A 111,981-nucleotide genomic window follows, 5' to 3' on the forward strand; every position below is an offset into this window, starting at 1 on the left:
AATCCTGTTAGGGGGCTTTAGAGCTATGTCCTAAAACGCCAAAGAAAAGAGGCTTTTGAAGGAAATAAGGGATTCGTTGTCCGATCACTCTAAAGAGTCGGCTCGAACCTCTTTAATTGTGCTTATCGGATCATATTACTAATCCGCCATTTGTGTAAGATCCCTATTCATAATAAAATAAAAGTTACCTAGTGTGGCAATATAATCTCGTGAGGAAGCAAACCATGAAATTAATAACGGATGAAGAATTAAGAAAACTAATCCTTTCAAAGACAAGTAAGTCTAAAGGGGAAGGATTTGATGCAGATGGAATAGACCCTAGTATGTCAGAGCTAGAGATCTTAGAGAAGCTTAGTAACAAAAGAGTATTACCAAAAACAACTAAGCTTTACCTATCTTGGGGTAATGTGCGTTGGTTTATTAAGTATAGTAGTGGAATCAGAGGAAAAGAATTCGATAGTAAAAGGGGATCCTAAGGATACGAAAGAGGATACCAAAGATATAAGATTCAATATAGTGTTAAGTAGTTTATTTAGGCAAATATCCAATCATACATTAGCTCTTACTAGGCTAATTGAAGATGGATTAGATTATCAAGCAAGGATACTATTTAAAGATACTTGTGAGTTATCTTGGCTAATTCTTATCCTTGTTTCAGACTGAAGTATGATGGAGTTGTATGCTCAAAAGTTAGAATTAGATCAACAAAAATTGATTTGGGAAGAACACTTTTCTGCTAAAAAGCTTATGGAGAAATTATCTCTCCTGGAAAATGGATTAGGGCTAGAAGATATAATGGTAGGTGAACTAAAGAAACTTCGATTAGGGACCTACGAGTTTTATTCGGATATCGCGTATCGTTCCTATGCGGTATGCACATTAGGCTCTTATAGTAAAAATTTCAACCATAAGTACCATCCAAATATATTTGGTAAAGCTTCTCTGACGTCGAAACAGACACTTGATGAAGTAAATCAGCATTTATTCTATTTTATAATGTATGTACTGTCTATCATTATGAAACTTCCTGCATGGAATGTACTAACGATACTAAGACAGAGCTTTCTCGAATCGTATACTCAGTATCTTGCGGAAGAGTTGGAACATGATGAGAGTGAGAAGGAGTTAAGATGATCTATCAATTGAAGATAACTGCAAAAGGAAGTAAGCCGCCGATCTGGAGGCGAATTCGGGTTGAGCCTGGGATAACGTTTCATCAATTACATCGAATCATTCAGATCAGTATGAATAGGTCAGATACCTATAGGCATGAATTTCTATGTCCTGTTCCGGAAGAGAAACAAGAGGAAGCGGAAGAACTCTTCGAAAGAGGTGAAGAGGAGGGCGATTTTGAATGGGGTCTTTTGAATGTGGCTTTTTTTGACCAGGGAAAGGCTCGAATCGGAGATCCGGATAAAGGAGATCATGGGTTCGCGTCGGATATCGTTTGGGATGAATATGAACAGGTCCTAGGTGAATGGTTCATTCATGAGAAGGACAAGGGTTTGTATCTTTACGAGTCCCCAGGTACTCAACAGTATGAAATCCTTTTGGAAGAAATGGTTCCCGTAGATGAGACGGTGATATATCCCATCTGTGTTAAGGCGCGAAAAGAAGCTCCTCCGGAAATCAAGGGGGCAATTGAAGAAGAGAGAGCGGACCAGGAGATTGCTCAAGACATCAACCATGATTTACGTAGAATGTCGGAGGAATTACAGCCTGAGTCGGATCGCTTTCAGCTTGAAACCGACGGTGCCACACTTGAGGAATGGGAACGGCTATACCATTTGGCGCTTGAGTGGAAGCAGTTGAAGAGCTGGAAATGGATGAGTGAACAATTGTTTGGTGTGATAGATACGGAAAACGGCCATACGGGTTACTGCTGTGTGATGGGAGGCGAAGGCGAAATGTACGGCCTCGTCGCGTATATGGGCGAAGAGGGACTGACAAGCTTGCTGAAAACCTTAAGTGGCGACTTAGAGGAAGACGATTATTACAACGTTCGATCCTTGATCCTCACGTTGGAGGATTGGGAGGAACTTGATAAAGAAGATCTACAATTGATCGAGGAATTGAATCTCCCTCTACGAGGACGACGCCATTGGCCGATGTTTCGAAGTCAATCACCCGGATTGTATCCATGGCGGTTAAGCAGGGAAGAGGTATTGTTTTTTACCCGGGTACTGGAACAAGCACTCGTGATGGGTCAAAGAGTCAAGGCACATCCGGACTTGTTGCTTCCGGAGCGGGAAGGTGAAATCTTCGCACGGCAAGGGAAGGATTCGAAGTGGGAAGATGCGACCTTGTCTCTTGTTCCCCAGCATCAGGAAACATCACCACTCCTTTTGTCCGTAAATGAACTAGAGCTCAAACGGATGAAAAAGGATTTTCCATTGGTAAAAGATCATGTTTTAGAGTTTGATTTTATGTACTCACCAGATCCGATTCGAGAGAAAAGAGGAGATCGCCCTTTCTATCCTTATCTTGCCTTGTGGGTCGATCACACGGATGAATTCGTTCTGGATTTTGCGATCCTGCCGCGTGAGGGGCATGAGGCGGCTTTTCTAGATAAAACTTTGGAGTTGATCAGGAAAATGGAGATGGTTCCCCAAGAGATCTGGGTTAGAAAGCAAGAAGCCTACGCCCTCTTGTCCCCATTGGCGAGTAAGCTAGGAGTTCACCTTAAGGTTGTAGATGTGCTCCCGGCGCTCGAGGAAGCGGCCGATGAGATGAAGAATCAGTTTGTATTTTAAGGGGGAGGCAGAATAATTGCTTCTTAATAAAAGTTGCTTAAAATACCAATTTGATGCTAGGTAGATTATTCACTTCGCGGATATCCCTATATGTAAGGTCTGAACCCATTCTGAAGGCAAAGCACAATAAAGCTGGGATTTTGCTAGGGATGGAGTTGACAGGTGATCATTTTTTGGCGGACATATGCTCCGTTATTTTGGGGGAATGGCTTGTTTCTCCGAGGAAAGCGGACATTGATTCCGCTATTCGTCGTTTTAAGTGGAGTTTGCGTTCATTTTTGCTTGAATTAGGGATGCTATGTCCGGAAGCTCCTAGAAACAGAGGTTTTTGAAGGAAATAAGGGATCCGTTGTCCGATCAACTTGAAGAATACCTTTATTTAAATAGCCCCTTGGAAATATCCAGATCATTGAGTGGATCACATAATAAGACGGGATTCTATAACCTCTTTCACCTCTCTGGGCTCCCCTGCATATCATGCAGGTACGAAGAGAAAAGAGGTGACAGACGTGACACGGCGTGTTACCACTCAAGAAGCGCCACATCGTATCAACGTAATTCTCAATCATGAGCAGAAAAAGGCACCATCCCTGTCGGATTCGTTATCCAAATATCATTTGCAAGAGCAAGGCGTCGCTCCACATGAACGGTTTATGCAGATTACGAAGGAGTTAGATCGTCTGGTAGGGATGAAGGAAGTCAAGGATTTGATCCATGAGATCTATGCCTTATTGTTTATTAATCAGTGCAGGAAGCGACAAGGGCTCAAAGCAGACAGCCAAGTCCTGCATATGATCTTCAAAGGAAATCCAGGAACAGGAAAGACAACGGTTGCAAGAATTATTGGCCGATTGTTTAAAGAGATGGGAGTTCTCTCCAAGGGGCATCTTGTCGAGGTGGAGCGGGCGGATCTCGTGGGAGAGTATATCGGACATACCGCACAGAAAACGCGGGAGCATATCAAAAAAGCGATGGGCGGAATTTTGTTTATAGATGAAGCGTATTCTCTGGCTCGAGGGGGAGATAAAGACTTTGGCCGGGAAGCGATTGATTGCTTGGTTAAGAGTCTAGAGGATTATCGAAATGATTTTATCTTGATTTTAGCTGGATATTCTGCAGAGATGGATGAATTTTTGTCCTCGAATCCGGGTTTGCCATCGCGGTTTCCGATTCAGGTGAATTTCCCAGATTATTGCTTAGATGAGCTGATGCAGATTGCCGAAATGATGTTGGAGGAAAGAGAATATCAGTTTTCCTCTTACGCTCGGCAGAAAATGCGACGTCACTTGCAGAAACAGTTAATTCACTCTAGTTTTAGTAATGCAAGGCATGTACGTAACATCATTGAGCGGTCGATTCGCTATCAAGCGGTGAGGCTGTTGCATAAAGCCAATCCAAGTAAAGAAGATCTCATTACTCTAGGAGCGGATGATTTGCATTGCGAATCTTCTTCCATCCGATGGTGAGTTCATAATACAACGTAGAAAGGGGTGCCCAAAGGTAGAATGGGTGCTCCTTTTTTTGACTATTTTCCCTATGGAATATCGAAATTTATCGAACTTTAGGGTTGATTCTATAAGGAGGTGTGGTATGGTTAAAGAAGAAAAAAGTGAGATGAAAGGAAATTAACACCAATGCAACACCCAACAAGAAGACCTCAGGTATCCGCTTCTACTAACGTTCGAAGAAGAAGGAAAGGGAAAAAGAGAAGAGTAGGAAGAATCATTTTTAGCTTCTTTTTTCTCTTGTGTTTAGTTGGCGCTAGTGCCATGGGGTATGCCGCATGGAGAGTAGATCAAGCCATGGATCAGCTCGTGCATCAGTCACAACCAGAAGCGAAGACAGAGATTTCTCCCACAACCGTCAAGGAAAATGAAATCAGTAGCCCCATTGCCGAACCTGATGAAAAGAAGACCCTTTCTGTTCTGATCATGGGTCGGGATTATCGCCCTGAAACCGGGACGAACTTAACCGACGTCATGATTGTGGCTGCTATCGATCTCGAGAACAGTAAGGTATCGATGGTCTCCATCCCTCGTGATATGAAGGTGCGCTTGCCGGAGCTTAATAAGCGTGTGAAGGCGAACGAAGTTTTTAATTATGGGGAGCATATCAAGAAACAAGCAGAAAAGAAGAATAAAACCTCTGACACCGATGGATCCACCTTATCGAAAGAGATGGCGGGCTCCCTTTTTGATATTCCAGTTGATCATTATATTCTCGTTGATTTTCAGAGTTTTATGGCTTTAGTGGACGAAGTGGGAGGCATTCATGTCGAGGTAGAAAGAGATATGATTTATAACGATCCGACGGATAATACCCACATTAATCTGAGAGCCGGTCAGCAGCAGCTGAATGGGAAGAAAGCATTAGATTGGGTAAGGCATCGCCAAGATGATCGTGGAGAAGCGTATTTCTCTAGTGATTTTGATCGGAATCAGAGACAGAAGGAAGCGATAAAGGCGATAGCCCAAGAATTAACCACGTGGAAGGGACTCACCCGTATCTTCGATGTGATGGACACGATGGCGAAGCATGTGGAGACGGATCTCTCGAAAGAACAAATGAAGGAACTGTTTTGGGCCTTCAAGTCCCTTGATACCGAGAATGTGAAGAGTATTGAGACGCCTAACGTTTACTGGGATAGTGTCCAATTACAAACTGTCATTCCGAAGGAAGATCTGTCCGCTGCACACCATGAACTAGAATACTTGCTGAATAAAGGGAAGAGTAGTTAGGACTACTCTTCCCTTTATTAATTGGAAGAGATATTTGGTGTAGCAAGAAAAAAGAGTTCGATCCCGGTTAGGGAGCGTTGAATGGGGGAGGAAAGAACATTATAATAAGTAAGCAATATCCAAAGTGTGTAGAGTTTGGATTCGGAGGTAATTATGGAACTTAATCAATCCCGGGAACGGGCTATTCTGGTAGGACTACACTTACAACAAATGACAGACCACGCTTTTCAATCCTCTTTTGAGGAGTTAGAGAATCTTGCTGATACAGCAGGGGCAGATGTGGTGGCCCGACTGGTACAGAAGAGAACGCGTCCGGATAATGTGACCTATGTTGGTAAGGGAAAAGTAGAAGAGATCATGGCAGCCATGGAAGAGGTGGACGCAGACCTTTTAATATTTGATGGTGAACTGTCTCCTATACAACAACGCAACCTAGAAAATATATTGGATATTAAGATCATTGATCGCACCTCGCTTATCCTCGACATCTTTGCTATGCGGGCGAAGAGTCGGGAAGGTATTCTACAAGTTGAGCTAGCGAGACTTTCTTATAAGCTCCCGAGACTAACGGGAAGAGGTCAGGAACTGAGCCGCCAAGGGGGTGGAATCGGTTCAAGGGGTGCGGGTGAGCAGAAGCTTGAATTAGATCGAAGACATATCCGTCGTCGAATCTCAGAGATTGAAGCGCACCTAACGGAGGTGAAACGGACAAGGGAGCTTCACCGAGCCCAACGAAAGAAGACAGGGATTCCGGTAGTTTCCCTTGTGGGATACACGAATGCAGGAAAATCAACTTTATTTAATGCCATCTATCGATATGTTCATCAAATTGAAGATGAGCAAGTGGAAGCCGAAAATAAGTTGTTTAAGACCCTAGACACCACGACGAGAAAGATCGAACTCGAAAATGGCTGGGAGTGGTTACTAAGTGATACGGTTGGTTTTATCCAAAATTCGCCTCATAAGTTAGTTAAGGCTTTCCAAAGTACGTTGGAAGAGGTCACTCAAGCGGATCTGTTGTTGCATGTGATCGATAGCTCAAGTCCTGAGCGAGATGAACAAATTGCCACAGTAGAATCCGTGTTGGATGGAATAGGGGCCTTGGACGTTCCGATCATTAAGGTCTATAACAAGGCAGATCTTTTAGAAGTCAAACCGTATCTCCAGCGAGACGACGTTCTGGTCTCTTCTGTCACGGGGGATGGATTGGCTGAACTCATGCGTATGGTGGAAGAGAAAGTCTTTGCTGATGTTTCCCTCTATTCCTTAATGCTTCCTTATGATCAGTCCATGATCATGTCTAAACTACATAGAATGGGTGAAGTCACACAGAAGGAAGAGACAGAAGAAGGATGGAAGTTAACCGTCCGACTCTCAGAAGAGAATTATGGGCGGTTATCTTCAGAGCTTTCTCCATACCTACAATCATAATAGATAACAAAATGCACATTATGTAAACCAAGGAGTTAAACCTTTCATGTATACATTGCTAAAGCACGGAGAATATTTTAGACCATTCGTTGAAGCGGCAGAGGAAAAAATCGAGCCGCGTGTGAAAGAAATCAATGTCATGTCGGACTACAATCAATTCAAAGTCTTGAGGGCTTTTCAAGAAGAAGAAGTGAGCGATTATCACTTTGCTCCTTCTACTGGATATGGTTATGATGATGTGGGCCGATCCACGCTGGAAAAAATCTATGCTAAGGTGTTTGGAGGGGAAGCTGCCCTAGTTCGCCCGCAAATTATATCGGGTACACATGCCATTGCGATCTCGTTGTTTGGGATTCTTCGTCCTGGAGATGAATTGATGTACATCACAGGGGCACCCTACGATACGTTGGAAGAAGTGGTTGGAGTTCGAGGGAATGGTCAGGGTTCGCTAAAGGATTACCAGATCGACTATCAAGCGATCCCCCTAACCGAGGAAGGGGCGGTTGATTTTGAACGGGTAGCTCAAGCTATTTCAGAGAAAACGAAGGTCATTGGTATTCAGCGTTCCAGAGGCTATGCGGATCGTCCGTCCTTTCCCATTGAACAACTTCGTGAAATGATCCAATTCGTAAAAGAAATTAAACCGGATGTCATTGTCTTTGTCGATAATTGTTATGGAGAATTCACAGAGGCGCTTGAACCAACTCAAGTAGGAGCCGACATTATGGCGGGCTCTTTAATCAAGAATCCTGGAGGCGGAATAGCGAAAACCGGAGGGTATATTGTGGGAAGAGAAAACTTGGTGACTCTTGCCTCTTACCGGATGGCTGCACCAGGGATTGGCGCAGAAGGAGGAGCTTCCTTATACTCTCTTCATGAGATGTACCAAGGGTTCTTTTTAGCTCCCCATGTGGTCGGAGAAGCGCTGAAGGGAGCCACCTTCACGGCTGCGTTATTAGAAAGCCTCGGTTTTAGAACAAATCCCAAATGGAATGATCCAAGAACAGACCTGATTCAATCCGTCGAATTTGGAAGTGCAGAGAAGCTCATTGCCTTTTGCCAAGGAATCCAGAAGGCGTCTCCTGTGGATTCTCATGTGCGTCCGGAACCGAGTGAGATGCCAGGGTATGCCGATCAGGTGATCATGGCTGCGGGAACCTTTATCCAAGGGGCAAGTATTGAACTATCGGCGGATGGCCCATTAAGACCCCCGTATCTTGGATTTGTTCAGGGTGGCTTAACCTACTCTCACGTAAAGGTAGGCGTACTGACGGCGTTAGATGCACTTGCTGAGAAGGGCCTCTTGCCTCTTTCCTAGGGACACGCCTTATTTATGTCAGTTTTTATTACAAGCATTGACATGTATGTTGAACATGGTAAAATATATGTAATGGCTTTAATAAAAATTGCTTCGGAAGAGGGTGTTCAGGATGGGCGACGATATTCGCCGCAATATGGCCCTATTTCCCATTGGGATTGTGATGAAGCTAACGGATTTAACGGCTAGACAGATTCGCTACTACGAAACGAACGAACTGATTCAACCAGCCAGAACGGAAGGGAATCAGCGTTTGTTTTCCTTTAACGATGTTGATAGGCTTCTAACCATCAAGTCCTACATTGAGAAGGGGCTTAATATTGCAGGGATTAAGCAAGTAATGAACCTTAATAAGGAAGAGCCGGTGAAGGAAGCAACCGTCATTTCAGATAGTTCCGAGAAGAAGCGCAAGGAGATGTCTGATACCGAGTTAAGGCAGTTGCTTAAGCAGCAATTGATGATGAATCGACCGGGATCTACCCCGATGAATCGCGGAGAGTTATCTAGATTTTTCCATTAGGAAGAATATAGACCTTAAAGAAATGAAAGTGAAGAGAAATTTGAGGAGGTCAGGAAATGAGTACACGTTATACGAAAGAAGACATTATGCGTTTAGCTAATGAATCCAATGTGAAATATATCCGTCTAGGATTCACAGATTTGTTAGGAATGATCAAGAATGTGGAGATTCCTGTTAGTCAATTGGAGAAGGCTCTTGACAACAAGATGATGTTTGACGGATCTTCCATCGAAGGTTTCGTTCGTATTGAGGAATCTGACATGTATTTATACCCAGATCTAGATACATGGACCGTTTTCCCTTGGGGAAGTGATTTCGGAACGGTTGCGATGTTGATCTGTGACGTGTATTTAGCTGATGGAGTAACTCCGTTCCCAGGGGATCCACGTGGAATTCTTAAGCGTCAATTAAAGAAGGCAGAAGAAATGGGCTTCACTGCAATGAATGTAGGTCCAGAGCCTGAATTCTTCCTATTTAAATTAGATGATAAAGGGGAACCGACCCTTGACTTAAATGATAATGGCGGCTATTTTGACTTCGCTCCGCTTGATCTAGGAGAAAACTGCCGTCGTGATATCGTTCTGACTCTTGAGAAGATGGGCTTTGAGATCGAAGCTTCTCACCATGAGGTAGCTCCAGGTCAGCACGAAATTGATTTTAAATACGCGAATGCGATTAAAGCAGCGGACCAAATTCAGATCTTCAAGCTCGTGGTAAAGACGATCGCTCGTCAGCATGGATTGAATGCGACCTTCATGCCGAAGCCATTGTTTGGTATTAACGGATCTGGTATGCACTGTAACCAATCCCTATTCAATGGCAAAGAAAATGCGTTCTACGATGAAAGTGATGAACTAGGTTTAAGCAAAGCGGCTAAACAGTACATGGCCGGAATCCTGAAGCATTCTCGTGGATTCTCTGCTATTACGAACCCGCTTGTTAACTCCTACAAGCGTCTTGTACCAGGATATGAGGCTCCATGTTATGTTGCTTGGTCCGCCAAGAATAGAAGTCCACTAGTTCGTATTCCTTCTTCTCGTGGTTTAAGCACGCGTGTAGAAGTTCGTAATCCAGATCCTGCTGCTAACCCATATTTGGCCCTAGCCGTCATGCTAGCTGCTGGATTGGACGGTATCGAGAATAATTTGCCATGCCCTCCAGGAACAGATCGCAATATCTATGTGATGAATGAAGCTGAAAGAGAAGAAGCAGGCATTGAAACCTTGCCAGCAAGCTTGAAGGAAGCTCTTGAGTGCTTAAAGAACGATTCAGTCATTATCGAAGCGCTTGGTGAACATGCTGTTCTTCACTTCATCGAAGCGAAGGAAATTGAGTGGGATATGTTCCGTACCCAAATTCACGCTTGGGAAAGAGATCAGTACATGGTTAACTATTAATATGATCTTGAGCATTTTTGCAGGACCCCTTTCGGAGGGGTCCTGTTTTTTTTTTTGTATGCTGTATGCCCTACTGAAACGGCCGAGCTACTTATATAAATTTTTTTCCTAAAAGTGAATTCTTTTGTAGGTTTTCTTCGTAGAAGCTTGGGAGAGGATGTTATAGTAAGGAGGAGTAACGATGGAATGGTTGTTATGGGGTATTATTGTTTTGTTTTTTATTGGGAGTCTTGTTGGGATCGTTGTACCTGTCATACCGGATGCCTTACTAGTATGGGGAGGATTCTTGATTTATCAATTTTTTGTTTCTGATCAAGGGCTGCCTCCTTGGTTTTGGTGGGCAATGGGTGGGGTTACGGTTCTTATTATCCTAGCGGACGTTCTGACAAATATGGTTTTCGTGAAAAAGTATGGGGGATCAAAAGCTGGTATGATCGCTTCCGTTATAGGATTGCTAATTGGTCCGTTTATCTTAGGTCCTATCGGGGTCCTCGTTGGTCCCATTCTCCTAGTCTTTGCTGTAGAGTGGTTTCGCAACAAGGATGCCGGCATCTCAATGAAGATAGCCTTAGGTACATTAGCGGCCTTCTTTAGCAGTGCTGGAGCCAAACTTGTTCTGCAACTTATTATGATTACCACGTTTTTCATTGCCATATAAGGGGTGGATCTTCGGTAGAGGATTCGGGAGATGGTCGGAGCGCTTTTGGGTGTCAACCCGAGGTTTTGCGTACCCGAAAATGGTGGGATTGCGTTTTGGGGGTGTCAATCTGTGGTTTTGAGTACCCGAAAATGGTCGGACCGCGATTTTGGGGTGTCAATCTGGATTTTTGACACCCCGAAATTCGCCCATCCTCGTTTTCAGGGCGCCAATCATTGGGGGATCTGACCTCCCGCTGACCCAGCTGTGATAGGAATGAGAAAGGGTGTCCCCAAAATCGGTTTTCCGATCTGGGGACACCCTCTATATTTCTATGACTAGTGTAGATTCCTAAAAACGCCTACTACTTTCCCTAGGATCGTCACATGGGGTAAGAGGATAGGCTCTAAATCAGGATTCTCTGGCTGCAGACGAATATGGTTCTTCTCTTTGTAAAAGGTCTTTACAGTTGCTTCCTCATCTTCTGTCATCGCAACAACGATGTCTCCGTTATTCGCCACAGATTGCTGCCTAACAATGACATAATCTCCGTCCAGAATTCCTGCTTCAATCATACTGTTTCCTTCCACCTTCAACATATAAATCGTATCAGGCCCTACCATTCGCTCTGGTAGCACAAAATACTCTTCTACATTCTCTACTGCGAGAATCGGTTCCCCTGCTGTTACTTTCCCAACGACAGGAATTCTAACGGTTGGTACACTGATGTCTTCTTCCGGAAGGTCGAGATCATCTAATATTTCAATGGCCCTTGGTTTCGTTGGATCTCGACGGATTAATCCCTTCTTCTCTAGGCGGGCTAAATGACCATGTACTGTTGAGCTTGATGCAAGTCCGACGGCTTCTCCAATCTCCCGCACGGAAGGTGGGTACCCCTTGTCCTTCACTTCTCTCTTAATGAAGTCAAGGATGGCATGCTGACGCGATGATAACTTCATCCTGTTTCCCCCTTGCTTTTACCAAAACCTTCTTTTTTTTTCATTATAACAAGGATTGGTCAAATATACAAACATAAGTTCGAGAAAAAAGCGTTGACAGGAACATTCGTTCGAATTATAGTGTAATTAAGATCATTTGTTCGTATATAGAGAGAGGATGAAGGTAATGAGAGCGATTGTTTTTGGGTTTACTATGATGGTGTTGTTATTTACGAGCTTATTTCATATAGTTGGTAACATTACATGGACGAAGCCAGCCTATGCAAGTGGGTTGACTTCCTATGAGCAAGTTATTGTTCAGTCAGGGGATTCTCTATGGAAGATTGCAGATCAATTTAACGAAGATCATCAATTAACTATTCCCCAGATGATTCAACTTATAATCGATGAGAATCAGCTGGATAGTGCCTACATATATCCTGGTCAACAGATTCATATCCCACGATCGGTTCAGTAAATAGACTCTAGAAGGTAGGGTATGGTACAATATAGGAACACCTTTTAGAGAGGAGACAGATTCAATTGGTTACTCCTGAGAAGATTGAGCGCATTAACGAGTTGGCCAGGAAGTCGAAGTCAACGGGACTGACTCCGGCAGAGAAGAAAGAACAAGATGCTTTGAGACAGGAATATATTCAAGCCGTCAGAATGTCCTTGAAAGCAAATTTAGATTCGTTGAAGATTGTGGACGAAGAAGGTAACGTCCTTAAGGAATACGGAGAAAACAAACTCAAGAAAGACGTGCACTAAGAAGCCATCACAAGAACGTGATGGTTTTTTGGTCTCTGTTCCTTGTGAAAGCACACTGGATGTTCGACTGATATACTAAAAAAAGGGTACAATAGAAGTGGACTATATTGGTATGAAAGTTAAAGCAAGGTAAGTTAATGAACATAAGTACGATTTCTTGAATAAGAGCTGACATATAGTGTGAGGAGGAATAAGTTTATGACTACAGGATTAAAATTGCAGTTGAATCAGGAGCAGATTGAGAAGATGGTATTAGATTTCATAAAAACGAGTCAGCCGGAGTTTGCCGTACAGGATGCTATGTTAGAAACAAGTTATATTGAGGATCGCATTGACTCTTGGTGGGTAGCCTGTGAACATAAGAATGGGGATGAGTCCATTATGGAAGATGAGCAGATTCTTCTCTTGATCCAACAAAAGCAAGGCTGGGAAAGTGTTGTGGAGCACCATATTAAGGATTCAGAACAAGCAGGCTTCGTACTAGAAGTGAAGGGTAAGTAAGGATGATTCGCTGCCTGAAGTGTCAGGATAAGGAGGAAAACGGACATGTCACCTTTATCCGAACAGGAGATTCAAGTGATAGAGAAATTTGGATTTAGGATTAATGGGGAAAAAGTGGTCCACAAGAAAATGGGGTTGGAGAAAGAGATCAGTGGTTTTGCGGGGTTTTCTAGTATAGAGGAACTCGAGAGTTTTGTGAAGGGTTTACTTCGAACCGCTTGAAGTGAATGTTAAGATGAACGCCCGGTGGGTGTTTAGATTCTACTCTATGTGGGGGAAGCATGGATACGATTACACATACGTTGTTTGGGTTAACAATTTATAAAGCAATCAATAAAGAAGAAATGAATAAGCCGATGAAACATTCTTTGCTTTTTACGGCTGTGATAGGAAGTCAGATTCCTGACATTGATGTGGTATCAAAGTGGTGGGATCAACAGGGGCTCTACCTGATGTGGCATCGTGGTATCACCCACTCTGTATTTTTGGTTCCTGTCTGGGCTCTACTCCTTACTGCTGTTTGCTATCTGATTTGGAAAGTGAAGGACAAACGAATCTTCTACACGGGATTGTTAGCTGTATTTATCCACAATACCAGCGATATTTTTAATGCTTGGGGGACGGGCTACTTAGAACCCTTCTCCAACGTGAGATTGACATTTGGAACGATACCTATTATAGATTTTGTGGTCTGGACGATCATTTTATTTGGTTTTATCCTAAGTCGCTTACGGAAGTACCCAACACATCAGATATTTAAAGGAGTTGGGCTGCTCATTGCTGTTCACTTTCTCCTTCAATCTGCACAAGGCTTTTATATTTACCAGAATGTGAAGGATCAATATGAGCAAGTTGCCTTATCAGCTGACTTCGTTCCTTGGAATTTTAAAGTGATAGGCAAGAGAGATCAACAGGTCGAAATACTGGGAGCTACTAGCTGGGGAACACCAAAGATGGAAATTCAACTTCAGACAGCTGAAGAGACCAATCTAGACTATTTGTTTGAAGAGAACACTCGAGCAAGGACATTATACCAATGGGCGCCGTTTGTGGTTGTAGTGAAAGAACAGGGACGATTGGGAATCTATGATCCTCGTTTTTATCGGAACGGGCAGTCCTTTCTATTCGAGTATATTGAGACACACTAACAGTGATTTGAAGATTCTAAGAGAGTGCTCCCTAGGATTCGGTTTTACCGACCTGATAGGGACACTCTCTTTATCTATGTATTTGAAGTAGACACTGTGCATTCCTCCAGCAAGCTTCCAACACGTCCTCTAGCGGTCGTTGATAAAGATCAGATACCTTGTTAGCGACATCCTGTAGGAGTAAGGGGGTTGTCGCAAGGTTATGGAACGGTGGATCGTACTTCCATGGACCATCTGTTTCAAGCAATAATTGAGACAAGGGGATTTGATTTAGTAATTCCTGATCCCGGGGTCGGTAGCATACTTCAGGTGTCACAGAGATATAATATCCAGCCTCTACAATAAGACGTGTAACCTGAGGCGGAGCCTTCAACCAATGAAAGTGGGCCAGCTTCACTTGCTGTGCTTGGATGATCCTTAGTGCAAGTTCGGCTTTGTCATGAACGGCATGAAGAAGGATAGGCAGCTGATGTTGAACGGCTAGTTGAGAAAAATAACGAAGGATTTCTACATAAGGAGCCAAAGATGGCTGTTCCTTTATGCCATAGAACTGATAGTGAGGGAGCCCCACTTCTCCGATGGCTGATATATTTCGTCTTTCTTTTTCCACCAGAGCAGCGAATTCATAAAGTTCTTGTTCCTTCGGCAGAGCTAACTCAGGGTGATAGCCTACTGCAGCATAGACAAAGTCAGGATACTTGGCCTTAAGCTCTAATGTGGTGTAAGAGGACTTGAGGTCTGTCGAAACCGCTAAGACCCCTCGTACTCCATGACTTCTCCAACTCTCTATTGAACTTTCTAAGCGATCTGTATCGTATTGGTCGAGATGAATATGGGCATCAAAATACATCCTTATAGCCCCCGTTCTAAAATGTAACCTCTACTGCAAACATATGAAAAGTAAGCACTCGTATGCGTTCCGACGGTTGTACTCCTCTGATCAATTCAGGTTTGATATAGAGGGTAATCGTATCTCCATCCTGAAGACGGAGCTGAATACGCCTAAACGATCCTATGTAAGGCATCCGTACGGAATCCATAGAGTCTATCGTACCTGTGAGAAGTTCAAGTGATTCAGGTTGCCTCGTGTACATCCATTGACTAGTAAAGTAATGATAGAGGAAACTGTAATTCGTCCAAGTAGATAGAGATAATAGTAAGAAAATAAGCGTAATCCCTGCTAACACACCGAACTTAAAGGTTGGGAAGGAATGAGTAGGAGAGAATATCATCGTGGCGTTAACCCCAATCCCCACGAGGAGCCCTACGAATACCAATCCTGCAATGATCGTTTGAGCTTGCGCTTTTCTTCTCTTTTTATCCCATACTTTCATATTATATTCTAAATGATTCATCATACCTACCCTATTTCCTTTTTAGCGTTTTTTCTCATTATGTCAGACGAAGTTCAACTGTTCATTATAAAAAACTTGGTAAGGGCTTCAACTTTTCTCGATCTTCTTACGTCAATAAAAGTAAAGAGAGTAGACAGGGGGCAAAACAATGGTTCGCAATAAGTGGTTGTGGTTGTTGAAGGCAATGATGGGGCTTGTATTACTCCTTTTAGCCGGGTGTGGTCAACAGGAAGCAAAAGATGGTTCATCGAGTAACCAGAGTGCAATGGATTATGCAGCGAAAGAATCAGTTACAGCAGAAGGACCTGCTGGTTTCTCGGAAGGGGAAGTTGCGAATCTCGAACAAACAGCCTCCTACCAGAGAAAGATTATTAAAACAGCAGAAATGCGTCAAAAAGTGACGGAGCTTGAACCTGCGCTGAAGCTTGTGCAACAGTTGATTGATCGATCTGGAGGGTATATACAGTCTTCTTCCATTGAGCAGTATCGGGAAAATGAGCGGGAAGCCTTCTTTACGTTGCGGGTCCCGCAAGAGAATTATCTTTCCATTGTTGAACAGCTCCAAGCCATCGGAAAGTCCGTCAATATCTCGCAAAAGGGAGATGATGTGACGGAGCAGTTTTATGATAATGAGGCTCGTATCCAAAACTTAACCTTACAAGAAGAAGCAGTTCAGAAGTTACTGGCGAAAGCCGATAAAATGGAGGATATTATTAAGATTCAGCAAGAGCTGTTTCGTATTCGTGGTGAGATCGAAGCGTTGCAAGGGAAGAACCGCTATTTAGATCATATGGCTAATCTGTCCACAATTCAGTTGAGCATACAAGAGGTAAAGGAAGCGGAGTATGTAGAAGATAAGCCTTGGACCCAGGCGCGTGCCGGATTTGTCCAATCCCTAGGTGGAGTGGGAGAGTTCTTTACTCAGAGCGTAGTGTTGTTGGTGACTTACTTGCCGTTTCTCTTGTTTGTTTACCTCCCGATAGGTGTAGTTGTTTGGCTATTCATTCGCCGCCAAAAGAGAAAGAAGGAAAGAGAACGATCAGTAGAGGAAACGAAACCATAAAGAGAGGGGAAACTCCTCTCTTTATGGTTTTTGTTGATAGGGTGCAACTAAGTCGTATAAGCCCCGGTAAATATCAACGACTTCCTCAATCTTCATGCGGACTAAACCGCTGGAGGAGGGCCCTACAAACTCCACGACGCCTTCCATGACCGGAGGTTGTTGAACACCCCATCCAAGATTACGCTTTCCGCTATACTCTTCGTACACTCCTTTGCCTACGAAACATACGATTTTAGGTTTATATTTCAAGACTTTCTGCTTCAATAACTCTCGCCCTTCTTGGTATTCCTCTTTTGTAATTTCTAGCGCCGTTCGGGTGGGTCTTGCTACGATGTTCGTAAATCCATAACCAAGCTCTAACAAGTCGCGGTCTTCCTCTGTTGTATACTTTCTTGGGGTTAAGCCAGAACGGTGCAAGATCGTCCAAAAACGGTTATTGGGATTAGCGTAATGATGTCCCGTCTCTCCTGAACGGATACTAGGATTATAACCGACAAATAAGATGAGCAAATGTTCGCGTAGATGATCTGGGATTTCACTTAACATAGAAGGATCCTTTCTTTTTTTACCCTCTCTGCTCTTGTATACTAATCTAATAGGTAGCTGAGAAGGGGGGAGTTCTGTAACGTATGGCGGAACGTTTCCGATTTCTAGATTTTATTAAGGGATGGAGCATCCTTGGGGTTATCGTCATCCATATCGAGCTACTGATTACAGCAGATCATCCCCTTGTCGTTATGGGGCAGATCATCGATATGCTGTTTCGCTTTGCGGTGCCTGTCTTTATTGGGGTTCTCGGCTTCATGACCTATAATAAGTACTGGGGAATGGACAATTGGGATTCATTCCTGTTACATAAGGCGAGAACATACGGTATTCCCTATCTAATCTGGTCAACCGTCTATTATTTTACACCAGACATTTATTACTTGCGACCCGACCTAGGGGTCCTGTCTAGCGTTGTTTTCGGATATTCTGAGGTTCATTTGTACTTTATGGTCGCATACTTTGGTTTTATCCTTTTGACTCCCTTTATCGTGTTAGGGGGAAGGCAAATGACAGCAAGCTCGTTGACTGGAGTTCTAGTATCCGTCGTGATTCTTCATCTGGGGTTGCTTTATACGGCGGAGCAATCCATTTGGCAAGGCTCGTTGGACACGTTCTATCTAAATACGGACGCGAGATTGCCCCTGCATTGGATGTCATTCTACGCTCTAGGACTGCTGCTTGCAATTCATCAGGAGAGAGTAGTCACCCTTGCAAAAAAGGGGAATAAGATCCTTATAAGGGTATGTATGGCTTTGTCTTATCTTTTGTTTGCCGTATTTTTGGTTGAGAGTAGGAGAACTTATTTTATTTATTATACCCCTTTTCTGGTTCCCTTTTCTGTTCTTGCTTTATTACTACTAGGTGGGCTCTATCCAAGGGTGGAATCCAACAGGCTTGTTAGTTTTATTACTTTTATAGGGAGAAATACTTTTCCTATCTATTTATCTCATATTTTATGGATCAAGATCGCCTATTTGTTTGTTGCTCAAGGTCAAGTTTCGATGATTTATCTTTTGCTTATTTTTCTACTAGTCGTCTTAGGGTCAGTTGCTTGGATAAGGGTAGAACGTGACCTAAAGGTTATTATTGGCAACATCGTTTTTACTTTAACGCGGCGAAAAAGGATTGCAAGGAAACTAAAATAGAGAGATAATAAGGTTTATTCAGAAATCAAATTGGGGGATCAAGATGAAGGTAGCAAAGTTTGGCGGAACATCGGTTGCTTCCGCAGCACAAATAAAGAAGGTTTATCAGGTCGTTATTTCCGATCCAGAAAGAAGAGTTGTCGTCGTTTCCGCACCGGGGAAACGTTTTAAGGAAGATACGAAGGTGACGGACTTGCTCATTGCGTGTGCAGAGCAATTCTTAGAGCATGGGGAAGGGAACGACGCTTTTCAAGCAGTTGTATCGAGGTATCGGGACATTGCTCAAGAGCTTGGATTATCCGAGGAAATCGTAGACCGGATATCCATGGATTTACTAGAGATTCTTCATGCTGACCGTTCGAATCCGGCTCGTTACATGGATGCGATTAAAGCAAGTGGAGAAGACAATTGTGCCAAGCTTGTTGCTCAATATTTTAACAGTCAGGGACATGAGGCATACTACGTGAATCCCCAGGAGGCTGGACTGCTGGTAAGTGATGAGCCAGGCAACGCCCAGGTCCTCCCAGAATCCTATGATAATTTGCGTACCTTAAGAGAGCGTACAGGGATCTTAGTTGTACCGGGATTCTTTGGTTATTCCAAGGAAGGCAAGATTGTTACATTTTCACGTGGAGGTTCCGACATTACCGGTTCCATCCTTGCTGCAGGGGTGAATGCCTCTCTTTATGAAAACTTTACAGATGTAGATTCTGTATTTTCCGCTAATCCTAACATGGTTTCGAACCCGAAGGAAATCAAGGTGTTGACTTATCGAGAGATGAGGGAGCTTTCCTATGCTGGTTTTTCTGTGTTCCATGATGAAGCGTTGATTCCGGCCTTCCGTGCAGGCATTCGGGTATGCATCAAGAATACGAATAATCCTGAAGCTCCAGGGACGAATATTGTGCTTGAACGAGATGTTACGAACGGTCCGGTTAGTGGAATTGCTAGTGACACTGGATTCTGCAGTATCTATGTAAGTAAATATTTGATGAACCGTGAAGTAGGGTTTGGACGTAAGCTCCTCCACATCCTTGAAGATTACGGCTTGTCTTACGAGCATACACCCTCTGGAATCGATGATATCTCTGTGATCTTGCGCCAGAAGCAACTCGATGAAAAAGCGGAGAAAGAGATTGTTTATCGTATTTATTCAGAGCTTGGAGCAGATAATGTTGTGGTCGAGCGCGACCTCGCGATGATTATGATTGTTGGGGAAGGCATGAGACATAATGTAGGAACAACAGCTAGAGCAGCAAGTGCTTTGGCGAAATCCGGGGTCAATATCGAGATGATCAACCAAGGTTCCTCCGAGGTCAGCATGATGTTCGGAGTAAAAGGCGTGGATGAAGTAAAGGCGGTTCAGGCTCTTTACAGCGAGTTTTTTGATAATAAGTAATAGTTAGGTTAGGCCCCCCTCAGTTTTGAGGGGGGTTCATTATTTCTAAGAGTGAGGAGCAGCCTTGATTTTATCATAGGTTTCTCTGTCACAGATCACAAATAGCTTTGCCTTAGGTGGAATGGGATCGGATAGCTTTTGATTAATATAGAGGTCACTACCGTCGGAGATCAGGGTCGCACCTTCATCAAGAAGCTCGAAGAAGGCCTCACGGTACGTATTCCAGTGGGGGCGCTTTTCAATCTCGTATAAGTTCTCACCGTAAGTTCGGCTCATCAGTTCAGCATAGATATCGGTAACTCCGTGCGTGAACAAGGATCTTACCGCAGCATGAGAGACCATTTCGTAGGAAGGGATGAATTCTTCGATTCGGACATGCTTGAACATGTTGATATGATCCTGGTTAATAACCTCAACGGTCACATGAATCCTTGCCTTGTATTTTTCCTCTAGTGCATTGATGGCTGTCGCCACGAGAAGAGTCTTTCCGTCTAATAGGATGGGATCAGAGATGTGAACATCGTTTTGAATGTAGGAGGCAAAGATGATGACCCCTTTTGACTTGAGAATATTAGCGGATAATAGAGTCTGTTCCTCAGTCGCTCTACCTCTGACGTAATGAACACGCTCTTCAAGTATAGGTGTCTTCCTCAAGTCTGCTATGAGAACGATCTCAACATGGGGCTCAGAGGTGAGGATTTCTCGAATAGCTAATTCTGATTTGGCACTCCAGCCTACGATAATGAGATGATCTTTGCCTGTAAAGTTCATTTTTCCTTCCTCTCGCCATCTTTTCATCACAGTAATGGAGTTTATAACTTTACCTATAACAACTCCAAAAATCCCTATGCCGGTAATATAAAGGAACATAGCAAACGTTCTACCGAGTGTGGTGATGGGGGAATAATCCCCGTACCCCACAGTGGTGAGAGTCGTCATCACCCACCACATGGCATTAAAGTAGGTTCCAAAGGTAGAAGGCTCAATTTCAAAAGCAAGATAAGAGCAAAATAGGACATACACGATCACAAAAGGGATGAATACGCGATTTCGGGATCGAATCAGAAAGAATAACAGCTTCTTAGGGATTAATTCCAATCTGAATCCTCCTTGAATACGGAAGTAGTGTATCATTAGTTTGGACAAATTGGGCTCTGAAATAAACAAGGAGATGGAGATCGATGTTACAAGAATGGAAAAAGGAAGAGAATGACTTTGTAGCTCTCTACTTTTATACCCCTTTATGCGGGACGTGTAAGGTCGGGGAGCGGATGCTAGAAGTTGTCCAGGTGGCGTTACCTGAGGTGAAGATCTACAAGGTGAATATTAACTTGCATGTGGAATGGGCACACGAATGGAAAATCGAGAGTGTTCCATGTCTAGTGGTTGTGAAGGGAGGAAAGGTAGTAGAGAAGAGGTATGCCATGCAATCGGTAGGTCACTTGTATGAGCTGTTGAAGGAGAAGTTGGGGTGAGGGTGGAAGTGAGTTGGGAGTTGGGCTGGTTAGAGCTGGTGTTAAGCGGAGGTTTTTCCGTTATTTTAACCAGAGGGTAAAAAAGGCTCAAAATAGACGGAGATTTTTCGTTAATGTGTAAAAAGTGACCATTTTTTAGGTTTTTGGGGCCCTTAGGCGGAAATCTTCCTGTTATTTCAGGCCAAAATACCTCAAATGTAAGAATAACGGAAATTTTTCCGGTTATGTCGGTTCCTAGTTGGTTGTAAGCGTTTTCGTACTAGATTGAAAAAGCAGCTGGTGTTAAGCGGAGGTTTTTCCGTTATTTTAACCAGAGGGCCAAAAAAGCTGAAAATAGCCGGATATTTTTCCGTTAATGTGTAAAAAGTGACCATTTTTTAGGTTTCCCAGGCTCATAACATAATTAGCTAGAGGATCATGGAATCACCGGATCAAACTAAATTTCTNCCCAGGCTCATAACATAATTAGCTAGAGGATCATGGAATCACCGGATCAAACTAAATTTCTCACCAATACAGTAACAAAACTGATATTTTGTAACCCTATTTTTAAGCTGTAAAAATGGAGGGGGTTGCCCTCCAAATCTCGGATCAAAATGTTTATTCAAATTCCCACCATTTCAGATACCAATACGGATTCATGGGTTTCCATGTCGGACTTGACGTGTCATACATGCCTAAATGCAAATGTGGTTCAAACATGCCTTTGGTTCCCACTTCTCCGTAACCTGTGGATCCTATATAGCCTATTAACTGTCCTTTCGTCACCTTTTCTCTTAGATCCGTCCCTGCTGCGTATCCAGCTAAATGTGCGTAATAAAATGCGATACCATTTTCTGATTCAATTGTTAGTCTCCATCCTCCATAGGTATTCCACCCTTTTCGGATGATTCGACCATCCTCTATGGCGAACACTGGAATCCATTTAGTGGCAAAGATATCAATTCCTTCATGACTTCTCGTATTCCCTGTTGTCGAGTAGTCTCTTCGATCTCCATAGCCGTTTTGGTATGGTTGATAAGTCCCCTCAATCAAGGGGAATAAAGCGTTTGTGAACATATCAGGCGGCTTCAGGGACGGCTGAGGCGGGATATAAAGAGTTTGTCCAGGCTGTAATAGATCGCTTGTAAGTTGATTTGCTTCACGAATGGCGGATACTTCCGATTCTGTTATAGCCGCTATTCGACTTAAAGTGTCCCCTGATTGAACCGTATAATAAGGACTTTGGACCTGCAAGTGTTGTCCAGGGTAAACTTGAGGCGATGACAGATGATTCCACTGCACTAGTTGATCGACAGAAATGCCGAAGCGCTTAGAAATCTTCCACAAGCTATCATCTGTCTTCACGCGATAGTGCCTCTCTCTTCTCTCTGCCTTCGCGAGTTGATGGACGAAACGAGTAGACATCTCGGAAGATTGGGTGGAAGGATTAATCCGTACAGGCTGATCCATGGTGATTCGCGCCCCATTTTTAAAGGCGATACGCGAGCCGACAGTGAGCTGAATCTGGTTACCTGCTCTTTCAATTCGAATCATTTGCTGATCCGGTACCCAGTCTACTTTTGCACCGATCGATTCAAATACGTTTCGAATGTTGACATAACCACTGGCGGCATCTGCCATGGACCTTCCTTCAATGGACCCCAGTAGAAAGATGATACACATGACGAGACCCAATGCCAGTAAAAGCTTTTTCATAAGGTAATCCAATCCTTTCTTCTAAGAACATCTCTTTTATTTTGTACATCCGAGTCCTTTTTACTAAAAATCCACTCTACTTTCAGGTACAATGACATAAAGGTTTCACTTTTCAAACAACAATCAATAGTGAGAAAATAGTGAGGAGGAAATACTCGTGATCACCCACTTTCAGCTAAGAGAGACCAAAGGAAAGGATTACTTCCGCAAGGCATGGCATTTTCAATTCTTAATAGAAGGACAATGGTTGAGTGGGATTTATCATCAGGATGGGACGATTGATTGGAACGGTGAAGGTTACTCTGGAGCGCACGAGCAGGAATTGACGAGGGAAATTCATCGATTAATGAGTTATCACGTTTTCCGTTAGACAACCTAATCTAATGGATTATATAGGGGGAAAAGCAATGAAGTACGATCAGCAGAAGCAATTTTTACAAGAGCACGCTATTTTTCAAGTGTTAGAGGAAAAACAACAAGATCGCTTACTGCTGAGTGGCGAGCTTCAGCGGATTCCGAAATATCACTATGTAATCCATGAGCGACAAACCAATGATGATATTTTTTTACTGCTAGAAGGCGTAGCGAAAAATACCTTCATTAACGATCAAGGTGAAGAAGTGGCGGTTCTCTTCTATCATCCGGGTGATCTTATTGGGATTATCTCTGCCATTACCCACAGGAAGACCCAATTTTCGGTTCAATCGATGAGTGAACTTCTTCTTCTTCGCATTCCACATCATCTCTTTTCGGATCTCCTGCGCGAAAACCTTCTCTTTTCAGAAAAGATGGTTCGGATGGTTAGTCAACGGTTAGACAATCTCTATGAGAAAATACAAGAGGAGTATTCTTATCATGCCCATGGGCTCGATACCTACCCTTATAGAAAAAAGATCGGAGAAATCATGAGTACACCCGTTCTAACCGCTCGATTAGAGGATTCGCTGTTAGAGCTGGCTAGAAGAATGGATAAAGCCCAGATCTCTTCTCTTGTCATCGTAAGTCAAGACCAGGTTCCACAAGGGATTGTCACGCAAAGAGACATCATTCGGGCTGTAGCCAACCAGCCAACCCTGATCTCCCAACTGCAGGCCCATGAACTCATGACTCGAGAACTTCTCACTCTCCCTCCAGATGCCTACTTTTATGAGGCTTTGCTTATGATGGTCAAGCATCAGGTGAAGCATATTCCGATTACAGCATTAGACGGCCGATTAGAAGGCATCGTTACGATGCGTAACTTAACCCAGGCAAGAGGGAACGCTGTTCTATCGGTAGTCGATACGATTGAGTCCCAGCAGTCCATCGAGGGATTGGCAAATTGTAAAAAGCAGATCCATCAGATATTAGAATCCATGGTTAAAGAACAAGCAACGGCACATGAAATGTGTACCCTTATTACGGAGTTGAATGATCGATTACTTCGAAGACTCATCGTACTTTCGGAACAAGAAATGGCAGCTGAGGGTCTGGGACTGGCTCCTGTAGAATACTGCTGGCTAACCATGGGTAGCGAAGGCCGCCGAGAACAAACCTTAAGTACGGATCAAGATAATGCCATCATCTATCAGGATGTATCCTCTGACGAAAAGGAAAAGGTGGTGGGTTACTTTGCACAGTTTGCCGAGAAGATGGTTTCAGGACTTGAACGATGCGGATTTCCCCGTTGTACAGGCAATGTCATGGCTACGAATGCACGCTGGTGCCACAGTGTGTCGGAATGGAAGCAAGAAGTAGATCAATGGTACAAGAGCTTGGAGGGGGACGAACTTCGTAATTTCACGATTTTCTTGGATTTTCGTGGGGCCTACGGACAGATGGCCCTAGCGGAAGAGATTCGAACTTACTTGATTAGTAAAAGGAACCACTACCTCATCCATCGATTAGCAGAAGATGATCTAGAATACCATGTTCCTCTCGGGGCTTTCGGAAGAATTATTACGGATCGTGGAGCGGACATTCCAGATTCTATTAATTTGAAGCATGGGGCGGTCATGCATATTGTCAACGCGATGAGAATTCTCTCCCTTCATGTTGGCGTGACGGCTATATCAACCTTAGAGCGATTAGCGGCATTGCAAGCTAGAGGAATTTTTACTTTAGAAGAAGCTGAGGAGATTGAAAAGGCGTTTAACACACTCATGGTCTTTCGCATTCAGGAGAATTTGCGCCAGATGACAACCGGGGTTCCCTTAAGTAACTCGATCTGTGTAAAGTCATTAACGAAACAGGATTATATTAAGCTCAAAAGAGCCTTATCAACGGCGAAATGGGTACAGCAGATGATTGCGCGCCGATTCCATGTAGGAGGAGCTCGTTTATGATCACAGGCTTTAAAAAGTGGATCCAGTACATCTTGTTCGATAAGAAGACAACCATATCCTACAATCCAGAGCTGCTAACCTCTATCTCAGATCTCTTGCTTCAAGCCAAGAGGTATAGGCATGACCCCTCTCTTCCACTGAAGGATACCACCTTTGTGATCTTCGATACCGAGACGACCGGCTTCCACCCGTATGCTGGCGATGAGTTGCTGTCTATTGGTGCTGTTCTTATCAAGAATGGGGAGATCAACGAGGAAAAAGTGTTCCATGAATGGATTAATCCCTATCGAGCTGTGCCCTCACAGGTGGCTGAAATTACCAAGGTCAAGGAGGAGGATCTACAAGATGCTCCCCCTGCGCTCGTGGTGATTCACAAATTTCTTCAATACATTGAAGGTCATTATTTGGTGGCTCACTGCGCCGATTTTGATTTGAACTTTATAAATATTCAATTGAAAAGGTATGTTCGTTCCAAATTAACCAATCCGACCATTGACACGATGTCATTATCCTATCATCTACATCCCTCTCAGAAACTACATAACTTAGATTATCTCCTTGGTCTCTACCACGTGCCGATTAAGAATCGCCACCATGCACTCGGTGACGCAAAGATGACCGCTGAGCTATTCTTAAAATTTATAGACCGGCTTGAACGACGTGGGATTACCACGATGAGAGGTTTAGACAACTATATTAAGTCCATGCATATTTTGCACAATCACTCTTCTCTCTAGCAGAAGAGGATGGCTCATACGAGCCATCCTCTATTTTTCTTCTTTCTTTTCTTCCTCTTCCGTACTTAACTCCATGAGCTTCTTCATGAGGATATGCTGGGGCATATGCATGAGTTGTTCTAGAGGAACTTTCAGTTTCTCGGCTAATTTAACGGCAGTTTCAGGGGAGATCTGTAAGGGTTTCATCTCTTCCCCTCCTCTCTCTTAGGATTACCAACCATTATACCAAAATATTTGATATAATAATCTATAGAAACGTTGACGATGGAAAGGGGCCGACCTGAATGCGCTTAGCGGACAAGAAGATCATTGCTTTAGTCGATCATGAATTCGAAGATTTGGAACTATGGTACCCTGTCATGCGGTTACAAGAGGAAGGGGCTTTGGTTCATTTAGTTGGTCCTAAGGCAAAAGAGACCTATGTAGGAAAATATGGTGTCCCTGCCATAGCAGACTATTCGTTCTCCGAAATCAATCCTTCCGATTACGATGGTATCCTTGTGCCTGGGGGTTGGGCACCGGACAAGTTAAGACGTTATCCTGAGGTATTGAACATGGTAAAATGGATGGATCAACACCAAAAGCCAATCGGACAAATTTGTCACGCAGGCTGGGTCTTGATATCTGCGAAAATCCTTCAAGGTAGAAAAGTAACCAGTACCCCTGGTATTAAGGATGATATGGAAAATGCAGGTGCCATCTGGCTTAATGAACCCGTCGTGGTAGATGGTCATGTGGTGTCTAGTCGTCGCCCTCCTGATCTTCCTCCTTACGCTAAGGCTTTTGCAGATGCTCTAGCGACAACGTAAATAGTATGAAAAGAAAGAGGAGAATCCGTCATGAGTTTATCTAACTGCCCAGAGTGTGGAAAGTTATACGTTAGAACCCGTATTGATATGTGTCCTGACTGTGTGAAGAAGATTGAAGAAGATATTGCGAAGTGTACATCATACTTAAAGAGCAATCCTAAGAGCACGATACAGGACGTGAGTGAGGCTACAGGTCTTTCTGTAAAACGGATAACAAAGTTTATTCTCAAGAAGCGTATTGTTCTGGAAGATTACCCGAATTTAGATTATCCCTGTGACCGTTGTGGTACGCTTATCCGCAACAATCGAGTTTGTGTAGATTGCTACCAAAATATTAACTCCCTTGTCCAAACCTTTAAGAATAAGAATAGAATTATAAAATAAAACAAAAAGCTACTGCACTCAGTAGCTTTTTTGGTTTTATCCATCTATTGCTTGTTTTAGCGAGCTCTCCGTGATCTTCCAGTGGGAAGCACTCCAGGTTACCTGCTTGTTTTTAATCACAAGGGCTTGTGGGGATTCATGCTTGACCTGGCAGTCTTCGGCAATTTGATTGGAAATAGGACGAGATTCTATTACCTTAACCAATAAGTACTTGACCTCGGTATCCGATATCTTAGATATATACTGCTCGTACTCCCTTAAGGCTTCCGCGCTAACCGGACAAGCTGTACTGTGCTTGAAGATCACTACGGGATGTTCACCAGATGCTTCCCAATTCTCTCTCCATTCATCAAGGGATGAAATCTCACTCCACTTTTTCAACATGGCTCCCTGCCTTCCTTTTAAAATTCATACATAATTTCCTCCTCCACATTATACCAATGAATTGAATCAAGAAAAACTATGTATAGCTAGAGCTTTTCATGAGAAAACTATATTTATGTGATTAAATTGATGGGGGTTTTTAATATGATAGAATACATGCCACAACCAAGACAAAGATTTGTAGCTTTGCCTACGGGAAATCCGGAGTCCGATTTTTTGGTCTATGATTGTTTGTTAGAGCAATCGATTGGGCGTCCCCATGCTTCTATTCAACCTTGTATGGAAATGGTCGCCCATCTCAATCGTCTAGTTCCTCATTATGAGTAAACTATTGATATATTTAGGTTAAAGCACTTTTAACAACTGATTCATAGAAATCAGTCCTGCTTGTTTGATATAATAAAGGTTACAAATATTAAACAGGATTGTTAGGTGAATCGGTATGAAACGGAAACTCAAACGAGGTCTGAAGTATTACCTCCTCCGCTTGTTTCGCTTGAAGGCAGGCCCTCACCAAATTGCCATGGGTCTGACCCTAGGGTTTGTTCCGAATTGGTTTCCTACTTTTGGTCTTGGTCCTATGCTTTCTATAGCCCTTGCGAAGCTGACAGGAGTCAATCTTGTGGCTGCTGTGATTGGAGGAGTTATGGGAGCCCCGATTTGGCCCATACTGTTCTTATTGAATTATAAGGTGGGAAGCTTCATCTTTAGTGAGCCAAGTAAGGTAAATGACCTGAATGAGGTTCATTATCTAGAGGCTGTAGATGAAACGGTCAGTGGTTTACAGCATTCGGGGAGCTTACAGTATATTACAGGAACTTTTATTAATATTGCTGTTTCTTCTGTATTGATCTACCTCTCGTTTTATTTTCTGTTTAGGAAATACCGAACAACCATATTATTAAAGTTAAGATAAAGGGTGTAAAAAAACTCTAATCTTCATGATTAGAGTTTTTTTCTTTGTTTATGACCTCATAAGATGATCCATTAGTTTAACGGCGGCCATCTTTCCTTGTCCAATGCAGTCGGGAATGCCTACCCCCTCATATCCTGCGCCAGCTAGGTAAATACCTGGTCGTTTAACTTCTAGTTCAGCTCGTACTTGGTGTAGCCGATCGAGGTGGTGAACACGGTATTGAGGCATGGAATTCTTCCAACGTGTGATCTTGTGGAAAATGGGAGCAGCCCCTAGATCGAGAATTTCTTTTAGATCTTTTTTTACCCGGTGAAGCAGTTCTTCATCGCTCCACTCCACATGGCTTTGGTCTCTAGAATGACCGATGTAACAGCGAAGGAGAACTTTGTCATGGGGTGAAGATTGCAACCACTTCGATGACGTCCACGTGCATGCTGTAATGCTGCGACCTTCCTTACGTGGAACAACGAATCCTGAAGCATCCAGAGGATGCTCGATATCCTTACGATCATAAGCCAGGGCTACGTTGGCCACCGAAACATAAGGGGTTTGTGATAAGGCCTCGGACATATCGATGTCCTTAAGAATACCCTTGGTTACAAAAGCAGGAGTAGCTAGAACGATCGCGTCCGTTAGTATTTCCTCGCCTGACTGTGTATGAATCGTGTATTGCCCTCCCCCTTCATGCGGAATGACCTCAGAAACCGTATCATTCGTCCGAATCGTGACCTGGTCTAATTCCCTGATCATAGCATCGATTAAAGTGACCAGACCATTTCGGAAGGTCAAAAACATGCTGTTTTTTATCCCAGGAGGTAAGTCCAGCTGAGGCTGCGGGCTTGCAGCTCCTGATTTGCGACTCAGCAGCATCCCTTTAATAATGCTTCCATATTTTTTCTCTATCGATTTAAATTGAGGGAAGGTGGCATCTAGACTAAGCATCTGAGTGTCCCCGGCATAGATCCCCGAGAGTAAGGGTTCTGCAATATTCTCAGCTACTTCTCGGCCAAGTCGCCGCTGGAGAAAACCACCCAGGGATTCGTCGCCTTCTTCTTTTCTCGAAGGGATCAACAAGTCCATAGCAGCTCTAGCTTTTCCAAGTGGGGAGATCAATCCGGTACGAACAAAAGGCGTAATCTGAGTAGGAATTCCTAAGATCAAACCGGGTGGCATTAAATGAAGACGGTTCTGATGCAGTATGTAATTCTTCCTTGCTGCTGGATTCGTTCCTACTAACTCATCCTGTAATCCTAGTTCAGCTATCAGGTTCATAATGGCGGGTTTACGCGCTAAGAAGGAATCTGGTCCCTTCTCAATTACGAAACCATCTGTGTGTTCGGTCTGAATCTTGCCGCCCAAGCTATGGCTTTTCTCCACCAGAGTAATGGAAATAGGGTACTGTTTTTCCTTGACTTGTTTTTGTAAGTAATAAGCAGCGGTAAGACCTGTAATCCCGCCGCCTACTACCATGATGTGTTTTTGTTTATCCATGTCTTTAACCCCAGTCTATTTTGTAAGTTCCTTCATGACTGCATGGGATAGGGCTTCGATAAATAATGGATCTGCATTGAGAGACGAAGTTCTCTCGAGATGAATTCCTAATTCTTCAGCTAGCTTTTGAGCTTCAATATCAATATCATAAAGAACTTCTAAATGGTCACTCACAAAACCTATGGGACTAACAATGAGGTTGGTTACACCCGTATCTCGGAGTGTCTGCATCTGGTCCAGGAGATCAGGACCTAGCCACGGTACAGCTGTTTGGCCTGCACTCTGCCATCCATTATCCCAATTCGCTACTCCAGCCTTTTCTGCGACGACTTGAGCGGTTTCCCTTAACTGTTCAGGATAAGGATCTCCCATCTCTAGTATCTTTTCAGGAAGACTGTGAGCCGTGAAGAGTACGTTGACATCTTTTTGGACGTCCGTCTCAAACCGAGATAGAGAGGCTTCGACCCGTTGGACCAAAGCATCAATAAACTTGGGCTCTAGATGATAGCTTTTCACGCAGGTTAACTTAATCTGATGCTTAAGCGCTGCTTCCATTGCTGTTTTGTTATAGGTTCCGACACTCATAACGGAATAGTGTGGAGCCAGTACAATTCCGACGGCTTCTGTTATTCCATCGTCAGCCATCTGCGCAACCGCTTCATCAATAAAAGGATGTGCATGCTTCATCCCAATATAAGCCTTAAACGTGTATTCTTCCGATAGTTGATTTAGCTTTTTTTCGAGTTCGCTTACTTGGCTTTGTGTGATCTCATTGAGCGGAGAAACTCCACCAATAGCCTCATAGCGCTCTACCAACTCCTGCAATTTTTCAGGAGTTGGTGGATTGCCTCGTCTAATATGGGTATAGTATGCCTCGACCTGATCAAGACTAGCAGGGGTTCCGTAGGCCATTACCAACAGGCCTAGTGTTTTCTTGTTCATCATTGTTATCCCCTTTTTACCGATTTTTCAGCACACTGGCACTGTACTCATGGATAAAGTCTGTCAAACGTTTGAGCATCTCGCCTGGAACTTCTGGGAAGATTCCGTGTCCTAAATTAAACACGAAACCTGGCTTCTCTAATCCCTGGTCGATGATTTCCTTCGCGCGAGCCTCTAGTACAGGCCATGGTGCAAGAAGCAATGTCGGGTCAAGGTTTCCTTGAACAGCATAGCGGTCTCCGATTCTCTTCCTTCCTTCAGGAATCGAAACGCGCCAATCTAGGCCAATCACATCTGTATCTAATTCGTTCCAGTAAGGAAGAAGCTCTCCAGATCCTACTCCAAAATAGATCTTTGGAGCTTGTAGGTCCTTTAGTTCAGTGAAGATTCTCTTCATTGTCGGATAGACGTATTTCATATAATCTGCAGGGGCAAGGGCACCTACCCAGCTGTCAAAGATTTGAACAGCCTTTGCTCCAGCTTCTACCTGGGCATATAAGTATGTAACGACCATGTCGCCTAGTTTTTCCATTAGATTATTCCACACATCAGGGTGGCTGTACATTAGCTGCTTGGTACGAATGTAGTTGCGGGATGGACCGCCCTCCACCATATAGCTGGCTAATGTAAAGGGAGCACCTGTGAATCCAATCAACGGCACTTTAAGTTCTCTAGCCAGGATCTTGATTGTCTCAAGTACATAGGAAAGATCCTCTGCTGGCTGCAGCGGACGAAGGCTATTAATATCTGCCGCAGTGCGGTACGGAGTCTCGAGCACGGGACCTCGTTTTTCTATAATATCGTATTTTACTCCCATAGGTCCTAGCGGCACCATGATATCGGAGAATAGGATGGCGGCATCTACGCCTAGCTGTTGGACAGGTAGGATCGTCACCTCTGCGCATAGTTCAGGTATATTACAAATTTCCAACAAGCTATATTTTTTACGGATTTCCCGGTATTCTGGTTGGTACCGTCCCGCTTGACGCATATACCATACGGGAGCGTGGTTGATATCTTTTTTTAAACAGGCATTAATAAACGTATCATTGAAGCTCATGAGCAAATCCTCTTTTCTGTCAATTTCGCTACCATTAACCATTATGACGGTTTTGCAGGAATTTAACAAGGTAGAGGCATTTTTGATCTGTGACATTTTTTCAACATTAGTAAAAGGGCGGCCATATTCTCATTGGCCGCCTTCCCTCATCAAAAGCTATTCGTAATTTCCAGTCCTGGTATCATAAGGACCGGGGTTAGGTACGGCAGGCGGGTTAATTATTTCAGGCTGACTGGTTTCGCGCGTCTCGTGTTGATTGAGTAGACCAGCCATATGTGTGCCAATATCTCGCAGTTCTGGATTAAGATGAGTCTTGTTCTTTTTTTGAGCCATCCTCATATACCCTCCCTGACGAATAAATTCAATGGTTAAAAAAAAGGCGGAGGTAGAGACCTCCAGCCTATCGACGGGTTGTTGTACCTCGGTTCATCATGTTTTGGTTTATACGGTCTTCCGTCATGAAGTTATTATCATAGATGTTCCCTGTTGTACCCATTCCAGTTCCAAGACGCGTATCCCCAATTCCTCTATCCGTCCCAAGACCAAGGCCTGTTCCTACTCCTGCCCCAGTACCGTAACGGTTATTATTGGTTCCCATACGATTCCCTGTGAATGGAACAGCACGTCCAGTAGCGTCATAATTACGCCCTTGGAACTGATTCACACGACCTGTATAGTCGTTTACATTATACACTCCGTCGTATCGGTTAACATCAGCTCCTCGGTCGACTCCACATCCTGTGAGCAATCCGACAGTCAACAAACTAACAATACTAAGCGGCTTGAAAATTCGAGTAAATAGACTCTTGTTTTCTGGTTTGTTCAAGTAAAAAACCACCTTCCGCTATAGTTCGCTCCTTTTCTCTCTTAAGAGCGTACTTATAGGATGTGGTTTCGAAAAACAAAGTATGTCTGACATTGTTTGGAGATTTTAGGCTCCAAACTCTGCCTCAAGTTTTTTTCGAACGAGATACTCAATCCTCAGGTCATGGTAAGTCTGATATCGAAGACACTTCTTAAACTCCCCGTGACAATAGAGCTGCACCAATTCAATTTCTTGCTTTAGATCTTCGTCTGTAGCCTCACAATGAAGCTGTACGGAGAATAACTTCTGTTGCTCGTCGAATAGAGGACAACGTTCCATCTCCTCATCCTTCCTTGTGCGTTTCCAAAACTGTTTACTTAAGAGCATCTTTTCCAATTCTATTGGATCTCAATCCTCTTTTCAGCAAAAAATTAATTCAGCTTGGGATATACATAAGGATCTGCTGGCGGTTCTACGATTTCCCATTCAGAAACTTGAATGAAAGGCAATTCGTAATCTCCGTATTGAGTAACCTCGATGGTGCCCTTGACCTTAACCCAGCTATCTTCCTGAACGGTATCGGCGCCTTCCCACTCGGCCAAGAATCCAATGACCCCTGCGTCCGCTATACAGTGAGTGATAATAAATCGAGCGATAACCAATTGTGAGAACGCCATTCCTTCTTCTCTATATACAAAACCGGTCATCTCCACTTCCTTGCCAATGAATTCATAAGGATGAAATGAAATGGTGTCGGCATACTCCACGTAGTCGAAATCATTAAAGACAATAGTCGGTTGCTGAAGCATTCTGTCCAGCGATTCTGTATACAGGTCGTCAAAATAAAGAATAGACGGTTCCTCTTCAGAAAATGAAGGATCAACTGCTTGGGTATCAGGAAACGATGGGGAAGGCATACTTCCGGCCGTTTGCATGAGTACCCCTTTCTTCGCTGCCATCGAGGCATCTAGTGTCTTCGGAGGAAGGATGAATCCTGAGAGAATCGGAGATAGCAATAGCAGGTAGGCCAGTACTCCCTTTATGGACCATCGATGCAGATCGGAATGATCACAGCTCGGGCCACAGTCGTGATCAGGATGTTCCCTAGAAGAGGACTTCTTTATACGGGTAAGTTGTACGACAAATAAAAGAGAAAGAATGGCTAGCGCGATGAGGCTAATCGTGGAATATTTAACATTAATATATTTTCCAAGATCCCCTGTCAGGTGCAATTTTGCGATAAGCGCGGCAAAGCCAAATAAGATAAAGGTTCGAATTACATGCTGAATATTCACTAAGGATCACTCCCCTTTTTCTAAAACCAATATTGACTAATTAAGACGCTGGAGAAGACGGTCATGGTGATTAAGCCCATAAGAACCAGAACAAATCGGAACTTAAACACGGCCATTAGCATAAAGGTGTTCTTTAGATCCAACATCGGACCGTAAACCAAGAAACCTAAGAGAGCTGTTGGAGCAAATAGATTGCGGAACGAAGCAGCAATAAAGGCATCTGCCTCTGAGCATAAGGACAGCAAGTAGGCTAGTCCCATCATCACAAGGGTCGAAGTGACGATGCTGCTCCCTAATTGAAGAATGGCCGCTGATGATACGTACGTTTGAACTAAGGCTGCCAAAAAGGCTCCAATGATCAAGTATTTACCCATGTCGAAAAATTCATCAATGGCATGGTGCAGCGTGTGCTGGATTTTCTTCATCATGGGTTGCTTCTGAGTTTGATTGGTTATGGTATGAAGGGGAATAAATTCATTCTTCATCTGGTTTCCTTTATAGACTAGGGCAACAATGGCTGCGATGACGAGAGCCACGACAAACCCTAGTAGCATTCTCCAACCGGCCATCTTGGCATCATTCCCAAATGCCATATAGGTCGAGAGAATAACAATTGGATTAATGATCGGGCCTGTCAGGAGAAAGCCTATTCCTGCATATAAGGGAACTCCCTTATGAATAAGTCGGCGAACGATAGGTACAATTCCACATTCACAAGCAGGAAAGAGAGCCCCTAATACACAGCTCATGAGTACAGCTAAAAATTTATTTTTCGGCATCCATTTTCGAATATGGTCTTCGGTTACGAAAATCTGGATGATGCCTGCAATCAGAACGCCAATCAGAACGAAGGGAATAGCTTCAATTAAGATGCTTAGGAAAATGGTATTCAAGCTTAGAACAGATGAAGGAATATTAAAGAGAGCACGGTCTGCTGACCCGCTGTCCAGTGACTGAGGGCTGAGAAAAATATAAAGGGCTGCTGCTAATAGAGCGGCACCTGTCAATTCCATTGAAAAGGAACGTAACCACTTAAGCATGAGAAGTTTCCTCCAAGAGTTGATATGTATCGTTTCCTCTTACTAGAATAACGGATTGAAAAAAGATTTCAATAGGTCTCCTCCACTTTCTAGGCAGCTCCAACATCTTCCTCCACTACAAAACCAAGTAAACATCGTGTATAATTTGTTTATATCGGAGGGAGAGCTATATGAAATATACATTTATTTTTGACGACCGAATTGAGCTTGATATGCCCGTGATCTACGTGCCAGTTGAACAATGGGACCAAGAAGAAACGGCAGCTTTTTTTGAAAAAACACAAGGAATTACATCCCAAATTCCAGCAAAAATCCAAGAGTTTGATAAGCGCTATATGCAAAAATATGAAGAGCTACAGCATCGCCCCGAATCCTTCTTCGAGATTATGGATGAGTTGAATGAACTATCAGGAAAAATTAGTGAACTGAATGTTCTATATCTTCGAATTGAGGGAACTTTTCTTCATGCGGGTGGTCATTTCTAAACTGCACCAAAAAAATACCCGAAGAACTGCCATCCTAGTGTGATTGGCATGATTCTTCGGGTATTATCATTTTCTTCCCTTCTGGCAAATAAAAATAATGCGAGCTGAATCATAATTATTGTATGGGGTAGCTTGATAATCCCCAAACAAGTGCAAGATCTCGAACCCTTGTCTTGTTAGCATTTCTTCTAGCTGTGTTGCACTGTATAGTTTTACTCTTTCTTCATAGTGTCGAGTACTCTCCCCGGCTTCTTGGATTATAATTTGCTTTTGTACAAACTCCTCGTTAATTGTCCTCCGTTGCAGGATTTTCATACCAGCTTGCTCACTCTCAGAAGTAGGGACAAGATGAGTCCGTAAGTGTTCTGGATTCAGATAGTCAAATAAGAAGAAACCACCAGGTTTTAAGGCCTTACTAGCTTGCTGTAATATTTTTTCGTTTTCTGAATCTTCAAGGAAATACCCAAAGCTGGTGAACAAGTTAAACACGAGATCCATCTCTTCTGAAAAGGGAATTTCTCTAGCATCCGCTCGCATGTACAAGACTGGAATATTCAAGGATTGGCGAATCGCTTCTTGCAAAAGCACGGCAGATAAATCCACCCCAATGACTCGAAGGCCTAATTGAGCCAACCATCGGCTGTGTCGTCCTTGGCCACAGCACAAGTCGAGAGCGGTTTGGCCAGGTTTTATATGAAGGTAAGGGATGAGTTTCTCTAGTTCCTGGGTAGCTTTTTGTTCATCTCGATGGGCATAGATCTTCAGATAATCCTCCTGGAAGGACTTCTCAAACCATTCTTTCATGGTGAACCCCTTTCTTTCTATCTTGAGAATATGTTTTGTAAGGCTTGTTTAAGATCTGGGAAGTTGTACGAATATCCAGAATCCAGCGCTTTCTGAGGAATGACTTGCTGTCCTTTCAGTAATAAGTCAGACATCTCGCCAAAGGCTAAACGAAAGACAAAAGCTGGTGTTGGAAGCCAATGCGGCCTATTGAGGACAGAAGCTAAGGTTTGCCCAAATGATGCCATTCTAACGGGCTGTGGGGCAGTAAAATTCACAGCGCCTTCGATGTTGCGGGATTCAATACAGTACAGCATGAGCCCAACGATATCCTTAATATGAATCCAGGATAGATATTGTTGGCCCCCACCTATCCTTCCCCCTGCAAATAACTGGTAAGGCAAGGCCATTTTAGGTAAAGCGCCTCCCTCTCTTCCTAGAACGACTCCAATTCGAGCCTTCACGAGTCGGATGCCAAGTTTGGCTACTTGGTCGGCTTCCTTCTCCCAAGCATGGACCACCTGAGCAAGGAAATCATCCGCTTGGGGTTTGGGTCTGTCCTTTTCTGTAAAGAGGGCCTCATCGGAGTGGCCGTAATATCCGACTGCGGAGCCATTTATTACTACGGATGATTTGATCTTCCCCTGTTCCATGAGTTTGACAAGCATTTGGATCGTTTGAACTCTGCTGTTAAGGATGGCGGATTTGGCTCGAGAGTTCCATCGTTGATTAATGGTTTCTCCGGCTAAATTAATGGTCGCATCTACTTCAAGGCAAGGGTCTCCCTCTTGAAGGGGCCACTTTAAGTAGGTTACATGATCTGTTGATTGGTATTTATCAGGTTGGCGTGTAAGTAAAATCACTTTGTATCCTTTGTCAATACAACCTCGGACCAGATGGGAGCCAATAAACCCAGTTCCCCCTAGAATGGCTATCAACATATCCTATCCCCTTTCTGGGAAAAATAAGGCAATCTTACTCTTCTTATTATACAACACTTATACAGTGAAAAGAGCAGATTAGTAAGCATAAATAGTTTAGAGCAAAGAAGTAAGGGTATATTTTCTTGTGGATGTATTTTAAAATAAGATTTAATGCTCGAAAAGGAGGAATAAAATGGAGGAACATCACTCGTTATACTCCCTAATGATTGTCGTCACTCTTGCTTTTCTCATCCCCATTATCTTAGACAGATTGCGTTGGCGTTTTTTGCCTGTAGTCGTGGTTGAAATATTGGCTGGAATTATACTCGGGAAAAGCGGGCTCGGAATTATCGATAATGACGAATGGTTATCCATTCTATCCATGCTTGGTTTTATATACCTGATGTTCCTGAGTGGTTTAGAAATTGACTTCGAATCATTTAAAGTAAGGAAACAAAGTATAGAGGCTAATCCTCTTAAGGTATCTACCATCACCTTCGTGTTTATCTTAGCCATTTCCGCTATCTTTGGTTTTATTTTTCAATGGTTGGGATTTGTATCCGATGGGCTGTTCATGACCTTAATTATTTCTACCATATCTTTAAGTATTGTGGTTCCCATTCTTAAAGATAAGGGAATTATGAATACACCATACGGTCAGTCCATCCTGCTTACAGCTGTCATTTCTGATTTTGCGACGATGATCCTGTTAGCCGTCTATGTAGCTTTACAGGCAGATAACATGGCCAAGCCACTGTTGCTGCTCATCTTGTTTGTCGTTGTATTCTTTTTCTACCGGTTTATGATGCGCTTCAAGAAAGGAAAGATTATTGAAAGAATCTCAAGAGAAAGTGTCCAATTAGGGACGAGGGGAGTATTTGCTCTCATTCTGTTTTTTGTTGTATTGTCTGAAGAAGTCGGAGCAGAAAGTATTCTCGGTGCTTTTTTAGCTGGGGTTCTAGTTTCTTTGGTTTCCCCCAAGAAAGAGTTTACTCACCAGTTGACCTCTTTTGGGTTTGGATTTCTCATCCCTATTTTTTTCTTCATGGTAGGGGCTACTTTAGAGTTGCGTGAACTCTTTATGGATAAGGGAGCCATGATCATCATTCCCTTGATCCTTCTAAGTTATTTTTCATCTAAATTCTTCCCTATTCTGCTATGGAAGAAATGGTTTACATGGAAGGAAACTTTGGCTGCTGGTTATTTGCTGCCTTCTACGCTAAGTTTAGTTATTGCTGGGTCAGCTATTGGTTTAGATCTGGAGATCATTACTCCAACGGTTCAAGCTGCGCTTATTCTAAGTGCCGTCATATCGACCATCATCTTCCCGATCCTTTTTCAGAAGAGTGCTCCTGAACAAACCAAACAGGTTAGTAAGATCATTGCTTTAATAGGAGCTAACACGATTAATTTAGCATTGGCTAAACAATTGCATCAGGATGGGTATGACGTAACGATGTTTACATCGGATGAAACTTTGCTAAGTCAAGAGAGACACTATCCTTTTCATTCTCGTGTTCTATCCAAATTAAGCCCTGAAACTTTAACCGAACATCCGGTATTGGAAAGCGATTATGTGGTTGTGCTAACAAGTGATGAGAAGCTCAATATGGAAATATCCAATTGGGCAAAGTTATCTCATGTCAAAAATGTTATCTGTCGAATCGATTCTGAGGAAAGGCCAACGGATTTAGTAGAAGGAGTTCAGGTATTCTCCACCTTTACCTCGAATCGAATCTTACTTCAGGCGTTAATCGAGCACCCTTCCCTCTTTCGATTTTTACAGACGGATCAAACCATGCATGAGGTGCATCTTGACAATTCGAGTGTTGATGGATTAGTTATTAAGGACTTGTCTTTTTTACGGGATGCTTTGGTCATTCGAATCTTTAGAGATAATGATATGATCATCCCTCATGGTGATACTCAGGTAAGACTAGGCGATACCTTGCTGATTAGTGCAGACCGAGAACAAATAGAGGCGATTCGTAAAGAATGTTCATAACAAAAAAGGAGGCGGTTCGCCTCCTTTTTTGTATGACTAGGTATTCTAAATTAAGTGTCACTCCAGATCATCGTAATCATGTGGACAGAGAAGGGAGTTGCTCAAATAATCATCAGGATCGTCCCCTGCAAAGCAAAGGTCGCAAACTCCTCCATGTAAGATGAACGGAGCCCCGCAACATGAGCACCTTTCCATGTGACACCTCCTTGCCTAGTTTCAAAAGCTTTTAATTAGTATATGGATCAACAGGTAAAACATGTCTAGTAAAGAATGTAAACAAGCCGGTTCCTCCTCTGCTCAGGAAGAACCGGCTTTATCATGCTTACCTCTTATCCAACGACGATATTCACCAGGCGATCTGGAACAACGATGAACTTGCGAATTTGTTTGCCTGTAATGGCATCTTGTACGGTCTCAAGTGCTTGAGCCTTTTCCTTGATCTGTTCTTGATCCATACCTGCGGAGATCACTAGACGATCTTTAATTTTTCCATTCACTTGAACGACAATTTCTACTTCATTGTCTACGGTTAACTCTTCTTTGTATTGTGGCCATGCTTCATAAGCTAAGGTATCGTTATGACCTAAGCGGCTCCAAAGCTCTTCCGCAATATGTGGAGCTAGCGGAGAAAGCAACAGAACGAAAGCTTCCATGGCTGATTTTGGCAAGGTCTGCTCTTTATTCGCTTCATTGAGGAACACCATGAGATGGCTAATCGCCGTATTGAATCTCAGCCCTTCAAGATCGTGAGAGACCGCTTTGATCGTCTTATGAACGGTACGATTAAACGATTCTGAACCTGGATGGTTCCCGATTTTTGGATTCAAATCGCCATTGTCTTGAACGAAAAGTCGCCATACACGGCTAAGGAAACGGTGTGAGCCTTCTACACCATTAACATTCCATGGTTTCGATGCTTCCAACGGTCCCATGAACATCTCATAAATTCTGAGCGTATCGGCACCGAAGTCACGAACGATATCATCAGGGTTCACTACGTTTCCACGAGACTTACTCATTTTCTCGTTATTTTCCCCGAGGATCATGCCTTGGTTTACGAGCTTCTGGAATGGTTCCTTCGTATGAACGACACCGATATCGTAGAGTACCTTATGCCAGAAACGAGCATATAACAAGTGAAGCACTGCATGCTCCGCTCCGCCAATGTAAAGATCTACAGGCAGCCATGTTTCTTGCTTCTCCTTTGAGCAAAGCTCCTCGTGATTGTGCGGATCAATGTAACGAAGGTAGTACCAGCAGCTTCCCGCCCATTGAGGCATCGTGTTGGTTTCTCTTCTTGCCTTCATTCCGGTTTCAGGATCAATGGTATTGACCCACTCCTCGATGTTCGCTAGTGGAGATTCCCCAGTTCCTGAAGGACGAATGGCATCCGTCTCAGGTAAAACGAGCGGTAATTGGTCTTCTGGCACCGGCTTCATCGTTCCGTCTTCTAAATGAAGAATCGGGATGGGCTCTCCCCAATAGCGCTGTCTGCTAAACAACCAGTCGCGCAAGCGGTAGGTTACCTTTTTCTTCCCTTTGTTGTTTTCTTCTAACCAAGCAATCATGCGAGTAATGGCTTCTTTATTATTTAAGCCATTCAAAATATCAGAATTCACATGAGGACCATCCCCCGTGTAAGCATCTTCCTCTACATTACCGCCTGCCACGACTTCCACAATCGAAAGATCAAATTTCTTGGCAAACTCCCAGTCTCTCTGGTCATGACCAGGAACCGCCATAATCGCCCCTGTTCCATAGCTTACTAACACGTAGTCAGCCACCCAGATTGGAAGCTTCGCTCCATTTACAGGATTGATGGCATACGCACCAGTGAATACTCCCGTTTTGTCTTTGGCAAGATCTGTTCTTTCTAGATCACTTTTACGAGTTGCTTGCTCTATATAAGCTTCTACAGCTGCTTTTTGTTCTGGTGTTGTAATCTCATCCACTAGCTTATGCTCAGGTGCTACGACACAATAAGTAGCGCCAAATAGCGTGTCAGGTCGAGTAGTGAACACATCAAGACTAGCTTCATGCCCATCAATTTTGAAGGCAAGCTCAGCCCCTTCGGATTTTCCAATCCAGTTTCGCTGCATGTCTTTAATACTCTCAGACCAATCTAGTTCTTCAAGGTCCTCAAGCAGTCTCTCTGCATAAGCCGTAATACGCAAAACCCACTGTCTCATCGGCTTACGAATGACAGGATGTCCTCCGCGTTCACTCTTGCCATCGATTACTTCTTCGTTTGCAAGTACGGTTCCGAGCGCTGGACACCAGTTCACAGGAATCTCGTCAACGTAGGCTAAACCTCTCTTGTAAAGTTGAAGGAAGATCCATTGCGTCCACTTATAGTATTCCGGATCCGTCGTGGAGATTTCGCGATCCCAGTCATAGGAGAATCCGAGTGACTTAATTTGGCGACGGAAATTATCAATATTTTTCTTAGTAATGTCTCGCGGATGCTGTCCGGTATCTAGTGCGTGCTGTTCGGCCGGAAGTCCAAATGCATCCCACCCCATCGGATGAAGAACTTGATATCCATTCATACGCTTATAACGGGACACGATATCTGTTGCGGTATAACCTTCTGGGTGTCCCACATGAAGCCCAGCTCCTGAAGGATAAGGAAACATATCTAGAGCATAGAATTTAGGTTTATCCGGCTGTTCTACCAGCTTAAAGGTTTTATTCTCTTCCCAGTGATGCTGCCACTTCTTCTCAATTGTACGGTGATCGTAAGTTGTAGGGGACTTTGCTTGTTCCGTAGTCATAACTACCTCCAAAAGATTGTTGAATGATAAACAAAAAAATAAAAAAACCTCTCATCCATAGCTGATCGCTAGGGACGAGAGGAGATTCTCCCGCGGTACCACCCTAATTAGTACATATGTACTCACTTATTACACCCTTAACGCGGGCTAACGGCCGGATCTACTCAGATTCAATCCTGCAGCTCCGAGGTGAGTTCCCTGTCCTCTGCGTTGACTCGCACCCTCCGTCAACTCTCTGAATGCATCGGTTCCACGTACTATTCCTCGTCATGGCTGTTAAGCATTTATGTAAGATGCCTTCGTAAACACGAAGTTTCTAAAAAACTAATAGGTCTATTTTATTGTTTTTTTCGCAAACCTGTCAATAAAAGTTTTCTCACTATGATTTATTTATTGACATTTTATCCGGTTTTTAAACATAGGCCGCAGCAAATACTATGGGAGATACTATTGAAAGGAAAGGAAGGAGGGAACAGTATGCCAGATATCCAAGCAGGAGATGTAGAAGTGACAGCAAATGAAGCTCAACAATCTAGGCAAGGACAAAGGCAAGGACAAGGACAACAGGCGATGGCATCGGATGTAAGGACTGGATTCATGCGCGTGGATGAGTTAGGAGAAACGCACGACGAATCTGCACATACGCACTTAGGCAGGTCTTAATGTAGAGAAGAGGGTTCCTCCCTCTTCTTTTTACTTGGGAAGAGATGATGGAGGTTGGTGGGTGTTGGGTTGGGAGTGATGATGAGTGACGATCGTTAGGCGGAGAAACTTCCGTTATTTTGAGTAGAAGGCTATTTTCTGAGGAAATAACGGAACGAATTCCGCCTATCCTATGAAAATGAGGGGAAAAAGGCTGCTTCGAGTCAAATAACAGGAAAACCTCCTGTTATATTGCCCATTTTCACCTCCAAAATAAAAATAAGCGGAAATTCTCCGCCTATTTTCCATGACTACATCGCTGTAGGAGGATCTATTACGATAACGGGTTCATTACTATCTTTTGGCATTATGTGGATAAAAGATGGTTTGAAGCCAAGATCCTCAAACCTCTCTGCTTGCTCGATAGCGCGTTCTTTGCTCGCATCTGTAACAGCTTTTGGAACCGCTCCTACAGGCATACCAGTCTGAACTTCCTTTATAGGGTACTCCGCCCCCACGACTCCCACAAACATCGCTTGTACTAACATAATAGAACCTAAAATAAGTCCGAAACGTTTCTTCATATTCTACTCACCTCCCTTCACGGTCAATGCGGTCTGAGATTGCAAGGAAAGTATCTACCACATCTGGATGGTAGAAGCTACCCCGGAAACGAAGAATTTCTTGAAGAGCCTCTTCCTTGGATCGTCCTTTTTGATATACTCTATCGGTTGTCATGGCGTCGTAGGAATCGACCACTGCAACGATACACGCCTCGATGCTAATTTCATTTCCCTTCAATCCCTTAGGGTAGCCGCTTCCATCTAGCCTTTCGTGGTGTTGTTCTACAATAACTCCTGCGGAAACGAGGTGAGGAATGTTCGTGGACTCTAGCAATTCACGGCCGTACACGGTATGCAGCTTGATGATATCATACTCTTCATTGGTTAGGCGTGATGGTTTAAGTAGGATGGACTCAGGAATCTTGACCTTCCCTATATCATGAAAGAATGAACCGTAATTAAGAGCATGCATCTGGTTCGGGGAGAGCTGCATCGCCTCACCTACCATCATGGAGAACTCTCGAATTCGATGACAATGATCTGATGTATAGCCGTCCTTCTCCTCTATGGTCACGGCGAGATCCATCAATTCCTTGGTCGTTTTACTGTAGTGGTGGAACACGGGACGGGAGCTTATATAAAGAAATTCAACGGTTGTTTCAGCTATGAAAATGAAGTGTTCTTGGACAGGGTGGGAGGAAAAACTATCACCAGGCTTTAGGACAACCTCTTTTTCGGAGGAAAGCCACTTCAAATGGCCTGATAGGATATAGATATGCTCAAGAGCATCCCAACCTTGTTCAGGGACTAACGCCCAACGTCCCCCTGCGTTTAACTTATGGTGGATTACCTCAGTGCCATCACCGGATGCTAACAAGGAAATCCCCAAGTCACGGGTAATCGTTTGTTCAATGGCTTGTCCCTTTCGGAAAAGTGTGCTCCTGGTTAGTTCAGATGACGATGGGTCCCTTTGGTCAAAAGTCATGGGTATCGCTCCATATTAGAATTTTACCTTGGTGGCTTAAATAACGGATTTCAAGTAAAAAGGTACTAAGAGTAGTAGTTACTTCCAGACCTATCTTAACATTAAACGATTGAATCAGGATGATCAATAGGACTATAGTTGCCAGTGATTGATAATGTAAATAGGTCATTAGGTTCAATTGTTTGTTTTTTGCTTTTGTTCACATTTCTTATGTTGACAAAATTAGATAAAACATGATCTTTTCTTAAAATAATTGTCTTTTTCTGCGCTTTCCCGGGAAAATTTTTGGGTAGAAAAAAGGTGTATGATTTTGGATAAGGATAGGAATCTGTGATCAGTATTGGTACAATGAAAAAAGAGAAAAGAGGTTGTGAGAGGAGAAAAACGTAATGGCCGGTCTTGATGAAATAAAGGCTCAGATCTTAAGGTTAGAGCCAAAAGAAGGAAGGAAATGGGTTGCTCGAGCAGAAGTCCGCACCTTGCCTACGATTTTGTTGAATGGTGAAGAGCTTGTGGCTTTTACGTTAGGTACATACCAAGGAACAAGCGGAATCCTGGTTGCCACTAACCATAGAGTGATCTTTGTCGATAAAAGCTCGTGGACTCCCTTTCCCTACGCTAGCCTATCTTCTATTATGTACAAGTCATCCATTGAGTTCCAAGATGGAAATCTGATGGGAAGCGTGTTAATGGACGTATCAAATAATAAGATTATTTTAAATAAAGTTCCTTCAACTGGAGCGCAGTTTGTGCGGACGGTTCAACAAAAACTCGAGAATTACAAGCCCGATACGCGCTTCCAAACGGAAAAAAAGACAGATTCCGCTGCGAAAAGCAATAAAGCCGTTTACCTTGTTGTGTCCTCTATTGTCGTTCTTTCCCTGTTGTTTTATTGGGTTTTCCAAGACGGGATGACACAAACCACTTCCTCGGTGCCATCTCTTGGGATCACAGCGACGGATTTTTCTAAGCGTTGGAATCAAGTGGGCAAGGAAGCGCAGTCGCAATACGGTATATCGAACATCAATGTTGTCGAAAATGATAAAAATAAGTCGTTCACGCACTATTTCACGGATCAAATGAAGATGATGGGGATACTCACGAAGGATGGGAAATTACAGAAGGTCATGATGATGGGAAATGATGAAGAAACGGTACCGCGTCTGGTTGAACAAACGATTTCTACCGTTCATCCTCAATTAGGGGATAAACAAAAATTAGAATTAGTTGAACAATTGGGGCTACTAGAAACTGACGGTCAGGCTAAGGAAGACCGGCAAATTATTCATACAGGGGTAAGGTATTCTGTCACCCACTCAGAAAAAATTGGAATTATCTTTGAAGCTGCTGCAATAGGAAAGTAAACGACAGGGATAGGTCTCTCTCCCCTTCTGAAATTCGTCAGTTTGTGATATAATTTTTTAATAAAAGTGAAGGGAGAGGATATCCTTGCATACGTATTACTGCCTTGTCTGTGGGAAATTAAAGCAGGGTGATGTCCATCGGATTGAGTTAAATGTATGTGAAGAGTGTTCTCCCCAAGAAACGGAAGAGGAGATACGCCGCCCCATCTCATAAGGGGCGGTGTCGTCTTCTTTTTTTCCTTATAAATTGATGAATGGAATAAGCTGGTACATACGAAATTTGTAGAAAGCGGTGTTTAGTCATGTCTTCCCTTTTTGGATCCTTCATTGTGATCTGGATGCTAGTCCTCGTATCTTTGTTCTTTATTGGCGGCTACTTCATGTTCCGTAAATTTCTTAAATCAATGCCGAAGAGTGACGGAAAATCTGACCTGGATTGGCAGGATTATTATATTGATCAGACGAGATCGCTATGGACCGACGAAACCATGCATCTGCTTGATGAGTTGGTTGAACCTGTCCCTACTTTATTCCGCGATGTAGCGAAACGGACCATCGCCGGGAAGATTGGTCAGCTTGCTATGGACGACGGTGCGAAAAGAATTACCCAAGACCTCGTTATTAAGGGGTACATCCTGGCTACCCCAGCTAGGGATCATAAGTGGTTGGTTGCCCGCTTGAAGGAAAAGCAAATTGACTTCACGGCTTATAAGCAGCATCTCAAGGTAAAAGTATAGGATAGGTAAAATCAGCAGGCCTGTGGGTCCGCTGATTTTTTTTTACGTTCTATTCCTTTCGTGTCATTCCTATGATTTCACTCACGATAAGATCTGGGAAAAATCCTAATGCTTTTACACGATCCAGTTCATGCCTTTCTTTCGTCACTTTCTCCATCTCATCAAATGAATCAGCCTGTAGAACGTCCAGTAAGTATTGAAGGTCCTCTATCACCTGTTCAATCCAAGGCTTTAGCTCCTCTCTTAGTTTCTTATTCCCCATCATCAATAATTCCGTTGCTTCTGTTTGATAATGTTCTACGATCGTCTTAAATTTGCTGGATGTCTGTTGATCCAGATGCCAAATTCGCTGATGGTCAAGCCACTGAGTCAACAGCTCTCCTCCAGGTAATGGGGACAGGGCAGACTGATTAATACAGTCGCTAAGCTTCATAAAGGCTTCAGCCCTCTCCTCCCCTACAATGGTAAGGACAGCAGACCGAAAACTTTCCTTTGCGTCGTACTTCACGGGATTCCATAGATAATGAGCAATCGTTAAGAGGGAAAGGAGAGAAGCCTCAGGGTACTCCATGACGTTAGCGATGACGCCATTCGAATGGAGATACAGGTAAGGATGACGGTGAAGGTATGGACCGATATGCATCTCATCACGCATATTCGCATCATTAACCGGGTAATTGTCCCAGTATAATGGCTTGTGTCCGGTCTGTTCATAGAAGATTCTGGCCTCGCGAACATCAATCTCCGGAGAACAAATCGTTCTTCCTGTCCAGAGTAATTCAACTTCCCCCGGAAGCTCACGACCAAGTCGTGTGATATACGCTTCATCCCCTTTCCCAAAGTATTGGGTTGGACAGACATATAAATAATTATTCCTATCTAGCTCTTTTAATTTCGCGAAGAGAGTATGTATAAAATGGATATGAGCTTCGGTTAGATCCTGAAAACGATGCTGGTCTGCTTCATGCCAAAGACTTAGAGGAATATCATCAAAAAATAGACCAAAGTGACGAATTCCCAACTCATAGACTTGTTTGTATTTATCGAAAAGAAGCTCCGCGTGCTGCTTAGAGGCGTACTGAATCGAAAGGCCGGGACTTACAGCGAAAATCATATCGATACAATTGTTTTGACAGCAGTCGCGTAACCGGGCAATTTGTGAGAGCTCATCCATTGGATAAGGAACAGCCCACTGATCCCGGTGATAACGATCATTTTTAGGGGCATAAACATAGGTATTCATTTTCTGAGAGGATAGAATCGTAAGAGCTCGTTCTCTTTCGTCCATCGTCCAAGGATCCCCATAGTAGCCTTCTACGATTCCTCTTCTTTTCATTCTTGGGTGATCAAGTATCCATCCTTCCTTCAAGGGATGCTGCTGTAGTTGGATCCAAGTATGATAAGCGTAAAAATATCCCCGAGTGGAGTTCGCGTAAATCCACACGACCGTCTTCGTATCGGTTATTCCTTTGATTTCAAGATAATAGCCCTCTTCCTCCACGAGATATCCTTTCTTCCTATCGAACTCCCCTGTCGGGGGAAGCTGTTCTAGATAAACATGAACCTCAAGTGAACCCGAGTCCAAAGTGACGGGATCTATCGGGACGAAAGAATTCCATCTTCCTAGGATGTCGATATATTGGATAGATGTGATGGGTCCGAGAGCTGGACCCTCCATTACCTTCATGGGGATGGGGTAAACTACGTTCATTTCTTTACCTCCTCACAAACAGCTAGACTCTCGTTTATCTTTCCCTTTTCTTCTCTATCCAAAAAATAAAAAGGCCGTCCCATAAGAATCATTTCTTATGAAACGGCCTTGGCTTGTTAATCTTCTTCGCGACTACTAAAAATCCACAGATATTCTGCAAGCTGTATGATAGACATTAAGGCTGCGGCCACATAGGTTAAGGCAGCGGCATTTAGCACCTTGCTAGCTCCACCCTCTTCATTATTGCGGATAAAGCCCATCTTAATCATTAAGTCCTTCGCTCTTGAGCTGGCATTGAACTCTACAGGCAAAGTCACGACTTGGAATAGAACCGCTGCACTAAACAGGATAATTCCAAGAAGGAGCAGTCCTTGCATCTTAAAGAAGAACCCACCTAAAAGCAACAATGGGGCAATTCCTGAAGAGAAGTTGACCACAGGAAAAATTCGATGGCGTGCAACTAGCATCGGATATCGGACTTTATCCTGAATCGCGTGGCCGACTTCATGACAAGCAACGGACATGGCTGCAATGGAACTGCTTCCATAAACGGAATCAGAGAGTCGAACGGCTTTCGCGATGGGATCATAATGGTCGGTTAAATTGCCCGGCACATGTTGAACAGGGATATGAGATAAACCATTGGCATCTAGCATTCTTCGAGCCGCTTCTGCCCCAGACATACCGGAGGAAGTCTGCACATCCGCAAACTTCTTAAAGGTTCCCTTTACACGGAATGAGGCCCACATGCTTAGACCAAACGCCGCAATAATCAAAATCGTAAAAGGTGTAAAAAACATGTTTAAAGTAAACCTCCTTTATACTAAAAAATATAAATTCTATAAGGGCACCTCACCTAAGAGAATGGCAATGGTATGATAAAGGGATGTCCCTTGGATAGAGATTTGTCTGGTTAAAGTTTTCAGTTGTTTTTCGTTTAGCTTAGAAAGCATGGGTTTAAGCTTCAGTACTTCGCTCTCTAACTTTTTCATTTGTTCTTGGATTTCGTGTATTCTCTTAGAAATATCTTGTGCAGAGATATTGCACGAATCGAGTGTATCTAATCTTTCTTTTATCTCTACAAGAGATAATTTCTCCCTCTTAAACATCTCAATCAGTTTAAGTCGTTCTAATGTGTTCTCATTGTAATAGCGATACCCTGAATCCGAGCGTTCGGGGACGAGAAGCCCCATCTGGGTGTAGTAATCGAGGGTTCGTTTGGATACTTTCGCTATTTCGGCTATTTCGCCTATCCTATACATCGTCCCAAAGCTACCACCTCCTTGCCTGTCTATTTTTATTTTATCAATTCTCATTCTGTACAGTCAAACGTTATGGTGGTAATTTTTCCTTCGTACTATTACATACGATACAGGATGCTGGAGGTTTCGTAAAAAATGAAAAAATCTCGCCTCCCTTCTCCTTGTTGGATCTGAAAAGAGGCAAGATTTTTCAGGATTACTTACGATCACGCAGCATTTTAAAGTCTTTTTCTAGATTCTTAATCGTTTTACCTTCCGATTCGATACTATCTCGGTGGAGGATAGCGACTCGTTCATACCATTCCGGGTCGGAGCTCGCCTGCAAGCGATAATTCGGCATTTGTTCTTTCATCTTCTGTTCTAGCTTCATCTGAGCTTCTAATGGGTCCACATTCGGTTTTACTTTATAGCCCATTAGCGCTTCCTTTCCGAATACGACGATAACCGGTTCACTTACTTCAGGCACTTCTTCAATCATTTCTTGCATCTTGAGAGAAGCCGAATGGTTGAAGGTCCTCACCCTTTCCTCTCCAGCACCTCGCACGGTCGTTTGAGCTTGTTGCTCATTTTGAGTTTTAGCCTTTTTCTCATCTCCGCCTTTTGCTTGTTCCTTATCTTTGCCACAGCCTGCGATGGAAGCAGCCATGATCACAGACAAAAAAACATAAACGATTCTTGGCATGTCCATATACCTCCTATCATGAATTGAAAATATCTGTATTCTCTATTGTTTCGTAGGTTCAGGCTTCCTATGTAAATAAAAATTTTATAGGCGAGTCACCAATTTTCGAGTTCTCAATATCATGTAATTGTGATGAAAAAAGTGAGGTGACGCTATGGCGGTGATTAAAGCCCGAGAAGAGGACGTAAAGTTATTAGCTAGGTTGATGAGGGCCGAGGCCGAAGGAGAAGGCGAACAAGGGATGCTCATGGTGGGCAACGTCAGTGTGAACCGGGTTCGCAGTGCCTGTCTTGACTTTAAAGATATTCGGACCATCCCGCAGATGGTCTATCAGAAGCCAGGTGGCTATGAAGCAGTGGATAAACCTTACTTCTACCAAAAAGCCCGCGACAGTGAACTACGACTCGCCCGCCGACTTATTAAGGGAGAAAGATTGCATCCCGCTGAATTTAGCTTATGGTTCTTCAAACCGACAGGGGCATGTCCGCCACAATGGTGGAACCAATGGAATGTTGGTCGATACAAATCGCATTGTTTCTATAAGCCAACCGGCCAAGATTGTCCAGACGTTTATAATGCATATTAAGGAGTGACTGATACATGCAGGAGTTTAATAGCGAAGAGTACACAAATAGCCGTCAAACGGCAGTAAGTCCACATGGAATGTATGGATACGGAACAGGAATGCCTAAGCCTACACCTATGCCTATGCCGTTTCCTCAGCAACCTATGCTTCCTACCCAACAAGCGTTTGGCTTTCCTGGTCAACCTTTCGCACCCACACCGGTTTTTCCACCACAAGCTGCCGGTGCTATGATTCCAGGAACCATGGCTGCTCCTACGGCGCCTACAATCCCTGGTATGCTTCCATTAGAGCAATCCTATATCGAGAACATTCTTAGACTTAACCGTGGCAAGGTAGGAACCTTCTATTTTACCTATGAGAATAACAACCAATGGAATGCCAAGGTATACCGCGGTGTGATTGAAGCTGCTGGACGTGACCATATTATTCTAAGTGACCCTCAGACCGGAGCAAGATATCTGCTTCTTATGGTGAATTTCGACTACGCTACCTTCGACAGTGAACTCAACTATGAATATCCTTTCGGCGGCGGTACGTATGGTGGGGTTAGTCCTGTTCCTACAACGGCTACACCTAGATAAATAACATAAAAAAGGATCCTGATCTACGATTTCCTATACATAGATCAGGATCTTTTTTTATCTTTCCTCAAGGGTCTCGGTGACTTCCCACCCTTCCGCCATGAGGATTTCGAAAAGGGTTAGGGTGGCAGGGGTTAAGATAAATTCCTGTTCCTCTATCGAGCCGTCGTCTTTTTCTAATTTCATAATATACTTCGCGTACATCCTTTTTCTCCCCTCTTTTTATGTCTGTCCCACTTAGTGAACAAGGCCCTCCAATACCCACTCATGGGCTGTATCATGGTATAACAAGTCAAGGTGACCCAACGGCAAGACCGTTTTTCGTTTAACTTGATCTTGGGTTCGTACGATCCCTTCACTATACAGAGCGCTTTCCACAAAAACGAGTCCATCGCTAGGACCATCCCACTCTGTACAATAGCCTTTTATCAGAGGGTGTCCGCCAGCCAGCATATGAAGTTCAATATCTCGATCTATTGGGGATTGTAGCAATTTCTCCATATAATTTCCACCTTCTTCTATGGCGGTTTCAATGCCTCGGGAGTGGATGAGCCAATTTTGTCCTCCGTGATACAAAGTTTGTGCCGTTAGCTGGATGGGATAGCGATCATCCCAGCGGTATAAGAGCTGGGACAGCCCAGGGAAGGCCCCTCCTTCTCTGTATATACTATGCGGGGTGGTATTGATGTATTGCCCGAACCAGAGCATGGAATCTACTGCTAAGGGAGCGCTTGTTTGCGTAGACTTCACCCACCAATTGGGCAGCAGGTGACGAAAGGGGTAATCCATTCCACGGTTTGGGGTTCCAAGGAGGATGACCTTTTCGATCTGCCCTTCAACAGCGGCGTCAAAGGACGCCCCCATACCCGCTAAGTAGCTCAAAGCGACAATCCCGCCCTTGCTGTGAGCGACGAGGTCTAGGCGATCGCTCTGAGAAAGTTCTTGAATGCGTTTGACGACATTAGATAATTGTATCGCTTGAAGCATATTATCCCCATGCGGGTGAGCAAACGTGACAGCAAAGACGGATCGTCCCGCGGTATGTAGGGCGTATAATAATCCTTTCTGCTTCGTGAAGCCCTCGGCCCAAGCGACATTAGCATCATGACTTGCTCCGTGAACGAGTAAGACAGGATTCTCAAGCGAAGGCTGATCCGCTGCCAAATGATGGAGTAAAACATCGCGAGAATGCGGTGTAGAGGTCCCGAAGTATTGGACGATCTCTGGATCCTTGCCTTCTGTTGAAGAGATAAATTTTTCTTGGATTAAGCAGCTTTGTTGACCTTGAATTCTCTCTGTCCAAGACCAGTTGCGGCAATCGTCATGTCTTGAGACAACCTTATAGGGTTTATTCGAATCGTAAGCCATCCTTCTCCATCCCTCTTTTTGTAATGATCACTTGTCCTCTCCAGTTATGCCCCCAACAGGAGTTGTCCATAATACTGATACAAAAAATCCATAGAGGGTGGATTTCCTTCCAGAGAAGAATCGTATATAATGTTTTAAATATATAGAACCAAGTGTTACCGAACAGGTAGACAGGATGGAGGAAGAAGAAATGAGAAAGTGGAATATGAATGAAAAGAGAGCAAGATTGCTTATATCATGCGTAGATCGCCCGGGTATCGTAGCAGCTGTTTCCCGTTTTTTATTAGAACATGGAGCTAATATTGTTCAATCCGATCAATATACAACCGATCCTGTGCGAGGAATGTTCTTTATGAGAATTGTCTTTGATCTTGAGGATGTTGACCGTTCTCTGCAATTAATAGAAGAGCAGTTTGCCCAAGTTGCAGAACAGTTTGATATGAATTGGCATATTTCTGCTGAGAAAAAAATCAAGAGAATGGCGATCTTTGTTTCGAAGGAAGATCATTGTTTGATGGAGTTGCTATGGCGTTGGAAGGCTGGTGAACTGCCAGTGGAGATTTCGATGGTGATTAGCAACTATGAAGATTCACGGGAAGCGGTTGAAGCCTACGGTATTCCTTACTTTTGTGTTCCCGTGACACCGAACACGAAAAAGGACGCTGAACAAAAGGCTCTCTATCTCATGAGAGATAAAGTAGACTTTATCGTTTTGGCCAGATATATGCAGATTTTATCTTCAGATTTTGTATCCGAGTATCATCACCGAATTATTAATATCCATCACTCCTTCCTGCCGGCTTTCATTGGAGCGAATCCTTATAAGAGAGCTTTTGAGCGAGGGGTAAAATTAATTGGTGCGACGGCTCACTATGTGACGAATGATTTGGATGAAGGTCCAATTATTGAACAGGATGTTCTTCGTGTAAACCATCGCTATACGGTTGAAGAACTAAAGGTCGTAGGACGTCAAGCTGAGCGTATTGCCTTGGCCAAAGCGGTATCTTGGCATATCCAGGACAAAGTGCTCGTGCACGAAAATAAAACCGTCGTATTCGACTAATGTATAGAGACATCCCTCTCGTTTCGTGGTAATCTAGACCTAGATTAAAGGGGGAAGTAACGAAATGACAATGGGAGTGTCGGGGGCATCGAGTCAACTGCCTATAAGTACCAATGGTGTGAAGAGTCAAGGATCAACAGGAGAAGCTCCTGAATCCTCTACGTTTCAGGAATTAGTGGACAAGCACTTAGATGAGATTGGACGCGCTCAAGTAGCTTTTGACCAATATAGAAAGCAAGGTCGTCACGACTTAGCCGGCGGAGCCCATCAATGGGCACAGAAGCAGCGGGTTGCTCTTCAACATCTAGGACTTCAGCCGGAGCTTTATCAAGTAGGCGTCGATTTATCCCAACGTTTCACTAATCAATATCCTGCCGAAGTGGCCACATCCTATGACCCGGCTCAGCAGGGAAGAATCCTTCGGGCGGATCATCAGTTGTGGATGGAGAAAGTAAATCAAGCGTATGGGAATTCATCTTTTGTTCCTGTTTCTACAGCAACTCCGACTGTCGAGCCGACTCCTGCTGTAGTTCAGCTGAAATCACCTGAGGTGGTTACGGAACCGAGCAAGATATCGCCACCTCCACCTCCACCTGTTGAGCAGAAGCCCTTAGTCAAGAAGGAGGGCCCTCTGAACACGGCCCCACCTAAGGTGAAAGACTATATCGAGAGAGTCGCGAAAGAAGTCAATGTGGATCCGAACCTATTGGCGGCTATTGCCCATAATGAATCTGGATTTCGTTTAAGTGCACGAAGTTCGGCGGGGGCCATTGGGCTATTTCAACTTATGCCAAGTACAGCGAAGGAATTAGGGGTGAACCCCCATGATCCCTATCAGAATGTATTGGGTGGAGCCAAATATATCAAGGATAAAATTGCGAAATATGATGGGGATATTAGACTAGCCCTAGCTGCTTACAATGCCGGTCCGGGGAATGTTGACCGCGCCATCAAGAAGGCAGGTAATGTCAAAGATTGGGATGTTGTACAAGCTTACTTGCCAAGGGAAACGCAACGATTTGTACCGAAGGTTTTGCGTTCTTATACATAAGAAGAGGGAGCTCATGAGAGTTCCCTCTTCTTGCATTAGGTATGGGCTTGCGCCAGCCAGCCAATGATTCTATGATTGATTTGCTCTTCGGGTAGATTAGAGAACACTTGGTGCTCGTCTACGAGGTCATATAAACGCTCCATCGGTTCCCTCGCATCTTCCTTTTTCTTCTTTTTATCCTGTAAATCTGACCAGATCGTCTGAACCGTGTTATAGGGATGAAGATCATGTCCCTTAAAGAAGTGAGTGAGCCGTTCTACATCCTCTAAGTAGGCTTGTCCTAATCGCCCCTCCACCGTGTTGTTTAACAAGGCGATCTCCGCTTCATACATAGGGCGAACCGCGTTCTTATCCTTCCCTACCCAAGGGGTCTCGAGAATAATGGGTTTTCCTTGTGCCGCTTTATGGTGGACGATGTTTCGAATCGCCTGATAGCCAATTAAGCCAGAACCAAGGGGAGCATGGCGGTCTTTGGCTGCACCTCGGAAGTTTTTACTGTCATTAATATGGAATACGGCAAGACGATCTAGGCCAATCAACCGATCGAAATCATCCATGACCTGATCAAAGTCTCCCACAATATCATATCCAGCGTCATGGGTATGGCAGGTATCAAAACACACCGCTAATTTATCGTTATGTTTTACCTTTTCGATAATGGAAGCCAGCTCTTCAAAGTTTCTCCCGATCTCGGTTCCCTTCCCTGCCATCGTCTCCAGGGCGATATGTACGTCTTGATGAGGCTCTAAAACCTCATTTAATCCTTCGGCAATCCGGGCAATCCCATACTCAGGGTCTTTATCTGTATAGGCTCCAGGATGTAAGACAATATATTTCACACCCATGTAAGCGGTCCGTTTAATCTCTTCGCGTAGAAAATTAACCGCTAGCTCAAAGGTGTCTTCCTTATAGGAGGCAAGATTAATGATATAAGGGGCATGAACGACAATGTCTTCGATACCATGCCGAGCCATGAGAGCTCTTCCTTCTTCAATGTATAAATCTTCCATGGGCTTTCGTCTTGTATTCTGTGGCGCGCCTGTATAAACCATAAACGAGGTAGCACCATAGCTGAGGGCCTCCTCCGTGGCATTCAGTAAACCGGTCTTGGAAAAGGATACGTGTGATCCGATTTTTAGCATATCTTTCCTCTCTCCTTCTACTCAGGTCAAATATCTTTTTATCATATCAGAGTGAACATAAGAAAACCACACGACCGGCAAGGGCCATGTGGCTTTGAACCTCTAAAACCTAGGAAGCTGGTCAAGATTATGGCCTTCTATGGGCTGGACAGCGTCAATGATCCAAGAGCCGTCTTCGTGGATCTCGGAAAGAGAGTCTAATTCCCCTTGAAGAGCCATTTTTTCTGCTTCCTCGATCGTTAATACCGTGTCTTTATCCGTGAGAAAATGGGTAATCTTCCCCTCTTCATTCATACGTACGGCGACTAGCTTTAAACTCATGGGTCCACCTCCTAGGCTGTCAGCTATAGTATGGCCCCAAACGTTTCATTACATATAAGGAATGGGATCTTTCGCTCCAGCCTGCTCAAAGCCTTGTAAACGGAGCTTGCAGCTATCGCAAGTACCGCAGGCCGATTCCCCTCCGCGATAACAAGAAGTAGTCAAATGATACGGGACATTCAGGTCTATGCCAAGCTGAATGGTTTGGGCTTTAGATAAGTGGCTTAAAGGAGCAAGAATCTTGAGATTTCCTTCCTTTATTCCCGCTTGAGTGGCTAGATTTATGGTCTCAGTCATGGAGCGAATAAACTCCGGGCGGCAGTCCGGGTATCCGCTGTAATCCACACTACTGACACCGATATAGATGGCTTCAGCTCCAACGACTTCAGCGTAAGCAGCTGCCAAAGACAGAAAGATCATATTTCTAGCAGGAACATAGGTCACAGGGACTTCTTTACTTCCTGTATAATCCGGGACTTCAATGGAGGAATCAGTTAAGGCACTGCCTCCGATCTGGCCGAGAAAGGCGATATCGACAATCTTATGCTGCGGTACTTCATAATGAGCAGCCACTTTTTTTGCCTGTTCGACTTCATGCTTATGCCTCTGCCCGTAATCAAAGGTTAAAGGATAACAGGTATATCCTTCTCGCTCAGCAATGCCCATACAAGTGGTGCTGTCTAAACCACCGCTGAGAATAATCACAGCCTTCTTCGTCATGATCGATTACACTCCTTTCGTATCCGGATGCCAAATGTATTTATGGGTTTGTAAGCTTAATTTAGCCTGTTTAAAAGGTGATTGAAGCATCAACTTTACGAGCTCCGCCGGTGCAAGCTGATCCCACACAGGGCTGAAAAGGATTTGACCTTGTTGATAAAATTCTTCAATAATACGGCTTGCCTCTGCAAATTCCGCTGCATTGCCTACTACGAACTTTATTTCATCCCGGGAACCAAGATAATGGAAATTCTCCATGATCATGCTTTGGGTTTCTCCACTCGAAGTTAATTTATAATCCAGAACGAACCTTACTTTTTCTTTCACCAGATGATGACTTTCTCTTAATTCGTGGAAGGGACGAAGTAGAATCGCCCCATTGGTTTCAATATGGATATCCTCCACATGAGGAAGCTCAGCAAGAGCGGCAATGAGAGCGAGTGATTTTGAACCATGCATTAAGGGTTCGCCGCCGGTTAGACAAATAGAAGGGTTCCCGAACTTTCTTACCTGCTCGGTAATTTCTTCGATCGTAGCAAAAAATTCAGGAGAATGCGGGGCATAACTATACTTGGTATCACACCAGGTACATCGCAAGTTACAGTTGTATAAGCGGACAAAAGTGGTGAGAAACCCGGCTTTTAACCCCTCGCCTTCCACCGTCTCAAAAATCTCTACCATGGGCAGTTTCATCGTCATCTCCATCAGTCTGCCATCCATTCTCGCTTGAGATAAGCGTAGCTGGTAGGGGTTTCGTAGAGGGTAAGTTCTTCAATCCGAAGATCATCATTCTTCATCTCTGCTATCGCTTTTTCTAGCTCCTCCCAGATCCAGACAATCATATTCTCCGCTGTTGTGTTCATAGCTGGCAATACTTCATTAAGGTATTGATGATCAAGCTTAGACTCAATCTTCTCTTTAAAAATGGTTTTTATATCACCAAAGTCAACAACAATTCCGATCTCATTCACAAAACCGCTAAAATGGATAATCACCTTATACGTATGCCCATGTAGGTTGACGCACTTACCGTCATAGGCATGCAGATGATGAGCGGCGTCAAACGTAAATTCCTTTACTACGCCAACTCGTCGGTGATGATATTTTAATTGATTGTAGGTAATGTCTTCCCCTAGCTTTTGTACTCTTGTTGGAATTTTGTATTCAGACATATAGACCTCCTCATAGAGAAAAATAAAAAGCCCCCATACTTAAGATCATATGGGAGCGTGGTCGCTTTTTATTTTCTCTCCCTAGTTTTTTTGTCTTGAGTGGCGGGAATTACGAACACTCGTTACCTACTATAACACATTCCTAAACTCTCCGGTAGATAAAAATATCTAGTACGCTCTCTCATAAGGTTTAGGTGTTAATGGCTTTTTATCTAGTACAATAGATGCTTCGTTTGCCCAATAAGGATTTCTAAGAATGCCTCTTCCAACAGCAATGAGGTCAGCTTGGTTGTTTCCGAGGACAGCTTCCGCTAGAGGGGCATGATCTAGTTTTCCTACTGCAATGACAGGAACATCGACTTCTTGTTTAATACGCTCTGCCAGAGGAACCTGATAACCGGGATGTACGCCCGGGCGTCCGGCTGATCCGATCGGACCTTCCCCACCGGATGAGATATGGAAAAGGTCTACTCCCGCGCTGCGGTAACGCTTAGCCATCTCCACACCATAGTCAAGCTGATATCCTCCGTCCACATATTCAACAGCGGATATACGCATCATCAGAGGCATGTCCTTTGGCATAATTTCCTTGACTGCACGGATGACTTCTTCCCCAAACAAGAACTTGTCCTCTCCATACTTGTCGGTTCGCTTGTTCGTATAAGGAGATGAGAATTGATGGATGAGATACCCGTGAGCACCATGGAGTTCTACCGTATCTACGCCTGCCTTGATCGCTCTTTCTACACCCTTCCGGAATGTTTCTACCATCGCTTCCACTTCCGAGGTCGTCAGTTCATGCGGTGTTGTGAATTGGTCGTTAAAGGCCAGCGGGGAACACGACACAGGCTCAGGAGCATCTTGAGCCTTGCGTCCAGCATGACCAATCTGGATCGCTACCTTGGCCCCATACTTATGGCACTCCTCAATGATGCGTTGGAAAGCAGGAATATGATCATCACTCCAAATGCCAAGGCATTGATCGCTGATCCGTCCCCTATCCTCCACGTTGGTCATTTCAATAATAATAAGCCCCGTTCCGCCGATCGCTCGACTTGTATAATGAACAAAATGCCAATCGGTTGGCATCCCATCCTTGGCTAGAGCAGAGTATTGGCAACATGGTGGAAAAACGACCCGATTCTTAAGTTCTAGGTTTTTTAGCACGAAAGGTTCGAATAACTTTGACATTATGGCATTCCCCTCCTAATCATATCTGTACAAGCTCTATCATAACCGAAGAGGCAAAACAGGTCGAGCGTCTAACTGCGGAGAAATTTATGTTAAAATAAGCGTAGAAACTTTCCAATAAAAGGAGCTAGGCCTATGCCAAATCATTGGGTTCATCACCCTATTGATACCCCTGCTGTTCTTGTTCATCAGGAGATTTTGCAAAAAAATATTCATGATATGGCGGTTTTCGCTAAAACGTATCATCTTGCCCTCCGCCCTCATATTAAAACACATAAGATTCCCGAGATCGCACGGATGCAGCTAGCCGCTGGAGCTGTTGGCGTGACAACAGCTAAATTAGGAGAAGCCGAGGTGATGGCAGCTCACGGAATAACAGACATCCTTATCGCCTATCCAATCATCGGCAAGGAGAAGTTGAAGCGCTTAGAGGAATTGAGAAAAATAGCTAAGGTCATGACTGTCGTGGACGGTCGAGAGCAGGCCTTAGAGCTTTCACAATACGCTAACGAGCGTAATTTACAATTTGAAGTGCTCATGGAAATGGATTCAGGACTACGGCGTTGCGGTGTACTTCCTGGCCAAGATGCGTTAGCTTTATACCGTGAGTTGGCCGAGCTTCCTGGAATAAGGCTTCAAGGGATCATGACTCATGCGGGCCATGCCTATGGGGCAACAGGAATTGATCAAGTCAGAGAGATAGCTCTTCAGGAAGGAACGATCATGGTAGAGACGGCCCAGCTTCTGCGGGAGGCAGACCTGGCGGCCCCAGAGGTGAGTGTTGGATCCACTCCCACGGTGAGAATTTCCGGTCAGGTTGAAGGCGTTACAGAAATTCGCCCAGGAAACTATGTGTTCAACGATCTCACCCAAATTCGTCTAGGTGTGGCCACGCAAGATCAATGTGCACTCCGAGTGGCGACAAGAATTGTGAGTAAACCTGCTGAAGATCGGTTCATCATTGATGCGGGTGCCAAGACGTTCGCCCTTGATCAAGGAGCGCACGGAACCACAGGAGTCTCGGGCTATGGCCGAGTAGTGGGTCACCCTGAATGCACAATTGCTCGTTTATCAGAGGAACATGGAATTGTTATAGTACAGGGTGCGACTAAACTTCAAGTCGGAGATATTATTGAAATTATCCCTAATCATAGTTGTCCAGTAGCCAATCTAACGAATGAGGTTCACGTCGTTTCTAGAGGTGTTGTGAGTGCAGTATGGAAGGTAGCCGCACGTGGAAAGACATCGTAAGCTCTAGAATTCAATCTCCCTATTGATTGCTTTCGATAGGGAGTTATATTTCTCTTAATCAATATTTAATAAACAAAAATGATACCTTTCACCCTACTCTGCTATATAATAGAACTATCTTGTAGTTCAACAAAAATCGACCTTTATTTACACGTGCCAAGGAGTAGGAGAACATCTGTGAAAATGAAACAAAGTCATCGGCTAGTTAGTCGAATAAATAGTATGGTAACCATCCTTCTGTTATTAATAGGAGTACTTGCTTCCTTTCTCATGAAGGAATTAATTGATCATCTGGGAGTAGGTTACATTGAAGAAGATGTGACAACGAAGGCTATGATGCTTAGTCAAAGTATTAATATAACGAAAAGACTAGATGAACAATTAGAACAAAAGTATGATGAAAGACTGTACATAAGCGCAAAATCTATTGCAAACGAATTAAAAGGCAAGGACATCAGGGATATTACCAGCGATGATTTAAGAATCTTGAGTAAAGAATGGAATGTAGAGGATATCACATTAATGACTCGGCAAGAGGATGGAAACTTCTTGTTCGCGATGTCTACCAACCCGAAGGAGATCGGATATAAGACGGGAACAGATTGGGGTTTTTGGCATACGGCGTTTACCCAACTCTGGGAGCGTAAGCCGCTTGACGTACCGAGTGGCAGAAGCTTCTCGAACGGCTGGATAGGTCCGCTCGTAGATTCGGAAACACAAAAGGGTGAAGAACTTTACAAGTTTGCTTACTATTATAACGGTGAAACAGACTTTATTATTGCGCCTTTTATTATAGCCACGGATCTCAAAAATGACGATCACACCGTTCGCTTACTTAATACGATGTTAGATAACAACCATATAAAAGAAATATCAGTCATTAATGTGAATTCCTTCTTAAATCCTGTTTCTGAAATTCATGATACGAAGGTGGACCTTCCTGTTCTCTATGGAAACAATACATTCTCTTTGAAACAGGATAAAGAGATCGTTCAAGCCCTTTATCAAGATTCAAATGCCACCTCTCACTCCATTAACTTTACAGGAGAACATGCTCCTGGCATAGCGGAGGACGGGCGTCATTACCAAAAGTACTATATCAAAATACCAACTGCTGATTCCCCCGTTGATCGCATGATGATGCTGGTTATGGACATGGGTGAATACGATAGGTTGAAGACTCAATCTTATCTCGTAACGTTTGTCGTTAGCGCTTTGACGATTATGATTATTTTATTGTTGATTCAATGGATTACCCGACAACAACTTAGACCTATGGAAGCCATTATTCAGCATATTAAACGGGTATCCAAGGGGGATTTCTCCTCTCGTCTATCGATTTCGAATAAGAATGAATTCGAGTGGCTCGGAAAGCAATTGAACGACATGACGGAGAGAATGGGAGACATGATTCATCAGATTAATCGTCAAGCCAACGAAGAGGTGACGTTCACCCAGTCCGCTTATCATGAGGAATTAAAAAAATTAATGACAAGTGTCGAATCGATTCGTCATGATTTTCACAATCATATGAGCGTAGTCAAAGGATTAATCCAAATTGGAAGTCCTGACAGAGCGTTGGATTACTTAACCGACATTACGAAAGAAGTGAATCGGATTAGGGAGTCTATGGATATTAAAAACCCTGAATTAAGCGTGTTTTTCCATTCTAAATTCCTCACCGCCGAGAATAATCAAGTTCAACTGCGATGTGTTATTGAAGCTGATCCTTTCGATTTTATTCCATCGTTAGACCAAATAAAGATATACAGCAATTTAATTGATAATGCGTTAGACGAAGTGCTGAAGCTCCCTTACGAGCAAAGAAGGATCCACATCACCTTAAAGCGTGAACCAGAGTCCTATTATTTTCGGGTAGATAATTCAGGAGATGAAATTCCGCCTCAGCATCTCGATCGTTTATTTGAACTCGGTTTTTCAACCAAGCCCACCTATGGCGAAAACAACAGAGGTTCAGGATTACCTATTGTAAAACAGACCATCGAAAAATACGGTGGAGAACTTAACGTCTATCGCAAGGATCATATGACCTGCTTTGAGGTGAGGATACCGTTTCTCCCCTCTTCTTCATAATAAAAAGGCAAGCTCTAAAACGAGCCTGCCTTTTTATTTTACTACTTTAACATCTTCAAAGGGTTGCCTTCTTTCCCCCAATCATAGTGGAAATAGCGAAGAACGTCTTCCTCGCTTACCTCTTCTAATGTTGGTGGGTTCCAGCGAGGCCTGCGGTCTTTGTCAACGACAACGGCTCGTACCCCTTCGTGGAAATCGTCACTGACCATGAAGTTCATACCAAGATTAATTTCCATTTGGAAGCACTCCCCTAAGGAGAGGGTCCGTCCGCGCTTTATTTGTTCTAAGGCAATTTTAAGAGAAGTGGGAGATTTCTCCTCTAAGGTTCTTGCTTTCTCCTCCGCCCATGTGTCTCCAAGCTTCGCGGCTTGCTTGAGAGATTGTAGAATAGCTTCTATCGTTCCAAGGGAAAAATGATGATTCACTTTGTCCTGAGCCTGCTTAAGCGTTGAGGATAAAGGAGAGGACTCTGAAAATCTCTTCACGAGCCTATCTAGCCCTTGCTCTAGAGAATCTACGGTTGTCCAATCCTCTTGTTGAACCGCTTGCTTGAGGTCTGCTAGACGCTCGCTCTGCACGTAGTAATCGGCTGCACCAAGGAAGAGGACATCAGCTGCGGTAATCGTTTCGGCCGTTAAAGCGAGATAGGTGCCGAATGACCCAGGCATCTGACTTAAGAAGTAACTCGCCCCGACATCTGGAAAGAAACCAATGTTCATCTCAGGCATGGCCCACTTCGTTTTTTCTGTAACCATACGCAAGGAGGCTCCATTCGAGATGCCTACTCCGCCACCCATGACATAGCCATCCATGATGGCTATAACGGGCTTGGGATAGTGATGGATCAGATAGTCCATCCGGTACTCACTCTGAAAATAAGGAGTGGCGAACGGGATAATATCGGCGTCTCTCCTATCATAAAGGGATCGAATGTCTCCACCTGCACAGAGTCCTCTCTCCCCTGCCCCTTCGAGGTAGATCAGCGATACTTGATCATCATCCTTCCAATTCATAAAGATCTGTTCAAGCTCCGTTACCATCTCATAGGATAAAGCATTCAAGGCACGAGGCCGGTTGAGGGTAATCCAACCGACGCCCCTGTGAATTTCGGTTAAGATATGGTTTTCCTTGAGCATAGTCACTCGTTTCTCTCCTTTTTCTCTAGGATCTTGCTTCTCTTTTTAGCTTCACAGTTTTCTCTGCATGAGGGCGGTTCACAATGACAATCCCAGCGACAACCAAAGCTAGAGCTAATAGGACTAACTCATGCAAAGGCTCACCTAAGATGGCCGCCGATAAGGTAACGCCAAAGACCGGAATCAGGAATAAGTACATGGAGATATGTCCCACCTTGTTATACTTCATGACATTATTCCAGAGGACAAAGGCTGCCGCGGAAAGAAAGGACAAATAAAGGAGGACAAGGACCGCAAATCCGGTAATAGGGAAAGGCAGAAAGCCTGCCACAATCCCACCTGCAAGAGTTAAACCGATCCCTCCAAGCAGCATCTGATAGGAGGTCATATAAAGAATATCTAGACGAGCGGCCTCATTCTTGGCAAGGATGTTCCCCATAGCCCCGCAAAACATGGCAATGAGTAAACAGATTTCTCCTATACCAAAGCTAAAATGATAGCTTCCTTTCGTCAAACTAACCATGACTACACCGGAGAAGCCAATAATAAGCCCTGTGACCTTTCGCCAGTTTAAGTGGTCATTCTGATAGAGAAAGTGAGCGATGATGATCTGGAAAAAAGAAGTCGTTCCTGCGATAATAGACCCCTGAATTCCTGTGCTATAGCTTAATCCAACATAAAAGAACAGGTACTGCAGGAGAGTTTGAAATAACCCTACTCTTGTTAATTGTGGAATAGTAGACTTCTTTAAACGAGCTGACCTTCCTATGAAGCGCATAAAGAGAAGGATAAGAAGGGAAGCCAAGATAAATCGATAGCCAGCAAATAAGATCTGCTCAAAGGTTTCTCCCTGCCCAATGTCAAGCTCGGCATAGCTCAACTTAATAAAAGGAAACGAGCTCCCCCAGAGAAAAGTGGCTCCACTGGCAGCAAGGATAATTCCTAACGGATGGGTAAAAAATTTTTCTGCTTTCAACTCTTATGTTCCACACTTTCTATTTGGGTTTGATTTCTTTATGTAGTTTGTTTAAAAATGTTGTAATGTTTCGATAACTCGAACCGAAATCTCCTCCTGCTCCCCGCTTAGCTGAAACGATGTCAAGAGCCGATTCAGACCCAGAGACGCCATAGACGGAAATCACAATATCTTCACTCCCAAACAATGGATGCCTCTTCTCCACCATAATCTCCCCCCGTTCCAGATCCTTATGAATAATGCTCCAATCAGGCAGTGTGGATAATGTCTTGAGGACAGTCTCGATCACTTGTTCCTTACGGATATTATAGTAAGGGGTTCTTAATTTCGGAGATGGGGAATGTTCACTTGTTTCCTCATGATTTTTCCAGAGTCCCATGAGTGTCCTAGTCCATGACATACTTGTGCTCTCCTCGTTGTTTTATCATCTTTTTTCCTATACTGTTAAAGTATAGTAGAAACTTATCCAAGCATCAATGATTAATACTCTCGGAGGTGAGAAATGATGGCTGAACAAGACCGACAGAAGTGGAATGAAAAATATAAAGAGAAGATCAACAACGATAGTGTTCCAATAGGAAATGGAACACTGCGGGCCCTGTCCACCCATCTTGTCGGAGGTGAGGGCTTAGATGTTGCCTGTGGACTCGGGTCGAATAGCCTTTACTTAGCGAATCTAGGTTATCGCATGACTGCGCTCGATGTTTCGGATGTTGCAATTGATTATCTTCGAGCTCGAGCCAAAGAAGACGGGTTGTCCATTACCGCCAAACAGGTAGATCTAGATCATATAGAGTGGCCGGAAAGGGCTTATGATTTGGTGGTGGTGACTTATTTTCTCGATCGTCAGTTGCTTCAGAGGCTTGAAGACACAGTTAAGCCGGGAGGGTTCCTGTTTATGGAGACCTTTTATGAGACTTCGGGAACCCATCCTCAGATGAACCCTGCCTTTAAACTCAGGCCTAACGAATGGCGTGATCGTTATCAGGGTTGGAACATCATTTATTTTTCTCAAGACCAGGAGAAAGGAATTCAAAGTCTCCTCGCCTGTAGACCCGACCGAATGGCATAGAAGGTTTCTTGATAATGGACTTGTGTAGGAGTTATGACAGGTTGAGGGATGGAAAGGTTTATCCCGAGGTGCTTGAAATATTCATTCCAAAAGTAGGGCACCATCTCTGGGACCTTTCTATAGATGGAAAAGATCGTTTCGCTACTGACTTTTTGCGGGGCTAAGCGGTAGCGGGCAAGGGTTAAGAGTTCGGTTCGAAACGGTTTAGACTTTTGTCCATACCACTTGGCAGCATGACATTTTGTTAGTATTTTATCGGTTTGCAGGTTGTATAAGTATCGTGGAAAGGAGAGGATGATTCCGATATCATCATCAATGGGTTCAGACTGATGCCTTTGGGGCTGAAGCGGCGAAGTCATGGAGTAGGTTTCGAGAACACGTAAGAAGGTATCTAATTCTTGAATTTGATAATCTTTAGGCAACCTGGGAAAACGAGAAATGATGTTTTTTCCTTTTAAGGTTTTTCCACGATGAAGCAAGGTGTGGAGCTCCATACCATCAATAGGCATACCGTGAACCGGACGAACCCCTTTTTTACTAATCGTCCAAGCTGCTCCGCGGTTTGTCTCTAAAAGATCTTCACCTATGAGATTGATCCACAGCTTCTCTCCGAAGGGATGCTTCGTCGACCATTCCTTCCATAGGCTAACCAAATCATGAACTTGATTCGGTGTAACTTGAGTCAATACGACAATCAGGTCTATATCGCTAAACTTCAGTGTGAATTCATTTAATACGATTCCTCCATGCAGAATCGTCGAGATGTGTTGATCACCATAGCGATCTTCCATCTGCTCCCCCACCAAACGTAGGAATGAGGCAAGTTTTTTCGGCTGTTGGATCATGGCTTATCTTCCTTCCTCTTTCTTTGTCCTCGTGGTACATCCTATGTTCGACTATGAATGTCCCGTGACCTAAGAAATAGGAAAGATGAAAAAACCGGATATCTTTCACTCGTGTGAAAGATATCCGGTTTAAAAGATACTATCCGTTAACCTTCTGGAACTGAAGCATAAACTCGCGGAAAGCTAAGCAAGATTCATAAGGTACAGCATTGTAAGTAGAAGCACGGCAACCGCCAACCGAGCGGTGTCCATTCACACCCACAAAACCTTCCTTCTTCGCCTCAGCTAAGAACTTCTTCTCTAGTTCTTCATTACTTACACGGAAGGTAATATTCATAAGCGAACGACTGTTTGGCTCAGCGTGTCCTACATAGAAGCCCTGACTGGCATCGATGGCGTCGTAAATAAGAGCTGCCTTCTCTTGGTTGCGTTTTGCGACTGCTTCTAAGCCACCGATTCCCTGGGCCCACTCTAACACTTGTCCAAGCATATAGATCCCGAATGTTGGCGGGGTATTGTATAAAGAGTTGTTCTTAGCATGTGTGCTGTAGCGCAGCATTGTTGGGATGTTTTTGTTCGCTTTATCAATCATATCCTTACGGATGATGACAACAGTAACACCGGATGGTCCTAAATTCTTCTGGGCTCCAGCGTAGATTAAGGCAAATTTGTTCACATCAAATGGCTTAGACAAGATGTCACTTGACATATCCGCAATTAAAGGAACATCTCCCGTGTCGGGGAAATCATTCCACTGCGTACCGAAGATGGTGTTGTTAGACGTAATATGGACATAAGCATCGGATGGCTTATACTTAAGTTCGTCAAAGGTTGGGATACGACGATAGTTCTCTGCCTTCGTGCTAGCGGCCTCATAAGGCTGACCAAAGTACTTGGCTTCCTCGAGTGCCTTCTCGGACCAAGCTCCAGTCATGACGATGGCAGCGGACTTGTCCGGTTGCAGGAAGTTCATAGGGACCATGCTAAATTGAAGGCTTGCCCCTCCTTGAAGGAAAAGAACTTCATAGTCTTCTGAAATAGACAATAAGGAACGCAAGGTAGCAATCGCTTGATTGTGCACCTCTTCGAATGCGGCACTACGGTGGCTTAGCTCCATAACGGACATGCCGTTTCCTCTAAAATCAGTAAGTTCCTCTTGGGCTTTCTGTAGTACTTCCAATGGTAAGGCAGATGGACCAGCACTAAAGTTGTGGGCTCGCTTGATTAGTTCTTTCACGTCTCTCACTCCTACGTTTCTCTACATATTTTAATATTGGCAAATCTCCAAAAGGTTCATGTCCATTATCTTACCACCACTCTATAGAAAAAGGGAAGAAAAAAAAGGAATCTTATAGACTCCTTCTATTCTTACCCATTAAGCTTTGATCGTATGTTCTTTTTGCAGCTTTTTATTGGACAGCCATTTTGAGACAAGACCCTCACGAGGAGAAAAGAAAAAGGCTAGGACAAACAGCAGCAAAGCTATGCAGGAGATGGAACCGGATATGGAAACATCCCATAATACGGCTGTGTAGTAGCCACCGAAGGAAGCCAGAGTTCCAAAACCTATACTTAAAAGAAGCATACGACTTAATCGGTCGGTTAATAGGTAGGCCGTAGCACCCGGAGTGACGAGCATCGCCACCACTAAGATGGCGCCTACGCTTTCAAAAGCGGCGACCGTGTTCATGGAAACCAAACCCATGAGAAGGTAATGGATGAGGACTACGGGGACACCAAGAGCGGCTGCGAGTTGAGAGTCAAAGGAAGCAAGTTTGATCTCCTTATAAAAGAGCCCGACAAGCAACATCGTAAGGATAAACACACCGCCCATCATCCAGACCGCTCTTGGCCATTCGATGCCCGCAAGTGTTACTAATTCCCACGGTGCATAGGCAATCTCCCCGTATAATACGTGTTGAAGATCCAGGTGTACTTGTGAGGTGTAAAGAGAAACAAGGACTACCCCAAAGGAAAATAAAGCGGTAAAGGTAACGCCGATCGCCGCGTCAGACTGTACGCCACTATTGTGTAAGGTTTGTATAAAAAACGCAGTAAGTAATCCTACAATCGTGGCTCCAACCAACATGACGATGCCATCCATGCTTTGGCTGATTAAAAAGGCGAGAACGATGCCTGGGAGGATGGCATGACTAATGGCATCTCCAAGCATGGACATTTTCCTCAAAATCAAGAAGCATCCGATAAATCCGCAGGAGGAGGCAACTAAAGAACCAATGAGAATGATCCAGGCTCCGTGGCTCATTATACGTCTCCTCCTTTCGAAGGGGCACCCTCGTAATAATCTCTAAATTTTTTGTCAAACTTATAGGCGAGCTGAGGGATTAATTGGGGTTTGCGGTTATAATCCGACAGAAGGCCTTGTAGTTCGTGTAAAGTTTGTTCCGACACTTGGTCTTGAATTCTGCCCTTCTCTTGATCCACTTGGATGGAGCCGTATTGTGCTTGATTCATAAGCAGCATTTCATAAAGTCTATCGTTAAGAGTGATACTGTAAGCCACTTGCAGCCCCCTTTCAGACAGCGACCAATTGTTTTTCGAGGACTCTGTGGTGTTTACAACCAACCCTTGTTTTCTTAGATCATGAAGCCCCTTCTCGATATCTGTCTGGTGGTGAGGACGGAGATGTTTCATCTGAGCGATGGTATAACCGGTATGAGGGGACTTTCCTTTGACGTAATCCTTTTCACTTAAATCATAGAGGGACTGGAGGATGTTCTCCAATACAATTTTCTTTCTCAATTTCAAATGACGAAGCAATTTAGCTAGCAGTCCTCTCTCTGGTGCAAACAGTAGAGACAGGAAAAACATAAAGGTTGCTGCCAGGACGATCACGGGACCTGTTGGCAGGTTAGGTGTTAAAGCGCTGAGAATGGTGCCGAGAATGCCGGAAAGAGCGCCGAATGTTCCAGATAGTATGACCATGTAATTCAGTTTTTCTGTCCAATAACGGGCGGCCACGGACGGTATAATTAACATGGCAGCCATGAGGACGACACCAACAGCTTGAAGACCAATGACTACGGCAAGAACGATCATCAGCATGAGCAGTGTGTTCAAGGCTCCCATGGGTAATCCGATGCCTTTACCGAATTGGGGATCGAAGCAAAGCAGCTTCAGCTCTTTGAACAAGAAAAAGGTGACAGCGAGCAAAATGAAAGCTACTACGCTTATGACCTGCACGTCAATCCCAACTAGAGAGGCGGCTTTACCGAATAAAAAAGCGTCAAGTCCACTCTGACTGGCATTACCAGACTGAGAGATCTTCGTGAGTAGCACGATCCCAATCCCAAAGAATCCAGTCAAGATGACAGCCATCGCTGTATCAGGTTTAATCTTCGTATGGGCAGAGATCTGACCAATACACAAGGCTCCAAGTAAACCAGCCAGGCTAGCTCCAATCATAAACAAGCCAATTGACTTCGTACCGTATAACATGTAGGCTAAACAGATTCCAGGCAGAGCAGCGTGGGCCACAGCGTCCCCCATCAGGCTGTATTTCTTAAACAAGGCAAAGCATCCTAATACTCCACTGCTCAGTCCAAGTAGTAAGCAACCGGTGATGACCCAACTAGCATTCGGATTGTCGAATAGATGAACTACAAATTCCACTTTTCCATCCCTACCCTTGTGACATGGCCGTGAGCCCTTCACTCGTTAAGTGCAGACGGCCTCCGTAAGTTTTTTGTAGATTATCGTGGGTAAATACCTCTTCTGTCGGTCCAAAAGCGATCTTTCTCATATTGATCAGAAGCACCCAATCAAAATATTCTTTTACCGTTTGTAGGTCATGATGGACGACTAAAACGGTTTTTCCCTGAGCCTTCAACTCATTGAGTAAGGCGATAATTGCTTTTTCGGTTGCGGCATCCACCCCAACAAACGGCTCATCCATGAAGTAGATTTTGGCATCTTGAGCCAAGGCCCTTGCTAGAAATACCCGCTGCTGCTGACCGCCTGATAGCTGGCTAATCTGCCGGTCGGCAAAGTCAGCCATGCCTACCTTTTCAAGGCAATTCAGAGCAATCTCTTTATCATGAGAGCGAAGCCACTTCAGCATACCGACATGGCCGTATCGCCCCATCATGACTACATCTAAGGCATTCGTAGGGAAATCCCAGTCTACTGACTCTCTTTGTGGCACATAGCCAACCAATTTTCGTTGGGACTTATAGGGTAACCCATAGATTTGAACGGAGCCCGAGGCTAGGGGTACTAACCCTAAGGCTCCTTTAATTAAGGTGGATTTTCCGGCCCCATTGGGGCCGACTATACCAATCAATTTTCCTTCAGGTACATCAAAGCTGACTTCACGCAAGACAGGTTTTTTATGATAAGCGATCGTCATGTTTTCTATCGAAACAGCTGGCTGCATTTTGTTTTTCCTCCCATCTATTTCAAGGCAGACACAATGGTATCAATATTGTGACGGACCATCCCGATGTAGGTGCCTTCCTCTGTTCCCTTATCCCCCATGGCATCCGAAAATAGTTCTCCACCAATGGTGACTTGATGCCCTTTTTTCTTTGCTCCTTCTACCACGGCCTCAATCGCTTTCGAGGAAACACTAGACTCCACAAAGACCGCTTTGATGTTTCGTTGTGCTAAGAGATCGACGAGCTCTTGAACATCAGCGAGACCGTATTCTGCATCTGTACTTATTCCTTGTAAGCCCAGAACCTCCAGATCGTAGGCATCTCCTAAATACCCGAAGGCATCGTGGGCGGTTACGAGCACTCTAGATTCCTTAGGAATTAGCGCTAATTGCTCTTTTGCATATTGATCGAGCTCTTCAAGCTGGCTCAAGTAAGCTGCCGCGTTTTCTGTATAACCATTCTTATGAGTGGGATCAAGCTCGATGAAGGCATCCCGTACTCGTTCCACCACCTTCATCCACAACTGCACATCAAACCAGACATGCGGATCGTAATGTCCGTCAAACTCTGGGGGCTCCTTCAAGGCTCCTTCGTCAATGAGTTCTGTGACTTGAACAGCTGGCTTCTTGCTTGCCATTCGGACAAAGATGTCGGCCATTTTCCCTTCTAGGTTCAGCCCATTGTATAAGATGATGTCCGCCTCTTCGAGTTTGGCAATGTCTCCTTGAGAGGCTTTATACAAGTGAGGATCAACGCCCGGTCCCATTAGGGCATTCACCGTAACGAATTCACCTCCTACATTGGCAGCAATATCTGCAATCATCCCCGTGGTTGCGGTCACCTGAATGGTATTGTCCTGTGCGGAAGGGGTGTTATTGTTTGTTGTGGAACAGGCCGTGAGAAATAAGCCAGCGATAAGAAGCAGACTCATGGCCACCAGTTTGAGACGAGTCATGTCTCTTTCTCCTCCATTCTTTTCGTTAAGTAAGTTTCTATCTACAAATTAAGTTGCCTAAGGTAAACAAATGGCAAGTAAATTTCGTTTTTTGTGTTATCAGCCTATGAGAAAGATGTTCAATTGGTGCAAAATTGCTTATCGGGATCTGTTTTGACCCTTGAGCTGTTCGATCTTCTCGCGAATTTCTTGCTCTTCTTCGGGTGTTAAGAAGCCTAAACGAAACAATACACCTGTAAATTTTTCAATGCGTTGGACGGAGCCCATTCTTCCCATCGATATTCACCTCACTTTAAATGTTTCCCTTAGTCAAAATATATTCGCATTCCTAAAAAAATGTTCCTGAGTAAAAAAATAGGAACGGTTCAGGCTGAGAGCGGCTTTTTATTGTGCTGGGTAGTAGCAGCTCGATCTGTGTGGTAGGTTAGTTGGAGAGGGGTTGTTTGAATTTTGTTTGAACACGGGAGAGTTTTGTCAGAATAACCCCGAGTTTATCTCTCTCCGGAGTAAATAAAAAAAGCGCTCCGAAGAACGCCCTACCTCAATGCCATCTCCAAATCCTCAATCAAATCCTCCACATCCTCGATCCCGACGGAAATTCGCACTAATCCATCGGTAATCCCTAGCTGTGCCCGTCGTTCTGCTGGAATAGAAGCATGGGTCATGCGAGCCGGAACAGAAATGAGACTTTCCACCGCTCCAAGACTTTCCGCTAACGTAAACCACTTCACCTTCCGTAAGACTTGATCTGCACGCTCCCCACTGCCGACATCAAAGGAAAACGTACCCCCGAACCCACGAGCTTGCTTCGCGGCGATATCATGACCAGGATGATCAGCTAAGCCGGGATAAAAAACTTTAGCAATATCTTTTCGCTGATTCAGCCAATCTGCAATTTGATTGGCATTGCGTTCGTGCTCCTCCATCCTTACTCCTAAGGTTTTCATGCCCTTAAGCAGCAGCCAGGAGTCATGGGGACCGAGAATGGCACCCACGGAGTTCTGGATAAAGTGAAGCTCTTCCCCAACCGATTCATCCTTGACCACAACTAAGCCGGCTACCACATCGCTGTGGCCTCCTAGGTATTTCGTGGCGCTGTGAAAGACAATATCTGCCCCTAAGTGAAGCGGATTTTGCCAATAAGGAGTCATAAAGGTGTTATCGACAATCAGTTTTAACCCTCTTGCTTTACAAATTTGAGATACAGCTTGGATATCCGTTACCGTCATGAGAGGATTGCTTGGAGTCTCTAGCATGATCGCTCTGGTCGTATCTTGAATCGCAGCTTCCATCTGGGCTACATCGTTTGTATCCACAAAACTGGCTTGGATTCCCATTCGGTTAAACACTTTGCTTAAGACCCGGAAGGTCCCCCCATAGACGTCATTCCCACACACCACATGATCTCCTTGGTTAAATAACATAATGATCGAGGACAAAGCAGCCATACCTGAACTAAACGCAAATCCTCGAACACCACCTTCAATCTCAGCTATGTATTTCTCAACCGCAAATCGAGTAGGGTTGCCGGTTCTTGAATATTCATAACCTTTGTGTTGGCCTACTCCCTCTTGCTTATATGTACTTACTTGATAAATGGGTACAACCACGGCCCCTGTTTGGGGGTCTCCATCGATACCGCCATGAATCAATTTGGTCTTCATTCTCATGACATCAAATACCTCCTTGATAAATTTTCTTGCTTAAGTATCTCTCGCTACTGTCCGGGAAGAGGGTTACGATGTGGCTTCCTGGTTTGGCTTTTCTCGCCTCTTGCAGGGCCGCATACAAGGCTGCACCGGAAGAACTGCCAACGAGTACCCCTTCTCTTCTAGCTAATTGGGCGACAAGGGCAAACGCGTCTTGATCGAGTACGGAATAAATCTCGTCAAAGTAGCTTGGATCCATATACGTGGGCAAGAACTCCATTCCAATTCCTTCTGTTTTATGGGGACCTGATTCTCCCCCGGCGAGAATGGAGCCTTCTGGCTCGACTATGACAGTCTTGATTTTGGGGTTCTGCTCCTTTAGATATTGGGCGCATCCCATGAAGGTGCCGCCTGAACCCGCACCGGCAATGAATATATCGATATGACCCTCCATTTGATTCCAGATCTCTGGTCCCGTTGTTTTATAGTGGGCCATGGGGTTGGCGGGATTCGCAAATTGCTGTGGACAGTATGCACCTAACTCTATTTCGAGTTCCTTCGCTTTTTCAATAGCCCCTTTAATTCCTAGCTCGGTGGGGGTGTTGATCACCTCTGCTCCAAGGGCTCTCATTAGTTCCTGTTTTTCCTGGGAGAATTTCTCCGGGACGACGAATAGGACACGGTAGCTTGTCCCGACAGCAGCCAAGGCAAGTCCAATCCCCGTATTGCCCGCTGTTGGTTCGACAATCGTTCCGCCTTCTTTTAGAAGTCCTTTTTCCTCTGCATCCCGGATTAACTCTATGCCTAAGCGATCCTTCACGCTTCCTCCCGGATTAAAGTACTCCAGTTTGGCAAATAAACGAACCTGATTTGGCAAAGGAAACTGCGTTAACTCAATGATGGGGGTGTTTCCGATTAGAGATTTTACGCCTTGGTGAACCTGCATAATGTAATCCCTCACTTTCATTTCCTTAGCATTCCACGCTTGCCAGTTAAACATGTTTCTTAGGTAATTACTGAGAGAAAGGATTTTTTGGTATGATCTCAAACCGATAAAATGTATAATGTTACTTGTAGTTTGTCTATAAGGAGAAGCACATCCGTGACTAAGCATAAATGGATTACTCATATTTTCTTTTATCTGTTCATTGTTATTATTCCATCTCTACTTTTTTGTTTCTTCTATATTCAATATAAGTCGGATCAAGAAACTGAAAAAATTCAGCAAGAAGCCCAGCGGTATGCAGGATTCCATGCTATGAACATTGACAGTTTTATAGGCGAAACGATTGGGCGATTAGAAACCATGGCCATGATGGTTCAATTGCAACAGGGAGACCTGGCTCATATTGGTTATTTACTAGATCAAACGAAAATGAAGGATGCTAGATTTTCAGGGTTTTATTGGACCCATCCCAAAGGAGATATTCTAATCAGCACCAATCCTCTGCCCCAGAATATCAATTTAAAGGATCGAGACTATTTTCAAGAAGCGCTGAAAACTCAACAAACGGCCATTTCCCATGCTCATCTAGGTAGAGTAACTGGGCGTTTTATTGTCTCCATTGCGACCCCTGTGGTACACAAGGATCATGTGCTGGGTGTACTTATAGGGAGTGTTCGTTTAGATGTCATGCAAGAGTTTCTTAGTCGTTCCTTAGATCAGGAGGATGTCCTGGTATATGATCGTTCTGGACAACAGCTCATCGAATGGGGCCGTGAGAAGCGAGAAGCTACTCCTATTCTAGCCACAGCAGCAACGGGACGAGTCCCTTGGGAGGTAGCTATTCGATTACCTAGTAAGGATGAGAAATGGTTCCTTCATAATTTCATTTTGGCCCTTGTCATAAGTCTTGTTTTTACACATATTCTGTTTATCCTGGTTCAGTATGATCGCTTGCGTAGGCGTCTGAAACTTGAACAGCTCCAGAATGATGCGCAGAAAATGGAATTGATAGGCAGCCTAGCTGCAAGCACGGCTCATGAGATTCGCAACCCCTTGACAGGGATAAAGGGCTTAACCACGCTTCTGAGTGAGAGACATAAGAATGAGCAGGATCAATTCTATTTTTCCGTTATCCAACAGGAGATAGACCGGATTAATACGATTGTCTCTGAATTCCTTGTGCTTGGGAAACCGACCGTACAAGTGACGAAAGACATTAATATTTCCGATGTACTGGGAGAATTAGTCCCCATTATGGAGTCCGAAGCCCATCTGTTTAATGTTGAGCTGTCCTACACCTCTACCCCTGCTCCACTATGGGTAAGGTGCTCGAAAGATCACTTAAAACAGGTCATTTTAAATATTGCGAAGAACGCACTCGAAGCGATGCCGAATGGAGGTACCTTATCCATTGGGATGAATCAGGTGAAAGATCAATGTATCCTAGTTATAACGGACACTGGCGATGGTATACCAGAGGATGTACTGAAGAAAATTTTTCATCCTTTTTTTACTTCGAAAAAACATGGGACAGGATTAGGCTTAGTAATTTGTAAAAGAATCCTTGAGATGTACAACGGTTCTATTACAATCCATAGTACCCGCGGCCAAGGGACAAAGGTAGAAATCACGCTGCCTTTGTCTAGTGAACAAAACTCTTAGCCTATATCGTTAGCTCAAGAAAAACATGGTATGATAGAGTTATATAAACATAGTCCAAAACGCAGGGATAGGGGCGAATAGGATGGTCTTGCCAAGATCTGAGCTAGAGAAAAAGGAATTTGAAGCCATTCAGGAGTGGTTTCCTCATTCGCGAATTAAAGAAGACTATAATCGAGAAATTCTCGATATTGGTGTAGAGATTTCCATTCATAATCAAGTATTTATTCTACTTAAAGGGGAACAGACGGGCCATACGTATGAGGTCATTGATCCCGAATGCAAATGGTATGAGGGACTTGTCGACTTGAACGCTGTTGATGTCCTCATAAAGCGAATATGTCGAGAATCGTCATGAAATGACGAGCAAAAAGAATCGAAATTTATCGCTTTTTCCATTACTATAGACTAGTACTTGATTCTCATTGCTAATACAGTAAAGGAAGAAGGCGTTAAAGTGCTTACACAAGTCAATGTGGATGACGAAATTCACAGATTGAAAGAACAGCTTGAGAAAATGGCCGCAAAGCATAACTTTAATTTTCAGCACCCTGATGTGATCTCGCTTAGCCAACAATTAGACAAGCTGATTACCCTCGTAATGAGGAACAAATGGCATGGAAAATAAAGATGAATATCCTTACAGGTTAAAATAAAACAGGACGAAGCAATGGATACTTCGTCCTTACGTTTGTTTTAGACCAACTTCACCTTATATTCTTCCATCCAAGTGTTCATTTGAGCGAGATAAGCGAACCATTGAGGCACATTCATAAGTTGACCAAACCAAGGTACATGTAGATTTGTTAGATCCTCTGTCCTCATGAAGCTTTGAATCGATTCTTTATGAATCAAGGGTTGGATAGGCGCGTGTGGATCCTCTAGTATCTCTAGGAGCCAATTTTTCGTTGCTTCAAGATAAGCTGGATGATGAGTTTTAGGATAGGGGCTTTTCTTTCGTGTGAGGATGTCATCCGGAAGAATGCCTTGCAAAGCACGTCGCAGCAGACCTTTCTCCCGATCGCCACTCGTCTTCATCTCCCACGGAATATTCCATGCATACTCTACTAGTCTATGATCGCAGAATGGAACCCGTACTTCAAGACCTACGCCCATGCTCATACGATCTTTACGATCCAGAAGCGTTGGCATCCACCGCGTTAAATTGAGGTGAAACATCTCCCGGGCCTTTTCTTCTGACGTCTTCTCTCCCCCAAGTTTCGAAACCTCCGCAATAGCTTCCTGATAACGTTCAGCCATATAGTTTCCCTTTGTAAGCTCTTGTTTTACCTCACTCGAATAAAATCCAAGTTTAAAATCTATGTTTCTCGTCCATGGAAACTGTTGATCCGACCACAGCTCGGGCCGATGGAACCAGGGATATCCTCCGAAGACTTCATCGGCGCACTCCCCTGACAAGGCTACGGTAGCCTCTTTCTTAATCTCTTTACAGAATAGGTATAAGGAGGCATCGATGTCTGCCATTCCAGGTAAATCTCTTAAACGTACAGCGTCTTTCAAGGCGTCTACTAATTGATGCGTATCTATGGTAATAGAATGATGCACAGTACCAAAATAATCCGATACTCTTTTAATCCAGGGGGCATCCGCGTTGGGTTGATATTCGTTAGACTTAAAGTATCTTTCATTCCCTACATAATCGACAGAAAAGGTATGGAGTGGACCTTTTCCCTCTTCTTTGTAAGTCTCGGCTGCAATCGCGGTAATGGCACTAGAATCAAGACCGCCAGATAAAAGGGTACAGACCGGTACATCAGCGACTAACTGTCGTTTTACGCTATCCATAAATAATTCTCGAACTCGCTCCGTGGTATCTTCTAGGTTTTCTTCATGGGGTTTGCTTGTTAATGTCCAATAGGGCCCAGTTTTAAGCTGGTTGCGATCATAGGTAAGATAGTGACCGGGAAGCAATTCCTTTACTCCACGGAATATCCCGTTTCCTGGTGTTCGTGAAGGTCCCATTATGAGTAATTCATTTAAACCTTCTCGATCGATTACGGGTTCTACCTCAGGATGCGCAAGAAGAGATTTTAATTCCGAAGCGAAGAGAAAAGAGCTTCCAGACTGCGTATAGAAAAGAGGCTTTACCCCTAATCGATCGCGAGCCATGAATAATCGCTGCTGTGCCTGATCCCAGATGGCGAAGGCAAAAATCCCATTAAGTTTTTCTAAGCACCTCTCTCCCCATTCCATAAAAGAGGTCAGAAGAACTTCTGTATCGGAATGGGAACGAAAACGATAACCACGGTCAATAAGCTCTCTTCGAATGTCTTCCGTATTGTATAATTCTCCATTATAGACCATGGTATATTCCTGGTCTCCTAATTGACGTGTCATCGGTTGGGCGCCACCTTCAGGGTCTACGACGACTAAGCGACGATGCCCGAATGCAGCATGCTCGGATAACCATATTCCCTCTGCATCAGGGCCACGGTTATATAAAGTTTTTGTCATGTTGCGGACAAGTTCTCTCTCTTGATTCAAGTTTCTTTGCCAGTTGATCCATCCTGTAATTCCACACATCATTCTTCATCCTTTCGTTCCTCTATTATGTTATGTCATGGTTTGTGACATCGGTTATTTTGTATATTGTATACCATTTGATAACATACATATGCCGCCTCGACGAAAGGGTGCATGAAAAAACACCCGACTTAAAGTCGGGTGTTAGGCTTCTTTGGTTGTTATCTTCTTTCCCATTACAAGAAAAGTGGTAATGTAGGCGAAGATAACCCCTATTGTAAGAAAGAGAATCGGAACAAGGAATCCAAAAGGAAACAAACTAATAGATAAAAGGACTACCTGTATGATTAAAAAGATCATCAGGCTCCATTGAAAGCCTCTTCGCTTGGATTCCATCGGGAATGGGTAGATATGATCCCAGAAGCTAAGCTTTAGGCGATTCCAGCTGTTGATCAGTTGAACCGCATTGGAGATGAGACTTAGGGAGAATACAATACCTGCCCAGATGAGATGAGGGGCAAACCATAAAAAAACCATTCCAAGCAATGTTAGACGCAAATAGTGACCGAACACATCCTCATACCGGATAAACGATCTTAAATACAAGTACAAATGACTCCATTTACGTTGCTTAGGCAACGGGTTAAGCAAGCGGATCCAGAAGCTGTGTCGCTTGATCTTAATCGTATAACGAGGCACATCCATAAACCACTGAGCAAAAGAATAAAAGCTAGCTTGCGCTTTCCCTTCTTCCTCCACGAGATGGCCCCAATTTAGACGAGAAGTTCTCCATTGCCATAAGTAGTAACCTATTCCCATCACGATGAGTACAAAGAGCACGGCTTGAGGTACAAGCGTGACAAGAAACAGGTCAAGACACAATAGGAGGTTCAAGATGCCTCGCAAGAGGCTATGTAGTCTTCTTTTTCCACTAGGGAAACGAAGGTCGATCCAAGTAGCTGCAATGTTCGTCCACTTCACGAGAAGCAGAATGGCAAATGCCCCATAAAAATCACTCGAGTTTGGAGATATCTTCGCGTAGTACAAAGGAGACAGGATCAACAAGATGAAAAACAATACAATCCCTTGAGTGATTCCACTGTAAAGAAAACTTAGTCGAAAGTACTCCCCTAATCTTCGTTCCATTGGAAGTAGAAAGAGGGGATCTGGTATCTGGATGAAAGTCCTCACGGTGCTGCGAGTCAAGGCCAGGGCGACAACAGGGGCTAGTATCCATCCGAAGTTCCACCCTTGAGGTACCGCTTGTAACAAATAATGATAGAAGAAGGCTAGTAGAATGAGTAGGATAATCGGCACATACATATAGCCGGTTAGAATAACTTTCAAGTAACGGATCGCATCATTCCAAAACCATGCTGCTCGGTCTCTCCATAACTTTCTTACCCTATTCATCATCTCGTCTTACCTCGGTAACCTGCATAAAGATTTCGTCCAGTGTTGCCTCAGGCAACTTGGTTTGATCCCTTAGATCCCCTAGTGTTCCTTGCAACAACACCCTACCTTCATGAAGCAGCACAAAACGGTCGCAAAAGAGCTCAGCCGTTGGAAGAATATGAGTAGAAACCAGAATTCCCGCTCCCCCTTTCTGGCGAGTCTTCATCAGATCGAGGAGTGCCCTTATGGCACGAGGATCAAGTCCGAGGAAGGGCTCGTCAATCACATAAAGGGATGGCTCCGACAGAAACGCACAGATGATCATCAGCTTTTGCTTCATTCCTTTAGAGAAGGTGTCAGGCATCCAGTGCTTCATCGGTTCCATCCGAAACTGTTTTAGCAAGAATTGAGCTCGTGGCACCCATTCTTCTTCTGGTAGATCGTAAGCCATGGCTGTGAGTTCCAGGTGCTCCCATAAGGTCAATTGCTCATAAAAAATCGGTGTTTCAGGAATATAGGTCAATTGGGATTGATAGGCTTCACGTTGTTGGTCTCGTGATAGGCCATTGATCCTGATGCTCCCAGATGTCGGATCGAGTAGACCTAGAATATGCTTAATCGTTGTACTTTTTCCTGCACCGTTTAGGCCGATGAGCCCAACAATCTCATTTGTTCTTACTTGAAAACGGAGATGATGCAAGACGGGTTTATTCTTGGAGTAGCCTCCACATAGATCCTCTACTTCTAGGATGGGCTTTTGATGGTTGGTCATGTTTCGCTTCATTCCTTATAGCTTGGCTTTAAAATGAACGACCGCAGTATATAACCTTTTCCCTGTCGCAGCGTCCAAAGTGACTTGATGTTGAACAGCATGTACTTGCAGCATCAGCGCCTTATTATTTTCAATTTGTTCATCAATTATTTTTTCTAATCTTTTTAAGTCCATGGCCTCGAAAAATTCAACCTTATCTTCAATTCGTTCTAGCTTGAATTGCATAAACCTTACATCTCCCCTTTTTGCTGTTTCTCTTATTTTACTTCAGACTGTTTCTATCATCAAACCGCCTCCTCCCTCGTTTCAGTATTCAGTCCATTGGCAAAATTCAACCGTTGTGATAAGATAGTTTCGTTTACCTTGTAACTTGTCATTATCGGAGGATGCTATGGAATTTTCATCAGTTTTTCAATCTATTTTAGTCATGGGGGCTATGATTGGCGTTGGTTGTCTCTTAAGCAGACATATCACTTGGAACGAGGATACCAGAACATTCCTCATCCAAATCATTGTTAATATTGCCATGCCATGCATTATTCTCGCTAGTATTTTTCAGTTTCCCATTGATCAGGACGTTTTCAAACAAATCGCCATCATCTTTTTGATCTCTGTCGTTATCAACGTATTAGGCATAGGGTTGGGTTGGATACTTGCTAGGATGATGAACGCCTCCCCTCAGAAGGCGAAGGAGATGGCGATCCTGTCCGGACTTGGGAACACCGGCTTCATCGGACTTCCTCTGTGTGCCGCTCTCTTTGGTCCGAAGGGTGCCCTCCTAGCTGCTGTATTTGATGCAGGGCTGGATTTTACCATATGGACTGTAGGGGTGATCATGCTTCAGAAACATCAACGATTTTCCTTTTCTTCGTTAAAGAGTATGGTTAATATTCCGATGATCGCTATTGTAGTTGGACTCTTTATTGCTTATCTGAATGTTCAACCCCCTCAAATATTTATTACCTTAACAGAGAATCTAGCTCACCTGGCTTCTCCACTAGCCATGATCTATATTGGACTGCTGGTCCCCTCTTTATGGAAGAAGAAAAAGCAAATCCATCTGCCACAGTTGGGGCTCCCGATTGTATGCAAGCTTCTCCTGTTCCCAGTCCTGACGGTACTGTTTCTCCATCTATTCACCTTGGAGATGGATGTGATCCAGGTTGTCCTTGTCCAATCCACGATGCCTACGATTACAGTTGCCTCCATCCTATTTGCTAAGTATGCTGCCGATGAGGAGATGGGAGCTGCCGCTACCGTTTTTTCAACGCTGATATCATTGTCTACCATACCAGTCATGGTTTATGTTTTAAGTCATTTTGTATAGAAACGGAAGAGGGAGTCCCACGACTTGGGACTCCCTCTTCCGTTTCCTTATCCTAATTACCATCTACGAAAATTACCGCCGTAGAAGGAAATCTTACCGTTTTGGATATTATTCAGCAGCCATCTTTTTACATAAACCTTAACCATGCCGCGTGTTGCGGGAATTAAAAGTATGAAACCCATGGCATCTGTAAAAAAACCAGGTGTTAGTAAAACCAATCCTCCAGCGAAAATGAGGATCCCGTCTAATATAGCCTCACCTGGAAGCTCTCCACGTTGCAATTGGGCTTGGGCTAATTGAAAGATCTGTAACCCTTGCTGTTTGGCCAGCCATGCGCCAAGTACTCCTGTTAGGATAACGAGAGCTAATGTAGGAAGCCAGCCAAAAGCTTGACCCGCCGTTATTAACCCCCAGATTTCTATGGCTGGTACGATGATGAGTATAGCGACTAGAAATTTCATAGCATGCACAACCTTTCCCTATCCCTTCATCTATCTTACCGTTTTTTTTCTTCTTATACAATTAGTCATCCATTAGTTTGCGAAGGATACAAGGGATCTCTTGATAATCGTTGACCCACATCACGTTCAACCCTAAATTGTTAGCGTCTTGCTCTTCAAATAACTCAGCCATCTTAATAAAAGAATAAACATATTCATCACTTTCAGCTTTAATCCCCAACTCTGCGATCTGCTCTCGGATTTCGTTTTCTTTATACCTTTTCTTAAAGAGATAATGATTTTTTGAGAACCTATCCGGTTTTTTTCTCATCGATACGTCCAACAAACGGCGTAAGTTAGGATCTGTCATACTCAATCCAATGAAGAGGCATAAGTTTTGATTTAATAAGTTCAACTGAACGAGATTAGACCAACTGAATGGATCTATAAACTGGGAATGGTAGGCATCTTCACTAGACACGATATTAAACTCAGAGAGATCACCCTCACGAGGCAAAAATCCGTGGACATGATAAATGGGGAGCTCAGATGGCAAGTACCTCTCTCCCTCTTTAGATACTGATTTATACCGGATCTTATTTTTCTCTAAATTCTGCTCTACGACATCGTCAAAATTAAAGGTAACGATGGAGTGCAACGACTTTCTTTCTCTTTGAGGTCTGCATAGCTCTACAATAACATCCATAAGCTCGTTGTTTTGAGGGGGATTTTGATAGATTGCTCGCCTAACAAACTTAAGAAAATCATGGCCAAGCTCATTCTTTAAGAACTGAAGAATGATAAGAGGGGATCGTTTAAAGTATTCTAAGTAAATTTCCGCTAGCTTCTCTTGGGAGATATGAAGTTGATGATTCTTTTGAATAAAAAGCTCAGCTAATAACTGCTTTAGTAAATGATTCCAAACGGGGATCCCGGTATCTGCCGAAACTCCAGCCCCACAAAACAAAGTGAGATTTCCTTTTACGAACTCTTCTCTAATTTTAATCAGATCATCATTTAGATCCACATGCTCATTGTCATATTTATTTACAATAATAGTTTCACCCTCCCCATGATTGTGGCTGATTTTAGCTCTATACTCCTTATTAAAGATTATTTATTTGATAGGACAGTCATTCCTGGAAATTCAGTTAACCTATAACGTTCGTTTTTTATGGGTTAAAAAAGTTTATTTATATTAAATCAAGAGAATTTTTAGGTTAAATATGAACATTATCTGAAAAATGTGTGACAATATTGTGAAGAAATCGTTGACTTCGTCTTTTCTTTGGTTTAATCTGTAAACAAAGGGGAGGGATTTACATGAGTGAAATGATGAGTGAGTTTGTGAAAATTATTGTTGTGGCAGAAGTGGTTTTCGCGGTATGTGTATCCTTGACGGCACCATTCTTACCTAAGATTATGCAACGTTGGGAACAAAAGAAAGCACAAAACCAAATCTCATAGTTCAAATAAAAAAAAAGCAGATTTCTCTGCTTTTTTCTTTTTTAGTAATATATACTCTCCGACTGGAGGCACTTCTGGCAAGTCTTCATCAGCTGATTACTGACAAACTCATGGACACAATCGGCTTGAAGAGTTCCAAGCTCTATCTTGAGTTGCCTAATTTTTTCTTCCAGCTCCTTCATCTCGTCGATTAACGCCATGGCTTTATTTCCATTCGTCTGTTTAGCCATAGATCTTACTGCCTTGTTCCCGAAACTCTTTAGCTTTTTCCTTCATCCCCTCATCTAAGGCGTACTCCTCGCGTATGGTGTGGGTGATCTTCATGCTGCAAAATTTAGGACCGCACATCGAACAGAAATGCGCACTCTTTGCCCCTTCAGCAGGTAAAGTTTCATCATGATATTCCATCGCTCTTTCTGGATCTAGGGATAGATTGAATTGATCACGCCAGCGGAAATCAAAACGGGCCTTAGAAAGGGCATCGTCTCGGTTCTGTGCATGAGGGTGACCTTTGGCCAAGTCGGCGGCGTGAGCAGCAATCTTATAGGTAACGATGCCCGTTCTCACGTCCTCTTTATTGGGTAGTCCTAAATGTTCCTTTGGTGTAACGTAGCAGAGCATGGAGGTTCCGAACCACCCAATCATGGCTGCTCCAATAGCGGATGTAATATGATCATATCCAGGAGCAATATCCGTGGTTAATGGCCCTAGGGTGTAGAAGGGAGCCTCATGACAGATCTCTAGTTGCAGGTCCATATTTTCCTTTATTTTGTGCATAGGTACATGGCCAGGACCTTCAATCATGACCTGCACATCGTGTTTCCATGCGATCTTCGTCAATTCCCCTAGTGTTTGCAGTTCTGCAAATTGAGCTTCATCGTTGGCATCAGCGATGGAGCCTGGTCGAAGCCCGTCTCCTAAGGAGAAAGAAACATCGTAGGCTTTCATGATTTCACAAATTTCTTCGAAGTGAGTATAAAGGAAGTTCTCTTCATGGTGGGCTAAGCACCATGCGGCGAGGATAGATCCTCCTCTCGATACAATCCCAGTAACTCTTTTAGCGGTTAGAGGGATATAGCGAAGGAGTACGCCTGCATGAATGGTAAAGTAGTCCACCCCTTGCTCTGCTTGCTCAATCAGCGTATCTCGATAAACTTCCCAGGTAAGATCTTCGGCTTTTCCATTTACCTTCTCTAATGCTTGATAAATAGGAACCGTACCAATAGGAACGGGAGAGTTGCGGACAATCCATTCCCTTGTTGTATGAATGTTCTTCCCTGTAGAAAGATCCATGATGGTATCTGCACCCCAACGGGTAGCCCAAGTCATTTTCTCCACTTCTTCTTGGATTGAGGAAGTAACCGCTGAGTTACCGATGTTGGCGTTAATCTTAACATGGAAATGGCGACCGATAATCATAGGCTCGGCTTCTGGATGATTAATATTCGCTGGGATGATCGCCCTTCCTTCTGCTACTTCTTTCCTTACAAACTCCGGAGATACCCCTTCACGTATGGCGATAAATTCCATTTCAGGTGTAATGATGTTTTGGCGGGCGTAATGAAGCTGCGTCACATTCTTGCCTGGTTTCGCTCTTAAAGGATTTCTCTTTAATCCAGGGAACACTTCACGATTGACGGGTTCATTCTCACTTTTATAGCCATCATCTTCTGGCTTAATTTCCCGTCCTATGTATTCTTCTACATCATTTCGCTCGAGTATCCAATGACGACGTAAAGCCGGAAGTCCTTCCTTAATATTCGTAGCCACTGACGTGTCTGTATATAATCCGCTTGTATCGTAAACTCGGACTGGCGGATTCTCTGTCTCCCCTAAGCTATTAATGGTCGGGGATAATTCAATTTCTCGCATAGGCACACGGATATCCTCACGTGAGCCTTGTACATAGACTTTACGACTTCCTGGGAATGGTTGAATGACCGGGGATTCAATAGACTTTTGCGATAAGTTGGACATAAAAAAACCTCCTAATTTTTTAAAAGATTCAATTAATTGAACCCTTAGTGGAGGCGGAAGAGACACAAATGAAAATAGCCGCATGGTAACATGCGGCGTATAGACATACGTGTGTTGTCATGAAAGACAATAGTTGTAAGTTCTCGTTCCTCCGCTGGCATTATCCAGTTCAGGTTCAACGGTCGATAACAGAATAGTTATCCTCTCAGCCTAGTACCCTAAGCTCCCGCGACGTAATATGAAGTTTTATTACTGAAAATAGAATATCATGGAAATTGCATACTGACAATACTTATTTTTAGTTTAGCTATATTGAGGTCTCATCTTGGCTCTCTTATTCACGTGCTGATCAGCACCTAATGCAGCAATCGCACCGTCTGCAGCTGAAATAACGGCCTGTTTAATCGGAGTACGACGAGCATCTCCACCAGCGAATACGCCATCTACACTTGTCCGTAGATTCTCATCCACCACGACGTATCCTTCTTCATCTCGTTCTACTGCATTTTTAAGGAAGTCCGTACCTGGCTTCATTCCTGCTAGATACAGGAATACGCCATCCACTTCCCATGTTACTTCGTTCTTTTGGTCGTCTTGGATAATAAGTTTTTCTACCTTGTTTTCGCCCGTAATTTCCTTTAAACGGTGTCTATAGTAGATCTTTACGTTTGGCTTTTGTTCTAGTTCAGATAGGTCCACTTCACCCTTGAACTGATTGATGGGAACAACGAGTCGTACTTCTTTGCAGAATTTAGATAATGCTTCTGCTTCATGCACAGCTTCTTCTGTTTCCCCTACAACGGCTACCGTACGATCTTGGAAGAAGGCCGCATCACAAGTAGAGCAATAGCTAACTCCACGACCCGTATATTCTTCTTCCCCTTTAATCTTGTTCAGAGGGGCCTTCGCTCCTACGCCAATAAACACACTTTTGGCTTTAATCGTTCCTTCTGGAACTTCTAACTTCTTGATATCTGGGTCAGAAAAATCCACGCTTAATACATTAGCTCGTACGAAGGTTGTACCAAAGTCTTTCGCCTGAAGCTGCATCTGCTGTAAAAGCTCTAAACCGGTAAGTTCTCCACGAACACCTGGGTAGTTCGCAATCTTATGAGTAATAGCCAATGTTCCCGCGGCCGGTGCTTTATCAATAACAAGGGTGTTTAGTTTTCCGCGTGAAGCATAAATCGCTGCCGATGTCCCTGCTGGACCTCCGCCAATGGCCACGAGGTCATATACTTGATCAAGGATGTTAGAATCCACCTTAGAGAAGATATCTTCTTCCTTTTCCTTCTTTTCTGTCGATGCACCTTGTGCTGCATTAGGTTCATCTGTAATCCCTAGGTATTGTTTCATTTTATTAGGTCTATATCCAATAAAAGTTTCTCCATCAATAATCGTTACGGGAGCAGAGAAAATTCCTTTAGCATGGAGCTCATCAAAAAATTGAGGGTTTACGGTGACATTGCGTTCTTCGTACTCAAGTCCCCAGTTTTTCAAATCGTTCTTGATCTTCTCGCAATAAGGGCATCCAGTACTGCTATATAATATGGTTTCACGTGCCATCACAACCACTCCTGTTCGGTTCTTATTTTTAACTAATACTAGTTTATAATAATTACATTTAAATATCAAGGGTTTCTTTAAAACTTTTGAATTAGTTTATCCAAAAACTGAAACATATCTCCCTCTTATGGTTACCCAAAAGGCTGATTTGTGATATATTACTATAGTTGTGCCCGGATTTATGAAATGGAAGGAATGAATGGTAAGTGATTTGGGACGTTCTAAATATTGTTGGGACCATTGCCTTTGCCGCGAGCGGAGCGATTGTTGCGATGGAAGAAAAATATGACATCCTTGGTGTCTATATTTTAGGGCTTGTTACAGCCTTCGGGGGTGGGGTTGTTCGGAACTTATTAATTGGAATCCCTGTCCCTACCCTATGGGAGCAGGAATCTTTAATTGAAATTGCATTAGTCACCGTGACCTTAATTTTTTTCCTCCCTCATCTTTGGATGAAGCATTTAAAGCAATGGACCTTCTTTGATGCGATTGGCTTAGCTGCGTTTGCCGTTCAGGGAGCCATCTATGCTACGGAGAAACAACTCCCTCTTGGTGCGATTATGGTTGCTGCTCTTTTGACAGGGATCGGTGGTGGAGTCATTAGAGACGTACTGGCTGGGAGAAAACCCCTCGTTTTTCGGGAAGAAATTTATGCAGCTTGGGCCATTCTGGCTGGTGTTGTTATCGGAAAGGGTTGGGCTCAAGATAATCTGGAATTATCTGTTCTTTTTATCTCTGTAGTTATTCTTCGAATGGTTTCTGTTACCTTGAAATGGAGACTGCCTCGGCGTACTGTATCCGTAGAATATAGGAATAAAACTGAGGGCTTCTAATAGAAGCCCTCTTTTGTGTATTTTTTTTGCTAATTCAACAAAACCTAGGAAGAAATCTTACATGAGGTGAGAAACAATATGGACGTGTTTACTCTGCTTCTTGGCGTTATCATTATTGTTTGCTCGGCGGGTCTAATATTGTCGCTGCGAATTCGATCCAAGCAAAAGGGAGAAATTGATACAGGTGTCGACGCAAAAGTGAAGACTAATCCCATCTTGCTTAACCCCATTCTCTTAAGTTATGTATTGGTGACTGCGGTTGTTGTTGCAGCCGTCTGGATTTTTAAACTTTACTATAAAGTTCCTTTCTAATGAGGTGGTCAAATGGAGAAAAAGCGTTTTTATGTAAATGTAGAACATGGTAGTATCCTAGAGGATCAAGGGGCAGAGACTTACGAATTTGAAGTGGATGCTGACGAAATGGAAATTCATAAGTTGCAAGAATTGTTTGATAAGACGCATCAAAAGGAAATGGGAACCATCGTTCGAGGAATGACTCCCTATATACAATACCATGATGATGAGGATAATGATGAGTATGATCGGTCCCTCTTACAGGTCTATAGAATGCTTCATCAATTAGGGACACCACAAACCAAACAGCATATCGAGAGTATGGAAATTTTATGATTTTGGCATGCAGAGTTCATCTGCTGCCTTTTTTTATGAAACGCAATAGAAAAAAGACCTGACAGCAGGTCTTATCAGGTCTGATATATGCTCGTTAGGGCTTACAGCCTAGCATATGGTAAATTGTCGAGTAGCTTCTTTAATATGGTGTGGCGATACTTGCTGAAGAGGAAGTAAAACAGAAAATACCCAATAAGCCCGGACAGGATGGTATTCAATAGAGCCCCAACAAAGAAGTACAAACTAACATCTTGAATGGCAATAAAGAACCCTTGGCTTATTTCATCAGCTTGTGCGGGATTAGAATTCATAAATAGACATCCAACTTTGTAATTCAGGACGAACAGGAAAGGCCATAAAAAGGATCCAAACGAGGCGGAGATAAGAGCAGCTGGTATATTGCCACGAACAAACCGAGCTAAGACAACAGATAACATAGGACCTAAGCCGAATGTAGGAAACCAGTTGGGAGCAAACCCGAAGACAAGTCCTAATGAAATCTTCTGGGCTCCTTTTTGTAAGCGAAAGAGGCGAATGAGATAATACATTAGTATCCTTTTTATTTTCATGGTGAACGCCCTCTAGTTCGAAGATTCTAGTTCATTATACTCAGAGTTTTCAACCCTTACCCATACTATCTCACCAATCTTTTGTTTCGTCAATATGTGATATTTTCCCCATTTTTTCTTCTAATATGTGGTTAGCGACTGCCCTGCATGGAAGGGGCTGATGCGACCGCATCAACCCCGACTAAACCACCACCGTAGACGTAAGCGTCTCCCCACCCTGTTGAAGAATGTACATCTTATAATAAAGCCCCTTTTGAGCGAGCAGTTCTTGATGTGTCCCTCTTTCTACGATTTCCCCGTGGTGCAGGACGAGGATCAGGTCAGCATTCTGAATCGTGGATAACCGATGAGCAATGGCAATCGTGGTTCGACCTTTTCTCATCTTTTCTAAGGCAACTTGTATGGCTTCTTCGGTTTCCGTATCGACAGCCGCGGTTGCTTCATCTAAGACTAAAATCTTGGGTTGCATAGCCATCGTTCGAGCGAAAGAAAGGAGTTGACGTTGTCCACTGGAAAATGTCGCTCCCCTCTCCCCTACTGCTTCTTGATATTTCTCAGGAAGCTTTTGGATAAAGGAGTCAGCTTGAACGAACCTCGAAGCTTCCTTGATGTGTTCATCGGATATAGAAGGGTTGTGAAGACGGATGTTATGGGCAATATCTCCGACAAAAAGGAATGAATCTTGCAGTACTAAGCCCACTTTGCTCCGTAATTCCTCGTCAGAATAGGCTTGAAGAGGCACGCCGTCCATCTTTATTTCCCCTTTTTCAAAGGGATAAAATCGCATCAATAGATTGATGATCGAACTTTTTCCACTTCCTGTGTGTCCGACAAGGGCGACCGTCTCGCCGGGTTTAACCGTAAAGCTAATATTCTTCAGAACGTCCGTACGACCATCATAAGAAAAGTGAACATCCTTAAATTCAATTGATCCTTCCTCGATCCTCGGGTGGATGTCTCCTTGCTGGCTCGGGGCCATAGTCTTTTCATCTAGTAACGTAAAGACTCGTTCAGACGCCACGATCGCTTGCTGCAGATGGGTCAATCGAAACATCATCTGGTTGACGGGCTCGAAGAAACGGCCTAAGTAGTTCACGAAAGCGTAGATAACCCCGATTTCCACCGTAGACTCAAAAGACTGAAACCCAAAATAGCCAAGAATAAGCATAAGGGTTAAAAGTTCTAGAAAATCGACTGCAGGTCGTAAGAGCAATCCGCTTAATTTGACTTGCCGCAAATCTGCTTGATAATATTGATCGTTCACGCGGCCAAACTCTTGGCGAAATCTTTTCTCTTGCTGCATCGCTTGGATAATATTCATCCCTTGCAGAGATTCACTCAGTTTTGCATTGAGCTGGCTTAGTTTTTCTCTAGAAAGATGAAAAACCTTGGAGCTAAAGTGGCGATAGGTCTTCATTAAGACCGCAATGAGCGGGATTAAAATCAGGCACAGGATCCCGAGTTGAAAGTCTAGATAAAACATGCCGATAAAAATACCCATCAACAGAACTATATTTTGAACAAAAGTGGATAAAACGGTGACGTACAAATCTTTGATGGCTTCCGTGTCATTCGTTATACGTGACACAAGACTACCAGCTGGTGTTCGGTCGAAAAAAGATAATCCGAGATGCTGCACTTTACTGAATACATCAATTCGAATCTGTTGGATAATGTGTAAGGCAATTTGATGAAATCTAACCAACTGAAGATAACTAAGAACGACGGAGACAATATGAAGCAGCAAATACCCCACACCTAAAAGGGCCAATGAGGGCCAGTCAAATATTCTAGGAGTCAGATAGTCGTCAATAAACACTTTTATGATAAGAGGACCTACTACACTCCCAGCTGTGGCTAGGAGGAGAAGGGTCATGGCTATGATAAGTTGACGTGTATAAGGCTTCATATAAGCTATGAGCCTTCCACTTGCTCTTGGTTGATTCATTATGTAGACTTCCCTCCTTGTTCCACTTGATCTTCGAGTTGCTGTCTACGATACATGGAAGCGTACCATCCATTCTCTTGGAGGAGAGATGCATGGTTGCCACGTTCTAGCACTCTTCCCTCCTCCAGCACGATAATGAGGTCTGCATGTTGGATTGCACTTAACCTATGAGCGGAAATAATCGTTGTTCGATCCTTTCTTGTCTCTCGTAGAGAGTGTAGAATTCGCTCCTCGGTTCTTGCGTCCACAGCGGACAAGGAGTCATCTAGAATCAAAATTTCAGGATCTATTAAAAGGGCACGCGCGATCGAGATTCGTTGCTTTTGACCACCAGATAAGGTTACGCCTCTCTCCCCTACCACCGTGTCGTATCCGTGCTCAAAGCGCAGAATATCCTTATGGACAGAGGCGATAGCAGCCGCTTGTTCAATCTCTGCCTGAGTGGCTTCAGGCTTCCCGAAGGCAATATTGTCTGAAATGGATGCCGAGAATAAATAATGATCTTGGGGAACGTAACCTATAGCCCTTCTTAGACTCTCTATCTTAACATCATAAATGGAGTGAGCCCCGATGCGAATGTCCCCTTTATTCGAATCTAGATCAAATTCACGCAATAGGAGTCGGAGAAATGTTGTTTTTCCACTTCCTGTTCTTCCCACGATCCCTAAGGTTTGGCCCCTTTCAAGCGATAGATGGATGCTCTGTAATGAGGGTTCCTGATGATCCGGGTAAGCGAAGGAGTCCAGATCATATTGAAGGGAACCAACAGGCATGTGATCCATAGCTCCTTCTTTACTGACGACCTCAGGTTGGATCTCGAGTAAGTGAGAGATACGGTCATACGAAGCTCGCCCTTTCTCTACAATGTTAAACAGCCAACCAAAGGCAAGCATGGGCCAAATCAGGTGACCTAAGTAAATGGTAAAGGTAGTCAGTTGACCAATCGTCAAGCTGTCATGAACGACAAAGTAAGCACCGAAGCCAACCGTAAGAATAAAGGAAAACCCAACGATGAAGGATATGGTAGGATCAAACAAGGCATCGATTCGAGCTACGCCCATATTCTTCTCTACTACCTGCTTAGACACCTGCTCAAATTGCCTTTTCTCTGCTTCTTCTTGGCCAAAAGCTTTAATCACTCGTACACCGGAGATATTCTCCTGCACCCGGTCATTCAAATGCGAGAAAGAAGCTTGTGCTTCATGGAAACGCTTATGGAGAAGTGTTCCATAATAGCTGGTTGCCAAGACCATAATCGGCATGGGAAGTAACGCGATCAGCGTCAGCTTCCAATGGATAAATCCCATCGTTAGGATGACAAGGCCGCCCATGATGATGGAATCAACTAGAGTGAGTACCCCTTCCCCCGCGGTCATTTGCACAGCTTGAACATCATTCGTGGAATGAGCCATTAAATCGCCAATTCTGCGTTTATGATAAAATCGAGGCGACAACTTGGTGAAATGTTCATAAAGTCGATTGCGCAGCAGCATGCCTAACCGAATGGCGGAACCAAAGATCATGATGCGCCAAAGATAGCGGAGCCCATAGACCGTAATGGCGATGGCAAGAATGAGAAGGAGCCAGTTGAATAAAGTGGGATAACTCAGTGTCTGTATTCGGATGTCATCAACGATCCGCCCAACGATATAGGGAGGCAATAGGTTGAGTAAGGAAACCAAAAATAGAACCACAACTCCTACAAGGTACTTGCTTTTTTCTTGTTTAAAATACCACATTAAATCTAAGAAAATATTCATCACATCAACCTCTAAAAAACCATGGACTTTCATGTCCATGGCAAATTTACATACGATTCAAGTTTAGTCGATAATGGATAATTTTACTATTCCTTTTTCGTGTTCATTCTGACTTCAAACTATGGAAACAAAGCATCTTGTGCCATCACGGCCAGTTCTATTTTTTCGAGAGTTCTACAGTAGGTCTCTTCAATTTCTCCATGGATTTCCTCTTCTTGCAGGAACTCCTCTGCCACCTTCCAATCCGAAAACCAATCGCCTACCTCCGCTGCTTGGTGCAACACATCCGGCCATACATGGTTCAACATGGGGCTATAGATCCGAATACGAGGATGTTTAAGTTGACAATGTTCTAGTCGCTTTTGATAGGATGGGTCGGGCACGGAATCTTTCACTGTACTAAACAAATGTGGCCAGTAATCCTTGCGTGAGGCCGTATGGGCAGTTTGCTTAGCCCATCGCTGGATGGATAGGAGCCGTTTTCTGGATCCAAATAAGACGGAATACAGGCGTTTACCGAGTGTTATTCGTTGATGGAGAGAGGCAAAGTGTTGAATCGTATGGCCGAACAATTCGGGAGTGGGTCTGGTCTTTCTTTCCGTACTTGGAAGAGAAGGAAAAATGATTTGATTAAGATTTAGCAGCTCCTGTAATTTAAATTCTAATGAAGCAAGGACTTGCTCCTGATAGAAGGGATTCGATATCACTCTTTTTTCAATATAGTTCTGCTCGTTGATAATGAGTCCAACGGTAAGGGTAAGGGAATCTTTCTCTTTCCAGAAATAATTCCATACCGCTTCCATGAATCTTGAAATTCGCAAGAACGGCAGTAGATAAAACAGATTTGAATTCCTTCTTTTACTTTCTTGATATAACAGTAATTGAGGATAGGCATCTTGGAAGATTAGCCAGTTTCCACGTTCTAAAAACTGAAAGAATACTTTCCTCTGATCCGCACGGAGGAGACGGGGCAACCACTCACCCTTTAGGTCGGTCATGTTCCAACCCGCGTTTCTAGAGACCATATGGGCTAAGAAGGACCAATGAATCTCTGGATGGCGTTCGTAAAAAAAATAGTAGGCGTTTGTTCGAGTCACGTTGTTGCGATTATACTCTACTGTCTCTTGTTGTATGTCTCGTATGATAACTTGATCTGATTGGGGAATTTGAGAAGCTTCAGGAAATGGCTTTATTTTTTCTTTGCTTCTTTTTTTCAATTCTTTTATCAGGGGTGAAATCGACCGAAGATCTTTAAGCATATGTGGTGTCTCCCCTCTTTTTTGGCCAGTGGGTTTGGCATTTATACACTCATCTTTATTTAAGTCAGCGTGGAAAGATGAATAAAAAGCAGAGAACATGTGGAGTCTCTGCTAACTATTTAGGAAGGGTATGATCAATAAAGATAGTAGGTAATTTGGATAAATCGACGATCTTCTTGTTCTCGTTTTCCGATTCCGTAACCTCGTGCAAGCGTATGACCGGTCGTGTAGGCAGACCCTTGTGCTGGGAAATGACGGTACCCCTCTCGCCTGTATTGAGTTGTACGTGTGTTCCTGTGGGATAAACATTTACGCTATGAAGAAAGTGCTGGACGAGTTGTATATCAAACTTTCGATTGGCCAACCCCATAATTTCCTCACAAGCTTCGTAAGGCAACAGCTGATGGTCTTCTTTTCCATGGTAGAGCAAATGATCATAGTGGTTAGCCATAGATACAATTTGTGAAAACAGAGGGATCTCTGACCCGCTAGCCCCCCTAGGAATACCGGTTCCGTCAATATTCTCGTGATGCTGCAAGCAGACATGAGCGCTTAGCAGGCTGACCTCGAACTTCTTACGCAAGAACTCGAATCCCTTCCAGGTATGGTGATTCGACTTGCCAGGTGTACTAAGAGTAGGATCATCGACTAATATTTTTCCGATGTCGTGCAGTAGAGCCCCAACGGCTAGATCCTTCAGCTTGATAGGGGGGATATTGGATCTTTGTCCCAAAACAATAGACAAAATACACACATTTACAGAATGTATCGGTAAATAGGTATCGCTTGTACGAATATCTTGCAGGTAAAGTAAGTAGTCATTGCGATTCATGATTTCGTCTAACAAAATTTGAGCGGCATGATGAACACTTTTCAGATCCATATCCTGTTTTAGCCGAACTTGATTGAAGGTCTCATATAATTTTTGGATCGCCTCATCCTTTGTCTTCGCGGCAACCAACTCTCGCCGGTCAAAATCTTCGGCTTCTTCCTCAAGAATAAACAGTGAGGAGACTTGAAGCTGCTTTAGCTTACTGATCACAGATGGATAAAGCTTTGTTCCAGATTTGAGTAGGATTCTGCCTCCATTGTCGTACAGGTCTCTTCCGAGAAGTTGTCCAAGTTCTGCCTGTTCCATGTCTACATATCGCATGTTGCACCTCATTCCAAGCCGTTCTGTAGTAGTCAATATTTATATTGTATAGGAATTCTGGCCACGTTTGTAGTTTTTTGACGAAAAAAAACTGTTAACCAGGGGAAACTGGAAAACAGCTTTTCAAGATTTCTTAATCCTCAATTTTTAACTGATAGGTTTCAAGAAACTTCGTGTTGAAATCTCCTTGAACAAAAGCGTCATGCTCTAGTAATTTGATATGGAATGGAATGGTCGTCTTTACTCCTTCGATCACAAATTCTCCTAGGGCTCTCTTCATTCTTTGGATGGCTTCGTCGCGATCTTTACCCCACACGATGAGTTTAGCTACCATGGAGTCGTAGAATGGAGAGATCTGGTATCCTGGGTAAACCGCACTGTCTACACGAACCCCATATCCACCTGGAGGCAGGTACCCTTCTACCTTACCTGGAGACGGCATGAAGTTTTTAGCAGGGTTTTCCGCATTAATGCGGCACTCAATCGCCCAACCGTTGATTTGGATGTCATCTTGTGTGAAGGACAGTAGATAACCTGCTGCAACCGAGATTTGTTCTTTAATTAAATCAATTCCCGTGATCATTTCTGTAACAGGATGTTCTACCTGAATTCGAGTATTCATCTCCATAAAGTAAAACTGGCCATGTTTGTCTAGGAGAAACTCGACCGTTCCGGCTCCATGATAATTAACTGCCTGAGCGGCCGCTACAGCAGCATTCCCCATCTGTTCACGGAGCTCCTGATGTAGGGCTGGTGAAGGAGCTTCTTCCACAAGCTTTTGGTGGCGTCGTTGAATCGAACAATCTCGCTCGCCTAGGTGAGCCACATTTCCGTGCTTGTCAGCAATGATCTGGATCTCAATGTGACGTGGTTCTTCCAAATATTTTTCCAAGTAAACGCCTGGATTTCCGAAAGCAGTCTCTGCTTCTTTTTGAGCTTGGCGTATTGCTTTTCTTAGATCTTCCTCGTGATAAGCTACTCGCATCCCTTTTCCACCGCCGCCGGCTGTCGCTTTTACGATGACCGGATATCCTATGCCTTCTGCAATCGTGACGGCTTCATCAATATCCTCGATGAGTCCTTCCGTACCTGGAACCGTTGGAACACCCGCGTTTTTCATCGTCTCACGGGCAACTGACTTGTCCCCCATTTTGTTAATAGCTTCAGCTTCAGGACCGATGAAGGTAATGTTACACGCACCACAAAGCTCGGCAAAGTTAGCATTCTCTGCTAAAAATCCATAGCCGGGATGAATAGCGTCAGCATGGGTAACGGATGCAACGCTCATGAGATTCGTCATATTTAAGTAGCTTTCCTTTGATGCCGTTGGCCCGATGCAATACGCTTCATCGGCCATCTTCACATGCAAAGCTTCTCGGTCAGCTTCAGAGAACACCGCTACGGTCTGAATTCCTAATTCGCGGCACGCGCGGATGACACGTACAGCAATCTCCCCACGGTTGGCTATTAATACTTTTTTAAACATTACATGATCCTCCTTAATCGACCTTCACCACAAATAGATTCTGTCCGTACTCAATCAGTTGACCTTCTTCTGCTAGAATCTCAACCACCTCTCCTGCAAAAGCAGATCTGATTTCATGGTAAAGTTTCAGTGGTTCAACGTTGCAGTTGCATAGGATTTGCCCTTTTTCTACTTTCTCTCCCACTTTAACCGTGAGGTTGGTAAATACGCCAACCCAAGGAGACACCACTTCCAGCAGTTTCTCAGGAGTTTGAACGGGAGATTCGTTTACGGGATCTGCCTCTATTACTGGTTCTTGGATCGGAGATTCAACAGCTATAGCGGCCTCTTCGTATATCGGTTCGACATAATAGGTTGTATCTTCTTCTATGACAGAGACTTCTTGAACAGGTGGGGCTTTCTTCAACGTGATTTGTACCCCGTCATTCTCGAGCTCCAACTCATCGATGGAAGATTGGTCTACTAGTCGTATTAGTTCTTTAATCTCATGTAGCTTCATTAATTAGGTCACTTCCTTTTTTAGCGGACTGGATGAATTATAATGGAATATTGCCATGTTTCTTTGCTGGGCGGGTTTCTTTTTTATTTCTAAGCATTTCTAAGGATTCTTTCAGCTTTTTCCTTGTTTCACGAGGATCAATGACATCGTCAACCATTCCATTAGCGGCAGCCACATACGGATTGGCGAACTTGTCCCGATATTCGGCAATCTTCTCAGCGCGAGTAGCAGCAGGGTCAGCACTTTGTTCAATTTCCTTAGAAAAGATAATATTGGCCGCTCCCTCAGGACCCATGACGGCAATCTCCGCATTAGGCCATGCGTACACGATATCTGCCCCAATAGCCTTGGAGTTAAGAGCAACGTAGGCTCCTCCGAATGCCTTTCGCAGGATGACTGTAATCTTAGGAACAGTCGCTTCAGAGTAGGCGTATAAGATCTTTGCCCCGTGTCGGATAATGCCTCCATGTTCCTGATTAATTCCGGGGAAGAAGCCCGTCACATCTTCAAACGTAATCAATGAAATGTTAAAACAGTCACAGAATCGAATAAAACGAGACAACTTATCCGATGAATTGATATCAAGTCCTCCGGCCATTACTTTTGGCTGGTTGGCGATGATGCCTACACTGTGACCATCGATTCGACCAAACCCAATTACAATATTTTTGGCGAAGTCCGGTTGAACCTCCATAAAGTCACCATGATCCAATATCTGTTGGATTACTTTTCTTACATCATAAACCTTTGTTCCTTCTATGGGAACCAGCTCAGCAAGCTCATCGCGCCAATCCTCCGTTGACTCATGGGCCACGGAAGGTGGTTTTTCTGTATTGTTCTGCGGCAAGAAGGATAAAAGCCTTCTGACTTGATCCAGAACGATCGGCTCCGATTCACCGCTAAAATGAGAGTTTCCGCTGATACTAGAATGAACCTTAGCGCCGCCGAGACTTTCAGACGAAATTTTTTCTCCAGTTACAGTCTCTATGACTTTAGGTCCTGTAATAAACATTTGACTGGTCTTCTCGACCATGAAGACAAAATCCGTGATCGCAGGAGAGTAGACGGCGCCTCCAGCGCAAGGACCAAGGATCACAGAGATCTGGGGAATAACTCCTGAGTAAATGGCATTACGGTAGAAGATATGTCCATACCCGTCTAAGGATACCACACCTTCTTGTATACGTGCGCCCCCTGAGTCATTTAAACCAATAATCGGTGCTCCGTTCTGTGCTGCTAGGTCCATGATTCTTGCGACCTTCTTCGCGTGCATCTCACCTAATGCACCTCCGAACACCGTAAAATCTTGGGCAAACACATAGACGAGCCTTCCGTGAATCTTTCCATAACCCGTTACGACGCCCTCACCAGGCGCATCCACTTTATCCATCCCAAAGTGGGTTGCCCTGTGTTGGATAAACGGGTTCAGCTCAACAAAGCTGTTCTTATCTAAGAGCAAGTCTATTCGTTCTCTTGCAGTAAGCTTACCGCGCTGGTGCTGGGCATCGATTCGATCATCTCCGCCTCCCAACTCGATCTTCAGCTTCTTCTGATATAGCTCATCAATTTTATCATACATATTCATGGTGGACTCGCCCTCTCCTATGTATACTCTATTTTACCCGTTTCTTCCAGTCTTTCTTTTCTTGCCCTATCTCTCTTTATTTTCATATAAGTTGATAAGTTCGTTTATGGCTTCTGAGACGGAAATCGTACCTTGAGATACGGCTTTTTCCATCCCAGGCAAGCTGTTTTTCACTTGCTGGTGGTGATAAAAGCTTTGGTGAAGGTAATCTGCAATCATACTGTGCATCCAGTCTAGGGTTTGCGCCTGTCGGCGTGCGTGGAATCCACCCTGTTTAACGGTTACTTCACGGAAATGCTCAATCACCGACCATATTTCTTTAATCCCCTCTCCATGTAGGGAGGAACAAGTGTAGGCTTTCGTTTCCCAGCCTTCGGTTGCGGGCTTGAGGAAGTGAAGAATGCGATTAAATTCGACTTGGGCATTGAGGGCACGCTGCTTATTATCACCGTCTGCCTTGTTAATGAGAATCGCATCGGCTAGTTCCATTACCCCTTTCTTCATTCCCTGCAGCTCGTCTCCTGCACCTGTAAGCTGCAAGAGTAAGAAAAAGTCAACCATGGAACGAACCGTTACTTCACTTTGTCCTACACCAACCGTTTCTACGAGAATGACATCAAAACCGGCTGCCTCGCATACCAGGATGGTTTCTCTTGTTTTCCTCGCAACACCACCGAGTGTTGCTCCGGCAGGGGAAGGACGAACGTAGGCACGAGGATCTCGTGACAATTGATCCATTCTTGTTTTATCCCCTAAGATACTCCCTCGGGTCACGGAGCTGCTTGGATCAACAGCCAAGACAGCGACGCGATGACCCAGATTACATAGAAGCATCCCAAACGTCTCAATGAACGTACTCTTACCTGCTCCCGGAACACCCGTAATACCGATGCGAATGGAGCGTCCCGTATGCGGGAGCAGTTTTTTCAGCACCTCTTGAGCTATTTGCCTGTGGATCATAGAATGACTTTCAACTAGTGTAATGGCTTGGGCTAAGAGGGTCCGATTCCCCTCCACCACGCCTGTTACATAATCCTCAACCGAGAGCCTGCGGCGGCGTGGAATCGGTGCACGATGATCATTTGGTTCCGTCATTTAGCTTTCATCCTCCAAGCGACGGATAATCTCTTGAATCACCTTTTGAGCCGCAACCGGGATGACAGTCCCTGGTCCGAAGATGGCCGCTGCTCCGTTTTGTTTCAGATAGTCGTAATCTTGAGCCGGAATAACCCCGCCAATCACCACCACGATATCCTCACGGCCAAGCTTCTTTAGCTCCTCGACCAGTTGCGGAAGGAGCGTCTTATGGCCTGCTGCAAGAGAACTCATGCCAATCACGTGAACATCATTCTCTACCGCTTGTAAGGCTGTTTCTGCAGGAGTTTGGAATAAGGGTCCGATATCAACATCGAAACCAAGATCAGCAAAAGCCGTGGCGATCACCTTCGCTCCTCGATCGTGTCCGTCTTGCCCCATCTTGGCAATCATGATGCGCGGACGCCGGCCCTCCATTTGCTCAAATTCATCCGTCATTTTCCGGACGACAGACACTTCGTCTTCATCGCCAAATTCCGTGCTGTATACACCGCTAATGGTGCGGATGACTGCCTTGTGCCTCCCTGTCACTGATTCGTAAGCGTCAGAGATCTCTCCTAGGCTCGCTCTTGCTCTTGCAGCTTCAACGGCCAGTTCTAAGAGATTGCCTTCTCCTGTTTCTGCCGCTTTCGTAATGGCATTCAAGGCCGCCTGCACTTTTGCTTCATCCCGGTTTTGTCGAAGCTCGGCTAGGCGTTTAATCTGAGCCCCACGAACAGCGGTATTATCTACCTCCAAGATATCAAGAGGATCTACTTTATCTGGGCGGTATTTGTTGACCCCAATAATCTTTTCCTTTCCAGAGTCAATATGCGCTTGTCTTCGTGCCGCTGCCTCTTCAATGCGCATCTTCGGTAATCCTGTTTCTATCGCTTTTGCCATACCGCCTAATTGTTCAATTTCTTGAATATGCGCCCATGCCCGTCTGACAAGTTCCTGTGTTAAAGCTTCTACATAATAGGAACCTCCCCATGGATCAACTACTTGGCAGATTCCTGTCTCGTCTTGAAGGAATAGCTGGGTATTGCGTGCAATTCGTGCAGAAAAATCTGTAGGCAATGCAATAGCTTCATCCAAGGCGTTGGTATGCAGCGACTGAGTATGGCCTAGGGCTGCCGCCATTGCTTCAATACACGTTCTCGTTACGTTATTAAACGGGTCTTGTTCGGTTAGGCTCCACCCTGAAGTCTGGCTGTGTGTACGAAGGGCCATGGATTTCTCATTCTTAGGATGAAAAGGTTTAAGTAACTTCGCCCAGATGAGGCGTGCGGCTCTCATCTTCGCTACTTCCATGAAATAATTCATGCCGATAGCCCAGAAGAAAGACAACCGCGGGGCAAAGGAATCAATATCAATGCCTGCTTTGAGCCCTGTGCGAACATATTCTAGACCATCCGCTAAAGTATACCCTAATTCGATGTCTGCCGTTGCCCCAGCCTCCTGCATATGGTAGCCGGAAATACTGATGCTGTTGAATTTAGGCATATGTTTAGAGGTATAGGCAAAGATGTCGGCAATGATACGCATCGAGGGTTCTGGCGGGTAAATATACGTATTTCTCACCATATATTCTTTGAGAATATCATTCTGGATCGTTCCACTCAATTGGGAAAGATGGACCCCTTGCTCTTCTGCTGCCACAATGTAGAAGGCCATAATCGGCAGGACTGCACCGTTCATCGTCATGGATACGGACATTTTATCTAATGGGATACCATCAAAAAGAATCTTCATATCTAGTATTGAATCGACGGCTACACCGGCTTTCCCTACGTCACCAACTACTCTCGGGTGATCTGAGTCATAGCCTCGATGGGTGGCTAAGTCGAAGGCAATGGATAACCCTTTTTGTCCTGCTGCAAGGTTGCGGCGATAAAAGGCATTGCTTTCTTCGGCTGTAGAAAATCCAGCATATTGACGAACCGTCCAGGGCTGATTGACGTACATCGTGGGATAAGGCCCACGCAAGTAAGGTGGAATTCCAGCGACATAATCGAGATGGCTCATCTTCTTTGTATCTTCAGACGTATAAAGCGGCTTGACATCGATCTGCTCTAGCGTTTGCCATACATACTCATCGAGAGCCTTCTTGGCTTCCTCCTCGGCACGACGCTTCCACTCCTTTAAGTCAGGTTGGGGAAATCCCGCTTGATAGGACAGCTTGGTAAAATCAGGAGATTTTCTCATCGCGAAATTCCTTTCTTTTGCTGAAGTTCAAAGAGCAAGTCGTAGCAGTTCGACCCTGTATGGATAAATTCATCTACACCTGCCTGGATGAACGTTTCCGCCCATTCGGCTGTCGGTTTTCCGGCAACTATAACGGTCATCGCAGAAGATTTCTCTTTAAGCTGCTTGGCGATCATCGGAACGACTTGTGGATAAAGTTCATCCGATGAGCAGATCACGGTGACCGTTGCCCCGGAATCCAAGGCGGATTGAACCGCTTCGTCTACCTGGTCAAATCGCTTGTTTGCTAGCACTTGGAATCCGCCGACTTCAAAGAAACCTATGGAGAAATCGGTTCTTGCCTTGTGCTGAGCTACTGAACCCATATTGGCCAAAAAGACCTGAGGAAGTGCACCCGTTTTTTGTTTGAATTGAGCAGAAGCCGCACGCAGGGCTTCAAAAGGTTCGGCCGCCCGCACTGCTCGAATCGGTTGTACCTGTGGCTGATGCCTACCGAGCTCTCCAACTAGGTTCTGAGAAATTTCTCCGATGGTGACTCCTTTAAGGAAAAGATCCACCGCCTCCCCTATACTAAGGGGGCGATGCGGGAGGGCAAGAGCCTGTCGTCCTTGTCGGTATTCATGGGCAGACTGTACTCTCTCCTTGCTTCTCGTAAGGTAGTCGATGGCCTGTTTCGCTAGGATCGGTTCTTCGAGATGAGCATACATGTTCGTTCCTACAATTTTATCTTTTCTACTCGCTAGATTCGCTTGGCGCTGATGAAGTACCTCTTGTACCTTCTGCTGTGGCCCGCCCTTCTCTAAACTCTTCCGCATGCCGCCTTCCTCTTCCACCGACTGAAAGAGTTCCCAAGCCTTCTGCGCCACCGCATCGGTTAAGGCTTCAACATACCAAGATCCACCTGCAGGATCAATAACTCTGCCCAAGTGTGCTTCGCTGCTGAGGATGTGTTGGATGTTGCGAGAGATCCTTCTCGAGAAGTCATCCGCCTCCCGAATCGTCTCGTCGAAAGGAGCCACGTGCAGGCTGTCGACACCGCCTATAATGCCTGAGAAGGCCTCGGCAGTCCCGCGCAGCATATTGACATAAGGATCATGGATGGTTTTGTTCCACTTCGAGGTTCGTGCATGGATGATCATTTTTTGAGCGTCTTCGTTACCGCCGAAGGCTTGAATAATGTTTGACCACAACATTCTAGCTGCGCGTAATTTTGCCATTTCCATGAATAGATGAGAGCCAATGGAAAACTCAAAACGGATGTGTCTAGCAGCGATGTTAATATCTATATCTCGTTCTTGTAATTCCCGTAGATACTCCACTCCGGTAGCTAAGGCAAAAGCGAGTTCTTGAACAGCGTTGCCCCCGCCATGATGGTAGGGATGACCCGAAACGATCACCGTTTGCAGCCCTGGAGCATATTCTTGTGCCCATTGTACCGTTTGGGCCATAGAGTCATATAACTTCTCTAACGGATAGGGAGAATGACCTTCCTCAGCTAAGATGGCTATCGGGTCCGCACCAATGCATCCACGAAGACGGCTTTGTTGTATATTTCTTTTTTGCATATGAGCAACGACTAAAGCGATCATAGATAAAGCAGAAGGACCTGCGTTTATATACAAAGGAGTGTTTTCTAAATCGATACCTTCTAGAGCGATGTCAAGATCATCAAGCGTAAACAGGGATAATCCTACGACCATCACATCTTGAACATCGGCAAGGTCCGGATTCTGGCCTAACCATGTAGGTCGATCAAGCACGATATTTAACATCGTTTGGCCGCGCTCTAAGTCATATCGGGCTTGAGTGTTGAAGTCTTTGGGATCAGCAACTCTCATCTCTTGGGCAACTTCCCACGGATGAGTCAAATATCCAAGGGCATTTGTCCCTCTTACAAACGGAGCCATTCCTGGAAGGCTATGGGCAAACATGAGGTTTTTGATGTCTTCTTGCCGATAAATGGGTTGGGTCTGGATGCCTTCATAGGTTGGTTTTACAAGCAGTTGATCAAAAGAAGCGCCCTTAAGGGCCTTTTCCGCGGCTTGACGCCACTGTTCATACGTAGGGATGGCGAATTCTTCAAAGGTTGGCATTTCCATCTGACTCATGATCTTCAGCTTCCTTTCTCTTCAACCTAGAGCTACAATCCTATCGTTCTTACCGTAAAGAGCGGTTGTCCAAGTTCCACAAATTGTCCGTTTTCGACGAGTACTTCGACGATTTCACCTGACATGTCTGCCTCAATCTCGTTAAACAGCTTCATCGCTTCTAGAATACAGACAACGGTTGTCTTCTCTACTTTGACTCCTGGTTGGACATAAGGTGCGGCATCAGTAGACGGGGCACGGTAAAAGGTTCCGACCATAGGTGAAACAATCTTTTGAAGAGTTTCCTCTGCCTTCGGTTTGGGTTGATTAGGGGTGGCCTCCATGATCTCGTTCTTTGTTACCACAGGGGGCTGTGAAGTTTTAGGTGTTTGGGAAATAGGCGGCACAACGGATGGTGCTGGAGCTGTTGGCAAGACTTGTTGGTGAGTGGTCATATCCGAATTCACTTGTGTTGGAACTGCTTTCTTGAATCGGAGTCTTGTATCCTCCGCCTTGTATTCGAATTCTTGAAGGCTAGATTGATCTACTAACTTGAATAGTTCGCGAATTTCATACATCTTTAGCATCGTGCATAACACCTTCTCTTTCTAAAGTTTTTTATCATATATCAATCCCGCAGCGCAAGACCGACTGGTTGGTCTGAGGTTCTATTAAAAAAAGTCCTTCGTTAAAGGAGCAAGGTCTCGATCTATTTCTTGAAGAAAGAAACGTTGGAAAATAGGATTGTTCTTCGCTTCAGTCGTTAAAGCAGAATGAAGAATAATATCTGCATAGATGTTCGCTATCTCTTCAATCGTATAGCGTCCGTTCTTCTGGTACCACTTATAGATCCAGTTGACCATCCCGAATATGGCCATGGATATGATAGGAACAGGAAGTTCCTTGCGGAATTCTCCACACTCCATTCCTTCCTGAATAACCTGAAACATTAATTCCTTGTAGCGGTCCCGCTTCATCTCAATCTCCCTATAATACTCCGGTGCAAGATACGAGCTCTCCTGGTAAAAGACGGTGACTTCTGACTTGTACAAATCAATCATCATAACAAAAGACTTAATGATGGCATGAAGACGTTCCGTAGGTGTATTCCATAATTCGTATGCTTCTTGCCCCTTCTCCAGAACATAAGAGATAAAGTGGTCATGAATCGTGTACAGGAGTTCGTCCTTCGACTTGAAGTTGTGATAAAAACCGCCCTTGGAGGTGGCGCTCTCCTTGACAATCTGGTCAACGGTTACCCGATGATAGCCATGAGCTTCAAATAAGCGTAGGGATGTTTCGATGATACGGTCGCGAATCGACTTTTCTGCCATATTTATGTCACCCCAATTTGATACTATCACAGTCGCATCCTTTTAACAATTCCCAAAAAGAAAGGGAGAAAATCGTCTTTTCTCCCTCGTTTTTTTAAATTAATAAGTTAAACAGATTAGGATCTTTATTAATTTCTACATAGTGAATGCCGTGAGCAATCATTCGTTCAATTAACGGCTCATAATCTTCTTTATGCTTAAGCTCAATTCCTACAAGAGCTGGACCATTGTCTTTATTATTCTTCTTGGTGTACTCGAATCGGGTAATGTCATCATTCTCCCCTAATACGCCGTCTAGGAACTCCCTTAAGGCTCCAGCACGTTGAGGGAAATTCACGACAAAATAATGCTTTAGACCTTCATAAATCAAGGACCGCTCTTTGATTTCTTGCATCCGATCAATGTCATTATTTCCTCCGCTGATGGTGCAGACAACGGTCTTTCCTTTAATCTGATCCCGGTAAAGATCCAGGGCTGCAATGGAAAGAGCCCCTGCGGGTTCCGCTACGATGGCATTTTCGTTATAAAGCTCAAGAATGGTTGTACATACTTTTCCTTCAGGTACAGCGATGATATCGTCAAGCAGGTCTTTACACATCTCCATGGTTAAGTGACCTACTTGTTTAACCGCCGCTCCATCTACAAATTTATCAATATCTTGAAGCGTCACGACGTCGTTGTTGGCTAGAGACTCCTTCATGGAAGCCGCTCCTAGAGGTTCGACTCCGATCATCTTCGTTGTGGGGCTAATTCCTTTAATATAAGTTCCGACTCCAGAAGCGAGTCCTCCTCCACCAATCCCAACAAACACATAATCAATGGGCTCTTCGATGTCGTTCATAATCTCGAGTCCAACCGTTCCTTGACCAGCAATGACTTGTGCATCATCAAAAGGATGAATAAAGGCCATACCCTGTTCATTGCAATATTTCATAGCTTCTGAAAAGGAGTCATCAAAGGTGTCACCAGTTAAAATGATTTCAACATAAGGTCCGCCAAACAATTTCACTTGGGATACCTTCTGCCTCGGAGTTGTGGAAGGCATGAAGATCTTTCCGTTAATTTGTAAGTGTCTACAAGAAAAAGCAACACCCTGGGCATGGTTTCCTGCACTTGCACAGACAACCCCACGCGCAAGCTCTGATTCACCGAGGCTGCGAATAAGATTATAGGCTCCTCTTATTTTAAAAGAACGGACGACTTGTAGGTCCTCTCTTTTCAAGTACACATGGCAATCATAGCGATCCGACAGGATCTGATTCTTCTGAAGTGGAGTTTTGTGAATCACATCCTTAAGGATGTGATTGGCTACGATGATGTCTTCAATTTTTACGACTTTATTCATGAGTTCATTATCCTTTTCTCTATAATGGGTCTAGCGCCAGAAATGCTCGATGGCTTTCTTGACGCCTTGACGATTGTTCGTGTCTGTCACGAAATTAGCCGCTTCTTTAATATCCTCGGGTGCATTCCCCATGGCAACGCCAATCCCTGCATAACGTATCATATCTAGGTCATTATAGTAATTTCCAATAGCCATGACAGACTCAGGAGATATGCCTAAATGATGAGACATAAAATGCAGGGCGTTCCCCTTCGAGGATTCTTGGTGCATAATATCGATAAAAGTTGGTCCACTCTGGAAACATTGAACAGGATAAGCTTTCAGTTGTTCAGGCAAATCCTTCATAATGGCTTCTATCCGTTCCGGAGAATCGAATAAGGTCGCCTTAACGATCGAGTCGTCTATTTCTCTCATATCCTCTACGATAAGTGGACTTACCCTATATTTTTGGTAGAGTTCAGCAACGGTTTGATTATGCGGTTTCGTATACATCTCCTCTAGAGAGGTTAAATCGAGATGGGCGCCTGTTTTCTCTAGAATGTGCAGCATCTTAGGATAGCGCTGAACCGCAACTTCTTTGACGGAAAGGTTCTCTTTACTTGCGAGGTGATGAACAACCGCACCATTGTCTGAAATCAAATAAGACTCTATCCCCATCTCCCTAGCGATCTGTTTCGTCGCTTTTAGAGGTCTCCCGGTACAGAGCATGACAGGAATATGCGTGGATTGCAGCTCTAGTAATAAATCTCTCGTCTCAGAGTCCCAACGATAGTTATCATCTAGTAGTGTACCATCGATATCGATCGCAATCATCTGTATCTTGTTGTTCATTTTTCCAGTTCCTCTCCCAAGCTTTTTTACGTCTCTTTTTTTCTGTCTATCATTCCGCTGTTTATCATAACAAACCTCCTCTAGTAAATCAAAAAGTATTCGTTTACGGAACGAACATTTATTCGTAAAATAGAAAGATAGAGGTGATTCGAAGATGTTGCGAAAAAAAGATATGCAGGAATTATTAGAACAGCTAAAACACGACGAACCTTTCGCGAACCAGATTGCCCATTGGCACACGATCCCTGAAAAGGAAGCCCACACGGTCCCTTATCCTAGAGAACTAGACCCTCGGATCCGTGAATCTCTGGATCGTAAGGGAATCTCAGCTTTATATACACATCAAGCCACCGCTTTTTCCACCGTCCAAGAAGGAAGGAACATGGTAGCCGTAACGCCTACAGCATCAGGAAAGAGTCTTTGCTACCATTTGCCTGTTATTCAAGCCATAGCGAAGGAACCCGAAGTCCGGGCGCTCTATCTGTTCCCGACAAAAGCCTTAGCACACGATCAAAAAAGTGAACTAAACGACTGGATCAACGATATGGGAATCCCGATCAAGAGCTATACCTATGACGGAGACACCCCATCGAACATTCGCCAAGTCGTGCGAAAAGCCGGAAATATTGTGATCACCAATCCAGATATGCTTCACTCGGCGATCCTCCCTCATCATACGAAGTGGGTGTCCTTCTTTGAAAATCTACGCTATATTGTGATCGATGAGCTGCATGTGTATCGAGGCGTGTTTGGAAGCCATGTCGCGAATGTGATTCGCCGTTTCATGAGAATTTGCGCCTTTTACGGAAGCCATCCTCAATTTATCTGTACATCAGCCACGATTGCGAACCCGAAGGAATTAGCCGAGCAGCTTACAGGACAACCGATGAGTCTTGTGAATAATAATGGAGCCCCTTCTGGGAAGAAGCACTTTATTTTTTACAATCCTCCCGTGGTTAATCCCCAGTTGCATATCCGTAAGAGTGCCACACTTGAAGCCAGAACGCTTGCGGAGAACTTCCTGAGCCAAGGTGTTCAGACGATTGTTTTTGCGCGGAGCCGAGTGCGGGTGGAGATCTTATTAAGTTATCTGCAGGAACTCGTGAAAAAGAAGCTAGGACCGAAAAGTATACGTGGCTATCGAGGGGGCTACCTTCCTGCAGAGCGACGAGAGATTGAACAGGGTTTGCGAAATGGAGATATTATGGGCGTAGTCAGCACGAATGCTCTCGAGCTTGGAGTGGATATTGGCCAGCTTCAGGTTTGTATTATGGCCGGATATCCGGGTTCGGTTGCAAGTACCTGGCAACAGGCTGGACGCGCAGGAAGGCGTCAAGGAGAATCCGTTGTGATCATGGTGGCAGGGTCCTCTCCTCTTGATCAATACGTAATCAGACATCCCGGATACTTTTTTGATCGCAGTCCAGAATCGGCTCGCATTAACCCTGACAATCTCATTATTTTAGTCGACCATATTAAGTGTGCCGCCTACGAGCTTCCCTTCCAGCAGGGTGAGACGTTTGGTGAGGTGGAAATTGAGGAGATCTTGTATTTTCTCACGGAAGAGCAGATCCTCCACTTCCAACGGAACAAGTGGTATTGGATGAATGATTCCTTCCCTGCTCATAACATTAGCCTTCGTTCCGCTTCCCAAGAGAATGTGATCATTGTGGATCAGACGGATGTGGCGAATGTACGGGTCATTGGAGAGATGGACCGGTTCAGTGCGATGACATTACTTCATGAAGAAGCCATCTATCTCCACCAGGGCGTTCAATTCCAGGTGGAAAAGTTAGACTATGAAGAAAAGAAGGCTTTTGTTCGAGAAGTCAATGTCGATTATTTCACGGATGCCAATTTGGCCGTTCAGTTGAAGGTTCTTGAGGTAGATCGTTTGCGTGATGGTGAGTACGGGGAAGTCGGGTATGGAGATGTGGCGGTGAATGCCATGGCTACGATCTTCAAGAAGATTAAGTTTGAGACCCATGACAATATTGGGTCGGGTCCGATTCACCTGCCTGAAGAAGAACTGCACACCAGTGCAGCCTGGATGAGTTGGCGTGAGGAAGATCTTCGTAGCTTAGGGGCAAAAGAAGTGGAACAAGGACTGACCGGATTAGCACATATCCTCCGTCATGTCGCCCCGCTGTTTGTGATGTGCGATCCACAGGATCTTCATGTGGTTCCTCAAAGGAAAGCCATCCATTCTGGAAAGCCTACCATCTTCCTCTATGATCGATACCCGGGCGGGATCGGCTTGAGTGAACAAGTATACAAACAGTGGGAACAAGTGTTGTTTGAGGCAGAGGAGGCGATCCGAGCCTGTCCATGTGGTGAGGGCTGCCCTTCTTGTGTCGGGGCTGGAGATGTGGGAAAAGAACTAGCTCTATCCCTAATTGATCTTATGAAGGGGGACATATGCCTTGAGTCTAAAAAATAAGCTGCAGCGTATGAAGTCGCATCTAACCCAAGAAGCTCGAAGGCAGCCGGTCCCAGCTCCCCCTCCTTCCCCTGTCTTGGATATTCCCTTTCAGTCAGCATGGGGGGAACTGCAGGCGAAGCCCTTCTTCTACGAGGATGAATATGTGATGGTCCGTGAAATCAGTTATCCGCTGAAGCATCAACATGGACGATACACGTTTGAACAGCTCCTCGAACTAGTCGAACGCTGGAATCAAACGACAGGCAATCACCCCCTCTCTGCCGGGGGGACCCAAGCAAGTGAATTACTCTTCTTCGACACCGAAACGACGGGGCTTCATGGCGGTGCGGGGAACGCGATCTTTCTTTTAGGATATGCCCGAGTGCTTCGTGAAGAAGTGAGGGTGAAGCAGTTTTTCCTTCCTGATCCTAACGAGGAAGTCGCTTTTTATCAAGGATTCCTTGACGATGTCAAAGAGTTGAAGAATCTCGTTACTTATAATGGGAAAGCCTTCGATTGGCCTCAAGTGAAGACGAGACATACCTTACTGAGGGATCTTGTCCCTCGCCTTCCCTTGTTCGGACATTATGATTTGCTTCATGGCGCGAGAAGGCTATGGAAGGATGAGCTGGAATCCTGCCGTTTATCAGTGATCGAACAAGAAATTTTACAGGTGAAGCGCCACGAGGACACGCCAGGTTATATGGCTCCCCTTCTCTACTTCGATTTTCTGCGAGATAAGAATCCTGAAACAATTAAGGGAGTGCTTCATCATAACGAATGGGATGTGCTGTCATTAATTACGCTCTATATTCACATTTCTTCCCTTCTATTGGATGAAGGCTCCCTCACTTGTTCCACCCAGGAGATGTATCAAATTGGACGATGGTATGAACAAGTCGGAGACTTTGACCGAGCTTTCTACTTCTATCAACTGGCTCAAGAATGGCTGCCAGCGAAGATAGCCTTAGCTTCCCTTTACAAGCGGGTGAAATCTTGGGATATGGCCATTCGGCTTTGGGAGGAAATCGCAGGTCGCGAATCCCCGTTCTTAGCCGAAGTATATACGCAGCTAGCAAAGGCATATGAACATCATGAGAAAGACTATGAGAAAGCTTTATTCTACGCCGATAAGGCCTATGCAAGCTGGAAGCTACTTAAGGGCAAGAAAATGAAAGAAAAAGCGGATTACGTGAAGCGAATCGAGCGTTTAGAGAGAAAATGTTTGATGATGGGATAGAAGAAGGTTGGATGGTTTGGTTGGTTGGGGAGTTTTTTGAGTTTTAGTCGTTTTGAGCTCCATTTTTATCACTTTATGATAAATATAGGCCTGAATGGGCAGAAGAGTTTACTCTCCTGCCCATTCGAAGGTCTTTTTTTGTGTGAATTCGGCTTAGCCCCCTAAGTTTGGACACT

The 111,981-nt window shown here is 44.1% G+C and carries 119 protein-coding genes, 1 riboswitch and 1 other annotated feature; of the genes, 49 read left to right on the top strand and 70 right to left on the bottom strand.

Features of this window, described 5'->3' with window-relative positions; all coding sequences use genetic code 11:
- The first annotated feature begins 224 nt into the window (after positions 1–224).
- From EIZ39_RS21180 to EIZ39_RS21225, 10 genes are all read left to right on the top strand, one after another.
- Positions 225–476, top strand: a complete 252-nt coding sequence (locus EIZ39_RS21180) for a hypothetical protein (protein WP_129202616.1) — start codon at positions 225–227, stop codon at positions 474–476.
- A 190-nt stretch (positions 477–666) separates the two neighbouring features.
- A complete protein-coding gene (locus tag EIZ39_RS21185) occupies positions 667–1,134 on the top strand; it encodes a hypothetical protein (RefSeq protein WP_129202618.1) in 468 nt (155 codons plus the stop codon).
- On the top strand, positions 1,131–2,753 hold the full coding sequence (locus EIZ39_RS21190; protein WP_129202620.1) for a plasmid pRiA4b ORF-3 family protein: 1,623 nt from the start codon (positions 1,131–1,133) through the stop codon (positions 2,751–2,753). Before EIZ39_RS21185 ends, EIZ39_RS21190 begins: the two co-directional genes overlap by 4 nt.
- Before the next feature lie 509 nt (positions 2,754–3,262).
- Positions 3,263–4,219: a stage V sporulation protein K gene (gene spoVK / locus EIZ39_RS21195; protein WP_129202622.1), complete on the top strand. Its 957-nt coding sequence runs from the start codon at positions 3,263–3,265 to the stop codon at positions 4,217–4,219.
- Between the two features lie 168 nt (positions 4,220–4,387).
- Entirely contained in the window at positions 4,388–5,491 is a 1,104-nt protein-coding gene (locus tag EIZ39_RS21200) for an LCP family protein (RefSeq protein WP_129202624.1), read from the top strand.
- A gap of 153 nt (positions 5,492–5,644) precedes the next feature.
- A complete protein-coding gene (gene hflX, locus EIZ39_RS21205) occupies positions 5,645–6,922 on the top strand; it encodes a GTPase HflX (RefSeq protein WP_129202626.1) in 1,278 nt (425 codons plus the stop codon).
- A gap of 46 nt (positions 6,923–6,968) precedes the next feature.
- Complete coding sequence (locus EIZ39_RS21210) at positions 6,969–8,240, top strand: methionine gamma-lyase family protein (RefSeq protein WP_129202628.1); 1,272 nt, start codon at positions 6,969–6,971, stop codon at positions 8,238–8,240.
- Between the two features lie 112 nt (positions 8,241–8,352).
- Positions 8,353–8,760, top strand: a complete 408-nt coding sequence (locus EIZ39_RS21215) for a MerR family transcriptional regulator (protein ID WP_129202630.1) — start codon at positions 8,353–8,355, stop codon at positions 8,758–8,760.
- 56 nt (positions 8,761–8,816) lie between these two features.
- Positions 8,817–10,157 carry a type I glutamate--ammonia ligase gene (glnA, locus tag EIZ39_RS21220; protein ID WP_129202632.1) on the top strand — a complete coding sequence of 447 codons (1,341 nt, stop codon included), beginning with the start codon at positions 8,817–8,819 and terminating at the stop codon, positions 10,155–10,157.
- A gap of 181 nt (positions 10,158–10,338) precedes the next feature.
- A complete protein-coding gene (locus tag EIZ39_RS21225; protein WP_129202634.1) occupies positions 10,339–10,815 on the top strand; it encodes a DUF456 domain-containing protein in 477 nt (158 codons plus the stop codon).
- Positions 10,816–11,132: 317 nt separating this feature from the next.
- Here EIZ39_RS21225 and lexA read toward each other — a convergent pair whose 3' ends face one another.
- Positions 11,133–11,753: a transcriptional repressor LexA gene (gene lexA, locus EIZ39_RS21230; protein ID WP_129202635.1), complete on the bottom strand. Its 621-nt coding sequence runs from the start codon at positions 11,751–11,753 to the stop codon at positions 11,133–11,135.
- A gap of 166 nt (positions 11,754–11,919) precedes the next feature.
- Between lexA and yneA the strand changes: the two genes are divergently transcribed.
- From yneA to EIZ39_RS21250, 5 genes are all read left to right on the top strand, one after another.
- Positions 11,920–12,210, top strand: a complete 291-nt coding sequence (gene yneA / locus EIZ39_RS21235; RefSeq protein ID WP_164985230.1) for a cell division suppressor protein YneA — start codon at positions 11,920–11,922, stop codon at positions 12,208–12,210.
- 65 nt (positions 12,211–12,275) lie between these two features.
- A complete protein-coding gene (locus EIZ39_RS21240; RefSeq protein ID WP_129202639.1) occupies positions 12,276–12,503 on the top strand; it encodes a DUF896 domain-containing protein in 228 nt (75 codons plus the stop codon).
- 198 nt (positions 12,504–12,701) lie between these two features.
- The gene (locus EIZ39_RS21245) at positions 12,702–13,004 is read left to right on the top strand and encodes a hypothetical protein (RefSeq protein WP_129202641.1); all 303 of its coding nucleotides are present in this window, start codon (positions 12,702–12,704) and stop codon (positions 13,002–13,004) included.
- Between the two features lie 45 nt (positions 13,005–13,049).
- Positions 13,050–13,226, top strand: coding sequence for a hypothetical protein (locus EIZ39_RS26850; RefSeq protein ID WP_164985231.1), 177 nt, complete (start codon positions 13,050–13,052; stop codon positions 13,224–13,226).
- Positions 13,227–13,285: 59 nt separating this feature from the next.
- Positions 13,286–14,152 carry a metal-dependent hydrolase gene (locus tag EIZ39_RS21250; protein WP_129202643.1) on the top strand — a complete coding sequence of 289 codons (867 nt, stop codon included), beginning with the start codon at positions 13,286–13,288 and terminating at the stop codon, positions 14,150–14,152.
- Between the two features lie 70 nt (positions 14,153–14,222).
- Here EIZ39_RS21250 and EIZ39_RS21255 read toward each other — a convergent pair whose 3' ends face one another.
- Together EIZ39_RS21255 and EIZ39_RS21260 are read right to left on the bottom strand one after the other, a co-directional pair.
- Positions 14,223–15,002, bottom strand: a complete 780-nt coding sequence (locus tag EIZ39_RS21255) for a TatD family hydrolase (RefSeq protein WP_129202645.1) — start codon at positions 15,000–15,002, stop codon at positions 14,223–14,225.
- Between the two features lie 16 nt (positions 15,003–15,018).
- The gene (locus tag EIZ39_RS21260) at positions 15,019–15,510 is read right to left on the bottom strand and encodes a hypothetical protein (protein WP_129202647.1); all 492 of its coding nucleotides are present in this window, start codon (positions 15,508–15,510) and stop codon (positions 15,019–15,021) included.
- A 145-nt stretch (positions 15,511–15,655) separates the two neighbouring features.
- Between EIZ39_RS21260 and EIZ39_RS21265 the strand changes: the two genes are divergently transcribed.
- Positions 15,656–16,570 carry a DUF4349 domain-containing protein gene (locus EIZ39_RS21265; RefSeq protein WP_129202649.1) on the top strand — a complete coding sequence of 305 codons (915 nt, stop codon included), beginning with the start codon at positions 15,656–15,658 and terminating at the stop codon, positions 16,568–16,570.
- A gap of 21 nt (positions 16,571–16,591) precedes the next feature.
- On the opposite strand, the gene EIZ39_RS21270 is transcribed toward EIZ39_RS21265, so the two are convergent.
- Complete coding sequence (locus EIZ39_RS21270) at positions 16,592–17,116, bottom strand: mismatch-specific DNA-glycosylase (protein WP_129202651.1); 525 nt, start codon at positions 17,114–17,116, stop codon at positions 16,592–16,594.
- A gap of 83 nt (positions 17,117–17,199) precedes the next feature.
- Here EIZ39_RS21270 and EIZ39_RS21275 point away from each other — a divergent pair, with 83 nt between their 5' ends.
- Both EIZ39_RS21275 and EIZ39_RS21280 read left to right on the top strand, forming a co-directional pair.
- Positions 17,200–18,264, top strand: coding sequence for an acyltransferase (locus tag EIZ39_RS21275; RefSeq protein ID WP_129202653.1), 1,065 nt, complete (start codon positions 17,200–17,202; stop codon positions 18,262–18,264).
- A 43-nt stretch (positions 18,265–18,307) separates the two neighbouring features.
- Positions 18,308–19,663: an aspartate kinase gene (locus tag EIZ39_RS21280; protein ID WP_129202655.1), complete on the top strand. Its 1,356-nt coding sequence runs from the start codon at positions 18,308–18,310 to the stop codon at positions 19,661–19,663.
- 45 nt (positions 19,664–19,708) lie between these two features.
- Here EIZ39_RS21280 and EIZ39_RS21285 read toward each other — a convergent pair whose 3' ends face one another.
- A complete protein-coding gene (locus EIZ39_RS21285; RefSeq protein ID WP_164985232.1) occupies positions 19,709–20,761 on the bottom strand; it encodes a potassium channel family protein in 1,053 nt (350 codons plus the stop codon).
- An 83-nt stretch (positions 20,762–20,844) separates the two neighbouring features.
- Here EIZ39_RS21285 and EIZ39_RS21290 point away from each other — a divergent pair, with 83 nt between their 5' ends.
- Positions 20,845–21,138, top strand: coding sequence for a thioredoxin family protein (locus EIZ39_RS21290; RefSeq protein ID WP_129202659.1), 294 nt, complete (start codon positions 20,845–20,847; stop codon positions 21,136–21,138).
- 600 nt (positions 21,139–21,738) lie between these two features.
- Here EIZ39_RS21290 and EIZ39_RS21295 read toward each other — a convergent pair.
- Positions 21,739–22,836 (bottom strand): LysM peptidoglycan-binding domain-containing protein, encoded by a 1,098-nt coding sequence (locus EIZ39_RS21295; protein WP_240675900.1) that lies wholly within the window; start codon positions 22,834–22,836, stop codon positions 21,739–21,741.
- A 157-nt stretch (positions 22,837–22,993) separates the two neighbouring features.
- Here EIZ39_RS21295 and EIZ39_RS21300 point away from each other — a divergent pair, with 157 nt between their 5' ends.
- Genes EIZ39_RS21300 through EIZ39_RS21310 form a run of 3 tightly spaced genes read left to right on the top strand, consistent with a single transcriptional unit; the run spans position 22,994 to position 25,897 of the window.
- The gene (locus EIZ39_RS21300; protein ID WP_129202663.1) at positions 22,994–23,206 is read left to right on the top strand and encodes a DUF5342 family protein; all 213 of its coding nucleotides are present in this window, start codon (positions 22,994–22,996) and stop codon (positions 23,204–23,206) included.
- A 37-nt stretch (positions 23,207–23,243) separates the two neighbouring features.
- Positions 23,244–25,160: a DUF294 nucleotidyltransferase-like domain-containing protein gene (locus EIZ39_RS21305; protein WP_164985233.1), complete on the top strand. Its 1,917-nt coding sequence runs from the start codon at positions 23,244–23,246 to the stop codon at positions 25,158–25,160.
- Positions 25,157–25,897 carry a 3'-5' exonuclease gene (locus EIZ39_RS21310; protein ID WP_164985234.1) on the top strand — a complete coding sequence of 247 codons (741 nt, stop codon included), beginning with the start codon at positions 25,157–25,159 and terminating at the stop codon, positions 25,895–25,897. Before EIZ39_RS21305 ends, EIZ39_RS21310 begins: the two co-directional genes overlap by 4 nt.
- A gap of 30 nt (positions 25,898–25,927) precedes the next feature.
- On the opposite strand, the gene EIZ39_RS21315 is transcribed toward EIZ39_RS21310, so the two are convergent.
- A complete protein-coding gene (locus tag EIZ39_RS21315) occupies positions 25,928–26,083 on the bottom strand; it encodes a YycC family protein (protein WP_129202670.1) in 156 nt (51 codons plus the stop codon).
- Positions 26,084–26,181: 98 nt separating this feature from the next.
- On the opposite strand from EIZ39_RS21315, the gene EIZ39_RS21320 reads away from it, so the two are divergent.
- A complete protein-coding gene (locus EIZ39_RS21320; RefSeq protein WP_129202672.1) occupies positions 26,182–26,706 on the top strand; it encodes a type 1 glutamine amidotransferase domain-containing protein in 525 nt (174 codons plus the stop codon).
- A gap of 30 nt (positions 26,707–26,736) precedes the next feature.
- The gene (locus tag EIZ39_RS21325) at positions 26,737–27,090 is read left to right on the top strand and encodes a flagellar protein (protein ID WP_129202674.1); all 354 of its coding nucleotides are present in this window, start codon (positions 26,737–26,739) and stop codon (positions 27,088–27,090) included.
- 36 nt (positions 27,091–27,126) lie between these two features.
- On the opposite strand, the gene ytxJ is transcribed toward EIZ39_RS21325, so the two are convergent.
- The gene (ytxJ, locus tag EIZ39_RS21330; RefSeq protein WP_129202676.1) at positions 27,127–27,474 is read right to left on the bottom strand and encodes a bacillithiol system redox-active protein YtxJ; all 348 of its coding nucleotides are present in this window, start codon (positions 27,472–27,474) and stop codon (positions 27,127–27,129) included.
- A 144-nt stretch (positions 27,475–27,618) separates the two neighbouring features.
- Here ytxJ and EIZ39_RS21335 point away from each other — a divergent pair, with 144 nt between their 5' ends.
- A complete protein-coding gene (locus EIZ39_RS21335; protein ID WP_129202678.1) occupies positions 27,619–27,801 on the top strand; it encodes a hypothetical protein in 183 nt (60 codons plus the stop codon).
- 115 nt (positions 27,802–27,916) lie between these two features.
- The gene (locus EIZ39_RS21340; protein WP_129202680.1) at positions 27,917–28,390 is read left to right on the top strand and encodes a DUF2062 domain-containing protein; all 474 of its coding nucleotides are present in this window, start codon (positions 27,917–27,919) and stop codon (positions 28,388–28,390) included.
- Positions 28,391–28,438: 48 nt separating this feature from the next.
- Here the strand turns inward: EIZ39_RS21340 and hemY are convergent, their stop codons facing one another.
- The 8 genes from hemY to EIZ39_RS21380 all read right to left on the bottom strand — a co-directional run bounded on the left by hemY (position 28,439) and on the right by EIZ39_RS21380 (position 35,023).
- Positions 28,439–29,881, bottom strand: coding sequence for a protoporphyrinogen oxidase (gene hemY / locus EIZ39_RS21345; RefSeq protein WP_129202682.1), 1,443 nt, complete (start codon positions 29,879–29,881; stop codon positions 28,439–28,441).
- A gap of 15 nt (positions 29,882–29,896) precedes the next feature.
- A complete protein-coding gene (gene hemH, locus EIZ39_RS21350; RefSeq protein ID WP_129202829.1) occupies positions 29,897–30,823 on the bottom strand; it encodes a ferrochelatase in 927 nt (308 codons plus the stop codon).
- A 16-nt stretch (positions 30,824–30,839) separates the two neighbouring features.
- Positions 30,840–31,883, bottom strand: a complete 1,044-nt coding sequence (gene hemE, locus EIZ39_RS21355; RefSeq protein WP_129202684.1) for a uroporphyrinogen decarboxylase — start codon at positions 31,881–31,883, stop codon at positions 30,840–30,842.
- Positions 31,884–32,039: 156 nt separating this feature from the next.
- Positions 32,040–32,222 (bottom strand): hypothetical protein, encoded by a 183-nt coding sequence (locus EIZ39_RS21360; protein WP_129202686.1) that lies wholly within the window; start codon positions 32,220–32,222, stop codon positions 32,040–32,042.
- 61 nt (positions 32,223–32,283) lie between these two features.
- A complete protein-coding gene (locus EIZ39_RS21365; protein ID WP_129202688.1) occupies positions 32,284–32,709 on the bottom strand; it encodes a hypothetical protein in 426 nt (141 codons plus the stop codon).
- A gap of 105 nt (positions 32,710–32,814) precedes the next feature.
- Positions 32,815–33,027, bottom strand: a complete 213-nt coding sequence (locus EIZ39_RS21370; RefSeq protein WP_129202690.1) for a hypothetical protein — start codon at positions 33,025–33,027, stop codon at positions 32,815–32,817.
- A 92-nt stretch (positions 33,028–33,119) separates the two neighbouring features.
- Positions 33,120–33,983 (bottom strand): TIGR03943 family putative permease subunit, encoded by an 864-nt coding sequence (locus EIZ39_RS21375; RefSeq protein WP_129202692.1) that lies wholly within the window; start codon positions 33,981–33,983, stop codon positions 33,120–33,122.
- Positions 33,984–34,003: 20 nt separating this feature from the next.
- Positions 34,004–35,023, bottom strand: a complete 1,020-nt coding sequence (locus EIZ39_RS21380) for a permease (RefSeq protein ID WP_129202694.1) — start codon at positions 35,021–35,023, stop codon at positions 34,004–34,006.
- 170 nt (positions 35,024–35,193) lie between these two features.
- On the opposite strand from EIZ39_RS21380, the gene EIZ39_RS21385 reads away from it, so the two are divergent.
- Positions 35,194–35,508 carry a hypothetical protein gene (locus EIZ39_RS21385; protein ID WP_129202696.1) on the top strand — a complete coding sequence of 105 codons (315 nt, stop codon included), beginning with the start codon at positions 35,194–35,196 and terminating at the stop codon, positions 35,506–35,508.
- A 66-nt stretch (positions 35,509–35,574) separates the two neighbouring features.
- On the opposite strand, the gene EIZ39_RS21390 is transcribed toward EIZ39_RS21385, so the two are convergent.
- Both EIZ39_RS21390 and EIZ39_RS21395 read right to left on the bottom strand, forming a co-directional pair.
- A complete protein-coding gene (locus EIZ39_RS21390) occupies positions 35,575–36,312 on the bottom strand; it encodes a class I SAM-dependent methyltransferase (RefSeq protein ID WP_129202698.1) in 738 nt (245 codons plus the stop codon).
- Positions 36,313–36,329: 17 nt separating this feature from the next.
- Complete coding sequence (locus tag EIZ39_RS21395) at positions 36,330–37,232, bottom strand: TIGR01777 family oxidoreductase (RefSeq protein ID WP_129202700.1); 903 nt, start codon at positions 37,230–37,232, stop codon at positions 36,330–36,332.
- A 175-nt stretch (positions 37,233–37,407) separates the two neighbouring features.
- Here EIZ39_RS21395 and EIZ39_RS21400 point away from each other — a divergent pair, with 175 nt between their 5' ends.
- Positions 37,408–39,219 carry a monovalent cation:proton antiporter family protein gene (locus EIZ39_RS21400; RefSeq protein ID WP_129202701.1) on the top strand — a complete coding sequence of 604 codons (1,812 nt, stop codon included), beginning with the start codon at positions 37,408–37,410 and terminating at the stop codon, positions 39,217–39,219.
- 57 nt (positions 39,220–39,276) lie between these two features.
- Here the strand turns inward: EIZ39_RS21400 and EIZ39_RS26855 are convergent, their stop codons facing one another.
- Entirely contained in the window at positions 39,277–39,414 is a 138-nt protein-coding gene (locus EIZ39_RS26855; protein WP_164985235.1) for a hypothetical protein, read from the bottom strand.
- Positions 39,415–39,548: 134 nt separating this feature from the next.
- Entirely contained in the window at positions 39,549–41,993 is a 2,445-nt protein-coding gene (leuS, locus tag EIZ39_RS21405; RefSeq protein ID WP_129202703.1) for a leucine--tRNA ligase, read from the bottom strand.
- Between the two features lie 67 nt (positions 41,994–42,060).
- Positions 42,061–42,273, bottom strand: a binding site (T-box leader).
- A gap of 197 nt (positions 42,274–42,470) precedes the next feature.
- Here leuS and EIZ39_RS21410 point away from each other — a divergent pair.
- Positions 42,471–42,656: a hypothetical protein gene (locus EIZ39_RS21410; protein WP_129202705.1), complete on the top strand. Its 186-nt coding sequence runs from the start codon at positions 42,471–42,473 to the stop codon at positions 42,654–42,656.
- 290 nt (positions 42,657–42,946) lie between these two features.
- Here the strand turns inward: EIZ39_RS21410 and EIZ39_RS21415 are convergent, their stop codons facing one another.
- Both EIZ39_RS21415 and EIZ39_RS21420 read right to left on the bottom strand, forming a co-directional pair.
- A complete protein-coding gene (locus EIZ39_RS21415; protein WP_129202707.1) occupies positions 42,947–43,219 on the bottom strand; it encodes a hypothetical protein in 273 nt (90 codons plus the stop codon).
- Between the two features lie 7 nt (positions 43,220–43,226).
- Positions 43,227–44,183 (bottom strand): HD-GYP domain-containing protein, encoded by a 957-nt coding sequence (locus EIZ39_RS21420; protein WP_129202709.1) that lies wholly within the window; start codon positions 44,181–44,183, stop codon positions 43,227–43,229.
- Positions 44,184–44,572: 389 nt separating this feature from the next.
- On the opposite strand from EIZ39_RS21420, the gene EIZ39_RS21425 reads away from it, so the two are divergent.
- From EIZ39_RS21425 to EIZ39_RS21430, 3 genes are all read left to right on the top strand, one after another.
- Entirely contained in the window at positions 44,573–45,547 is a 975-nt protein-coding gene (locus tag EIZ39_RS21425; protein WP_129202711.1) for a PH domain-containing protein, read from the top strand.
- Positions 45,548–45,632: 85 nt separating this feature from the next.
- Positions 45,633–45,761 (top strand): hypothetical protein, encoded by a 129-nt coding sequence (locus EIZ39_RS27600; RefSeq protein WP_255434036.1) that lies wholly within the window; start codon positions 45,633–45,635, stop codon positions 45,759–45,761.
- Between the two features lie 88 nt (positions 45,762–45,849).
- Entirely contained in the window at positions 45,850–46,284 is a 435-nt protein-coding gene (locus EIZ39_RS21430) for a DUF2621 family protein (protein WP_129202713.1), read from the top strand.
- 49 nt (positions 46,285–46,333) lie between these two features.
- Here the strand turns inward: EIZ39_RS21430 and EIZ39_RS21435 are convergent, their stop codons facing one another.
- The 4 genes from EIZ39_RS21435 to EIZ39_RS21450 form a co-directional block, all read right to left on the bottom strand.
- Positions 46,334–47,995: a protein O-GlcNAcase gene (locus EIZ39_RS21435; protein WP_129202715.1), complete on the bottom strand. Its 1,662-nt coding sequence runs from the start codon at positions 47,993–47,995 to the stop codon at positions 46,334–46,336.
- Positions 47,996–48,111: 116 nt separating this feature from the next.
- Positions 48,112–48,795, bottom strand: a complete 684-nt coding sequence (locus EIZ39_RS21440; protein ID WP_129202717.1) for a zinc metallopeptidase — start codon at positions 48,793–48,795, stop codon at positions 48,112–48,114.
- Between the two features lie 39 nt (positions 48,796–48,834).
- Positions 48,835–49,257: a MerR family transcriptional regulator gene (locus tag EIZ39_RS21445; RefSeq protein ID WP_129202831.1), complete on the bottom strand. Its 423-nt coding sequence runs from the start codon at positions 49,255–49,257 to the stop codon at positions 48,835–48,837.
- Positions 49,258–49,453: 196 nt separating this feature from the next.
- Complete coding sequence (locus EIZ39_RS21450) at positions 49,454–49,939, bottom strand: YhcN/YlaJ family sporulation lipoprotein (protein WP_164985236.1); 486 nt, start codon at positions 49,937–49,939, stop codon at positions 49,454–49,456.
- 154 nt (positions 49,940–50,093) lie between these two features.
- On the opposite strand from EIZ39_RS21450, the gene EIZ39_RS21455 reads away from it, so the two are divergent.
- Together EIZ39_RS21455 and gerQ are read left to right on the top strand one after the other, a co-directional pair.
- A complete protein-coding gene (locus EIZ39_RS21455; protein ID WP_129202721.1) occupies positions 50,094–50,525 on the top strand; it encodes a cell wall hydrolase in 432 nt (143 codons plus the stop codon).
- A 14-nt stretch (positions 50,526–50,539) separates the two neighbouring features.
- Positions 50,540–51,106, top strand: a complete 567-nt coding sequence (gene gerQ / locus EIZ39_RS21460; RefSeq protein ID WP_240675901.1) for a spore coat protein GerQ — start codon at positions 50,540–50,542, stop codon at positions 51,104–51,106.
- A 57-nt stretch (positions 51,107–51,163) separates the two neighbouring features.
- Here the strand turns inward: gerQ and EIZ39_RS26860 are convergent, their stop codons facing one another.
- The gene (locus EIZ39_RS26860; RefSeq protein WP_164985237.1) at positions 51,164–51,310 is read right to left on the bottom strand and encodes a hypothetical protein; all 147 of its coding nucleotides are present in this window, start codon (positions 51,308–51,310) and stop codon (positions 51,164–51,166) included.
- 33 nt (positions 51,311–51,343) lie between these two features.
- Positions 51,344–52,474, bottom strand: a complete 1,131-nt coding sequence (locus EIZ39_RS21465) for an esterase/lipase family protein (RefSeq protein ID WP_129202723.1) — start codon at positions 52,472–52,474, stop codon at positions 51,344–51,346.
- 190 nt (positions 52,475–52,664) lie between these two features.
- Between EIZ39_RS21465 and purU the strand changes: the two genes are divergently transcribed.
- Both purU and EIZ39_RS27675 read left to right on the top strand, forming a co-directional pair.
- A complete protein-coding gene (gene purU, locus EIZ39_RS21470; protein ID WP_129202725.1) occupies positions 52,665–53,537 on the top strand; it encodes a formyltetrahydrofolate deformylase in 873 nt (290 codons plus the stop codon).
- 64 nt (positions 53,538–53,601) lie between these two features.
- Positions 53,602–54,588, top strand: a complete 987-nt coding sequence (locus EIZ39_RS27675; RefSeq protein WP_305014616.1) for a lytic transglycosylase domain-containing protein — start codon at positions 53,602–53,604, stop codon at positions 54,586–54,588.
- A gap of 35 nt (positions 54,589–54,623) precedes the next feature.
- Here the strand turns inward: EIZ39_RS27675 and EIZ39_RS21480 are convergent, their stop codons facing one another.
- The 6 genes from EIZ39_RS21480 to EIZ39_RS21505 form a co-directional block, all read right to left on the bottom strand.
- Positions 54,624–55,730: a deoxyribonuclease IV gene (locus EIZ39_RS21480; RefSeq protein ID WP_129202727.1), complete on the bottom strand. Its 1,107-nt coding sequence runs from the start codon at positions 55,728–55,730 to the stop codon at positions 54,624–54,626.
- Positions 55,731–55,832: 102 nt separating this feature from the next.
- Positions 55,833–56,051, bottom strand: a complete 219-nt coding sequence (locus EIZ39_RS21485; protein WP_129202729.1) for a hypothetical protein — start codon at positions 56,049–56,051, stop codon at positions 55,833–55,835.
- Positions 56,052–56,099: 48 nt separating this feature from the next.
- Positions 56,100–56,771, bottom strand: coding sequence for a 7-cyano-7-deazaguanine synthase QueC (gene queC, locus EIZ39_RS21490; RefSeq protein WP_129202731.1), 672 nt, complete (start codon positions 56,769–56,771; stop codon positions 56,100–56,102).
- Positions 56,772–56,777: 6 nt separating this feature from the next.
- Positions 56,778–57,476, bottom strand: a complete 699-nt coding sequence (locus tag EIZ39_RS21495) for a 7-carboxy-7-deazaguanine synthase QueE (protein ID WP_240675902.1) — start codon at positions 57,474–57,476, stop codon at positions 56,778–56,780.
- Entirely contained in the window at positions 57,476–57,943 is a 468-nt protein-coding gene (gene queD, locus EIZ39_RS21500; protein ID WP_129202735.1) for a 6-carboxytetrahydropterin synthase QueD, read from the bottom strand. The genes EIZ39_RS21495 and queD overlap by 1 nt, the downstream gene beginning before the upstream one ends.
- 168 nt (positions 57,944–58,111) lie before the next feature.
- On the bottom strand, positions 58,112–59,134 hold the full coding sequence (locus EIZ39_RS21505; RefSeq protein WP_129202737.1) for an NADH:flavin oxidoreductase/NADH oxidase: 1,023 nt from the start codon (positions 59,132–59,134) through the stop codon (positions 58,112–58,114).
- Positions 59,135–59,269: 135 nt separating this feature from the next.
- Here EIZ39_RS21505 and EIZ39_RS21510 point away from each other — a divergent pair, with 135 nt between their 5' ends.
- Together EIZ39_RS21510 and EIZ39_RS21515 are read left to right on the top strand one after the other, a co-directional pair.
- Entirely contained in the window at positions 59,270–60,385 is a 1,116-nt protein-coding gene (locus tag EIZ39_RS21510; protein ID WP_129202739.1) for an alanine racemase, read from the top strand.
- 183 nt (positions 60,386–60,568) lie between these two features.
- Positions 60,569–62,479 (top strand): sensor histidine kinase, encoded by a 1,911-nt coding sequence (locus tag EIZ39_RS21515; protein WP_240675904.1) that lies wholly within the window; start codon positions 60,569–60,571, stop codon positions 62,477–62,479.
- 41 nt (positions 62,480–62,520) lie between these two features.
- On the opposite strand, the gene EIZ39_RS21520 is transcribed toward EIZ39_RS21515, so the two are convergent.
- From EIZ39_RS21520 to EIZ39_RS21530, 3 genes are read right to left on the bottom strand one after another with little or no spacing between them, the layout of a single operon-like run.
- Entirely contained in the window at positions 62,521–63,615 is a 1,095-nt protein-coding gene (locus EIZ39_RS21520) for an enoyl-CoA hydratase/isomerase family protein (protein ID WP_240675905.1), read from the bottom strand.
- A gap of 25 nt (positions 63,616–63,640) precedes the next feature.
- Positions 63,641–64,591 carry a DMT family transporter gene (locus tag EIZ39_RS21525; RefSeq protein ID WP_129202745.1) on the bottom strand — a complete coding sequence of 317 codons (951 nt, stop codon included), beginning with the start codon at positions 64,589–64,591 and terminating at the stop codon, positions 63,641–63,643.
- A gap of 19 nt (positions 64,592–64,610) precedes the next feature.
- Entirely contained in the window at positions 64,611–64,991 is a 381-nt protein-coding gene (locus EIZ39_RS21530) for a DUF1499 domain-containing protein (protein ID WP_129202747.1), read from the bottom strand.
- Between the two features lie 102 nt (positions 64,992–65,093).
- Here EIZ39_RS21530 and EIZ39_RS21535 point away from each other — a divergent pair, with 102 nt between their 5' ends.
- Positions 65,094–65,663, top strand: a complete 570-nt coding sequence (locus EIZ39_RS21535; RefSeq protein ID WP_129202749.1) for a class I SAM-dependent methyltransferase — start codon at positions 65,094–65,096, stop codon at positions 65,661–65,663.
- On the opposite strand, the gene EIZ39_RS21540 is transcribed toward EIZ39_RS21535, so the two are convergent.
- The 9 genes from EIZ39_RS21540 to cysK form a co-directional block, all read right to left on the bottom strand.
- Positions 65,624–66,508: a hypothetical protein gene (locus EIZ39_RS21540; RefSeq protein ID WP_129202751.1), complete on the bottom strand. Its 885-nt coding sequence runs from the start codon at positions 66,506–66,508 to the stop codon at positions 65,624–65,626. The two genes, EIZ39_RS21535 and EIZ39_RS21540, sit on opposite strands and share 40 nt — an antisense overlap.
- Positions 66,509–66,647: 139 nt before the next feature.
- Positions 66,648–67,745, bottom strand: coding sequence for a 3-phosphoserine/phosphohydroxythreonine transaminase (gene serC, locus EIZ39_RS21545; RefSeq protein ID WP_129202753.1), 1,098 nt, complete (start codon positions 67,743–67,745; stop codon positions 66,648–66,650).
- A gap of 138 nt (positions 67,746–67,883) precedes the next feature.
- The gene (locus tag EIZ39_RS21550) at positions 67,884–68,774 is read right to left on the bottom strand and encodes a metal ABC transporter permease (RefSeq protein ID WP_129202755.1); all 891 of its coding nucleotides are present in this window, start codon (positions 68,772–68,774) and stop codon (positions 67,884–67,886) included.
- Complete coding sequence (locus tag EIZ39_RS21555; protein ID WP_164985239.1) at positions 68,774–70,141, bottom strand: metal ABC transporter permease; 1,368 nt, start codon at positions 70,139–70,141, stop codon at positions 68,774–68,776. The genes EIZ39_RS21550 and EIZ39_RS21555 overlap by 1 nt, the downstream gene beginning before the upstream one ends.
- Positions 70,142–70,151: 10 nt before the next feature.
- On the bottom strand, positions 70,152–70,904 hold the full coding sequence (locus EIZ39_RS21560; RefSeq protein WP_129202759.1) for a metal ABC transporter ATP-binding protein: 753 nt from the start codon (positions 70,902–70,904) through the stop codon (positions 70,152–70,154).
- 17 nt (positions 70,905–70,921) lie between these two features.
- On the bottom strand, positions 70,922–71,860 hold the full coding sequence (locus tag EIZ39_RS21565; protein ID WP_129202761.1) for a metal ABC transporter solute-binding protein, Zn/Mn family: 939 nt from the start codon (positions 71,858–71,860) through the stop codon (positions 70,922–70,924).
- Between the two features lie 138 nt (positions 71,861–71,998).
- On the bottom strand, positions 71,999–72,136 hold the full coding sequence (locus tag EIZ39_RS26865; RefSeq protein ID WP_164985240.1) for a hypothetical protein: 138 nt from the start codon (positions 72,134–72,136) through the stop codon (positions 71,999–72,001).
- Between the two features lie 260 nt (positions 72,137–72,396).
- Complete coding sequence (locus tag EIZ39_RS21570) at positions 72,397–73,530, bottom strand: bifunctional cystathionine gamma-lyase/homocysteine desulfhydrase (protein ID WP_129202763.1); 1,134 nt, start codon at positions 73,528–73,530, stop codon at positions 72,397–72,399.
- Between the two features lie 4 nt (positions 73,531–73,534).
- Complete coding sequence (gene cysK / locus EIZ39_RS21575; RefSeq protein ID WP_129202765.1) at positions 73,535–74,455, bottom strand: cysteine synthase A; 921 nt, start codon at positions 74,453–74,455, stop codon at positions 73,535–73,537.
- 156 nt (positions 74,456–74,611) lie between these two features.
- Between cysK and EIZ39_RS21580 the strand changes: the two genes are divergently transcribed.
- The 3 genes from EIZ39_RS21580 (at position 74,612) to EIZ39_RS21590 (ending at position 76,742) form a co-directional block, all read left to right on the top strand.
- Complete coding sequence (locus EIZ39_RS21580) at positions 74,612–76,117, top strand: ATP-binding protein (RefSeq protein WP_164985241.1); 1,506 nt, start codon at positions 74,612–74,614, stop codon at positions 76,115–76,117.
- Between the two features lie 82 nt (positions 76,118–76,199).
- Positions 76,200–76,472 carry a hypothetical protein gene (locus EIZ39_RS21585; RefSeq protein ID WP_129202769.1) on the top strand — a complete coding sequence of 91 codons (273 nt, stop codon included), beginning with the start codon at positions 76,200–76,202 and terminating at the stop codon, positions 76,470–76,472.
- Positions 76,473–76,571: 99 nt separating this feature from the next.
- Positions 76,572–76,742 (top strand): aspartyl-phosphate phosphatase Spo0E family protein, encoded by a 171-nt coding sequence (locus tag EIZ39_RS21590; protein WP_129202771.1) that lies wholly within the window; start codon positions 76,572–76,574, stop codon positions 76,740–76,742.
- Positions 76,743–76,810: 68 nt separating this feature from the next.
- Here EIZ39_RS21590 and asnB read toward each other — a convergent pair whose 3' ends face one another.
- The 4 genes from asnB to EIZ39_RS21610 all read right to left on the bottom strand — a co-directional run bounded on the left by asnB (position 76,811) and on the right by EIZ39_RS21610 (position 80,990).
- Positions 76,811–78,658, bottom strand: a complete 1,848-nt coding sequence (gene asnB, locus EIZ39_RS21595; protein WP_129202837.1) for an asparagine synthase (glutamine-hydrolyzing) — start codon at positions 78,656–78,658, stop codon at positions 76,811–76,813.
- A 144-nt stretch (positions 78,659–78,802) separates the two neighbouring features.
- Complete coding sequence (locus EIZ39_RS21600) at positions 78,803–80,014, bottom strand: ABC transporter permease (protein WP_129202773.1); 1,212 nt, start codon at positions 80,012–80,014, stop codon at positions 78,803–78,805.
- The gene (locus tag EIZ39_RS21605) at positions 80,004–80,765 is read right to left on the bottom strand and encodes an ABC transporter ATP-binding protein (protein WP_129202775.1); all 762 of its coding nucleotides are present in this window, start codon (positions 80,763–80,765) and stop codon (positions 80,004–80,006) included. Before EIZ39_RS21605 ends, EIZ39_RS21600 begins: the two co-directional genes overlap by 11 nt.
- A gap of 15 nt (positions 80,766–80,780) precedes the next feature.
- A complete protein-coding gene (locus tag EIZ39_RS21610) occupies positions 80,781–80,990 on the bottom strand; it encodes a YrzA family protein (RefSeq protein ID WP_129202777.1) in 210 nt (69 codons plus the stop codon).
- A gap of 166 nt (positions 80,991–81,156) precedes the next feature.
- Here EIZ39_RS21610 and EIZ39_RS21615 point away from each other — a divergent pair, with 166 nt between their 5' ends.
- Entirely contained in the window at positions 81,157–82,092 is a 936-nt protein-coding gene (locus EIZ39_RS21615; RefSeq protein WP_129202779.1) for an AEC family transporter, read from the top strand.
- A gap of 56 nt (positions 82,093–82,148) precedes the next feature.
- Here the strand turns inward: EIZ39_RS21615 and EIZ39_RS21620 are convergent, their stop codons facing one another.
- Together EIZ39_RS21620 and EIZ39_RS21625 are read right to left on the bottom strand one after the other, a co-directional pair.
- Positions 82,149–82,553: an FxsA family protein gene (locus EIZ39_RS21620; protein ID WP_129202781.1), complete on the bottom strand. Its 405-nt coding sequence runs from the start codon at positions 82,551–82,553 to the stop codon at positions 82,149–82,151.
- 61 nt (positions 82,554–82,614) lie between these two features.
- Positions 82,615–83,559, bottom strand: coding sequence for an SIR2 family protein (locus tag EIZ39_RS21625; RefSeq protein WP_129202783.1), 945 nt, complete (start codon positions 83,557–83,559; stop codon positions 82,615–82,617).
- 296 nt (positions 83,560–83,855) lie between these two features.
- Here EIZ39_RS21625 and EIZ39_RS26870 point away from each other — a divergent pair, with 296 nt between their 5' ends.
- Entirely contained in the window at positions 83,856–83,999 is a 144-nt protein-coding gene (locus tag EIZ39_RS26870; protein WP_164985242.1) for a hypothetical protein, read from the top strand.
- A gap of 41 nt (positions 84,000–84,040) precedes the next feature.
- Here the strand turns inward: EIZ39_RS26870 and EIZ39_RS21630 are convergent, their stop codons facing one another.
- The 3 genes from EIZ39_RS21630 to EIZ39_RS21640 form a co-directional block, all read right to left on the bottom strand.
- Positions 84,041–84,229 (bottom strand): hypothetical protein, encoded by a 189-nt coding sequence (locus EIZ39_RS21630; RefSeq protein ID WP_129202785.1) that lies wholly within the window; start codon positions 84,227–84,229, stop codon positions 84,041–84,043.
- Positions 84,222–85,976 carry a phosphomethylpyrimidine synthase ThiC gene (gene thiC / locus EIZ39_RS21635; protein WP_129202787.1) on the bottom strand — a complete coding sequence of 585 codons (1,755 nt, stop codon included), beginning with the start codon at positions 85,974–85,976 and terminating at the stop codon, positions 84,222–84,224. The genes EIZ39_RS21630 and thiC overlap by 8 nt, the downstream gene beginning before the upstream one ends.
- A 129-nt stretch (positions 85,977–86,105) precedes the next feature.
- Positions 86,106–86,215, bottom strand: a riboswitch (TPP riboswitch).
- A 64-nt stretch (positions 86,216–86,279) separates the two neighbouring features.
- On the bottom strand, positions 86,280–87,542 hold the full coding sequence (locus EIZ39_RS21640) for an FAD-dependent oxidoreductase (protein ID WP_129202789.1): 1,263 nt from the start codon (positions 87,540–87,542) through the stop codon (positions 86,280–86,282).
- Between the two features lie 206 nt (positions 87,543–87,748).
- Here EIZ39_RS21640 and EIZ39_RS21645 point away from each other — a divergent pair, with 206 nt between their 5' ends.
- The 3 genes from EIZ39_RS21645 (at position 87,749) to EIZ39_RS21655 (ending at position 89,005) form a co-directional block, all read left to right on the top strand.
- Positions 87,749–88,375: a trimeric intracellular cation channel family protein gene (locus EIZ39_RS21645; RefSeq protein WP_129202791.1), complete on the top strand. Its 627-nt coding sequence runs from the start codon at positions 87,749–87,751 to the stop codon at positions 88,373–88,375.
- A gap of 78 nt (positions 88,376–88,453) precedes the next feature.
- Positions 88,454–88,687, top strand: a complete 234-nt coding sequence (locus EIZ39_RS21650) for a hypothetical protein (protein ID WP_129202793.1) — start codon at positions 88,454–88,456, stop codon at positions 88,685–88,687.
- A 12-nt stretch (positions 88,688–88,699) separates the two neighbouring features.
- Positions 88,700–89,005: a hypothetical protein gene (locus EIZ39_RS21655; RefSeq protein ID WP_129202795.1), complete on the top strand. Its 306-nt coding sequence runs from the start codon at positions 88,700–88,702 to the stop codon at positions 89,003–89,005.
- A gap of 101 nt (positions 89,006–89,106) precedes the next feature.
- On the opposite strand, the gene EIZ39_RS21660 is transcribed toward EIZ39_RS21655, so the two are convergent.
- The 15 genes from EIZ39_RS21660 to EIZ39_RS21730 all read right to left on the bottom strand — a co-directional run bounded on the left by EIZ39_RS21660 (position 89,107) and on the right by EIZ39_RS21730 (position 108,143).
- Positions 89,107–89,574 (bottom strand): DUF2062 domain-containing protein, encoded by a 468-nt coding sequence (locus EIZ39_RS21660; protein WP_129202797.1) that lies wholly within the window; start codon positions 89,572–89,574, stop codon positions 89,107–89,109.
- A gap of 181 nt (positions 89,575–89,755) precedes the next feature.
- A complete protein-coding gene (locus EIZ39_RS21665) occupies positions 89,756–91,522 on the bottom strand; it encodes an ABC transporter ATP-binding protein (protein WP_129202799.1) in 1,767 nt (588 codons plus the stop codon).
- Positions 91,522–93,282 (bottom strand): ABC transporter transmembrane domain-containing protein, encoded by a 1,761-nt coding sequence (locus EIZ39_RS21670; protein WP_129202801.1) that lies wholly within the window; start codon positions 93,280–93,282, stop codon positions 91,522–91,524. The genes EIZ39_RS21665 and EIZ39_RS21670 overlap by 1 nt, the downstream gene beginning before the upstream one ends.
- A 119-nt stretch (positions 93,283–93,401) precedes the next feature.
- Positions 93,402–94,541 (bottom strand): DUF2515 family protein, encoded by a 1,140-nt coding sequence (locus tag EIZ39_RS21675; RefSeq protein ID WP_129202803.1) that lies wholly within the window; start codon positions 94,539–94,541, stop codon positions 93,402–93,404.
- A 115-nt stretch (positions 94,542–94,656) separates the two neighbouring features.
- Entirely contained in the window at positions 94,657–95,694 is a 1,038-nt protein-coding gene (locus EIZ39_RS21680; protein ID WP_164985243.1) for an HD-GYP domain-containing protein, read from the bottom strand.
- 133 nt (positions 95,695–95,827) lie between these two features.
- Complete coding sequence (gene accC, locus EIZ39_RS21685; protein ID WP_129202807.1) at positions 95,828–97,180, bottom strand: acetyl-CoA carboxylase biotin carboxylase subunit; 1,353 nt, start codon at positions 97,178–97,180, stop codon at positions 95,828–95,830.
- A 13-nt stretch (positions 97,181–97,193) separates the two neighbouring features.
- A complete protein-coding gene (locus tag EIZ39_RS21690; RefSeq protein ID WP_129202809.1) occupies positions 97,194–97,679 on the bottom strand; it encodes an acetyl-CoA carboxylase biotin carboxyl carrier protein in 486 nt (161 codons plus the stop codon).
- A gap of 37 nt (positions 97,680–97,716) precedes the next feature.
- Positions 97,717–99,258 (bottom strand): acyl-CoA carboxylase subunit beta, encoded by a 1,542-nt coding sequence (locus tag EIZ39_RS21695; protein WP_164985244.1) that lies wholly within the window; start codon positions 99,256–99,258, stop codon positions 97,717–97,719.
- Between the two features lie 72 nt (positions 99,259–99,330).
- Positions 99,331–100,359: a methylmalonyl Co-A mutase-associated GTPase MeaB gene (gene meaB / locus EIZ39_RS21700; protein ID WP_129202813.1), complete on the bottom strand. Its 1,029-nt coding sequence runs from the start codon at positions 100,357–100,359 to the stop codon at positions 99,331–99,333.
- On the bottom strand, positions 100,360–102,546 hold the full coding sequence (scpA, locus tag EIZ39_RS21705) for a methylmalonyl-CoA mutase (RefSeq protein ID WP_129202815.1): 2,187 nt from the start codon (positions 102,544–102,546) through the stop codon (positions 100,360–100,362).
- A complete protein-coding gene (locus tag EIZ39_RS21710; protein WP_240675903.1) occupies positions 102,543–104,654 on the bottom strand; it encodes a methylmalonyl-CoA mutase family protein in 2,112 nt (703 codons plus the stop codon). The genes scpA and EIZ39_RS21710 overlap by 4 nt, the downstream gene beginning before the upstream one ends.
- A gap of 32 nt (positions 104,655–104,686) precedes the next feature.
- Positions 104,687–105,220, bottom strand: coding sequence for an acetyl-CoA carboxylase biotin carboxyl carrier protein (accB, locus tag EIZ39_RS21715; RefSeq protein WP_129202817.1), 534 nt, complete (start codon positions 105,218–105,220; stop codon positions 104,687–104,689).
- An 84-nt stretch (positions 105,221–105,304) separates the two neighbouring features.
- A complete protein-coding gene (locus EIZ39_RS21720) occupies positions 105,305–105,967 on the bottom strand; it encodes a TetR/AcrR family transcriptional regulator (RefSeq protein WP_129202819.1) in 663 nt (220 codons plus the stop codon).
- 94 nt (positions 105,968–106,061) lie between these two features.
- On the bottom strand, positions 106,062–107,312 hold the full coding sequence (ilvA, locus tag EIZ39_RS21725; protein ID WP_129202821.1) for a threonine ammonia-lyase IlvA: 1,251 nt from the start codon (positions 107,310–107,312) through the stop codon (positions 106,062–106,064).
- A 30-nt stretch (positions 107,313–107,342) separates the two neighbouring features.
- Positions 107,343–108,143: a Cof-type HAD-IIB family hydrolase gene (locus EIZ39_RS21730; protein WP_129202823.1), complete on the bottom strand. Its 801-nt coding sequence runs from the start codon at positions 108,141–108,143 to the stop codon at positions 107,343–107,345.
- A 154-nt stretch (positions 108,144–108,297) separates the two neighbouring features.
- On the opposite strand from EIZ39_RS21730, the gene EIZ39_RS21735 reads away from it, so the two are divergent.
- Positions 108,298–110,583 (top strand): DEAD/DEAH box helicase, encoded by a 2,286-nt coding sequence (locus EIZ39_RS21735; RefSeq protein ID WP_129202825.1) that lies wholly within the window; start codon positions 108,298–108,300, stop codon positions 110,581–110,583.
- Positions 110,567–111,805 carry a ribonuclease H-like domain-containing protein gene (locus EIZ39_RS21740; RefSeq protein WP_129202827.1) on the top strand — a complete coding sequence of 413 codons (1,239 nt, stop codon included), beginning with the start codon at positions 110,567–110,569 and terminating at the stop codon, positions 111,803–111,805. The genes EIZ39_RS21735 and EIZ39_RS21740 overlap by 17 nt, the downstream gene beginning before the upstream one ends.
- The last annotated feature ends 176 nt before the right edge of the window (positions 111,806–111,981 follow it).

Origin of the sequence: Ammoniphilus sp. CFH 90114, assembly GCF_004123195.1 — a bacterium.
Classification (GTDB): domain Bacteria; phylum Bacillota; class Bacilli; order Aneurinibacillales; family RAOX-1; genus YIM-78166.

Excerpts from the sequence above, each read along its gene's own strand:
- EIZ39_RS21610 (WP_129202777.1), bottom strand. The coding sequence starts at position 80,990 with ATGCAATTCAAGCTAGAACGAATTGAAGATAAGGTTGAATTTTTCGAG.
- EIZ39_RS21510 (WP_129202739.1), top strand. The coding sequence starts at position 59,270 with ATGCCAAATCATTGGGTTCATCACCCTATTGATACCCCTGCTGTTCTT.
- EIZ39_RS21535 (WP_129202749.1), top strand. The coding sequence starts at position 65,094 with ATGATGGCTGAACAAGACCGACAGAAGTGGAATGAAAAATATAAAGAG.
- EIZ39_RS21325 (WP_129202674.1), top strand. The coding sequence starts at position 26,737 with ATGAGTTTATCTAACTGCCCAGAGTGTGGAAAGTTATACGTTAGAACC.
- meaB (WP_129202813.1), bottom strand. The coding sequence starts at position 100,359 with ATGACGGAACCAAATGATCATCGTGCACCGATTCCACGCCGCCGCAGG.
- EIZ39_RS21430 (WP_129202713.1), top strand. The coding sequence starts at position 45,850 with ATGTCTTCCCTTTTTGGATCCTTCATTGTGATCTGGATGCTAGTCCTC.
- EIZ39_RS21400 (WP_129202701.1), top strand. The coding sequence starts at position 37,408 with ATGGAGGAACATCACTCGTTATACTCCCTAATGATTGTCGTCACTCTT.
- EIZ39_RS21450 (WP_164985236.1), bottom strand. The coding sequence starts at position 49,939 with ATGCCAAGAATCGTTTATGTTTTTTTGTCTGTGATCATGGCTGCTTCC.
- EIZ39_RS21340 (WP_129202680.1), top strand. The coding sequence starts at position 27,917 with ATGAAACGGAAACTCAAACGAGGTCTGAAGTATTACCTCCTCCGCTTG.
- EIZ39_RS21455 (WP_129202721.1), top strand. The coding sequence starts at position 50,094 with ATGGCGGTGATTAAAGCCCGAGAAGAGGACGTAAAGTTATTAGCTAGG.
- EIZ39_RS21395 (WP_129202700.1), bottom strand. The coding sequence starts at position 37,232 with ATGTTGATAGCCATTCTAGGGGGAACTGGGTTTATTGGCTCCCATCTG.
- EIZ39_RS21665 (WP_129202799.1), bottom strand. The coding sequence starts at position 91,522 with ATGAATCAACCAAGAGCAAGTGGAAGGCTCATAGCTTATATGAAGCCT.
- EIZ39_RS21335 (WP_129202678.1), top strand. The coding sequence starts at position 27,619 with ATGATAGAATACATGCCACAACCAAGACAAAGATTTGTAGCTTTGCCT.
- accC (WP_129202807.1), bottom strand. The coding sequence starts at position 97,180 with ATGTTTAAAAAAGTATTAATAGCCAACCGTGGGGAGATTGCTGTACGT.
- EIZ39_RS21290 (WP_129202659.1), top strand. The coding sequence starts at position 20,845 with ATGTTACAAGAATGGAAAAAGGAAGAGAATGACTTTGTAGCTCTCTAC.
- EIZ39_RS21185 (WP_129202618.1), top strand. The coding sequence starts at position 667 with ATGATGGAGTTGTATGCTCAAAAGTTAGAATTAGATCAACAAAAATTG.
- EIZ39_RS21695 (WP_164985244.1), bottom strand. The coding sequence starts at position 99,258 with ATGTATGATAAAATTGATGAGCTATATCAGAAGAAGCTGAAGATCGAG.
- EIZ39_RS21265 (WP_129202649.1), top strand. The coding sequence starts at position 15,656 with ATGGTTCGCAATAAGTGGTTGTGGTTGTTGAAGGCAATGATGGGGCTT.
- hemY (WP_129202682.1), bottom strand. The coding sequence starts at position 29,881 with ATGGATAAACAAAAACACATCATGGTAGTAGGCGGCGGGATTACAGGT.
- EIZ39_RS21520 (WP_240675905.1), bottom strand. The coding sequence starts at position 63,615 with ATGCTCAAGGAAAACCATATCTTAACCGAAATTCACAGGGGCGTCGGT.
- EIZ39_RS21255 (WP_129202645.1), bottom strand. The coding sequence starts at position 15,002 with ATGTATTTTGATGCCCATATTCATCTCGACCAATACGATACAGATCGC.
- EIZ39_RS21190 (WP_129202620.1), top strand. The coding sequence starts at position 1,131 with ATGATCTATCAATTGAAGATAACTGCAAAAGGAAGTAAGCCGCCGATC.
- EIZ39_RS21650 (WP_129202793.1), top strand. The coding sequence starts at position 88,454 with ATGGACGTGTTTACTCTGCTTCTTGGCGTTATCATTATTGTTTGCTCG.
- EIZ39_RS26870 (WP_164985242.1), top strand. The coding sequence starts at position 83,856 with ATGAGTGAAATGATGAGTGAGTTTGTGAAAATTATTGTTGTGGCAGAA.
- EIZ39_RS21225 (WP_129202634.1), top strand. The coding sequence starts at position 10,339 with ATGGAATGGTTGTTATGGGGTATTATTGTTTTGTTTTTTATTGGGAGT.
- yneA (WP_164985230.1), top strand. The coding sequence starts at position 11,920 with ATGAGAGCGATTGTTTTTGGGTTTACTATGATGGTGTTGTTATTTACG.
- EIZ39_RS21310 (WP_164985234.1), top strand. The coding sequence starts at position 25,157 with ATGATCACAGGCTTTAAAAAGTGGATCCAGTACATCTTGTTCGATAAG.
- EIZ39_RS21620 (WP_129202781.1), bottom strand. The coding sequence starts at position 82,553 with ATGAAATTTCTAGTCGCTATACTCATCATCGTACCAGCCATAGAAATC.
- EIZ39_RS21735 (WP_129202825.1), top strand. The coding sequence starts at position 108,298 with ATGTTGCGAAAAAAAGATATGCAGGAATTATTAGAACAGCTAAAACAC.
- queC (WP_129202731.1), bottom strand. The coding sequence starts at position 56,771 with ATGACGAAGAAGGCTGTGATTATTCTCAGCGGTGGTTTAGACAGCACC.
- EIZ39_RS21680 (WP_164985243.1), bottom strand. The coding sequence starts at position 95,694 with ATGCGATATGTAGACATGGAACAGGCAGAACTTGGACAACTTCTCGGA.
- queD (WP_129202735.1), bottom strand. The coding sequence starts at position 57,943 with ATGTCTGAATACAAAATTCCAACAAGAGTACAAAAGCTAGGGGAAGAC.
- EIZ39_RS26865 (WP_164985240.1), bottom strand. The coding sequence starts at position 72,136 with ATGGGAAGAATGGGCTCCGTCCAACGCATTGAAAAATTTACAGGTGTA.
- EIZ39_RS21200 (WP_129202624.1), top strand. The coding sequence starts at position 4,388 with ATGCAACACCCAACAAGAAGACCTCAGGTATCCGCTTCTACTAACGTT.
- EIZ39_RS21305 (WP_164985233.1), top strand. The coding sequence starts at position 23,244 with ATGAAGTACGATCAGCAGAAGCAATTTTTACAAGAGCACGCTATTTTT.
- EIZ39_RS21480 (WP_129202727.1), bottom strand. The coding sequence starts at position 55,730 with ATGCTAAAAATCGGATCACACGTATCCTTTTCCAAGACCGGTTTACTG.
- EIZ39_RS21560 (WP_129202759.1), bottom strand. The coding sequence starts at position 70,904 with ATGCAGCCAGCTGTTTCGATAGAAAACATGACGATCGCTTATCATAAA.
- purU (WP_129202725.1), top strand. The coding sequence starts at position 52,665 with ATGAGAAAGTGGAATATGAATGAAAAGAGAGCAAGATTGCTTATATCA.
- hflX (WP_129202626.1), top strand. The coding sequence starts at position 5,645 with ATGGAACTTAATCAATCCCGGGAACGGGCTATTCTGGTAGGACTACAC.
- EIZ39_RS21640 (WP_129202789.1), bottom strand. The coding sequence starts at position 87,542 with ATGGCACGTGAAACCATATTATATAGCAGTACTGGATGCCCTTATTGC.
- EIZ39_RS21615 (WP_129202779.1), top strand. The coding sequence starts at position 81,157 with ATGGAATTTTCATCAGTTTTTCAATCTATTTTAGTCATGGGGGCTATG.
- hemE (WP_129202684.1), bottom strand. The coding sequence starts at position 31,883 with ATGAGCTTCAATGATACGTTTATTAATGCCTGTTTAAAAAAAGATATC.
- EIZ39_RS21670 (WP_129202801.1), bottom strand. The coding sequence starts at position 93,282 with ATGAATATTTTCTTAGATTTAATGTGGTATTTTAAACAAGAAAAAAGC.
- EIZ39_RS21550 (WP_129202755.1), bottom strand. The coding sequence starts at position 68,774 with ATGAGCCACGGAGCCTGGATCATTCTCATTGGTTCTTTAGTTGCCTCC.
- ilvA (WP_129202821.1), bottom strand. The coding sequence starts at position 107,312 with ATGAATAAAGTCGTAAAAATTGAAGACATCATCGTAGCCAATCACATC.
- scpA (WP_129202815.1), bottom strand. The coding sequence starts at position 102,546 with ATGAGAAAATCTCCTGATTTTACCAAGCTGTCCTATCAAGCGGGATTT.
- EIZ39_RS21360 (WP_129202686.1), bottom strand. The coding sequence starts at position 32,222 with ATGAGGATGGCTCAAAAAAAGAACAAGACTCATCTTAATCCAGAACTG.
- glnA (WP_129202632.1), top strand. The coding sequence starts at position 8,817 with ATGAGTACACGTTATACGAAAGAAGACATTATGCGTTTAGCTAATGAA.
- EIZ39_RS21315 (WP_129202670.1), bottom strand. The coding sequence starts at position 26,083 with ATGAAACCCTTACAGATCTCCCCTGAAACTGCCGTTAAATTAGCCGAG.
- EIZ39_RS21630 (WP_129202785.1), bottom strand. The coding sequence starts at position 84,229 with ATGGCTAAACAGACGAATGGAAATAAAGCCATGGCGTTAATCGACGAG.
- EIZ39_RS21600 (WP_129202773.1), bottom strand. The coding sequence starts at position 80,014 with ATGATGAATAGGGTAAGAAAGTTATGGAGAGACCGAGCAGCATGGTTT.
- EIZ39_RS21605 (WP_129202775.1), bottom strand. The coding sequence starts at position 80,765 with ATGACCAACCATCAAAAGCCCATCCTAGAAGTAGAGGATCTATGTGGA.
- EIZ39_RS21275 (WP_129202653.1), top strand. The coding sequence starts at position 17,200 with ATGGCGGAACGTTTCCGATTTCTAGATTTTATTAAGGGATGGAGCATC.
- EIZ39_RS21410 (WP_129202705.1), top strand. The coding sequence starts at position 42,471 with ATGCCAGATATCCAAGCAGGAGATGTAGAAGTGACAGCAAATGAAGCT.
- EIZ39_RS21380 (WP_129202694.1), bottom strand. The coding sequence starts at position 35,023 with ATGCTTAAGTGGTTACGTTCCTTTTCAATGGAATTGACAGGTGCCGCT.
- lexA (WP_129202635.1), bottom strand. The coding sequence starts at position 11,753 with ATGAAGTTATCATCGCGTCAGCATGCCATCCTTGACTTCATTAAGAGA.
- EIZ39_RS21415 (WP_129202707.1), bottom strand. The coding sequence starts at position 43,219 with ATGAAGAAACGTTTCGGACTTATTTTAGGTTCTATTATGTTAGTACAA.
- EIZ39_RS21215 (WP_129202630.1), top strand. The coding sequence starts at position 8,353 with ATGGGCGACGATATTCGCCGCAATATGGCCCTATTTCCCATTGGGATT.
- EIZ39_RS21385 (WP_129202696.1), top strand. The coding sequence starts at position 35,194 with ATGAAATATACATTTATTTTTGACGACCGAATTGAGCTTGATATGCCC.
- EIZ39_RS21295 (WP_240675900.1), bottom strand. The coding sequence starts at position 22,836 with ATGAAAAAGCTTTTACTGGCATTGGGTCTCGTCATGTGTATCATCTTT.
- EIZ39_RS21710 (WP_240675903.1), bottom strand. The coding sequence starts at position 104,654 with ATGAGTCAGATGGAAATGCCAACCTTTGAAGAATTCGCCATCCCTACG.
- EIZ39_RS26855 (WP_164985235.1), bottom strand. The coding sequence starts at position 39,414 with ATGGAAAGGTGCTCATGTTGCGGGGCTCCGTTCATCTTACATGGAGGA.
- EIZ39_RS21515 (WP_240675904.1), top strand. The coding sequence starts at position 60,569 with ATGAAACAAAGTCATCGGCTAGTTAGTCGAATAAATAGTATGGTAACC.
- EIZ39_RS21505 (WP_129202737.1), bottom strand. The coding sequence starts at position 59,134 with ATGTCAAAGTTATTCGAACCTTTCGTGCTAAAAAACCTAGAACTTAAG.
- EIZ39_RS21585 (WP_129202769.1), top strand. The coding sequence starts at position 76,200 with ATGGTCTTGCCAAGATCTGAGCTAGAGAAAAAGGAATTTGAAGCCATT.
- ytxJ (WP_129202676.1), bottom strand. The coding sequence starts at position 27,474 with ATGTTGAAAAAGTGGAGTGAGATTTCATCCCTTGATGAATGGAGAGAG.
- hemH (WP_129202829.1), bottom strand. The coding sequence starts at position 30,823 with ATGAACAAGAAAACACTAGGCCTGTTGGTAATGGCCTACGGAACCCCT.
- thiC (WP_129202787.1), bottom strand. The coding sequence starts at position 85,976 with ATGTCCAACTTATCGCAAAAGTCTATTGAATCCCCGGTCATTCAACCA.
- accB (WP_129202817.1), bottom strand. The coding sequence starts at position 105,220 with ATGCTAAAGATGTATGAAATTCGCGAACTATTCAAGTTAGTAGATCAA.
- EIZ39_RS21540 (WP_129202751.1), bottom strand. The coding sequence starts at position 66,508 with ATGATCCAACAGCCGAAAAAACTTGCCTCATTCCTACGTTTGGTGGGG.
- EIZ39_RS21390 (WP_129202698.1), bottom strand. The coding sequence starts at position 36,312 with ATGAAAGAATGGTTTGAGAAGTCCTTCCAGGAGGATTATCTGAAGATC.
- EIZ39_RS21465 (WP_129202723.1), bottom strand. The coding sequence starts at position 52,474 with ATGGCTTACGATTCGAATAAACCCTATAAGGTTGTCTCAAGACATGAC.
- EIZ39_RS21260 (WP_129202647.1), bottom strand. The coding sequence starts at position 15,510 with ATGATGAATCATTTAGAATATAATATGAAAGTATGGGATAAAAAGAGA.
- leuS (WP_129202703.1), bottom strand. The coding sequence starts at position 41,993 with ATGACTACGGAACAAGCAAAGTCCCCTACAACTTACGATCACCGTACA.
- EIZ39_RS21660 (WP_129202797.1), bottom strand. The coding sequence starts at position 89,574 with ATGAAAATAAAAAGGATACTAATGTATTATCTCATTCGCCTCTTTCGC.
- EIZ39_RS21495 (WP_240675902.1), bottom strand. The coding sequence starts at position 57,476 with ATGGAGATGACGATGAAACTGCCCATGGTAGAGATTTTTGAGACGGTG.
- EIZ39_RS21210 (WP_129202628.1), top strand. The coding sequence starts at position 6,969 with ATGTATACATTGCTAAAGCACGGAGAATATTTTAGACCATTCGTTGAA.
- EIZ39_RS21250 (WP_129202643.1), top strand. The coding sequence starts at position 13,286 with ATGGATACGATTACACATACGTTGTTTGGGTTAACAATTTATAAAGCA.
- EIZ39_RS21655 (WP_129202795.1), top strand. The coding sequence starts at position 88,700 with ATGGAGAAAAAGCGTTTTTATGTAAATGTAGAACATGGTAGTATCCTA.
- EIZ39_RS26850 (WP_164985231.1), top strand. The coding sequence starts at position 13,050 with ATGTCACCTTTATCCGAACAGGAGATTCAAGTGATAGAGAAATTTGGA.
- gerQ (WP_240675901.1), top strand. The coding sequence starts at position 50,540 with ATGCAGGAGTTTAATAGCGAAGAGTACACAAATAGCCGTCAAACGGCA.
- EIZ39_RS21445 (WP_129202831.1), bottom strand. The coding sequence starts at position 49,257 with ATGTATAGGATAGGCGAAATAGCCGAAATAGCGAAAGTATCCAAACGA.
- EIZ39_RS21320 (WP_129202672.1), top strand. The coding sequence starts at position 26,182 with ATGCGCTTAGCGGACAAGAAGATCATTGCTTTAGTCGATCATGAATTC.
- EIZ39_RS21245 (WP_129202641.1), top strand. The coding sequence starts at position 12,702 with ATGACTACAGGATTAAAATTGCAGTTGAATCAGGAGCAGATTGAGAAG.
- EIZ39_RS21690 (WP_129202809.1), bottom strand. The coding sequence starts at position 97,679 with ATGAAGCTACATGAGATTAAAGAACTAATACGACTAGTAGACCAATCT.
- EIZ39_RS21370 (WP_129202690.1), bottom strand. The coding sequence starts at position 33,027 with ATGGAACGTTGTCCTCTATTCGACGAGCAACAGAAGTTATTCTCCGTA.
- EIZ39_RS21675 (WP_129202803.1), bottom strand. The coding sequence starts at position 94,541 with ATGCTTAAAGATCTTCGGTCGATTTCACCCCTGATAAAAGAATTGAAA.
- EIZ39_RS26860 (WP_164985237.1), bottom strand. The coding sequence starts at position 51,310 with ATGTACGCGAAGTATATTATGAAATTAGAAAAAGACGACGGCTCGATA.
- EIZ39_RS21420 (WP_129202709.1), bottom strand. The coding sequence starts at position 44,183 with ATGACTTTTGACCAAAGGGACCCATCGTCATCTGAACTAACCAGGAGC.
- EIZ39_RS21435 (WP_129202715.1), bottom strand. The coding sequence starts at position 47,995 with ATGAACGTAGTTTACCCCATCCCCATGAAGGTAATGGAGGGTCCAGCT.
- EIZ39_RS21180 (WP_129202616.1), top strand. The coding sequence starts at position 225 with ATGAAATTAATAACGGATGAAGAATTAAGAAAACTAATCCTTTCAAAG.
- EIZ39_RS21270 (WP_129202651.1), bottom strand. The coding sequence starts at position 17,116 with ATGTTAAGTGAAATCCCAGATCATCTACGCGAACATTTGCTCATCTTA.
- EIZ39_RS21720 (WP_129202819.1), bottom strand. The coding sequence starts at position 105,967 with ATGGCAGAAAAGTCGATTCGCGACCGTATCATCGAAACATCCCTACGC.
- EIZ39_RS21440 (WP_129202717.1), bottom strand. The coding sequence starts at position 48,795 with ATGTTTTTTACACCTTTTACGATTTTGATTATTGCGGCGTTTGGTCTA.
- EIZ39_RS21730 (WP_129202823.1), bottom strand. The coding sequence starts at position 108,143 with ATGAACAACAAGATACAGATGATTGCGATCGATATCGATGGTACACTA.
- EIZ39_RS21280 (WP_129202655.1), top strand. The coding sequence starts at position 18,308 with ATGAAGGTAGCAAAGTTTGGCGGAACATCGGTTGCTTCCGCAGCACAA.
- EIZ39_RS21565 (WP_129202761.1), bottom strand. The coding sequence starts at position 71,860 with ATGACTCGTCTCAAACTGGTGGCCATGAGTCTGCTTCTTATCGCTGGC.
- EIZ39_RS21425 (WP_129202711.1), top strand. The coding sequence starts at position 44,573 with ATGGCCGGTCTTGATGAAATAAAGGCTCAGATCTTAAGGTTAGAGCCA.
- EIZ39_RS21530 (WP_129202747.1), bottom strand. The coding sequence starts at position 64,991 with ATGTCATGGACTAGGACACTCATGGGACTCTGGAAAAATCATGAGGAA.
- EIZ39_RS21485 (WP_129202729.1), bottom strand. The coding sequence starts at position 56,051 with ATGAGTTTAAAGCTAGTCGCCGTACGTATGAATGAAGAGGGGAAGATT.
- EIZ39_RS21570 (WP_129202763.1), bottom strand. The coding sequence starts at position 73,530 with ATGAGAATGAAGACCAAATTGATTCATGGCGGTATCGATGGAGACCCC.
- asnB (WP_129202837.1), bottom strand. The coding sequence starts at position 78,658 with ATGTGTGGAATTACAGGATGGATCAACTGGCAAAGAAACTTGAATCAA.
- cysK (WP_129202765.1), bottom strand. The coding sequence starts at position 74,455 with ATGCAGGTTCACCAAGGCGTAAAATCTCTAATCGGAAACACCCCCATC.
- EIZ39_RS27675 (WP_305014616.1), top strand. The coding sequence starts at position 53,602 with ATGACAATGGGAGTGTCGGGGGCATCGAGTCAACTGCCTATAAGTACC.